This is a genomic window from Pedobacter sp. CAN_A7, from assembly GCF_015752175.1.
Taxonomy (GTDB): domain Bacteria; phylum Bacteroidota; class Bacteroidia; order Sphingobacteriales; family Sphingobacteriaceae; genus Pedobacter.
On the sequence record NZ_JADOUW010000002.1, the window covers coordinates 1,038,087 to 1,153,429 of the forward strand.

Sequence of the window (115,343 nt, forward strand, 5' to 3'; positions counted from 1 at the left end):
GCTTGCTTCAGGTTGTCCGGTAATTTTTAAAGCACATCCGGCTCATCCGAAAACCAGCGAACTTGTAGGTAAAGCAATTTTGAACGCAGCAGCAGCTTGCGGACTTCCAGCAGGTGTGTTTTCCATGATCCATGGCGACGGGCCTTCGATAGGTACTGCACTTGTTACCCATCCTGCAATCAAAGCGGTTGGTTTCACAGGCTCTTATAAAGCTGGGAAATCGATAATGGATGCTGCTTTCAGAAGGCCTCACCCCATACCAGTTTATGCTGAAATGGGGAGCTCAAACCCCGTATTTGTATTACCCCGGGCATTAAAACAACATCACAGTGCCATTGCTTCTGGTTACATTCAATCCCTTACAATGGGTGCGGGACAATTTTGCACCAATCCAGGACTTCTGATTTATCAGGACGATGGTGCGCAGGATAACGAGGTGTTTCTTGGCACATTAAAAGAAGGAATCAGTCAGGCAACCACGCACGCGCTGCTTACAGAATCAATAGAAACAGCTTATTCGAGAGGTGTTAGTGAACGGTCATCGAATCCGGCTTTAGCTATACTTGCCAGTAATCTGGCGTCGGAAAAACATCCAATACCCACGCTGTTTTCAGCAGATCATACCGTATTCAGTAAGGATCCCTCACTTGAAGAGGAATTATTCGGCCCGTCAGGAATTGTAGTGGCGATACCCTCCAAAAATGAGCTTCTTCAGTTTGCTCAAAAACTTTCCGGGCACCTTACTGCTACTGTTCATGCAACGGAGGAAGATTTAGTGGAGTATAAAGAACTTTTTGATGTTTTGGAACAGAAAGTCGGAAGGGTTTTAATTAACGGTTTTCCCACAGGAGTAGAGGTGAGCCATGCGATGGTTCACGGCGGTCCATATCCTGCGACAAGCGACTCCCGATCAACATCGGTTGGCACGGCGGCTATTTTTAGGTTTACACGGCCTGTTTGTTTTCAATCTTATGCAGCTTCCCTGCTTCCAGAAGAATTAAAGAATGAAAATCCACTTGGCATCTGGAGAATAGTGAACGGAATTCGTACTAACAAATAATTAACCTACAAATGATGAGTACTTACAGAAGCTCTGAATGGTTCGGCAAAAAAGGTAAAATGGGTTTTCTTTACCGAAGCTGGATGAAAAATCAGGGGATACCGGATGATATGTTTGACGGAAGGCCAGTGATTGGAATATGCAACACTTGGTCTGAGCTTACTCCTTGCAACGCTCACCTTCGCGATATTGCTGAGGCAGTAAAAAAGGGGGTGCTTGAAGCTGGAGGTTTTCCAGTGGAATTCCCTGTGATGTCCTTAGGTGAAACATTACTTAAGCCTACGGCCATGCTTTTTCGCAATCTGGCAAGTATGGATACAGAGGAATCTATTCGCGGTAATCCAATGGATGGGGTAGTGCTATTAACGGGTTGCGATAAAACGACGCCCTCCACCATGATGGGCGCGGCAAGTGTCGATTTGCCAACGATCGTGGTTCCTGGAGGGCCTATGCTAAATGGACATTACAAGGGTGAACAGATCGGATCAGGTACAGCTGTTTGGAAGTTAACTGATGATTTAAAACTGGGAAAAATTACGGAGGAAGACTATCTGGCTGCAGAGAGCTGCATGTCAAGGAGTGCCGGTCACTGCATGACAATGGGGACGGCATCAACGATGGCTTGTATGGTAGAGTCGCTTGGTATGTGCCTGCCCGGTGGAGCGGCCATTCCTGCCGTAGATTCGCGAAGAAAAGTTTTGGCCCGTATGTCGGGCAGGCGGATTGTTGAAATGGTGAAAGAAGATTTGCGGATGTCGAAGATTCTAACACGTGAAGCCTTCGAAAATGCCATCAAAGTAAATGCGGCAATTGGTGGTTCATCGAATTTTATTATTCACCTGACTGCCATTGCCGGCCGAATTGGTGTAGCGCTTCCACTGGAAGACTTCGATAGTCTTGGAAGTAATATCCCATTACTTCTTAACCTGATGCCTTCGGGAAAATACCTGATGGAAGATTTTTACTATGCAGGCGGTATCCCCGTGATCATGAATGAGTTGGGCGATAAGATGGCGCTGGATACGATCACGGTAAACGGAAAGTCGCATAGAGAAAACATCGTTGGAAATTGCCTTTGCCACAATCGTGAAGTCATCAGTACCTATGAGATACCGCTAATCGCTCAAGCTGGCATTGTGGTGTTAAAGGGGAACCTGGCACTGAACGGTGCTGTGATGAAACCATCAGCTGCAACCCCTTCACTTATGCAGCATACAGGCAGGGCAGTGGTTTTTGAAAATATTGAAGATTATCATTTGCGTGTGGATGACCCGGATTTAGATGTTGATGAAACTTGTGTCATGGTCCTCAAGCATGTAGGACCTGTGGGTTATCCAGGAATGCCCGAGGTTGGAAATATGGTTCTTCCAAAAAAACTCCTTGAAAAGGGAATAACCGATATGGTGAGAATTTCGGATGGCAGAATGAGCGGGACAGCTTATGGGACTGTAATACTGCACGTATCTCCGGAATCGGCCATTGGTGGGAACCTGGCTTTAGTGCAAAACGGAGACATGATTACACTCGATACCAAAAACCGCGGAATCAATGTCAATGTTTCCGACGAAGAATTAGCCATAAGGCGAAAGAACTGGCTTAGGCCGCCTTATGTGACGGATCGGGGATATGTGGGGATGTATGTAAGACATGTTCAGCAAGCTGACAAAGGAGCAGATCTGGACTTTCTTATCGGAAAATCGGGAGATGAGGTGCTGCGTGATTCACATTAACCTATATCTCGGCACATGAACATGACTATTCTTATTTCCTGTATTGTACTCCTCGTACTGCTCATTGCAAAATGGAAGTGGAATCCATTTCTGGCTTTCTTACTAATATCCATCCTTTGCGGATTCCTTTTAGGAATGTCGGCAACAGCGCTTGTCGCTTCTATAAATAAAGGCGTCGGCGATACTTTTGGCTCAATCCTGGTTATTATTGTGCTTGGCGCTATGTTAGGGCGTTTGATTGGTGATAGTGGTGCCGCAAATCGTATCGCTAGTACTATTCGTACACTATTTGGTGAAAAGTACATTACTTGGGCAATGGCATTTACTGGTTTTGTTGTGGGTATTCCCTTATATTACAATGTAGGCTTTGTATTGCTGGTACCCATTATTTTTTCTGTTGCGCATCACTATAAATTATCAAAGGTATATATCGGTCTTCCCATGCTTACCGCGCTCTCCGTGATGCATGGTTTTTTACCGCCTCATCCTGCTGCAATGGTTCTTGCCATACAATTTCAAGCAGACCTTGTAAAAACTTTTGTGTACGGTATTATTATTGCCATTCCTGCCATAGTTATCGCAGGGCCGCTATTTGCCACTGCCTTTAAAAACAGGCAGGATAATGAGGCTTCAGTAATTATCGTTTCTTCTTCAGCGGAAGAACCCATGCCAAGTGCGTTCAATAGCATTTTATGCTCCCTATCTCCGGTTCTAATTATTGCTTTTGCATCGCTATTAAGTTTAGTAAGTAAAGGAAATACTGCGCTGCAGTACACGGCTGACTTTCTATGTCAGCCATCAATTGCTATGCTTTTGTCACTGATAGTGTGTAGTGTGAGCCTGGGGTTATCTACAGGAAAAAGTATAAGGAGCTTAATGAATAGCTATGCTGAATCTGTAAAGGATATTTCCATGATCCTGCTCGTTATCGGCAGTGCCGGAATGTTGAAGCAGATTGTGGTTGATAGCAGCCTGAGTTCAGAAATAAGCAACTGGATGTTGAATTGCGCTGTACCTCCGTTGGTTCTTGCATGGTTGATTACGGCCGGTTTGAGGCTAAGTCTAGGCTCTGCTACCATTGCAGGATTAACAGCTGCGGGTGTGATTTTTCCGCTGGTAGAAAAAACAGGCATTCCGCCAGAACTCTTTGTGTTAACCGTTGGTGCAGGTAGCTTATTCGGTTCCCATATAAATGATACTGCATTCTGGATGTTTAAAGAATATTTCAACCTGACACTGCGGGAAACCTTTTTATCATGGACGGTAATGGAAAGTATGGTATCTGTTATTGGTTTGATAGGGGTAGTAGTTCTTCAAAATCTTATCATGGGGGGCTGACGTCAGCATATAAGCTAGCTTAATAAATACAATCAAAAACTAAACACTATGAATAAAATGAAATTTACCGTTTTTCTGGTACTAGCTGCGCTAGTGACCATGCCATTCAGGAGTTATTCGCAACAAATCTCAAAGGAGGAAATGCTTTTCCTTACGCCGCTTTGGAAAGGTGAGCGTTTTGCAGACGGACGTCCTAAGATAGGGGATAACCTATTAAAACGATTAAAACTTGTTACCCATGAAGAGGCCTGGGCTGTGATGAAGAATAAAGGTTACGCTTATCAATATGCGGAAGGTTGGGAAACCATTAATAGAGATAGTGTACTTGTAGGCAGAGCAGTTACCGCCACCTTTATGCCTGGTCGTCCGGATATCTGGAAAGCAATTGATGACCGCGGAAAGAAGGAAGGCAAGCGCGGTCAGAATAGCTGGCCGGTTGACCTGCTTGTTAAAGGTGATGTTTATGTGGCAGACCAATTCGGAGCACATGTTGACGGCCCTACCATTGGAGATAATGTCGCCAATGCAATTTATGCGAAGACGGGGAATGGAATTGTATACGATGGAGCAGTGCGTGATATCTCAGGGCTGAAAGAATTGGGAGGCTTTACCTCTTTCTTCACAAGCTATCACCCCTCTTACCATAATCCCGATCCTAAAGCACTAAATACCATGTTGATCGGGATTAACCGCCCAACAAGGATCCGTAACGCAACGGTTATGGCAGGAGATGCCGTTTTGGGCCGTGAAGGTACGGTAGCCTTCATACCGGCGCATTTAGTTGAAGAAGTTATTAAAACATCGGAAGTAGTGCGCTTGCGTGACCTCTTTGGGCATGAGCGGCTCAGGGAAGGGAAATATAGTGCCGGGCAAATTGATGCGCGTTGGTCAGAAGATATTGAGCGTGATTTTTCCCAATGGCTCAATACACATATAGATAAACTCCCGGTTCCAAAAGAACAGATCCAGGAACTACTTAAATCCAGGACTTGGTAATTGTATAACACTACATTTTTATAATTTAAACCTATCACATATGTCATTAAAACAGAACCGGCGTTCCTTCTTATCTAAAACTGCTTTGGCCGGGGCGGGATTATTGAGTGCTCCGGCGCTAAGCTGGGGCCAGGGATTGATCGACGCAAACGAGCGGACATCTAAGGCTTCCGCACCATCGGATCTTAAAATTACAGAGGTAACATGTGCCTATTCCGGCGGTAGTCTTTTCGTGAAAATAAGTTCAAACCAAGGGATAATTGGTTATGGTGAAGGAGTAGATGCTGTGGGCGGAACTTACCATCTTGTAAAACGGCTTGGTATGCAGATTGCTAACCAGAGTCCTCTTAACCCAAATCGTCTGATTGAGCAGTTAAGAAAAGGTGCTTTCTTCGGTGGGGCTCAATCCGGAATTTATATTGCCGTACTGTCGGCCATTGAAACAGCACTGTGGGATTTGACAGGAAAGGCACTTGGCTTACCTATTTACCAGCTTATGGGTGGCAAGTTTCGTGATAAATGTAGAGTTTATTGTGATACCGCTTTATACACCCGTAACCTGCCTACTCCAGAAGATTACGCTAAGGCGGCTGCGGGTTCGGTTGCAAAAGGATACACCGCAATTAAATTTGATATAGATGCTGGAAATGATCCAAATAAGTATGATCGCTTCAACTGGACCGCAAGTCCGGCTGAGCTTGAGCGAATGTATAATGCCATAGCTGCTGCAAGAAAAGCAGTCGGAAACAAAATTGACATTTGCGTGGATATGCACGGTCGATACGATGCAACTACAGGACACAGAATGGCCAAGTTGTTGGAACCTCTTAATTTAATGTGGCTCGAAGAACCTGTTCCGGCGGATAATGTAGATGCCTACAAATATATCACACATGAAACCAGCACACCAATTTGTGCGGGAGAGAACGTATACCTCGCTTATGGCTTCACACGACTTTTGTCAGATGGCGCTGTGGACATCATCATGCCTGATCTCCAAAAGGCAGGAGGTCTGAGTGAAGGTCAGCGAATAGCCAACCTTTCAAATCTTTACTATGTGCCTTTTTCTCCACATATGGTCGCATCACTACTTGGTGCTATGGCAACAGCCCATTGCTGTGTTTCCGTTCCTAATTTTCAGATTATGGAATGGCAGACCTATTTTGACGTCGACCCGAAATGGAAAGAAATTGTTATTTATGATAAACCCTGGATAGAAAAAGGATTTCTTACCGTATCTGACAAGCCAGGAATAGGGGTGGATATCAATGAAGAAGGCCTTAAAAAATATGCTACTCCCGGCATTCCTTATTTCGAATAGTTATTTACGTAACCCATGCAAAAGCCGGATTGTTTCCTCGGCTTTTGCTCTAAACCTAATCAATGAAAAATATATCACTATATAAATCAATGCTTGCCTTGGCTATAATTCTGCTGCTTATCGCAATTGGTTTTGTACTCTCAGGCGAGACGGCACGTTCAGGTTTATTTCTCATACCATCATTTGTCGCCTTGTCGGTCGGGTTCAGAGGGTACAACTCATTAAAAGGGTTCTCTTATACCATCTTGATTTTTGCGGCAGCAGTAACCGCGCTGTTTTATCCGCATCTTTTCGTTGAGTGGAATGGATTTAAATTTGCTTCGCTTATCATTCCGCTTATTCAACTTATTATGTTTGGCATGGGAACCTCCATGAGTTTCCACGATTTTGTAGGTGTTGTAAAAGCTCCAAAAGGAGTCTTTTTAGGGGTAATCAGCCATTTTATCATCATGCCACTACTTGGCTTCACTTTAGCCAGCGCAGGAATGCGTTTTTTTGACTTCAGCCCTGAAATAGCAGCAGGAATCATCCTGATTGGTTGCTCGCCAAACGGAATGGCATCAAACGTAATATCCTATCTGGCAAAAGCCAATTTAGCATTATCCATTACCATTACGGCTATTTCGACTATGCTTGCACCACTGGTAACACCTCTTTTGATGAAGCTTTTAGCAGGCCAGTTTGTAGAGATCAATGTACTGCATATGATGTTGGATATTTTAAAAATGGTCATCATACCCATCGGTGCAGGATTGCTATTTAATACACTTTTTAGTGGGAAAATGAAATGGTTTGATAACGCTATGCCATTTCTGTCCATGTTTGGAATTATTGGGATAATTGTAATTATCACTGCCGCCGGACGGGATAGTTTAATGAATGTAGGCTTACTGCTTGTTTTACTTGTGCTGGTACATAACCTTTGCGGTTACTTGTTAGGTTACTGGTCAGGCAGATTGTTTAACATGAGTGAGCGAGATTGCCGTACCATTGCAATTGAAGTTGGTATGCAAAATGGTGGATTAGCTTCGGGATTGGCAAAGGGCATGGGGAAAATTGCAACTGTAGGTTTGGCACCGGTGATCTTTTCATCATTTATGAACATTACAGGATCGTTGCTTGCTTCCTATTGGCACCGAAAGCCAGTAGACGATGGCGGCAAGGATTTATCTGGGCAAATTTAATGTGTTTAAATATGATAAGTGGCCGTGTCTATAGTTTTATAAACACGGCCACTCTATATATAGTAACCTTTATTGCGCTAAAGCAAAGCTGATTGGAATATTATATTTCACACGAACAGCATTTCCATTTTGAATGCCTGGTGTCCATCGCGGACTAGCCTTTAACACCCTGATCGCTTCTTCGTCGGTGCCGCCACCTAACTTACGGTCCACTTTAATGTCAGTCAATTCCCCGTTTTTCTCCACTACAAAAGACAAAAAGACCTTCCCTTGAATGTTGTTTTCGGCCGCCATAGGAGGATATTTTACTGATTTACGTAAGTAGGCATAAAATTTTTCCATACCACCTGGAAATGCTGGTTGGGTTTCTATGGATATCATCGTGTATACTTCATTGTCTTCTACAACCGCTGCTTGTTTCGGGCCATCGCCTGTTGGACCTGCTATGACAATGTCAGCGTTAGGATCACCGGCAATGGTTTTCTGACCTGGATCTGCAGCTTTCAAATCCGTAATTTGAGGCGGCTCCTCATCACGCACCATGTTATCCGGTTTTACAATGGGCGGTGGAAATTTTACCTGATCGGTTTTTGGTGGCGGAGGTTCCACTGGTGGAGGTGTAGGAAGATCCGGATTTACAGGTGGGGGCGAAACCACGGTCACTTCAATGGTCTGGTTGGTGATGGCCTCATCAGGTAATGCTCCACTGATGAGATTGATGATTTTTGGGGCGAGAAAAAGTGCAATAAACACCGTGCTCGCATAAACCAAGGATTTGGTGGTATCTGCTGCACTTTGTTTGCGAAGCGCATAAGCCCCATAACTTTTGTTTTTCCGATCAAAAATTACCTCTAACCACTCTTCTCTGAATAAATCAATTTTGGAACCGAACATAGCCTTAATGTTTAAGTGAATTATTTATTTTAAGTAAAGGATGTATGGTTTTTAGTTATTCCATAAGGCTAAGGAAAAAGAATAAATCATAAGTTAACCAAGTTTAAATAGTTCGCTAATTAAATGGGTGAAAAACCAGGTTTAATTATTCCTGGTCACCGCACCTCAAACGTCTTCGTTTCTGGTAGAGTAATGTTTAGGTAATAAATGGCGTAGCTAATTGTATGATGTTAAAATGTTAGGAGAAGTTAAAACCTTCTGGTAACAACAACACAACGCGGATTTAACAAATAGTTATCATTGCGGTTTTACTTTTAGGGAATGAAATCTACCTGTCTATTCCTCGTATTTCTGCTTATCACATCAATTACATTTGCACAACAAGTCAATCCAGATCCTAAATATCAAATGTTATATGCAGATAACTTTGTCTCGTCTAAAAACTACTACTTTTTAAATCTTATTAATCAGTTAAAGCCAGTAAAAGCGCTGGTAGAGAAGGATGATGTTTTAGTTAAAATAAATGCTGATAAACGCCTGAAGATAGAACAGGCCCTTAAAAATTGCGGCGAAGAATTAAGCTGCGTGGTAAAGGCCGTGCAATTTAATGATGAGGAAATTGAATTGATCGGAGCCAGGTTGGTCAGTTTATATCGCAACGACAATGAGTTGGGTAAATTGCTTAGCCAGCACCTCATTGCTTCAGGGCATTATGGTTTATTTGCCAACCTGGCGCCTAAAGAAATGTTGAGAAATAAAGAAATGTTGAGAAAAGCCTGGGAGCATGATGCAAAGGCTATAAATCATACCATCGCTGTTTATGCCGGTGGCAAAAAACCCAATTATCCAAATATCGATTCGCTAAGTTATACGGTGTCCAGTAAAAGTTATATCCAGCTGGTGCAGGCTAGTGCAAATCTATCACTGGCCCAGACAACAAGCAATTCATTGTTTTTCGCACCATCCTTGTTGTTTGCTTTGCAAAGTTTAGAACTTGATGAACGTAACCAGGTAGCTGATTTTGAACCGATGGAAAAAACCGTGAATAAGGCGGCTTATGAACATAGTAAAAAAGTAAAGTGGGATAATTATAAATATTCTGTAATTCTTGTGCCAGGTGCCGGACCGGATAAACCGGGTGTAGCGTTGAGCGGTGGGGGCATGTTAAGGTGCAGGCTGGCTGCATTGCAATACCATAAAGGGCTTGCGCCATTTATCATGGTGTCAGGAGGGGCAGTGCATCCCTATAAAACCAAGTTTAATGAAGCACAGGAAATGAAAAATTACTTGATGGAAACGTTAAATATACCTGAGCATGCTATTTTAATGGAGCCACATGCCCGTCATACCACCACCAATATGCGTAATGCTTCGAGGCTTATTTTTAGATATGGTTTTCCCATGGAAAAACCGGCCATTACCTCGACGTTGAAATCGCAGAGTTATTACATTACCGATACAGTGCCACAGCGTAGTGAGAAAGAATTGGGATACCGACCGTATAAAAATGGCCAGCGTTTAAGTGATACGGAGGCTGAGTTTTATCCGCTAGCCATATCACTTCAATTGGACTTCGACGAACCTATGGATCCATAAAGGAGCCATTTATTTCTTACTGCGGTGATTGTAACTTGTACTTTTTCTGTAGAAACTTAATCATACCCTTGCTATCCAAAGGTTCGGCACGTACCATGTTTTTCCACAAGCTATCCACAACCATTAAAAGCAGGTTAGTTTCGTGCACCGGTTCAGTATAACCCAGTTCTGCAAAGGCCGATACCAAAATCTTATGGATGGGCTGCATAAAGTTCTTCTGTGCTTCCTGTGCGGCTACATTGTTTGACATTCGGGCCTGCATTCTCCAGAATTCTGGTTGCCGGTTTACCAGCTGGATGGGAAGTTCCAGTACTTTTTGGATTAGGGCAGATGGATTACGTTCATCTAACATGCCCTTGTTTCCTAATATAACGGTGGTAAAGCCTGATTTAAGGACGGCTTTTAATAAGCCTTCTTTACTTTGAAAGTGTTTGAAAATTAAAGCTTCTGATACCTTGGCATCTCCGGCAATCATAGCCGTTGTGGTTTTAGGGTAACCATGGGTGCCAAATAACTTTGTGGCGGACTGAATAAGTATCTCTTTTCTGGTTGTTGTTTCAGCCATTATTTATTGTTCCTGCATTGCGCTAATTTTTGCTTTACCAAGCTTTGTAAATATCCTGTTTTTCTAAGACTTATAAAAGATTGTATTAACTTTAATCTACTAATAAGTTATCCCACTATGGAAAGACGCCTTGCGATTAAACAAATACTCATTATGGCTGGTGGTATGGCCTTGCTTCCTTCGTGTTTAAGGGATTCGGGGAAGTCGTCCATCCTGTTAGAAAACATTGATGTCGACCTGGATCAAGAGATGCTGCTTGCTGAAGTAGTGGAAACGATGATTCCAAAAACCACTACACCAGGTGGTAAAGAATTGAAACTGCACCTCTTTGTTTTAAAGATGCTCGATGATTGTTATGAAAAAGCAGAGCAAGATGCCTTTTTTAAGGGTTTATCTGATTTTCAGGAGCACACAGAAAAACAATTCGGCAATCCTTTCTCGAAATTAGCTACAGCTGAACGGGAAAAAGCCTTGCTTGAACTTGAAAATAAAAAAATGACTGCTGAAGATGGGCAGACTTTCTATAAGATCCTCAAACGCCGCACTATTGATGGATACCTTAATTCACAATATGTGATGACCAATCTAAGTAAATGGGAACTGGTTCCCGGTAGGTATAATGGTTATTTTCCTGTAAAAACTGCTTAATTTAAACTCATGTCAAATTTTAATATAGATGCCCAAAAGGCACAAACTTTTGATGCCATTGTCATCGGATCAGGAATTAGTGGAGGCTGGGCCGCTAAAGAGTTCACTGAAAAAGGACTTAAAACGCTTGTTCTGGAAAGAGGACGTGATGTGCAGCACCTTAAAGATTATCCCACCACCAATAAATACCCCTATGAGTTCGAACATCTAGGTGAACCCAAGCTTGCCATCCAAAAAGAAAATCCTATTGCCAGCAGGTGTTACATCTTTAAGGAAGATGCCATGCATTTTGTAGTGAAGGATAAGGAGCATCCTTATGTGCAGGAAAAGCCATTTGACTGGATCCGTGGTTACCAGGTGGGTGGAAAATCCTTGCTTTGGGCGCGACAAACACAACGCTGGAGCGACCTGGATTTTGAAGGTCCGGCCAGGGATGATTTCGCTGTGGACTGGCCCATCAGATACAAAGATATTGCGCCATGGTACAGTTATGTAGAAAAGTTTGCCGGTATATCAGGTAATAAAGATGGTTTAGCAGCACTGCCTGATGGCGAGTTTTTGCCAGGGTTTCCATTAAATGCGGTAGAGGATTATTTTAAAAAGTTTGTTGCCGGCAAGTATGAGAACAGGCATGTGATTAGTGCCCGTTGTGCCCATTTATCTAAGCCTAACCAAATACACCTGGATCAGGGTCGTGCACAGTGCCAAAACCGTACGCTTTGTCAGCGAGGATGCCCTTTTGGTGGCTATTTTAGCAGCAATGCTTCTACATTACCCTGGGCTGCAAAAACAGGAAACCTAACCCTAAGACCCAATTCAGTGGTACAGGCGGTGATTTATGATGATAAAAAGGAGAAAGTTACCGGCGTACGGGTCATGGACGCGAACACCAAAGAAGTTATTGATTACTATGCCAAAGTGGTGTTTGTCAATGCTGCGGCTTTAAACACGAACTTAATTTTATTAAACTCCGTATCTCAGCGCTTTCCTCAAGGATTGGGTAATGACCATGGACAGTTGGGTAAATATGTGGCTTTCCATAATTATAGTGCCCGTATTAGCGCCGAGTACGATGGACTTAAACAATTTACCACCGATGGAAGAAACCCTGCCGGGGGTGGTTACCTGCCGAGGTTCAGGAATTTATATAAACAAGAAACTAACTTTAAAAGGGGATATGCCGCTGGTTTTAGTGCCTACAGGTCTTCAGATAGGGATTCTTCAGGGGTAGGTGCCGGATTGAAAGAAAACCTTCTTCATCCGACAATAGGTCCCTGGAAAGTGGGTTCGCACATGATGGGCGAAACTATTCCCAAAGAAAGTAATTACGTAAGTCTGCATCCTGATCAGAAAGATGCCTGGGATATGCCTTTGTTAAATATTTCTGTGGATTATGATGAAAATGATGTGCAGATGAAAAAAGATTACCTGGAGCAACTTACAGAAATGTTTACTGAAGCAGGCTTTAAAAATATTAAAGCCAATGATGCTTCACAAGCCCCTGGGTTGGATATTCATGAAATGGGTGGCGCCAGAATGGGGCATGACCCTAAAACATCAATCCTGAACAAATGGAACCAGGTTCACGCCTGTCCGAATGTTTTTGTTACCGATGGTGCATGCATGACCTCAACTTCTACACAAAATCCTTCACTCACTTACATGGCTTTAACAGCAAGAGCTGTAGATTATGCAGTAGCAGCCATGAAAAGAAAGGAGCTTTAGTGTAAATTGCCCGCACCTATGATTAAAGCTACCTACGCCGATAAGAGTTTAGTATCCGAAATATTAACCAACGCCTTCAATAAAAACAAAAGTGTCAATTACCTGATTCGTCAAAATCATAACCGGTTACTGCGTATCCGGGAGCTCATGGACTATTCTTTTGAACAATGTATGTTGTTTGGTGAAGTTTATTTAACCGACGATAGGAAGGCCTGTGCATTGATTTTATATCCCCATCAAAAAAAGCAATCTTTTAAGTCAGCAATGCTCGACCTGAAACTGGCTCTAAATACAATCAGCCTGACGTCCATTAAAAAAGCCCTGAAAAGGGAAAAGATGATCAAAGCCATACAGCCAGCCGGCGATAAAATGTATTTGTGGTTTATTGGAGTGGACCAAAATGCACAGCATTTAGGTTTGGGTAGTCAGTTGTTAAAAGAATTGCTCAACCTGGGAAAGGAGCGAGGTTTACCTGTATTTCTGGAAACATCGACGGTACAAAATCTTCCCTGGTATAAAAAACATGGTTTTATCGTTTATGATCAGTTAGATTTGAGTTACAAGCTCCATTTTTTAAAAACATCATGATATGGGTAGGATCAGTGCTAAGGAATCAGGAAAAAAGTGGGCTGTTATGCTGTTAATGACTTTAATTTCGTCTACTATGTATGCACAATTTCAGCCGTCCTGGTCTTCACTCGATCAGCGTGAAACACCATCCTGGTGGAAAGAGGCTAAGTTTGGCGTTTTCATCCACTGGGGTTTGTATTCCGTTCCAGCTTATGCGCCCGTGCACGAAGTAGAAGGTGTTTATGAAAAGTATGCTGAACACTACGAAAACCGGCTGATTACAAAGAACAAGCTCTTTATGGACCACCATGCAAAATATTATGGTGCCGACTTTAAGTATGCAGATTTTGCGCCCCTGTTTAAAGCAGAATACTTTAACCCTGATCAATGGGCCGCGCTCATACAAGCCTCGGGCGCCAAATATGTAGTGCTTACCGCTAAACATCACGATGGATTTACCCTATGGCCGAGTAAGCATAGTCCGCGTTGGAACAGCGTAGAGATGGGGCCTCACCGCGACCTGTTGAAAGATTTGTCTGCCTCAGTGAGAAAGAAAGGCATGCACATGGGATTCTACTACTCGCTGCTGGAATGGAACCACCCCTTATACAAACCAGAAACAATTAACGAGTGGGTGGATACACACATGATACCCCAGCTGAAAGACCTGGTGAACAATTACCAGCCGGAAATCATCTTTGCCGATGGTGAATGGGATTATAACAGCAAGGATTTAAAAAGTGAAGCCTTTCTGGCCTGGCTATACAATGAATCGCCGGTAAAAGATACCGTGGTGGTTAACGACCGTTGGGGTAAGGAAACCCGGAGTTTACATGGTGATTATTATACAACGGAATACGACCTGGTACACAATGAAGAAGGAATCGGGGATAAAAATACACATCCTTGGGAAGAGAGCAGGGGCATGGGCACTTCTTATGGATATAATCAGTTTGAAACGGCTGCAGATTACTTCACTTCCAAACAATTGATCCGTTTGTTAATTGAAAAGGTGGGTAATGGTGGTAATCTGCTGCTTAATATCGGGCCAACAGCAGACGGGCAAATTCCTGTAGTGATGCAGGAGCGTCTTCTGGATATGGGAAACTGGCTCAAGGTAAACGGTGAGGCTATATATGGGAGCACAACATGGGCCGGCCGCCCACAAACCAAAGAAAATAATGAAGTCTTTTACACCTTAAAACAAGACTCCCTGTATGTGCTTTGTACCTCCTGGCCTGTTCAACCGATCACCATCCCAGGGGTAAAACAAGTCGGAAAGGTAAGTTTGCTGGGCACGCAGTTTCCCATTAAAAGCAACTGGAGAAATGGACAACTTACCATACAAGTGCCGGCAATCACGCCCGTACAATTTTCCGGCGAACATGCCTGGGTATTCAAAATTACAGGTTTTAAATCACAATAATCATCTTAACTCCTTCCTCACTTCCTAGAAATATTGTTCAGGTTTTCCCCTTAAACCTCTCCATTCCGAGAACGATTGCACAAATTTTTTCTCCTAAAACTGTTTAAGATCGTTCGGAAGTTCGTAAGCTTGTTTAACCAAATTTAAACATTATGAATTTCATGTCCCCAACTGGCAATCGATTGCCGTTCACACACTCAACTTTTCAGGTAATTTTATAGGTATCCACTTTATTTCCATATGGTTAATGCTATGGAACGATTGTGCAATACTTCTTCATTTATTATTAAACTAACCAAATATTATGATAAAACTATACCTATCCATTGTTGTACTTTGTTTTTTTAGCATGGTAGCAACGGCACAAAATCGCAGCATCACAGGGCTAGTCTCCGATGCAAAGAGCGGTGAAACTTTAATTGGCGTAAGTGTGCTGGTAAAAGGCACCACTACAGGAACGAGTACAGATAGCAACGGTAAGTTCACGATAACTGTTCCTTCCAACCAGGCAATACTGCAAGTTAACTATGTGGGCTATGCTAAACAGGAAGTTAACGTGGGTAGCCAGTCGCAAATTAACATCAAATTAGCGTCAGACGACCAGGAATTAAATGAGGTTGTGGTCATTGGTTACGGAACGGTAAAAAAGAGAGACTTAACCGGATCGGTCGTTTCGGTAAAAGGAGAGGACATTGCTAAAGTACCTTCTTCAAATCCATTAGAATCTATTCAGGGTAAAGTTCCGGGGGTTGATATTACCAGAAGCAGCGGTGCTGCATCATCTGGTGTAAATATTAACATCAGGGGAACACGTTCTATTTCTGCCGGGAATGGTCCCTTAATCATTGTTGACGGGGTTCAATATTCTAGTCTTCAAGATTTAAGTCCGAATGACATTGCCTCCATGGACATCTTAAAAGATGCTTCTTCAACAGCGATTTACGGATCCAGAGGTGCTAATGGGGTCATTTTAATTACCACCAAAAAAGGTATCACAGGTCAGGCTACTGTTTCCTTAAACTCTTATTATGGTATTTCGCAAGTAGCACGTTACCCAAGTGTAATGGATGGAGACCAATTTATAAATTTGCGCCGTGAAGCTTTCCGTGCCACAGGTAACTGGGCAAGCCCAGCTGATGATGTGAATATCTTCAATTCCGCTGAATATGCAGCTGTTCAAAACAGAGAGTTTGTCAATTACCAGGACTTGTTAATTCATGATGGAAGTCTGCAGAATCACCAGTTAGGCATCAGGGCTGGAACAGAAAAAACAAAGGTTTATTTCTCTCTAGATTACCTTGATGAAAAAGGTATTGTAAAACTGGACAGGTCTAACCGTTATACAGCCAGGTTAAACGTAGATCAAACCATTGGTAAATTCTTTACTACTGGTTTACAAGGACAGTTTACCCATTATGAGCAAAGCAGTCGTCGCGATCCCTTAAACCAGGGTAACAAAACTTCTCCATTAGGCAGGGTTTATGACGATGAGGGTAATTTTATTGTTTATCCACTTAACGGTACGTTTGTTAGTCCGCTTGCTGATGAGCAACCTGATGTGTACACCAATGAAGGTGTAATCAACCGTACTTTATTATCCGCATACATAGAATTAAAGCCTTTTGCAGGTTTGGTAGCCAGGTCAAACGTAGGTGCTAACCTAAATACTGACCGTATTGGTACTTATGCCGACAGGTATTCTATTGATCGTAATGGTTCTGTTCCAAAAGCAACTTATGCTGCTTCAAACAGTCACCTGATTAATATTGAAAACTTTGTGACCTATAACAAGGAGATCAAGGATCATGCATTTACCTTAACCGGTATTAACAGTTTGTTATTCAACCGCAATGATAATATCTCTGCATCAGGAGAGAATCAGCTATTAAAGTCTCAGTTATTCTATGGTTTGGGTAATACTCAAAATCAAGCAGTAGTAACCAGTTATGGTATGAATAATTTGGTTTCCTTCGCTGGAAGAATTAATTATGCTTATAAAGGGAAATACTTATTAACAGCTACTGGTCGTACAGATGGTTCCTCTAAATTAGCAGAAGCCAACAAATGGGCATTTTTCCCATCTGCTGCGGTAGCCTGGAGAATTAGTGATGAGGCATTTTTAAAAGACAATAAAGTCATTAGTGATTTAAAGCTGAAGTTTAGTTATGGCGTTGCCGGTAGCGATAACATCAATGCCTATTCTACCCAAAGTAGCTTAACCAGAATTGCCTTTGCTTATGATGATGCAGCAGTGCCTGCTTACGGATATTCGCCAAGGATCGGTAATGTAAACCTGACCTGGGAAAAAACTAAAACAAGTGACATTGGATTAGAATTGGGTCTATTTAAAAATAGAATTACGGCTACTGTTGATTATTACGACTCACAAACTTACGACCTGCTGTTAAATAGAAGTTTACCCCCATCTAATGGGGTAACCAGTGTTATACAGAACGTTGCAAAGACGCGTAATAAAGGTTTAGAAGTATATATCTCTTCCAAAAATATCGAAAGTGCTAACTTTCAATGGACCACTAATTTATCATTCAGCAGGAACAAAGAAGAAATTGTTGAACTTGCTGGCGGCGCACAGACAGATGTGTTAAATTCATGGTTTGTTGGATCACCGGTACAATCTTTTTATGATTATGAGAAAGTTGGCATCTGGCAAACGGCTGATGCGGAACTTGCCGCTACTTACGGACAAAAACCTGGTGACATTCGTGTTACAGACTTAAACAACGATGGTAAAATAGATGCAACGAACGATCGTAAAATCATTGGAACCAACCGCCCCGATTGGACAGGAGGTTTAGAAAATACCTTTACCTATAAAGCATGGGACTTAAACGTTTATGTATTCGCTAGAATGGGCCAAATGATTAATGCTGATTTCTTAAGAAGGTATAATCCTCAAGGTGCTGAAAACAGTGGGACAATCATTAACTACTGGACACCAGAAAATGCAAGTAATGATTATCCACGACCAAATAAAAATGTTTCTCTTGCCTCTACCTTATATAATTCAACTTTAGGTTATGCCAATGGATCATTCATCAGGTTAAGAAATATTACACTTGGTTATACTATTCCTAAGTTAATGCTGGAAAAAAGCTTTATCAAAAGTGTGCGTGTGTATGCAACGGCGAGAAATCCGTTTACCTATACCAAATCAGGCAGGTTAGATCAGTATGATCCGGAAAGAGGTGGTTCTGAAAGTTCGCCGATGACCAAGCTTTACACCTTTGGATTGAATGCAACATTTTAATTTTCAAATTGAATCAATATGAGACACTATATATATAAAGGATTAATAGTTTTAGCAGGATTAACAATGACGTTTTCCTGTAAAAAATCATTAGAAGAGAAGAACCCATCGGGGATTACCGCAGAGAGTGTATTTACTACGCCAGCTGGTTTTGAAACATTGGTAAATGCGGCTTATTCATACCAACGCTGGTGGTATGGTAAAGAGGAGGGGTACAACCTTGCAGAAATGGGAACAGATTTGTGGATGAGTGGTGCTGGTGACGTACACACTGATTTAACACAATATGTAAATTTGCAAGGAACAAATTCTGCCCTCACTACAGAATGGCAACAACTATATGCTGCTATTAATTTATGTAATGCTGGGATTAACCGAATTGGAGAAGCTGGATTAGCTACTACAGTGCGCCCAGTTAGAGAAGCAGAATTGAAATTCTTACGTGCATTCTATTACTGGCATGTAGTAGAAACTTGGGGCGGTGTACATTTTACCCTGGATGAAACCCAGGGTGTAGTGACTACCGCTAACAAAACGCCTATAGAGACTTTTAACAAACAAATTATTGATGACTTGTTGTTCTCAGTGGCAAATTTACCAGCTACAACGAGTCAGTATGGAAGAGTAACTAAACCAGCGGCACAGGCATTTTTGGCGCGTATGTACCTTACACAAAAAAAGTATGCTGAAGCAAGAGATATGTCACTTGCCGTAATTAATGGTGGCTATGGTTTTACTTTATTACCTAATTATGCTGATTTGTGGAAAATGGCTAACCTTAAAAATAAGGAAGTCATTTACGCCGTGAATTATTCTGTTAACCTATCTGTTAACGATTTACTTGACCCGATTTTAAATCCTTTAGGCCATAGTCGTGGAAGTAATAGCTCGCATTTGTTGTTCTCTATGAAATATGATGATCAACCAGGTATGGTTCGTGACATTAAAAATGGCCGCCCATTTAACCGTTATATGCCTACTCGTTTTCTATTGGATCTGTATAGCGATCAGGATGCAAGATACGATGGATCTTTCCAGACAGTTTGGTATGCAAATTCAACTACCCGTCCTGCGGGCATGAAAATCGGTGATACCGCAATTATTGCAAGTAAAAATGTGATTATGCCAAGTGGAAAACTTTATAAAACCTACGATCGTAATGCTGTTTATAGCGCAAATGGGGCAGTTAAAGACCAGTTGCATTATGTTTCCCTTAATAAGTTTGTTGATGAAACCAGAGCCAGCGCCAATGAGGCACAAAGTGCAAGAGACGTATTTGTGATTCGTTTTGCAGAAGTATACCTGATTGCTGCAGAGGCAGAGTTTAATCTGGGAAATACCACACAAGCAGCAACCCATTTAAATGTAATCCGTACACGGGCAGCCAAACCAGGAACGGTGGCAGCCATGCAGGTTACACCAGCGCAAGTGACTCTTGACTTTATTTTAGACGAACGTGCACGTGAATTTGCAGGCGAGCAAATCCGTTGGTTCGACTTAAAAAGATCAGGAAGATTGCTGGAACGTGTTAAAGCCAATAATCCAAATGCGGCTACCATTCAAGACTTTCATTTAGTAAGACCTATTCCGAGAACGCAAGTTGACGCTGTAACTAATAAAGATGAGTTTACACAAAACCCTGGCTACCAGTAGAAATTTAAGAAGGTTAAGTTGGTATTTCTGTTTAATGTGCATAACCCTAGCCGGTTATGCACAACAGAAATTCAAACCTATGATCACCGTTGCCCAGGATGGCAGTGGTGATTATTTAACGATACACGACGCTGTAAACTCGGTTCGGGATTTAGGGCAACAAGAAGTAAAGATTTTTATTAAAAGTGGGGTTTACCGCGAGAAACTGGTGATCCCTTCCTGGAAACAGAAAATTTCCCTGATAGGTGAAAACCGGGAGAATACCATCATTACCAATGCCGATTATTCCGGTGCTATTTACGGCGATAAAAAACACAGTACATTCACCTCCTACACCGTATTGGTGGAGGGTGATGATTTCAAAGCACAAAACCTGACCATTCAAAATACTGCCGGCAGGGTTGGTCAGGCTGTAGCATTGCATGTAGAAGGCGATCGGGCCATCATTCAAAACTGTAAAATACTGGGCAATCAGGATACCTTATACACGGCCACCACAACCAGCAGACAATATTACATTAACTGTTATATCGAAGGCACCACCGACTTCATTTTTGGCGATGCTACTGTAGTTTTTCAAAACTGCACCATCAAAAGCCTTTCTGATTCTTATATCACCGCTGCGGCAACATCGCCCGGACAAAAGCATGGATATGTATTTTTTGATTGTACCCTTGTGTCCTCGCCCGAAGCTAAAAAAGTATACCTGGGCAGACCTTGGCGGCCATATGCTAAAACAGTCTTTATTCGCACCAACATGGGGGCCCATATTGTACCAGAAGGCTGGCACCATTGGCCTGGTGATATCATGTTTCCTGATAAGGAAAAAACCACTTATTACGCTGAATATAAAAGCAATGGTGCCGGTGGTTCCGCGCAAAAGCGGATTCCCTGGTCAAAACAACTTCAGGAAAAAGATTTAACATCCTATACCCTTCAGCAGATTTTTAATGGCGGCAGCTCCTGGCTACCTGCAATAAAATAAGCTGATTTAACCACAAACACAATGAGACTAAAAAACCTTTTATGGCTGGTCGCTGCAATGGCTTATGGCCAACATGCTTACTGCCAGACAAATCAAAAAGTCAAGTACTCCTGGGATAATCTTCCTCAGGTAGCTTCCCCAAAATTTAAAAAGGATACCCTAAATATTATTAAGTTCGGTGCAGTAAATGACGGCATTACCCTAAATACTAAAAGTATCAATGAGGCCATTGTTCAATCGAGTAAAAAGGGTGGAGGTGTGGTTTTAGTCCCTGCAGGATTGTGGTTAACTGGCCCCATTGTGATGCAAAGTAACGTGAACCTATCGGTGAGTAAAAATGCAACTTTATTGTTCACCACAGACTTTGATCAATACCCTTTGGTAAAAGGTAATTTTGAAGGCGTGCCGAGCATGCGTAACCAGTCGCCAATATCAGGAAATAACCTGGTTAATGTGGCCATTACAGGTGGCGGTATAATTGATGGCGATGGCGATGCCTGGCGCCGCGTTCATAAAGACCAGCTGAGTGAGCCAGAATGGAATAAAAAAGTGAAAAGTGGTGGTTTGGTTGCCGATGGTGGACGAACCTGGTACCCTTCTGTAAAAACGCTTAAAGGGCAGCAGACTCCAAATCCCGGAGCTATTGTACCTGGAAAAACGGCAAAAGATTACGATGACGTAAAAGATTTTCTACGTCCAAACCTGGTGGTGTTTACCCAATGTAAAAACGTATTGCTGGAAGGAGTTACTTTCCAGAACTCTGCCGCCTGGGCGCTACACCCGCTCATGTGTGAGAACCTGACCATAAGGGATGTAAACGTTAAAAATCCTGATTACGCACATAACGGCGACGGACTGGATATTGAATCTTGTAAAAATGTACTGGTAGAAGGAAGTGTATTTGATGTAGGCGATGATGGCATCTGTATTAAATCGGGAAAAGATAAAGCCGGACGTGAGCGAGGTATGCCGACAGAAAATGTGATTATCCGCAATAACGTTGTGTATAAAGGTCACGGTGGTGTGGTTATCGGAAGTGAAATGAGTGGCGGTGCAAAGAACATTTTTGTGTCTGACTGTACTTTCCTGGGTACTGACAAAGGTATTCGTTTTAAAACCACCCGCGGCAGAGGTGGTGTGGTGGAAAATGTTCACATCAGGAATATCGCCATGCGGAACATTGTTCATGAAGCCATTTTCTTCGATAAGTACTATTTCGTGAAGTCGCCGGCACCAGGCGAAAAAGTTATTGTACCAGCAGTAACCGAAGAAACCCCAGAATTTAAAGATGTTTATTTTGACAATATCGTTTGTAATGGTGCCGAAAAAGGCATCTTTATACGTGGCTTACCTGAAATGAAGGTGAAAAATATTCATATGAGTAACATGATCTTAAAATCGCGATTAGGATCGGAAATTATTGATGCTGATAACATCCACCTTAAAAATGTGAAATTGATAGTTGATAAACCGAATATTCAGAACATCATGGTGAAAGATAGCCAGGATGTTTATGTAGATGCCGTTAAACTTTAGTCATGATGAGATTCACATATAAATTAACAACACTGTCACTTATACTCGCCTCCGGCTTAACCGTGCAGGCGCAAAAAGCAGCCAATCATAATCATGCTGTTTCAAAGGTTTGGGTGGCCGACCTTGGAAATGGCCAATATAAAAACCCAGTATTAGATGCCGATTATTCTGATCCGGATGCCGTTAGGGTAGGCGATGATTTTTACATGGTGGCCTCTAGTTTTGACGCCGTACCTGGCCTGCCCATCTTGCACTCGAAAGATTTAGTGAACTGGACGCTGATCAACCATGCTTTACTTCGCCAGCCTCCTTTTGAGCACTTTTCAAAAACACAGCATGGTAACGGTGTGTGGGCACCAGCCATCCGTTACCATAATAAAGAATTTTATATCTATTACCCTGATCCCGATTTTGGTATTTATTTAACCAAAGCCACAGATCCTGCAGGTAAGTGGTCTGAACCGGTATTGGTAGAAGCTGGTCAGGGTTTAATTGATCCTTGTCCCTTATGGGATGAAGACGGTAAGGTGTACCTTGCCTACGCCTATGCAGGCAGTCGTGCGGGTATCAAAAGCGTCCTTGCTGTAAAAGAAATGAATGCAGCTGGTGACCAGACCATCGGTACGGGTACCATCGTGTATGATGGACATCAAACCGATGCCACCATTGAAGGGCCTAAGTTTTACAAAAGAAACGGCTATTATTATATTTTTGCTCCCGCAGGTGGCGTATCCACGGGATGGCAGCTGGTGTTAAGGTCTAAAAATGTATATGGTCCTTATGAACGTAAAGTGGTTTTAGAACAAGGAAGCACCACCGTTAATGGACCACATCAGGGTGCCTGGGTAAATACGCAGACTGGCGAAGATTGGTTTCTGCACTTCCAGGATAAAGATGTTTATGGAAGAGTAGTACACCTGCAACCCATGAAATGGGTAAAAGACTGGCCGGTTATGGGGGTTGATAAAGACGGTGATGGCGCCGGAGAGCCAGTGATGACGTATAAAAAACCTAATGTGGGTAAAACCTGGCCGGTAAGTACGCCCCCAGAGCGTGATGAATTTAATAACCGTGTGATGGGCTTGCAATGGCAGTGGCAGGCAAACCCTAAAGCCACTTGGTCTTTCTTAAATGCAGACAAAGGAACCTTAAGGTTATATACCCAGGCAGTTCCTGAAACTGCCAAAAGCTATTGGGATGTGCCGAATATCCTGTTACAAAAGTTCCCCACGGAAGTATTCATGGCCACAACCAAAGTTACCTTTACTCCGAATACCAAGCTGGAGAATGAAAAAACCGGATTGATTGTGATGGGCAAAAGCTATGCAAGCCTTGGTTTGAAGAGTGATAAAGATGGACTTTCGATTGTTCATGCCGAATGTTATGATGCTGAAAAAGGGAAAACCCCAACAGAAAAAACAATAGCACGATTAAAAGGTAACGATGTTTACTTTAGGGTTTCGGTTAATAAAGGCGGATTATGCCAATTTAGCTATAGCCTGGATGGTACGCGTTTTATTAACGCTGGCGCCGAATTTAAGGCAGAATCTGGAAAATGGATAGGCGCTAAATTGGGTTTATATGCCACAAGAACCACCACTACAAACGATTCTGGTTATGCAGATTTCGATTGGTTTAACATAGAGAATAATCATTAATTATAGAGAACAATACTATACACCTAAAATAATAACATGAAAAGATCCTTTTTATTTAGCTTCAGCTTGTTGTATATAGTCATCGGAAATTCTTTTACGCTACAGGCGCAGGATAAACCTTTGTCTGAACAAATGGCTGCCACAGTAATGGATATCTGGGCAGATTCGCTGGAAATGGAACCAGGCAAGGCTGTAAAGTGGTCATATGACCAGGGTGTTATTCTGGAAGGAATAGATGCCATCTGGAAACGCACGGGTAACGGTAAATATTTCGATTACATGAAAAAGTCTATGGATTTTTTCGTTACCGATCAGGGCGAAGTTCAGCGGTACAAACAAAAGGAATATAATATCGATCATATTAAAAACGCAAGGACCATATTAACCTTATACAAGGTTACTGGTCAGCAAAAGTATTTTAAAGCAGCCACCTTATTTTGGGAGCAACTGCAAACGCATCCCCGGACAAAAGAAGGTGGCTTTTGGCATAAAAAGATCTATCCGTATCAAATGTGGTTAGATGGTTTGTACATGGGACAACCATTTTATGCTGAATATGCAGCATTAACTAAAAATGATGCTGCTTTTGATGACATCGCCAACCAGTTTATCTTCATGGAAAATCATGCCCGCGATGCGAAAACAGGTTTACTATACCATGGATGGGATGAGTCTAAAGAACAAAAATGGGCAAACCCAAAAACAGGTACTTCTCCTCATTTCTGGGGTAGAGCCATGGGTTGGTATGGTATGGGTTTAGTTGATGTATTGGATAACTTTCCAAAAGATCATCCTAAGCATAAAGCGCTCCTGGACATTCTAAAAAGATTTACGGCTGCGGTTGGCAAATACCAGGATGCTAAAAGCGGATTATGGTATGATGTGATGGACCTTCCAAAAGGAAAAGGTAACTATTTTGAATCATCTGCTGCCAATATGTTTGTTTATGCCATTGCCAAAGGGGTAAGAAAAGGTTACCTGCCAGCAAGCGACTTAAAGATTGCGCAAAAAGGTTATGCCGGGATCAAAAAAGAATTTATCGAAACAGGCGCAAAACCTGGTCAGGTTAACCTGAAAGGTACCGTAACGGTATCTGGTTTAGGTGGTAAACCTTACCGTGATGGCAGTTACGAATACTATATTAGTGAAAAGGTTATTACCAATGACCCAAAAGGGGTAGGTGCTTTCCTATTAGCGGCAAGTGAAATGGAACTGGCTGAATTGCCAAAGCCTGCCAAAGGAAAAACGGTGCTGTTGGACAGTTACTTTAACAATGAAATGCAGAAAGATCAAAGTGGTCACCAGGTATCATGGCATTATAAATGGCCGGATTTAGATAATAATGGTTTTTCTAAATGGGGTGGGTTACTCGAGTCAAAAGGATTTAAATTGTCGACCACTTATGCTGCTCCATCGGTTAGCGATTTAAATAGCGCTGCGGTTTATATCATCGTAGATCCTGATACCAAGAAGGAAACACCAGATCCTAAATTTATGAACGCTGAACATGTTAAGACCATTACAAACTGGGTAAAGGCTGGTGGAGTATTGGTGCTAATGGGCAATGACGCTGCCAATGCAGAATTGGATCATTTTAATGAGCTGACCAGTAAATTCGGCATCACTTTTAATAAAGATTCAAAGGGTCGTGTAACTGGTAACCAATTCGAAATGGGTGCAGTTGCCGTGCCCTCAGGGAATTCCATCTTCAAGAAATCAAAGAAATTATACATTAAGGAATACAGCAGTTTAACAACTTCCTCGCCAGCGGCATCTATCTTAAAGGATAAAGAGGGCAGTGTGGTAATGGCAGTGGCGCCTTATATGAAAGGTAAAGTGTTTGTCATTGGCGATCCATGGTTATATAATGAGTATATCGACGGTCGTAAATTACCAGTGTCCTTCGATAACTTTCAAGCTGCAAATGAGCTGAGTGAATGGTTGGCTACACAAGTGCAATAAGCACACAAGTAAATAATATAGCTCAAGAACATATTAAACCAAGGTGTTAAACTTTGATTTAATATGTTCTTTTGCTTCTTTCTGGAAGCCTTCGGGGGTTTGCCCCGTTTGTTTCTTAAAAAAACGGCTAAAATAAGGCCGGTCTGAAAAACCTAAATCATAGGCAATCTCTTTAATGGTTAAATCGCTATGAATAATATGGCGCTTCGCTTCTAAGATCATGCGATCATGGATCAACTGCATGCCGGTTTTATCCAGCTTCTCTTTCAGTATCTGATTTAACCGTTTAGAACTGATGCCTAACTTTCCCGCATAAAAATCAGTATTTCTAATTTGCCGGTAATTACTTTCCAACAGCATCAGGAACTCATACACCCTTTTCTGGTGAATGTCATGCACCGTAAATTGTTGTTCTTTTACCTGGATAAGTTTCAATAAGAACACTTTCAATAAAGCTTTTACGATGATAATACCATTATCCTGCTGCTGATATTCTTTCTCCAATAATTTATAGATGCCAGATAGCCCCGAGGCCTCTTCTTCGTTTAAACGTAAACAAGAAAATTCTCCCTGTACATTAAATATTTTGAACAGGTCTAATAGGAATTCTTTGTCCCCATCTTCCAGTATTGCTCTTCTAAAGGATATCAACTCCCCATTTTTCCCTGCCTTATTTAACTGGTGCACCCGATAAGGTGGAATCAGGTAAATCCAGTCGCCTTTGCTTTCAAAGTCTGTGTCCTTTAAGGCATGCAAAGGATTTTCGTTTTTTAGCCATACTACTTCAAAGAAATCCTTTCTTCCCGGATCGTTCAAATAACTCGGTGGGCAATTTCCAAGGTTACGTATATAGATTAATGACTTTTCCAGTAAGGGTTCTGTGGGGGCATTTAACATAGGTGCAAAGTTAAATACTATAAATTGAACACATTGGACAATTAGCTGTTAATGGTGGACTATTCGGAAATAGGCTCCTCTAAATTGCATTATTATGATTTTAGCGTGATTTAATTGGCAGATTGTTCCATAGAATAGGCTGATTGTCTAACCGGATCTGCGCCGCCAGGTGATAGGTTTGCAATGGTTTAAATTAATACCATCATGCACATGACAATAGACGAAAAGAAGGCTACAACTGTTAAAGGAAACCTGGAGATGATTTTAGTGGAAAACACCTGGTTGTTAAAGCAGCTGAAGCAGGAGCAGGTGGATACCTTTATTCAGGAAATCATACAGGCCAATGCCATTTTTATAATTGCCGCAGGTCGCTCAGGTTTTTCCATGCGATCGGCCGCCATGCGTTTAATGCATATTGGTTATACCGTTTATTTTGTTGGAGAAACTACCACACCGGCCATTCGCCCAGGCGACTTATTAATTGCAGCATCCGGCTCCGGTACCACTACTACTATTGTGAAGGCTGCTGAAAAAGCCATTGCTGCAGGTGCAACCGTGCTGGCTATATCTACCACTGAAAATTCTCCACTGGCGGCTGTCGCTAGTCACCTGGTTCATGTAGCCGCGGCAGAAAAACAAGACCATAACAGTACCCGTTCGGCACAATTTGCTGGAAGCTTATTTGAACAGTTTCTTCTGTTATTTAACGATGCGGTTTTTCAAACCTTATGGCAGTCCAAGCAGGAATCTGCTGAAGACATGTGGGAACGCCACGCGAACCTTGAATAAACTATAATAATCCTCGAATAATTATCACAATCATATACATAAACAACATGGCAAAATTACAAGTAGCAATAGATTTATTAACTACAGAAGAAGCATTAGCATTAGCAGCAAAAGTTGCCCCTTACGTAGATATCATTGAATTAGGTACCCCACTAATTAAAAACATGGGTTCAACCGTAATCACGGCCATGAAAGCAGCTCACCCAGATAAATTGGTGTTTGCAGATTTAAAAACGGCCGATGCCGGAGAGCTAGAAGCTGATATTGCTTTTAAAGCAGGGGCTGACTTAGTTACGGTAATGGGTGCAGCGGGTAATGCAACCATTATTGGTGCAGTGAAAGCAGCAAAAGCACATGGTAAAGGCATTGTAGTAGATACCATTGGATACCCTGACCGTGTAAAACGCGCACAGGAAGTAACGGAGTTGGGTGTGGCTTTCGTAGAATTACACGCTGGCTTAGATGAGCAATGGACCCCGGGATACTCAATTCAGGTATTAATTGACGAAGCTGCAAGAGTTGGTGTGCCAGTTTCTGTAGCAGGCGGTGTAAACATCGATAACGTTGCGGCAGTAGTGAAAGCAGGTGCACAGGTAGTAGTTGCTGGTGCAGCCATTTACGGTGCAGAAGATCCTGCATTAGCTGCAAAAGCACTACGCGAAGCCATTGACGCAGTAGCATAGTTCTTTTCACATGATATAGAATGCGTCTCTTGAAAAAGGACGCATTTTTTATTTACAGTCTGCTCAGTATTTTATAAAGGGTGTGTACACTGGAAACGATAACCAATACCCCAACACCGATCAACATGGTCTTTGTTTTTAATTTTCCCGCTAACCGGGCTGCTATAGGTGCTGCAATGACGCCACCAATAATTAATCCTGCAATGGTTTGAATATGACTGGTGCCCAGGATAATAAAAAAAGTAAGTGCACTGCCAAAAGTCACAAAGAACTCCGTTAAACTTACTGTACCAATAATATACCTCGGTGTTTTACCTTTTGCAATTAACGTGCTGGTTACTAATGGGCCCCAGCCACCACCGCCAAAAGAATCAAGAAAACCACCAGCACCTGCAAGCCAGCCCGCATTTTTAACCTTCCTGCTTTCGTTCCTTTTTTTGAAGGCATTAAACAAAATCCTTGCGCCTAAAAGCAGGGTATAAACAGATAAAATCGGGCGTACGTATTCGCCATAAGTTTCACCCAGGTAGGCCAGCAAAATGGCGCCAAATACTGCTCCGGCTACGCCGGGTAATAACAAGGTTTTAAATAATTTTTTATTGATGTTGCCAAAGCGATAATGGCTAAAGCCAGATGCACCGCTGGAAAACATTTCCGCCGTATGGATACTTCCACTAATGGCAGCAGGATTCAGGCCAGTAGATAGCAACACGGTGGTTGAAATTACACCATAACCCATTCCTAAAGCACCATCAACCATTTGTGCCACAAAACCGGCTAGTACCATCCAGCCAAAAGCTGCATCCAGATCCAGGTCATTCGTAAACGTACGTATGGCTAATGAAAAATCATTTAAGGGATACAGCGAGGTAATGGCATGGCCAATAATGATAAAGGCTAATGCAAACAGACAGCGGGCAGCAAATTTTTTCCAATACTTTTCGTCGCGCAGGGTCTTCGCCGCTACATGTTGTACTGGGGCATGACCTACTAAAGACACTAATACACCTGCTTGATGCGCAAGGTCCTTAATCTGTTGCTGGGCAGCCGTATTGGCTTGTTTCAATAAGATCAGGTCATATTCAGCAATATCATCCTTGCTAAAATCAACAATGCCGGTTTCTACAGCCAAAGTGTCTGTTTCCACTTCCTTGTTTTTTTGTCGCAATACTTGCAAGGCCTGTTTGATTTCCTGGCTGTCGCCAACAACCAAAATCTTGAAGGATACTTTTTCTAATACATGATTTATCGGAGTGTACTGCTGATCCTTCATTTAGCTGCTTCAACTGGTGTGATTACAATGGATTTTATACAAATATATTAAAATCTACTATATCGGTAGAATTTATTACAAATGATTCTTATCAATTGTGTAAGTTGTGCAAACAATACCCTACAATGGTTTCATACCCAATGATGGACGTACTGCTTTTTTAAAAGTGAGCAGGTTAGTGCCCTCGCCTAAAAAAAGGGTATCACCAGCTATCCGGTATTTCATGCTTTTACCGCTAAGATGGCTTAGCAATTTCATTTCGATATCCATATTTTCGCAAGCCATTTTTGTACTCATTAAAGGACCGAAAACAACCTCTTCTCCGTCTACGCCAAAACTACCAGAGAACCGGTTACACCCCGCATTTCCAGCAACACGCTTATCATTCAGCCTGATTTCCATAGCTGGTCCACCCTGGAGGTATTTTGCCGGATCTATTTTTGTTCCCCCTATACTTTGTAACGTCCAGATGGTATTTAATTGGTAAATTCCGTGGTAATTACCACAACCTTTATATACTTCTGTAGCCGTTGCGCCTGCTTTTTTTAGCGCTACCTGTACACTGAAATCATTCATCTTACCAGACATGGTATCTTCACAGGGTTGATTAAACACCTGCACCGTTAAAGCGCCCTGGCTGGTTTCCGAATGATAACGGGTAATATTGGCATCTGCAGCTTTTTCTCCGGTAACAGCCGGAACGCGCAATTTGTAGCCATCAGCGGTATTAAAGTACATGGTACTATCGAAGTTGATGGTAATGGACCAAAAAGGTTCGTTGCCTGTAGCGGCAAAATGTTTCACTGTCTGCTGAGCTATAGGACTTTGGACTTTTGGTGTTTGTTTAGTTGCGCTGCAGGAAAACAGGATCACCGGGAGTAGTATAAGAGGGATTAATTTGTTCATGTTCTTGGAGTAATGTAAATATGCAGTTCGTTTGTCAACTCGTATGTCCTTTAAAACAGTTATTTATTGGTTAACGCTACACAATTCGATGATTTATTTCACATTACGTTAATCTTTTCAATCATTTCTCTTATCTTAATCACCAAATTGCACAGTTGATTATATAAACTGATTGACTACTGATTTAACCAAATACTAACCTAAAAATAGATGAAACAATACCTGACAAATACCCGTACCTATCTTCTCGTAGCTTTATTATGCTGTTACCTTTCTGGTATGGCCCAGGAAAAGAAACGACTGCTGGTATTCAGTAAAACGGCTGGATTCTATCACAAGTCTATTCCGGTAGGTAAGGCTGCTATACAGAAACTAGGCCTGGAGCATGGATTTGAGGTAGACACGACTACAAACGCCGCTCATTTTACTAAAGAAAACCTGCAGCAATATGCCGCAGTAGTATTTTTGAATACCACAGGCGATGTGTTAAACAACGAACAGCAACAGATATTTGAGCAGTTTATTAATAATGGGAAGGGCTTTGTTGGGGTGCATGCGGCCACAGATACTGAATACGAATGGCCTTGGTACGGTAATTTAGTAGGTGCGTATTTTAGCGATCATCCTGAACAACAGGAAGCAACTTTAAAGGTGTTAAACCAAAACACCATAGCCACAAAACATTTACCTGCCGAATGGAAAAGGAAAGATGAATGGTATAATTTTAAATGGATGACCAAAGAAAATGTGAATGTGTTAATCACAATCGACGAAACTTCATACAATGCCGGGAAAGGAAAAATGGGTAAAACTCACCCCATGGCCTGGTACCATGATTTCAATGGCGGACGATCTTTTTATACAGAATTGGGTCATACTGACGAATCTTATGCTGATCCCATGTATTTACAACACCTGCTTGGAGGAATACAATATGCAATGGGGCTTAAAAAGATACAAGCCCCATAGCCATTTAAGACATCGACATGGTTAACAAAAACACAGATTCTTCATGCGCAAACACACTGTGCATAATTTCTGGGTGTAAAACAATCATTTGCCCTGTGCTAAGTTCAGCAGTGTCCATGGCTGTACGGAAACTAATTTGACCCTCCAGAACCTGTACGTTTAGGGTGCCCTTGGTTTTATGTTGTTTCATTTCTGTTCCGGCGTGCAATGCTACCAGTACTACACGCACACAGTCGTTTTTAAAGATTGTGATCGCATTGCGGTCGCCCGTTTTCCATGATTCCTCTTCTTTAATTTGGGTTTTAAAGGCATTTAAATCCATTTGTACCATCGGTGCATCTAACAGGCGGTCACCCTCAGGTCGCAATGGTGTTGCCTCATTAAATTTTACCTGTCCAGTCAGGTTTTCAACAGAAACATGTTTGGCTCTTTCTTCTAATGTTTTTATCATCGCATCAGTCTCCGGATCGCTATAGATGCCATAGCCATTAACCAAAACACCTTTAATCTGGTGGTTAGGCGAAGAAATGGCATAAATCACGGCTTCATCACCCGGGTCAGACATGCCTTCAAAACGGTAATGTTTATCCACTACAAACTCTTCCGGATGCACCCTTAATCTATTCTCACTACAAACCAGGCAATTGTTATCCAGGTTAAAATCTACGGTATACCCTTGTTCTTTTAAATGGTTTAAAACCTCCGAAACGGTCGTCATACTATCCATAATAATTTATTTTACTTGTTCATAATTGTAATTCCGCTTAATATGCTCATTTAAATATTTCCCTTTAGACCTGGCAGACTTCATTTGCAGGTATACCGATTCTGGTACTTTCTTATAATCGTATATATTGCCTGAAACGAAAACCACCCTTAATACCAAAGTCTCCGGGTAGTAATTTATGGCTGCTATGACTGAGGAGGGCATAAGCTTGTTTTCCTAATATAGCTGAAAAACTGTGCCAAAGGAGCGTGATTAAAAATATTCAATTATATTTATTTGTTATCATTCTAAATAGTACTTTTGGGAATAACTTTTTTACCACAGCCTTAATTATATAGCATGAACAATAACCTTTCCGCCTGGGAAAAGACCAGGAAGTTTTTTAATGATGTCCACTTGTGGTTAGGCTTAGGTAGTGGTATTATCGTCTTCCTGGTATGTTTAAGTGGTACAATATATACGTTTAACACCGAAATCAGAGAAGCGGCAACGCCCGAATTATATAAAGTGCAATACCAGGCAGGGCTAAGAGCAAAACCTGCAGATGAATTAATCTCTGCCGTAGCGGCGGCCAGTGGTTTCCCTGTGGTTAGTGTTAAAGTACCTGCAGACCTTAACCGTACCTGGCAGTTAGGTGTGCGCATGAAAGAAGGCGCAAGGCCAACCACATTTTTTGTCAATCCATATACTGCGGCTGTCGTTGGAAACTCTGCTGACATTAACTCCGGCACAATTACTTTTATGACCTATATGTTCAGTTTACACCGCTGGTTGCTGCTTGATAAAGTGGAAGAGCCAATTTTTGGTGAATTAGAAAATAGAAAATTAGGAAGTTATATCAGCGGTGGAGCCACCATTCTTTTTACCATAGGAGTCATTACCGGTATGGTGATCTGGTTTCCCAGAAAATTACGCGCATGGAAACAAGGTTTTAAAATTAAATGGAAAGGCAGCTGGAAAAGAACCAATCACGACCTGCACAATTCCCTGGGTTTATATGCCTGTATATTTTTATTGTTAATGGGACTTACCGGTCCTCAATGGTCTTTTGAATGGTACCGTACTGGATTAAGAAAGACTTTAGGTACTTATAAACCTGAAGATGCCAAGGGTGGTAAAGGTGGCCCAGGTAAAGGTGAACGTGGTAAGGGAGAAGGTGGTAAAGGAGAAGGTGGACGTGGTGGAAGATCAGATGGCAGAGATAAACCTACAGAAGAAGGTTTGGCAGAAGCCAGCGCCCCGGCATTACCATTTGCAGAATATGAACGTGTTGCAAACGAAGTGTTTAAATACAAAGGCGATTATGTAGTATCACTACCATCAAAAGCCGATGCCCCTGTTAATATCAGTAAGTTCAAAGCAGGGTTCTTTGCACCTGCTGCGGCCGACCGTCTAACGCTCGATCCAAAAGGTAAGGAAAAAATTAAGGTTGAGCGTTTTGCAGATATGCCACTAAATGAAAGAATCTCCGCATCGATTAAAGCCTTGCATGTGGGTGATGTTTACGGTATGTTCACCAAAATCATTTATTTCCTGGCCTGTTTAATTGCCACAAGTCTGCCAGTTACCGGCACCTTGATCTGGTTAAATAAAATGAAGAAAAAACCAGCCAGGAAAGCTGTAACGGGAAACAAAAACAAACTGGAGCCGCAGACGATCTAAAAAGATCGTTGCGGTTACTCTACTAAATTGTAACAGTAGCGGCAGCGAGGCTCGTAACTTTCCTTCTCGCCAAGTAATATGGTTGCATCACTGGCAACTTTGCGGTAGGAATACATGGCCGGACTGCCACAACATACGCATACAGCATTAACTTTAGTCACTAGTTCTGCAATGGCCATTAAGGCAGGCATCGGACCAAATGGTTTCCCAATGAAGTCCATGTCTAAGCCAGCAACAATAACTCGAATTCCTTTCGCAGCAAGAATATTACAAATATCCGGCAAGTTTTCATCGAAAAATTGCGCTTCGTCTATGCCTACCACCTGGGTGTCAGCTGCTAAAAATAAGATTTCTGCAGAGTTATTAACAGGGGTAGATTGAACAACATTTTGATCGTGGGAAACTACATTCGTTTCATTATACCTGATGTCTGTAGTGGGTTTAAAGATCTCTACTTTTAGTTTAGCAATCTCGGCCCTTTTGAGTCTTCTAATCAATTCTTCCGTTTTTCCGGAGAACATAGAGCCGCAAATGACTTCAATACTTCCGTGATATAAACCCCTTTTGTAATTTTGTTCGCTGTATAACATCCTGTTTGTTGAAACTTTAGAGCCGGCAAATATCGAAATTTAGTCGTACTTTTGGGTGTCAAGTTACCAACATAAAACTGCAAATTTACCGTTATTACCTATGATGAACCAGGAAGACCTATTTAAAAAAATCGGGCACATACTCTCAGAACTTCAGGAACAATACCAGTATATTGCTGAGCATCCGCAAAACCTGAATGGATTAGAAGTAGAGCTCATGTTGTCTAATGCTAATTTTTTAACCGACCATATACAGATTGTTCGCAAAACACTCAACCATCAGGAAACGAAGGCTTTACCTCAACATACAGAATCCTCTCCTGAACAAATACAAAGGGTATCCAGCAATGAAATTGTGCCTAAAGATTTGCCGCTCCAGAATAAATTTGAATTCGAAGAAAAACAAGTTGACCAGCTTTTTAACCGTGCTTTAACACCGGAAGAACAAGCTATTATCGCTAAAAAACAACAGTTGAATAAACCGGTAGAAATTGTTCCGGAAGCTGTGTTTATCCTTCCTGAGCCTGAAGTGGAGAAGGAACCGGAGCCAGTAACCCCTATTATTGAGGAGCGCCCGGATGTAATTGAAATTACACCAGTTGAAGAGACCCCTCCTTTAGTTATTCCTACTGCGCCAGTAGTAGAGACCTCCATTGCTGAAAAGCCAGTAAAACCCACTTTAAATGAGTTATTGGCCAATAACATGCAGACCACTGAAAAAGCAGATCATCCTGCATCAGAAATCAAAGATTTAAAGCAGGCCATTAGCCTGAATGATAAACTGGTGTTTGTGAAAGATTTATTTCATGGTTATAACCTGGCCTATGCTGAGGTGATTGACCTGTTAAACAAAATGCCTGATTACAAATCAGCCGATACTTTTTTACAACATAATTATGCGGTTAAAAACGACTGGAAGAATAAACAAGCGACGGTTGAGCGTTTTTATCAGTTGTTAAAAAGACGTTTCCCGGCTAAATAAAGCCCATCCTGTTCGAATCCAGCTTAAGAAAGATAAACAACAGTACGGTAAAACTCCATAACGATGATCCACCGTAACTGATAAAGGGTAGGGGGATTCCAATCACGGGTACGATGCCGATGGTCATTCCGATGTTGATAAACACGTGGAAGAAAATAATACTTGCTACACAATAACCATAGACCCTGGAAAACTGTGAACGTTGCCGTTCAGCCAGGTTAATAATGCGCAGCAACAGGAAGGCATAGAGCCCAATGAGCACTGTGCAGCCTACAAAACCCCATTCTTCGCCAATCGTCGAGAAGATAAAATCGGTGCTTTGTTCGGGTACATAACCATATTTGGTTTGTGTACCTAATAAAAATCCACGTCCCAATACTTGTCCTGAACCAATGGCAATCTGCGATTGGATCACATTATAACCCGCCCCTTTAGGATCCGTTTTCAACCCCAGCATAATTTCAATCCTGCTGCGCTGGTGTGGCTCCAATACCTTGGTATAAGTAAGCTTCACCAGAAATAAATAGGCAATGGCGATGATCGTAGCCAGGGCAATGGAAAACATCATCTTTTGCTTCCTTTTGTTCAGGTAAATAAAATAGGCGCCCACCGCAATAATGACTGGGATATTGACATACAAAGGCAAGAGAAAACAAGCAATAAATAGCACAATCATCCCTAGAAAAATCAGCAGGAAATAACCTGACAATCCTTCCCGGTATAATGGAAACATGAATGATAGAAAGACCAATGCAGAACCCGCATCGGGCTGCATCATGATGAAAAATAAAGGGACTGCAACAATAAGGCCTGCAAACAGAATGGACTTGAAGTCTTTAAATTTAGGCGTAAAGGTGCTGATGTATCTTGCCAGCAACAATGCCGTACCAAATTTAGCGAACTCTGAGGGTTGCAGCCTGAAACTACCAATGGGAATCCAGGCCTGGTTACCAGCTACTTTACGGCCAACCACCAGCACTATGATAAGCAGGATGATGGTAACGCCATAGATGATTGGGGAGAAGACACTGAAGAATTTTGCATCAAGCAATAAGATAGAAAATCCTACAATCAAGCCAGTTACAATAAAGATCAGTTGTTTACCGTAATTACTGCTGAAATCGAAAAAGTCGGCATGGTCCGGGTTAAAGATCGAAGCATATATATTTACAAAACCAATGGAACATAGGGCCAGGTAAAGCAAGATGGTAATCCAGTCTACATTAAAAAAGAACCTGTTGCCTTGTTGATTGATCATTTATTTTCCTGTTATTTCGTTGTTAATGGTTACTGTAGTGGGTGCAGTCGGTACCACATTTTTAATAACGGGCGCCTCCACTTCTTTTTTCAGGGTATCTGCCTTTTTAGGAAGCCACTTTCCTTTTGGTTTCGGAATTTCAGGTAGCACGTTCTGTGCTTTTATCCATTCCATTTGTTTCAGCTTAGCAGGTGCTACAGAACGGTTCAAGTACATCTCGGTCATATAGCTGGCAATTGGCGCGGCATAAGTACTTCCGTATCCGGCATTTTCTACAATTACCGCAATGGCAATTTTAGGATTATCACGTGGGGCGAAACCTATAAAAACACTATGGTTTTTTCCATGTGGGTTTTGTACCGTACCGGTTTTACCAGCCATGACAATATTAGGAATGCGCGAGGCCGAAGCTGTACCCCATGGGCTATTCACAGCATCCTCCATCCCGTCAATAACGGGGTCAAAGTGTCGCTCATCAATACCAACATAGTTTTTCTCTACATACTCCTTATCGATCGTTCGTTTATCGCCAATGGCTTTAATTAGATGTGGTTTTACGTAATACCCCTTATTGGCAATTACGGCCATGATATTGGCCATCTGTAATGGGGTAGTACTTAACTCGCCCTGACCCAAACCCAGGGAAATAACCGTAGTATATCTCCAATATTTTCCAAAACGGTTGTTGTATTCTTCGGCTGTAAAGATGGTGCCTTTACGCTCAAATGGCATGTCGATATCCAACTTTTGGCCAATGCCCCATTTACGCACTTTTTTTGCCCATTCATCGTAGGCTACCTTCTGGTTTTTATATTTCTTTTGTGTAATCAGTTTTTCGAAAACATAACATGCATAGGTATTGCAGGAACGGGCTAGCCCTTTTCGTAAAGCAATGTTGCCATCTACGTGTTCACATTTTACCCAATGGTTTCCTGCACGGTAACCACCGGGACAATTGAAAGTTGTATTAGGGTCAATTACGCCCTCCTGAAGTCCAATCAAGGCGTCTAATGGTTTAAAAGCGGAACCGGGTGAATAATAACCCGAAATGGGGCGCACAAGGAAAGGACGGTTCGGCTGTCCGAAAATATCCATGTAGTTATTTCCCTGCTGGCGACCAACCATACGGTTAGGATCATAACCCGGACTGCTCACAAAGGCCAGTACTTCGCCCGTTTTAGGTTCGATGGCAACAATACTTCCTACCTTATTTTGCATGAGTTCTTCACCTAAACGCTGGATCTCCATGTCTATGGAAGAAATGACTTTCTCGCCCGAACGGGCCAGCGTGTCAAATTTACCTTCCAGGTAACTGCCTTGCGGCACATTACGGGCGTCATACATCATGTTAATTACACCGCGTTCCCCACGTAAGGCGTCATTATACGAGCGTTCTATACCCGATTTACCAATATAATCGCCGGGGCGGTAATAGCCTTCACTCTCTTCAATATCTTTAGGTGATACTTCTTTCACATAACCAAAAAACTGGCCGGCTACACTGTCGGGATAATGCCTAACGGTTCTACCCTGTACCAGAAAACCGGGAAAGCGGGAAAGTTTTTCCTGCAAGGCGGCATAGGTTTGCACCGATAACTGTTTTTCAAAAGCAGAAGGCTGATACCTGGATTGGGCAACAGCCTTGTCAAAACGTTTTTTGAAACCTGGCATGTCGATACCAATAGTATTGCAAAAGTCTAGCGTGTCAAAAGCTTTTACCTGATTAGGGATCACCATAAGGTCGTATACCGGTTCATTTTGAACCAATACTTTGCCATTCCGGTCGTAAATCACCCCTCTGGCCGGGAAGGTGTAAATTTTACGCAGTACATTGCTGTTAGACAGCAGGAAGTACTTGTCGTTTAGCACCTGCATGTAGAAAAGCTTGCCAATCAAAACCAGGCAAATCACAAGGATTAGTCCTTGAATGGTATATTTTCTACTAAACAAATTGTCCATTAACGTAATTTCCGATTATAGAAGATGAATTCAATTAATAAAATCACAAACCAGGTTAAAATTCCACTCAACAGACAGCGCATCAGCGTATAACCGATCTCACTGAACTTAAAAGCTTCTAAAAGGAATAAAACCAGGTGATGGGAAAATATACACAAAAGTGAGTAAAAAGAAAACCATCTGAATCCCATATTTCCTAAAGTAGGCTCCGTCTCATCAAAATTATCACGATTCACACTAATGGCAATAAATTGTATCCTTACAAAAACCAGGGTTACACAGGCAGAGGCATGCACACCAAGGGTATCATAAAAAGCATCTAAAGTTAATCCGGTTCCAAAAGCTATCAGGTATAACAGCAGGTTGGGCATTCCAAATGGAAGCAGTAACAAAAATAGAACATAAGGGAAAGGAGTCGCCAGTTCATAAAAGCTCAAATTTCTTAGCAGTATGATTTGAATAAACAGGAGGATAAACCACCTTACAATATTGATCAGTATAAGTTTGCTAGTCATTTGGTAATTTAGATTCTAGAGTTTTTTGTTCCTCCGCAAATTTATCTTTTATTACATAAACATACGTTAACGTGCTGAAATCGTTAAATAAGTCAATCCCGATCGTCAGGAAATTATCGCCGGTAGCCACACCCGTATTACTTATTCTCCCTACAGGAATGCCGGGAGGGAAGGAGCCGAAACCTGAGGTGACCACGGTATCCTTTAAATTAATTTTAAAGTGATTAGGGATATCTTTTATATAAGCTTTATGGTGATTGAAATTCCGTTCGCCCCATACCAAAGAGCCTAAAACATTATTCTTTTTAATGTTCACACTTATCTTAGTGTCTTTATGTAAAAGCGATTGTATGGTAGCGAGGTGTTCTGATGCATCGCGTACAAAACCAACTACCCCTTTTATAGGAGAGATAACAGCCATACCAGTTTTAATGCCATCTGCACTGCCTTTATTAATGGTAATGATGTTGTTCCGTAAAGTGATGGAATTTTTAATTACCCTGGCGGCCAGGTAGGTGTATTGCTGTTTAGTCAGCGTATCTGAAACGGTTACGTCTTTTGCACTGTCTATGTTTCTCATCTTGAGTAACTGAGAATAAAGTTGTGCATTTTCAAGCGCCAGGCTATCATTAACCTGCCCCAATGACAAATACCTTTTAAACACGTTGAGGTTCTCATAAGCATTTCCAACCAGGTGGTTGGTGGAGTTAATGGTAACACTCCGTTGGTAAGCATTATTCCTAACCGTAAGGACGATTCCTGTAACCAGGAAAATGATAAGAAAGAAAAATGCGTTGTATCTGTTAATAAAAATCCAAAGGTTACGCATAGTTTCAGAATTGGAGTAAGGTTACAAGTTGTTCGTATGGGATACAAACAACTTGTAATCCGACTTCTTTATTGCATTAAGAATTTATAACCACCAATATTTTTAAGTGCGATCCCTGTTCCGCGAACAACCGCCCTTAGCGGATCTTCGGCAACGTGTACAGGTAACTTGGTTTTTGCAGCCACACGTTTATCAAGGCCACGTAATAAGGCTCCACCGCCAGTTAAATAGATCCCGGTCTGGTAAATATCTGCCGATAATTCCGGTGGTGTAATTTCAAGTGCTTTAAGAATTGCTTCTTCAATTTTTGAAATAGACTTATCAAGGCAATGTGCAATTTCTGTATACGAAACCGTAATTTGTTTTGGTACACCTGTCATTAGGTCTCTTCCCTGTACGGCAAAGTCGCCAGGAGGATCCTGTAATTCAGGTAAAGCAGCACCAACTTCAATTTTGATTTTTTCTGCGGTTCGGTCACCAATCATTATGTTGTGCTGGCGGCGAATATAGTTAACAATATCAGAGTCAAAGTTGTCTCCGGCAACACGGATCGACTGGTCGCATACAATACCAGATAAAGCGATAACCGCAATTTCTGTTGTACCACCACCGATATCGATAATCATGTTTCCCATAGGCTCTTCCACGTCAATACCAATACCTACTGCAGCAGCCATTGGCTCATGGATCAGGTATACTTCCTTGGCACCGGCAATTTCTGCCGAGTCACGTACAGCACGTTTCTCCACCTCTGTAATTCCCGAAGGAATACAGATCACCATACGCAGCGATGGAAACATCCATCCCTTGCCACCATTCAGCATGCGAATCATGCCTTTAATCATGGCTTCAGCAGCGTTGAAATCAGCAATCACGCCGTCTTTCAAAGGTCTGACCGTACGAATATTATCGTGGGTTTTACCTTCCATTTGCATGGCTTGTCTGCCTATCGCGATAATTTTGTTCGTTTGTCTGTCAAAAGCCACGATAGAGGGCTCATCTACTACTACTTTATCGTTATGTATAATCAGGGTATTAGCGGTGCCTAAATCGATAGCAACCTCTTGCGTAAACCAGTTAAATAAACCCATTTATAGGTGAAGATTATGTATTTAAAAATAATATGTACAATACTAATGTAAAACTACACCTTTTTATTGTATTTCATGACAATTATAATTAGTGTTTGAAATGTCTGATTCCGGTTGTTACCATGGCAATTCCTTTCTCGTTTGCCTTGTTCACAGAATCGGCATCTTTAATGGAACCACCTGGTTGCAACACAGCTGTAATTCCTGCTTCAGCAGCAATTTCAACGCAATCCGGGAAGGGGAAAAATGCATCAGAAGCCATCACTGCACCCTTTAAACTAAAGTTAAAAGCATCTGCTTTTACTATCGCTTGTTTCAAAGCATCCACCCTTGATGTTTGCCCTACACCACTTGCTAATAAGGTGTTGTTTTTAACAAAAACGATGGTGTTGGATTTGGTATGTTTCACAATTTTATTAGCGAAAAACAGATCGTTTAACTCTTCAGCTGTGGCTTGTTTTTCCGTAACGCTCGTCATCTGTTCTGGACCTTCGATAATTAAATCTTTATCCTGCTCAATTACCCCGTTTAATAAGGTCTTGAATTGTTTTTTGCTTAACTCAACGTCCTTACGTTCTAATATCACCCTGTTCTTTTTAGCTTTAAACAGTTCCACTGCTGCTGGCTCGTAGGAAGGAGCAATTAACACTTCGAAAAACAATTTGTTGATTTCTGTAGCGGTAGCCAAATCAATTTCACGGTTGGCAATTAATACCCCACCGAAAGCTGAAACCGGGTCACATGCCAAAGCATCGATCCAGGCATTTAAAATGGTTTCCCTCGACGCAATTCCACAAGCATTGGTATGTTTTAAGATCGCTACCGTTGGTGTTTCGAACTCGTCAATTAATGCTACTGCTGCATCTACGTCAACTAAGTTATTATACGAAAGTGCTTTACCGTTTAATTTGGTAAACATGTCGTCAAGGTTACCATAAAAAGTACCTTGCTGGTGTGGGTTTTCGCCATAACGCAAAGATTCTGCATCATTGATGCTTTGTTTGAATACCGTTAATGGTTCTTCCTGATTAAAATAGTTGAATATTGCGGTGTCGTAGTGTGAAGAGGTCTGGAAAGCTTTTTTAGCATAAGCTTTACGTTGTGCCAGGGTAGTTTCGCCGTTTTGTGCAGCTAACTGTTCTTCTAATGAACTGTAATCTGCTTTTGAGGCAATGATCACCACATCGTTAAAGTTTTTGGCTGCTGCCCTGATCAGGGAGATACCACCAATGTCAATTTTTTCAATGATTTCTGCTTCTGCGCCACCCGCTTTTACAGTTTCTTCAAAAGGATATAGGTCAACAATCACTAAGTCAATTTCAGGAATTTCGTATTCCGCGATCTGTGCCTTATCTTCATTTAAGTTCCTGCGGTTTAAGATACCACCGAAAACTTTGGGGTGTAAAGTTTTTACACGGCCGCCTAATATAGAGGGGTAACCTGTTAAGTCTTCCACTGCAGTAACCGGTAAATTCAAGTCTTTGATAAACTGTTCTGTACCGCCTGTAGAGAATAATTGTACACCTTGTTGCGCTAAAAGGCGAACAAGAGGTTCCAGGCCATCTTTGTAATAAACTGAGATTAAAGCGTTTTTGATCTTTATTGATTGACTCATTAGAGGTGATTTTTGAGCCGCAAAAATAAGGATTTTAAGCGATAAATTTTTGTTGAAAACGAATAAAATTCCTTACTTTTTTATCTTCTTTAAAATACTGTCCACCACACGTGGGAAATGCAGGTGTTCCAGCTGCTGACCTTTGAATTTAATCAGCTCCAGGTTATCGTTGGTATCGATCTTATAACGTGCCTGGTAAATGTATTCGCCCTCGTCGTATTTTTCATCCACATAGTGGATGGTAATGCCACCTTCAGCTTCACCGGCTTGTAATACGGCATTGTGCACATGATCGCCATACATGCCCTTACCGCCATACTTAGGTAATAACGCGGGGTGTATGTTGATGATGCGTCCCGGATAGGCGGCCAACAGGTTTTTAGGGATGAGCCATAAAAATCCAGCTAAAACAATCAGGTCGATATCCAGGTTTTTCAACATATTGATGATCGAATCGCTGTGGTAAAACTCATCACGGGTAAAAATATGTGATGGAATCTCGAAGTTATCGGCGCGTTGTAATACAAAGGCGTCAGGATTATTGGTCAGTACCAGCGCAATTTCCACATCGCTACGGTCCATAAAATGTTCCATTAATTTCTGGGCATTGGAGCCGGAGCCGGAGGCGAATATGGCAATACGTTTTTTCATAGCGATGGTCTGTCCTCCAAAAATAGCATTTAAATGGAGAATGACGAGTTTGGATGCTTAAATACTGTATTCAGGCAGATAAAACACCGGCACTACTTGTGATGCGCTTTAGGTAAATGCGCTTTTTTTTAATTAACTTAACCTTTGGTAAACCAACGATTTAAGGAGGATCGAGTATCGCCTGCAGCACAGTAAAATAGATTAGGTAAGGTATGGCTATTGATTCATTAAATGAAATTAAATTGCCTTTAACTTATTTAAAAATCTTTTTTATATCGAGCTATTCAACAGATATACACTCTGCAAAGCATGCGAAAAGTAGAAAGACTTTCGACAGGGCCTACACCTGCGTCCATATTGAGTCCAAGTTAAGTCCAAGTTGTAACCAAGTTTTCTTTAAGAAAAACATGGACTTACTATACATTATAATTGTAGAGAATTTTGATTTAGGGATAGACATAGTTTAGCTTATAATTTCTTTAAACTATATGGGTGTTGCACTTCCGACTTGTGGCTCCTATTGCCAATCGGCCACCACAAATAGGGCTGGGTAGTTTTATTTTCAAACACAGTCGTGTATATCTTAAGATTCTGCGTATCTTTGTAGGGATAAGGATGCCAATCGTTAGTTCGATATGTTGTGTTAAGTTGCTAGATTGAAATTATTTATAATATCATTTTGCATTTTAAAAACATAAGCTATATATTTGCAGTCCGAAAAAATATAGAAAAATCAAAGGCTAAAGAACAATGGCAAATCATAAATCCTCTTTAAAAAGAATTAGAGCAAACGCAACTAAGCGTCTACGTAATAGATACCAAGCTAAAACCACACGTACTTTTATCAAAAGACTTCGTGGTGCTGAAGATCAAAAAACTGGACAAGAGTTATTACCAAAAGTGATTTCCATGTTAGATCGTTTAGCTAAGAAAAATGTTATTCACAAGAATAAAGCAGCTAACAACAAATCGAAACTAACTAAGTTTGTTAATAGCTTAAAATAAATATAGCTTTACAATATTGTAAAACGGGATAGGCTTTGGCTTATCCCGTTTTTTTGTTTCTATGGATACATATGAACAAAAAATAGGGATCAAGCTTTGGGCAGAAGCTGACCGTCCGCGGGAGAAACTGTTGCTTCACGGGCGACGTTATTTAAGTGATGCTGAACTGATCGCCATCCTCATTGGTTCCGGTAACCGACAGGAAACTGCTGTCGATCTCAGTAAACGCATCCTCGCGGCTTCTGACAATAATCTCGATTTATTAGGGAAAGTCTCCATCACCGATCTGGCTAAATTTAAAGGTATCGGTTCTGTAAAAGCCATTTCCATTGTTGCCGCCCTGGAGCTGGGCAGGCGCAGAAAAGAAAGTTCATCCTCCCCAGTATTAAAAATAACAGGCTCCCGCGATGCCTATGAATTACTATCGCCGATGATGGCCGACCTGAACCATGAAGAATTCTGGGTACTGATTTTAAATCGCGCCAATTTTGTGAAAGCCAAAATCATGATCAGCAGGGGAGGGCAATCCGGTACGGTGGTTGATCCTAAAATCATTTTTAAATGTGCGCTTGACAATAATGCAGCGGCCATGATCATTGCGCATAACCACCCCTCGGGAAATTTAAAACCCAGCGCAGAAGACTTAAAGGTGACCAAACGTTTGGTCGATGCCGGGAAAATGATGGATCTGCCGGTGCTGGACCACTTAATTATTGCTGATAAGCTATTCTTTAGTTTTGCAGATGAGGGATTACTTTGATATTTTATATCTTTGCCTCTTATACTGATAACATAACATGAAGATCTCCTATAACTGGCTCAAACAATATATACAAACCGATAAAACCCCACAAGAAATTTCCTTAATACTAACTGATATTGGCCTGGAAGTAGAAAGCCTTGAAAAAGTGCAACCTATAGCCGGCGGATTAGAAGGACTTGTAATTGGTAAAGTAGTTACCTGCATCCAACATCCAAATGCAGATCGCCTGCGGGTAACCACGGTAGATGTTGGTCGACCAGAATTGTTAACTATTGTTTGTGGTGCGTCCAATGTTGCTGCCGATCAGAAAGTAGTGGTGGCTACTGTTGGTACCACGGTATATCCAAACGAAGGAGAACCTTTTAAAATAAATAAATCTAAAATACGCGGTGAAGCTTCTGAAGGTATGATCTGTGCAGAAGATGAAGTTGGCCTGGGTGTTTCTCATGATGGCATTATGGTGTTGCCCGAAACGACCGAAATAGGTATGGCGGCAAAGGAATATTTCAAGATGGAAGACGATTACCTGTACGAAATTGGTTTAACACCAAACCGTGCAGATGCAGCGTCGCACCTTGGTGTGGCCAGAGATTTGGCTGCCTATTTCCGTACGGAATTGACCATGCCTGATGTAGCTGGTTTTGAACCTCAAAATCAGGATTTAGTTATTGATGTACAGGTAGAAGATACAACCGCTTGTCCGCGTTACAGCAGTGTAAGCATCAGTGGGGTTACCGTTAAAACATCGCCCGACTGGCTGCAAGATAAGTTAAAAGTGATTGGCATTCGACCTATCAATAATATAGTAGACATTACCAATTATGTATTGCATGATTTGGGTCAACCTTTACATGCTTTTGATGCCGATCAGATCAAAGGTAAACAGGTGATTGTTAAAAAATGTGCAGAAGGAACACCGTTTGTTACTCTTGATGGGCAGGAACGTAAGTTAAGTGCAGAAGATTTAATGATCTGTGATGCCGAAAAAGCAATGACGATTGCGGGTGTGTATGGAGGTAAAAACTCAGGGGTTACAGAAGCCACCACCAATGTGTTTTTAGAAAGTGCTTATTTTAATTCGGTTGCTATCCGTAAAACGGCGAAAAGACACAGCTTAAAAACTGATGCTTCTTTCCGTTATGAAAGAGGTACCGATCCGGAGATGACGGTTTATGCTTTAAAAAGAGCGGCCTTGCTGATCCAGGAATTGGCTGGTGGAGTAATTAGTTCTGAGGTTTCAGACTTGTATTCTAGTCCGGTTAATCCATTTGACGTGGAAGTAAGTTATGCCAACATCACGAAGCTAATTGGCGTAGCCATTCCAGCAGCAGAAATTAAGGCAATTATCGAAGCCTTAGGCATTACGGTAGTTTCTGAAAACGAAGAACAATTGTTTTTAGCTGTGCCTGCTTATAAAGTAGATGTTACCCGTGAATGTGATATTACCGAAGAAGTTTTACGCATCTATGGTTACAACAATGTAGAGATTCCGAGTAAAGTAAATGCTTCTTTGTCATTTACCACTAAACCTAATAAAGAGCAAACACAGCATGTGATTGCTGATTTGTTAACCGCTAATGGATTTTTAGAAATCTGGTGTAACTCCTTAACTAAAGAAGCTTATTCACTGCAGCCTGAAGAGGCGGTTAAAATTTTGAACCCTTTAAGTTCAGATTTAAATGTGATGCGTCAGAATTTGTTGATGCCGGCTTTAGAAAGTGTAGCCTACAACCTAAACAGACGTCAGCCCGACATTAAGTTTTACGAATTCGGTAAAACGTATCACCTGGTGAATGAAAAGTACAAGGAACGTGAGCGTTTGCTGATCATATTATCTGGCATGAACCAATCGGAACAATGGAACCAGAAAAGTACTCCTGTTAGTTTCTATCATATTAAAGCAGCAGTTGATGCAGTGATTGGTCGTTTAGGACTAAGCACTTACCAGACGGAGGAAATTAGCAATGACGATTTCACCTATGGCATTAGGTATTATAGGGGAGATAAAACATTGGTGAGTTATGGTACGGCCACAGCAGCTGCTAAAAAGAAAGCCGATGTAGATAAAGATGTTTTCTATGCTGATTTTGATTGGGCTTTATTGCTTGATATGGTTAGGAAAAATAAGATTGTGAACAAAGAAGTTCCTAAATACCCGGCCGTGCGAAGAGATTTATCATTATTGGTCGATATGTCCGTTACTTTCGAAAGTTTAAAGACCATTGTTTTTAAAACGGAGAAGAAACTGATCAAAAATATACAGGTTTTCGATGTGTATTTGGGTGATAAACTGCCGGAAGGCAAAAAATCTTATGCATTAAGCTTTACGCTACAGGATGAAGAGCAAACCTTAACCGATAAGCAAATTGATGCGGTTATGCAAAAGATTATATATAACTTAGCGCAAACAGCGAAAGCAGAAATCAGATAATAATTTGTTTATCCTGGATTTAGATAAAATTAACGTTTAATAACATGACTTCGGTTGCAGATCAATTAGATACAGTATTACAGAAAACAGCTCGGTTAATCGAGTTATGCAATGCTTTGCAGGAAGAAAATGATTTGTTAAATGCTGAAAATCAATCCATCAGGAAAAACCTCGATGCAGAGAAGGTCAAGAATAGCACACTCGAAGAAAAAATGAGGGTGTTAAAGCTGGCTAAAAGCCTGGAGGGTACAAGTGAGAAGTCGCTTGATATAAAGCAAAAAATTAACGAATTTGTGCGTGAGATTGATAAATGTGTCGTGTTGCTTAAAAAGTAAGGAATACTAGAAAAGTGAAACAAAGCTAAAAATGGGAGAAATCTCGATAAAAATAACTATTTCTGACCGTATCTACCCCTTAAAGGTGAGTACGGAAGAGGAAGAAATTGTAAGGCGTGCAGCCAAGATTATTAACGAACGCATAAAAGACTACCAGGAGAATTATGCGGTAAGAGATAAACAAGATTTACTCTCTATGGCCGTGCTGCATTATGCAACAGCGGTATTAAGAGTAGAGAACCAGGTGCAAAACCAGGATGCTGCAGTTGCCGATAAGGTGGAAGAATTAGATAGTTTATTAAACGATTTCTTTGCCAAATAGGAACGTTCTTTATAGCTCAACAGGTTTAACGGATGTTAAATCATATGTTTCACCGGTTTCCTTTTAAGTAATGCTATCCACATAACTTAGAATTAATTACGGTTTTTTATAAAATACAAATGGAAATAATTGGAATAATAGGATACATACTAGCCGGCCTGGCCATCGGTTTAGTTTCAGGGAGATACCTGCTTCGCAGTTTATGGAAAAAGCAAGAAGTAGCGGCCCAAACGAAAGTTAAAAAAATCTTAAAAGATGCGGAGCAAAGCGCCGACATCATGAAAAAAGATAGGTTACTCGAAGCAAAAGAGAAGTTTCTGCATTTAAAATCAGAACACGAGCAGGAAGTAAATTCAAAAAACAACCAGATCAACCAACGCGAGAATGGTGTTAAGCAGAAAGAGCAGAGTCTTAACCAGCGTATGGAAAACCTAAACCGCAAAGAGCAGGAATTAGATAACCAAAAGAAACACCTAGAAAAACAAACGGAGCTAGCCATTAAAAAACAAGAAGATGTAGACTTGTTGAAAACGCAGCATGTGAAACAATTGGAAGCTATTGCAGGCCTTAGTGCCGAAGAAGCGAAAAACCAATTGGTAGAGAACATGAAAGAAGAAGCGCGTTCTCAGGCCATGATTCAGGTGAAAGATATTGTTGATGAAGCTAAGTTAACGGCAACGAAAGAAGCCAAAAAAGTAGTCATTCAGACCATTCAACGTACGGCTGTAGAAGCGGCAATTGAAAATACCGTGTCTATTTTCCACATTGAAAGTGACGAGATTAAAGGTCGTGTTATTGGTAGAGAGGGTAGGAACATCCGTGCCCTGGAAGCCGCTACAGGTATTGAAATCATTGTTGATGATACCCCGGAGGCGATTATCCTATCTGGTTTCGACCCCGTAAGACGTGAAATTGCCCGTTTGGCTTTACACCGTTTAGTTACTGACGGTCGTATCCACCCGGCACGTATTGAAGAGGTGGTTGCTAAAACCAAGAAACAAATTGAAGAAGAGATTGTAGAAATCGGCGAACGTACCGTGATCGATTTAGGTATACATGGTTTACACCCGGAACTGATCAGAATGGTTGGGCGTATGCGTTACCGTTCTTCTTACGGACAAAACTTATTACATCACTCCCGCGAGGTAGCCAATTTCTGTGCTACCATGGCAGCAGAATTAGGCTTAAATGCAAAAATGGCTAAACGCGCAGGATTACTTCATGATATAGGTAAAGTGCCTGATGATAACCCAGAATTGCCACACGCAATTTTAGGAATGCAACTGGCAGAGAAATACAAGGAACATCCTGAAATCTGTAACGCTATTGGTGCTCACCATGACGAGATCGAGATGACTTCTATGATTTCACCTATCATTCAGGCTTGTGATGCTATTTCAGGTGCTCGTCCGGGTGCCAGACGTGAAGTGGTAGAAAGTTACATTAAACGTTTAAAAGAACTGGAAGAGCTTGCATTATCTTACCCAGGCGTAGAAAAGACCTTTGCCATACAGGCAGGTAGAGAATTGCGTGTTGTGGTAGAAAGTGAAAGGGTAACCGATCAGCAGGCTGAACTGTTAGCCGCTGATATTTCTAACCGTATCCAAACAGAGATGACCTACCCAGGTCAGATCAAAGTAACGGTAATTAGAGAAACACGCTCTGTTTCGTTCGCGAAATAGGCTGAGTTATATTACAATCATATTATTGGAAAAGCGATGGATTATCTATCGCTTTTTTTATTTTTACAGGAATCGAGTTTTAACAACAAATTCATGAAAACCAACACTAAAAGCCATATCGACGTACTTTTTGATAAATATGCGGACAACCACCAACATCCTTCCAATGAGTTGATTCATTGGGTATGTGTGCCCCTCATCGTATTTAGTCTTTTAGGATTGGTGTGGTGTATCCCTTTTCCATACCTTGAATTTATGGGGCGTTACAATGGTTACGTGAATTGGGCTTCCTTTTTAATTGCCTTCTCCATTTATTACTATTATAAACTGTCGCCAGTCATGTCATACTTTATGCTCCTGGCAGTTTTTGTGATGAGCATGCTCATTGTACAATTGGAGAAGGTGGAAGCCAATGGAGGTCCTGCAGTTTGGCTGGTTTGTGCCGTTATCTTTGTGTTGGCCTGGATAGGCCAATTTATCGGTCATAAGATAGAAGGGAAGAAACCCTCATTTTTAGAAGATGTTAAGTTCTTGTTAATCGGCCCTATTTGGTTATTGCACTTCATATGCAAGAAAATAGGCATTCGTTATTGATCCAAAGCTCATTTAACATTAAGGTAACACTAAGGTTAACGAATGGTAACCTTTAGCTAACTTCAAGGTAACCTGGCCGTAATACTTTTGTCCTAAACAAAATTAGGATAAATTGAAACCACAAATAAAACTTAGAGCGATAATTACCATCATTTGTGTGATTATCAGTGCAACAGTTTTTGCACAAGGAACCGGAAAGATCTCCGGAACGGTATCGGATAAAAAATCCGGGGAAACACTGATTGGTGTTACCGTTAAAATTAAAGGTACCAATACAGGTATTGCCACAGATGTAGAGGGAAGGTACTCGCTGACCGGCCTGGCTGCAGGTAACCATATCCTTACTTATCAATACGTAGGATATAACGGCAAAGAAATTAGTGATGTCGTTGTTACAACCGGACAAAACACCATCCTTAATGTGATCCTTGAAGAATCAAACCTGCAGAATCTTGCTGAGGTAGTGATTCAGGGTTCCTTCAAAAAGGAAAGTGTGAACGCGCTGTATGCAAAGCAGAAAAACAATGCCGCCATATCTGATGGTATTTCATCGGAGCTGATTAAAAGATCGCCGGATCGTAACACTTCTGATGTATTAAAAAGAGTAAGTGGCGCAACCATCCAAGACAATAAGTTTGTGGTAATCAGGGGGCTAAGCGATCGTTATAATACGGCTATGCTTGATGGGGCATCACTGCCAAGCACCGAGCCGAACAGGAAAGCCTTTTCTTTCGACATCGTTCCTTCCAACCTGGTTGACAACTTAATCATTAACAAGACTGCTACACCAGATCTGCCTGCAGATTTCACTGGTGGAGCCATTCAAATTCAAACTAAAGATATTCCTGAACAAAACTTCGTTACTTTTGGCGTAGGTGCCGGTTATAATACCGCTTCTACCGGTAAGGATTTTTTAAGTGGTCCGCGTACCGCCTCCAACTACTTTGGTTTTGATGATGGTAAAAAACAATTACCTACAAACTTCTTTACCACCGACCAGATTGTAAATGGCTTAACAGCAGAACAAAATGTAAAAGCTTTAAGAAGTTTACCACAAGACTGGAATATCTACAAACGTTCTGCTTTACCTACGCAAAACTACCAATTTACGGTAGGTAGGGTAAAAGACCTGAAAAATAATTCTAGGTTAGGTGCTATTGTATCCCTTACGTACCGGAATGCACAAACCATTAACCAGGATGTAGTACGTGATTATTATGATTATGACTACAGTGATGATGTGTACAAGTTTTCAACCAATATTGGTGCGCTTGCCAATTTCGCCTATACATTTGGAAAGAATAAAATTACCTTCAAAAATATCTACAATAGAATTTATGATGATCAGTTTTTATCCAGAACCGGATCAAACCAAGCTACCCAAAGTGATGTCAAGTTCTTTGCCTTTGATTTGCTGCAAAAATCATTATTCAAATCTACAGTAGAAGGTAATCACCAGTTAGGCGTTAAGAATGCTAAGATAGACTGGTCATTAAGTTACAGCAATGTACTGAACGATCAACCTGATCAACGTAAAGTAAGTTACACCAGGCTATTCTCTGATGCCAGCAATCCTGATGTTGGTTTCGGTGCAAACCTATCTACTTTAGGGAAAGAAAACACCAGGTTATTTTCTAAGCTTAATGAAGATAGTTATTCTGCTGGTGTTAATTTCACCATGCCGGTTAACCTGTTTAGCAAAAGCAGCACTTTCAAAGCTGGGTTAAACAGTCAGTACCGCGACCGTACCTTTGATGTTCGTTTCCTGGGGATGTTATTAAGAACAGATGATGCCGATATCAGAGAACGCAATTTAAATCAATTGTTCAGCAGTGATTTAATCAACAACAACATCTATAAATTAGATGAGATTCCAAATTTCCAGGATTCTTATTCAGGAAACTCCTTAACGAACGCTGCCTATGCGATGCTGGATAACCGCATCGGTGATAAAGCGAGAATTGTATGGGGTGCCCGTGTAGAGCAGTTTAACCTGGATTTGCAAGCTAAACAAGCTTCCTTATCGCCAGTGAAACAAAATTATATCGATGTATTACCATCGGCTAATTTTACTTACAGCCTGACGGATAAAATAAACTTAAGGGCATCATATTACCGTACGCTTGCCCGTCCTGAATTCAGGGAACTAGCCATATCCTCGTACTATGATTATGAGTTATTGGCATTCCAACAAGGTAACCCAAATTTGGAGCGTTCTACTATCAATAACATGGATGTGCGTTTTGAATTGTATCCTTCGGCAGGACAGATTATCTCGGTATCAGGTTTCTACAAAAAATTTGATAATGCCATTGAAACTTTAAATAGTGATGCAGGTTCGACCAGAATTGTGACCTATTTCAATTCAGATAAGGCAACCGTTTATGGAGTGGAGTTTGAGGTTCGTAAAACCCTTGATTTTATCTTAGCCAATGATTTTATGCGTAATACAACGGCTTATGCCAATCTGTCGCTGATCAAATCAACGGTTTCTAATCCGGAAGATAGTGGCTTGTTTTTACAAGATGGTGATCGTCCGATGGTGGGACAGGCACCATATGTAATCAATGCCGGTTTACAACATAGCTTTTTAGACAATAAGTTCAATTTTAATGCCCTGTATAATAAGGTAGGTCGTCGTTTAGCTATTGCTGCCGGTGTAGTTTATCCTGCTGTTTGGGAAGCACCCCGCGATGTAATTGATTTACAATTGGGCATGAAAGTGTTGAAAAACAAAGGTGAACTTAAATTTAACGCAGGCGATTTATTAAACCAGCGCAGCGTATTGTATTACGATCAGAACACCAACAAGAAATATGATGGAAGTCCGGTTGACGATACGTTGAGCAGCTATAAATCAGGCAGCAACTTTTCTGTCGCATTCTCTTACTCTTTCTAATGTTAATTCATTATCAACACAATACCAACTAACATAACAATTACTTAAAATACAGTTCATGTTGTGGTGATAACAAAATAACATCTTTGAATATCATAAATAAATAAAACTATGAAAAAACAATTTTTAGCTTCTGCCTTAATCGCTCTTGTATTTATGGCAAGCTGTTCAAAATCGACAATGGACGATTCACCAGTTAATCCAGTAGATCCAGGTAACAATACAGGTGTAGTAGAAGTTACAGGTGATGTTACTGCCGCCACTAAATGGACTGCAGATAAAATCTATTTATTAAAAGGTAATGTATTTGTAACGAATAACGTTGTTTTAACGATCGAACCAGGTACCATTATTAAAGGTGATAAATCAACTAAAGGTGCTTTAGTGATTACCCGCGGTTCGAAAATTGAAGCCGTAGGTACTGCTGAGAAACCAATTGTATTTACATCAAACATTGCTGCTGGTGCACGTGGTCCTGGCGACTGGGGTGGTTTAGTTATCCTAGGAAAAGCGAAAAACAACTTAGGTACTTCAGTACCAATTGAAGGTATTTCTGATGCAACCGAAAAAGGTAAACATGGTGGTACAGAAGACGCTGATAATTCAGGTACTTTAAAGTATGTACGTGTTGAATATGCAGGTATTCCATTAGGACCAGATAATGAAATTAACGGTATCACTTTTGGTAGTGTTGGTTCTGGAACCACTGTTGATTATGTTCAGGTTTACCGTTCTGGTGACGATGCTTTCGAATGGTTTGGTGGAACAGTTAATGCAAAACACTTAGTTGCTGTAGGAACATGGGATGATGACTTTGATACCGATAACGGTTTCTCAGGAAAAATTCAGTTTGCTGTTGCACAACGTTTAGCTTCTGTTGCTGATGTATCTGGATCAAATGGTTTTGAATCTGATAACATGAGTAGTGGTGAAAATAACCTTCCTCAAACTTCAGCTGTTTTTGCTAACGTTACGGTAGTAGGTCCGGTAGATAAAGCTGGTGCAGGTAGCATCAATGCAAACTATCAACATGCTGCACAGATTCGTCGTAATTCTGCCATCAGCATTTTTAACTCTGTATTTGCAGGCTATACTGAAGGTATTTTTTATGACGATGAAAGACCATCAGGTAAAACAGAAAATTCTAGTAATGCTTTATTAACAGGAAAGTCTGTTTTTGCAAACAACCTTGTATTGGGCAGCAATGGAAAATCAAACCAGATTAAAGCGACTAGCGCAGCTACTTTAGCCTTAATCAGTGCAGGTTTAAACGTGAACAATACTTTCACTCCGGGTGCATATGCAGCTGATGTAATGGTTGATGCTTACAAATACGCTCCAGATGTAGTTGTAGCCGCTAAACAAGGTACACCTAACTTTACGGTAGTAGCGGGATCTGCAGCTGCCTCTGGCGCAATGTTTACACATGCAAAAGTTGCTGACACTTTCTTCGAAAAAGTAGCTCATAAAGGTGCTTTCGGAGCTACAGACTGGACGTCAGGATGGGCTAATTATAACCCACAAGCATTAGCTTACACAACTCCAGGTGCAGTAAAATAATTTTCATATCATCTCTAGTGTGTTAGGCAGGCCCGGTTATCCGGGCCTGCTTTTTTTTGTTTAAAATTTATGCTCATTAAACTTAACTCATAAATCATGCACCCATGGTGCATATATCACAGAATCACTTTATTGTAACAATTTGCGTGTTTGTGCGGGTTATTACTGAACATTGTTGCGTTTATTTGCAATATTTAAGGAATTATTTTTAGTCGTAACTCCTTATATTTACCATTCATGTTAATTTAGTCCTATGCGCTTTTCTAAATACCTCACACTTTTTTTTATTCTATTTGCCTGCCTGGGTTTAAAAGCCTCCGCAACAACAGATAGCCTGGTACTGAAAAAGATCAACAGCCTGGCTACAGCAGTAGGTAAATCACTTGCCCCGGACAAAAGAACCGCTGTTTACAACATACAGTTGAAAGACACTCCGGTTCCGGAACTGACGATAGAAACCACCTTGCCACAAGCTGTGGATTCACTGCGTGCAGCATTTACAACAGCAGGTATTAAATTAAATATTACGCCTAAATTATTGCCAGATGCCGCGTTAGGCGATCGGCGTTTTGCGGTTGTCACCTTATCGGTAGCTAACAACCGGCACACACCTTCGCATGGCGCCGAAATGATGACACAAATGATGATGGGTACACCGGTAGAATTGTTGAAAAAGCAAGGGGGCTATTACCTGGTCCGTTCGCCTGATTTATACATTTCCTGGGTGGATGGTGATGCTTTGGCTATCTTGAATGCTAAGGCTTTTGAAGATTGGAAAAGTGCTGATAAATTAATCTATACAGCCGATTTTGGCTTTTCTTATACGGAACCTCACATTAGTTCATTAAGGGTATCAGACCTGGTAAAAGGCAACCTTTTTAAACTGCTTGGTAAAGAAAAGGGTTTTTATAAAATTGCCTATCCCGATCAGCGCATTGCCTATATCCCATTAAAAGATGCTGCAGATTACCAGCCATGGGTAAAAAGGCCAAACCCTACTGCCGAACAGCTGCTGGCCACGGCAAAAACATTTATGGGTGTGCCATACCTTTGGGGGGGAACTTCCATTAAGGGCGTAGATTGTAGTGGTTTTACCAAAACTGCCTTTTTTCTACATGGAATTATCATCCCGAGGGATGCTTCGCAACAAGTGTTGGTAGGAGATGCCGTTGATGTTTTTGAAGCCGATACGGTTAACTTCCAGAAGTCGTTGAAAAACCTTTTACCTGGCGATTTACTGTTTTTTGCTTTAGCTAAAGGTAAAGTGCCAAACCCAAGAATTACACATGTAGCCATCTATATGGGTGGTGGCCGGTTTATCCAGTCGGCAGGCCGGGTGAAAATTAACAGCCTCGATCCTTCGGCAGCAGATTATGCCCCTTCACAGGCGCTCACCATGGTAAGTGCCCGCAGGATTCTGCCTTGTATCGGTACACCAGAGCTTACCCGGGTAGATCAACACCCATTGTATACCAACCTACAACCATGAATAATTGCTAAGTAATGAATAAAAGAAGAGACTTTTTAAAAAATACCGCCTTATTGGCTGGCGCCTCCATGGTAATGGGTAGCGCTCCACTATTGGCAAATGCCAGGGAAATACATGCAGGTAAAGGTGTCATGAAACTGCGTTTCAAACCTTATACATTACAATTGAATCATGTATTTACTTTAGCCACCAGTTCAAGGTCTACAACCCCCGTGGTACTTACCGAACTGGAATACAATGGCATTATTGGATATGGGGAGGCTTCGATGCCCCCATATTTAGGTGAATCGCATGAAACCGTGATGAAGTTCCTGGCCAAAGTTGATCTTTCAAAGTTTGATGATCCCTTCGAAATGGAAAACATCCTGAATTATGTAGACCACCTGGAACCCGGAAACCGTGCCGCTAAAGCGGCAGTGGACATTGCACTGCACGACCTGGTGGGCAAAATCATGAAACAGCCCTGGTATAAAATATGGGGGTATGATGCCAGTAAAACACCAGATACTTCGTTCACCATCGGCATCGATACGCCGGAAATGATCCGCAAAAAAGTGGTTGAAGCTGAGCCTTACAAGATTTTAAAAGTAAAACTTGGTCGCGATACTGATAAGGCAATGATTGAAACCATTCGTGACGTTACCGATAAACCCATTTGTGTAGATGTAAACCAGGGCTGGACAGATAAAGCTTTCGCTTTAGACATGGCTCATTGGCTGCATGAAAAGGGAGTGGTTTTTATTGAGCAAGGTATGCCTAAAGAACGCATTGACGATAATGCATGGTTAACGCAAAACAGTCCGATTCCAACCATTGGCGACGAGTCTGTGCAGCGATTAGAAGATGTGTTAAAAGCTCATCAGGTTTATAGCGGCATCAACATCAAACTGATGAAATGTACGGGCATGCGAGAAGCACATAGGATGCTGGAATTAGGGAAAGCGCTGAACATGAAAATCATGATAGGGTGTATGACCGAAACCTCCTGTGCCATATCAGCGGCGGCGCAATTGGCACCTATGGTTGATTGGGCCGATTTAGATGGGGCATTGCTTATTGGGAATGATGTGTATAAAGGAATGGATGTGGTGAATGGTAAAATTACCCTGAACGACCAGCCAGGACTTGGACTAAAGAAAATAAAAAACTATTAGTGGTCAGGATGAAGTTACTCAAACATTACGCTGATTTCACATTTACTTTACATGCTAAGTTTACATTTGTGGCATAGATAGTTGGTTATTATTTATGAATGAGTTTAGGTTTAGTTGAAATTAAAAAGCCCCGATGGATGTCGGGGCTTTTTATATTTAAAGGTTTTTTCCAATCCGCTCCAGCATTTCTGCCGGAATGTTCTTCGTGTCGACGACTAAAAAGCCATCCAGGCAATCTGAAAACTTAGGGTCTATGTTGAAACAAATAATCTTCGCATTAAGGTTCATGTATTGCCTTAACAACACCGGAATCTTTAAGTGTGTGTTTTCAATGTCAGAGATCAGGCTGTCTAAATCTTTTAGGGTTTCACTGTTTTCAAGCAACAGGTCATTATCAGGAGTTAAATCTGCTTTAAACTTGTTTTTAGGTTTAACATAATGCGCCAGCTCATAATCAAAATGGTGGCGGGTAATGTAATCGACCATTAGGGATTTAGAAAACTTAGAGAAATTGTTACTAATGCTTACCGGGCCAAACAGGTAGCGGTATTTAGGATTATCGATCAGGTATTTTAAAATGCCTCTCCACAGCAGAAACAGGGGTAAAGGTTTACCCTGGTATTCTTTCCTGATCCAGGACCTGCCTAATTCTATGCCCGTACGCAAAATGGGATAAAAAGGTTCCTTAATTTTAAAGAGTTCCGACAGGTAAAAACCCCGACGACCCATGGTGTCTAAAATCTCATCGCCTTTGCCAATCCGGTAGGCACCAACAATATTTTGCTTGTCCTGATCCCAGATAAAAAGATGGTTATAGTAGATGTCATAATTGTCGAGGTCTATTTTTTTATTGGTGCCCTCACCGATTTCGCGGAAGGTGATTTCCCGTAAACGTCCAATCTCGCGCAGGATGTTTGGGATTTTTGGCGTCGGACAAATGTACACTTCATACTTTTTTTCTGTCCACACCTTAAAATCTTCAAGTGTAGCTATTTCTCCAATGAGCTTAGCCATTGGAGTTTCCTCTATGATTGCAGCTGGTTTTTTTTTAATCTTAAAGAGTGCAATGGGATTAAACAATTTCTTCTCCTGCTCCAGGCCAGTGGCCAGGGCGTAAGTACGGGCACGTAAGAAATCGAGCAGTTTATTCGAGTTGTTTTTATAAGAGATGTCGTCGATTTGAATGGGCCTGCCAATCCTCACCTTCATTTTTAAACCCTGTTTGTTTAAAAACTCTGAAGGTAGTTTTGCGGTTCTCAACGTAGGGTGTATAAAACCCAGTAAATTAAACAAGATGCCATTATTACCATGAAAATAAATGGGTACAACCGGCACCTTGGCTTTGGCTATCAGTTTTCCAACTACCGGATGCCACAGGCGGTCGGTAATTTCCTGTTTATTCCTATCAAAAGTAGACACCTCGCCTGCAGGGAAGATGCCAATGGGAATATCATTTCGGATTAAATCAAAGGTAGCTTTTAAGCCACTGATGCTCGAACTGTGCTGCACATTCTCGAAGGGGTTAACGGCAATAAAGAACTCTTCCAGGTTGGGGATTTTTTTTAGGATAAAGTTAACCATCACCTTCGCCTCCGGCCGCACCATACAAAGCAGTTTGACCAGCGCTAAACCCTCGACTCCCCCATAGGGGTGGTTGGCAATGGCAATAAAACTACCCGTTTTAGGAATGTTTTTCAGGTCTTCTTCATCAAAGTCAATTTCTACACCAATGGTTTCTAAAATTTTATCTACGAATTCCAGCCCATTAAACTCCTTGTTTTGAGAGAAGACTTTATTGATGTCATTGAGCTTCATGACGGCCATGAGCAGGCCTGCCAAACCAGGAACACCAAGTTTATCAATCTTGGTTGCCTTTGCAAATTCCGTAGTGGTAATGATGTCCATTATTTAAGTTTGTTTTTTAATAGTGATGATACTGCTGGGAGCTTACTGTATTTGAAGGAGGGTAATGAAGGTTTCATTCCTGAGGGGGTTACAAATAAGAACAAAAATAAGCTTTATATTCCTAATTATCGGTAGTACATTAAATGGCATGAGAAAATGGCTGCGTAACTATTTCGATTTGACCAAGGGGGAGTTTAACGGCTTGCTGGTATTGGTATTGCTTATTTTTGGGGTAAGCTGCCTTCCAACCCTATATAACTGGCTGTGGCCAGTTACTATAGACCCTGGGATGGAACAAATGGCCGAAGCACATTATAGGCAACTGATGAGGGACCAGCCACAAGCTTCAGCTTTTGGGGCAGCAAAAAGAACATTTTCTACTGCTAAATCCGTTAAACCCCCGCTTCGATTACACCGATTTGATCCGAATACTACTGACTTGCGTGGCTGGCAGGATTTAGGTTTTTCGGTAAAACAGGCACAATCTATTCTTAACTACAGACTAAAAGGAGGTCAGTTCCGAAAACCAGAAGACCTGCAGAAAATGTATGTGGTTTCGGCAGCCGCTTATCAGAAACTTCGGCCTTATATTGATATTGAGCCTCAGTCATCGGCTTTAAGCTCTTTTAAAGCCAATGACCATCAGGAGAAACCCCGCCAACAAGTATTTAATTACCCAAAAGACCTGCCTGTTAACATACGGGTTGAAATCAATCAGGCAGATACCGCAGCACTAGAGACCATCAGGGGCATAGGGCCTGCCTTTGCCAAAAGAATTATCCAGTACCGGGAACGCATTGGCGGTTTCCATAAAAAGGAACAGCTGATGGAAGTGTATGGTCTGGACCTTGTCAAATTTGAGGAAATCAAAGATCAGGTGGTGGTCGATGCTTCTCTGGTTAAACGCCTGAATGTGAATACGATCCGGGTAGAGGATTTTAAAAACAACCCTTATATCCGGTATAAACAGGCGAATGCCATCATCCAGTATAGAGAACAACACGGAAATTATAGTACTTTTGACGACTTAAAAAAGGTGATTATCCTTAGTCCGCAGGTGCTGGAACAGTTGTCGCCCTATATTTCTTTTGTACCATGATTGAAAATAAGATAAAACAAGCCGTTAGAGATATTGCTGATTTCCCAAAACCAGGTATTGTTTTTAAAGATATTACGCCAATTCTTAAAGATGCTGAGTTATGCAGTGAAATCACGGCAGCCCTTGTCAATCAACTTTCAGGTGTTCAAATTGATGTGGTCGCAGGTATCGAAAGTCGTGGGTTTTTGTTTGGAATGTTATTGGCACAAGCCTTAAAGGTGCCATTTGTGCCTATTCGTAAAGCTGGCAAACTTCCTGCAAAAACTATCCAGCAAGCTTGCAACCTCGAATATGGAAGTGCTATTTTAGAGTTACATGAAGATGCCTTGATTCCGGGTCAGAAAGTTTTGATTCACGATGATCTCCTGGCTACAGGCGGAACCGTAGTTGCAGCTGCTAAACTGGTAAGCCAGTTACAGGCAGAAGTAGTAGGCTGCTCTTTTATCATTGCCCTGGAATTTTTAGCCGGCAGAGAAAAACTGAAAGATTATACCCCGCAAACCTTTGCTTTAATATCTTATTAAGTTAAGCTTTATCTAAAGCCTCCGTTTTTTTAATGATTTCTGTAGTCACCTGATCAAGTTCAGCAGCTGAAAGCTGGATATGGGTAAACACTTCATGGTTAGCCGAACCTAGTTCTTCTGTATGGACTAATGCTAACAAACCAATCAGTCGGGCTAATGGTGCCCTAACAATATGGCTTTGTGTCCATGAGATCTCATTTAGCAAGATATTTTGGGCTTCAATAGCTTTAATGTAGTTGACCGTTTCTGTAATATTCTGTAAAGATCCTAACATGCGCAGTAAGGTTCCATCCTCATCATAGATTAAAGAACATTTTTGCAGCACCACTTTATAGGTGCCATCTGCACAGCGAAAGCGGTATTTAGTGTCTAACCTTTTCTCCTTATTTTGCTTGCATAGATCATGTTCAGCCAATACCCGCTCCTTTTCTTCCGGATGGATTTTAGTTGCCCAGTCGCTATACTGAAGCGATTCACCAGGGGTATGGCCAAAGTTTTCTCTGAATCCATCGCCCCAATAGAGTACATCAAGTTGTGCATCAAAGTCAAATATCGCGTCACTGGTTGCTTTAGAAACTAAGTTGAATCGATTAATGCTTTCCTTTAATTTAATCTCGTACTCAATTCTACGGGTAACATCACGGGAATTGGTGACCAATCCGCCAACCGCCGGATCATCTCTCATATCGGTAACCACTGCTTCCAGCCACCTGTATTCCTGATCACTTGTGCAAAAGCGAAAAGGGGATACTTTAATTCGCTTTTTGGTTGCAATAAGCTCCATCTGCTCTTTCACAGTTGGAATATCATCAGGGTGAATAAATTTAAACGGACTTTTCCCTAGATAAGATTCCGGATCTATTCCCAGAATAGAGTTGGTGCTGCTATTGATATAACTATAATGACCTTCCGCATCAATAATGGCAATTAATTCAGAGCCGCTTTGGATTAAGGCTTTAAAATACTGTTCACTGCGTTTTACGGCTTCTTCAGCTGCAATTGTTTTGGTCACATCAATTTTAGCTACTAAACGTGCTTTATGATCTCCAAATTCGATACAATTGCCCCTGGTTTCTACCATGATCAGTTCGCCATTTTTCTTTTGGTGGGTGGTAATTTTAGTGTGTATCTCACCCGGTATTACCTCGTTTTTTAGAATATATGCTAATTCGTCAAACCCGGTATTAGGCCTGATGTCATTTAAAGTCATGTTCATGAACTCCTCATGGCTATAACCATAGTGAACTATGGCGGCCTCGTTAACATCGAGGTAGCGTAAGGTGTCCATATCGTATACACACATGGGTAGTGGACTTAAGTTAAACAGGTTCTTGTAATTTTGTTTAGCCTCTTTCAGTTGTTTTTCTGCTTCCACCCGATGGCCAATATCTTTAAAGAACACTGAAATCCCGTTATTTGAAGGATAAACAGATACTTCCATCCATATGGCATAGATAGGGTAGTAGATTTCAAAATGGCGTGGTATTTTTTCCAACATGGCCATGTGATACTCCTTGTAATACGCTAAGTTTACCGCATCAGGGAAAAGTTCCCAGAGGTTTTTGCCAATGATGCCGTGCCTTGGCATCTGCATGACCTTTTCCGCTTCTTTGTTCCAATAGGTAACACACCAGTGCTGATCAACGGCAAAAAAGGCGTCAGTTATACTTTCCAGAATGTTGGCACTTTGATCGTCAAAAATTGCTGTTGTCTGTTTTTGTGGCACCAGGTGGTCTTGCTGAACGGAGGTTACAATAAAAGCAACTTGTCCTTTGTCATCAAGTATAGGGTAACAACTTTCATCGGCTGCTTTTTGATGTTGCAGGATATAGGTTAACTTATTTACAAAATCTGGATCTGCACTAGCTATCACACTTTTTCCAAGGATGTCTGGTAAGTGGGTGTTTAAAATATTTAAATAAGCTTCATTGGCATAAGCTATCGTAAAACGCGGTGCATCAGGGTAGATGATCAGGCACCCCACAGCCGATGTTTCAAAAACAGATTTTAGACTCTCTATCGATAGCATCCTTAAAATATTGTATTTGGTTAGTATTAAATTGTAATATATATCATTTTTTGTATTAAAAAGAAAAATAAGGTTACGAAACTTCAAAACCTTATATCAACTTACAACAAACTATGAATAACAACTTACGATAGCTTAACGGCTTTATAAATGTTTATACTAACGTAAAAAGGCTATCTCCATTCTATTCTAGCAAATATTTTGCCGGCATGAGTTGGAGATAGCCTTGTTCATCTTAAAATGATGTTTTACCTGACATCAAACCATAATTTAGTGGTTAAAAGGTCGGGGCCCTGGTTAGCCACAGCTGCCTGGTAATGTTCTGGATTTAAACTTTGCTCTGTACCTGGATAAATAAAGCGCAGGGGCATGTTTCCATTTAAAGCACCTGCAACCGCTGGGCGCAGTTGGGGATAATCGAGCCTTCTCCATTCGGCAAAGGCTTCTAATCCCTGTCCGAATAAAGCGATCCATTTCTGTTCACCGATAGACTTTTTGAAATTGCTGGCGTCATATTTTACTGCTGCATTGGCTTTGTAAGTGGCAATGGCGGTAGCGCCTATACCATATTGCACAAGCGAAGCACTGATGGCTTCACTATATAACTCAGCGGCATTTTCTACTGTTAAACCTCTGGCAGCCGCTTCTGCACGACCAAACAGTACTTCAGCATAACTAATGATCACTGCCGGGGCGCTTGGTGCCCTGAAATAAGCACCAGGTTCGGAAGTTCTGGTTAAGCCAAGGGCAGCGGCATCGCCGGTGGTTAATCCGTTGGGGACACCGGTATACAGGCCAGTGGTTTCTGCCGGACTCGCATATACCGGTAACCGTGGGTCATTCAAAGCACTTAACTTATCGATCATGGTTTTACTCACCCGATGGTCATCACGGGTGTCAAATATATTACTCACCGGATTTTGATTAGGCGAAGCTTTATAAGCAACCACTGCATTTTCGGCATTAGCATTAATATAGCTACCACCTTCGGCACTGATATCCGCTAAGGTTTGTTTAGCTAATTCAGGTTCCCGATCGGCAATACGTAAGGCAATGCGCAGGCGCAAAGCATTAGCAAATTTTTTCCAGTTTGGAATGGCATTATTATAAATAATATCGCCTTGTATGGCAGCTCCTGCGGGATCCAACAGGCCTTGTGCTGTTTTTAAATCGTTAAGCAGGCCCAGGTAAACATCGCGCTGAGGATCATATTTAGGCGATAGGAATTGATTGATATCACCGGCCTGGCTGTAGGGAATATCGCCATAGGCATCGGTTTCCAGACAGAAGATCCAGGAACGCAACACCAAAGCCACACCTTTATAGTTTACATTGCCTGAAGCCTCGGCCAGTTTAATCAGTTCATTCAGGTTCACAATGCCTTTAGTATAACCAGTTGTCCAAAGGTCTTGAAAACTGGTATTGGTTAAAATATAACGATCCGCATCGGTGTATTGTATGGCTGCCCAGTGTTGAACAAACAGCAGACTGGAATTCATGTTATTGGCAGTGCCCCAGTAGCTGTCTGAAGTAGTTTTTATGGCACCAGTTAGTAAAAATGCAGGCTCTGGTTTTTCCGAAGCATTCGGATTAATATTAGTTTCGTCCAATGCTTTTTTGCAGGAAGGCAAACTGAATAACAGCAGTCCTGAAAGTAAAATAGGTATATATGTCGTTTTCATGGGTATTAAAATTTGAAGTTTAAATTGAAACCAATGCTGCGTACTGTTGGTAAACCAAGATCTTCCAGACCCTGGCCATTACCAGTATTAAATGCAGTCTCCGGATCAATATTCGGAACGTCTTTATGGATGATTAATAAGTTTCTGCCCACCAGTGACACGGTGGTATTTTGTATACCTATGCCGCTGATCCATTGTTTAGGCAGGTTATAGCCTAATTTTACTTCCCTCAGTTTCACATAATTTGCACTGTATACAAATGCCTCATCGGCATTGGTCAGTGCTTTATAATATTGTTCGGCAGGTAACACTTTAGTATTTGGTGTGCCATCGGCGTTAACACCGGCAAAGATCATCCCGTCGTCGAAACTGCCATTACCAGTGGTATAGGGTAAACCACCGTTCTCTGCGCCGCGACCTGGCAGGGTAGTAGCTAACACACCAGTGTAAGTTCCTGTACTATTTGTACCAGAATATACCTGGCCACCAATGTGGGCATCAATTAACACACTTAAACTTAAGTTTTTATACCTGAAGTTGTTGGTAATGCCGCCAAGCCAATCGGGAGTGTATTTACCAAGAATCTTTTTGCTGGCGCTGATGACCGGTGTGCCATCGGCATCAACCAGAATCTGCCCATTGGCATTTCTTTCAAAGGCTGTTCCAAATAAGGTACCATAAGGTTGCCCTACGCTTGCTAAAACCTGTACTGTTCCATCAGTTCCCAGTACATAACTTTGTACATTTTGGTACAGTGATTCCACTTCACTCTTGTTTCTGGAATAATTCACATTAATGTCCCAGGTAAAATCGTCTGTTTTTACAGGTGTCAATCCTAATTGTACTTCTAAACCTTTGTTATTGATGGTGCCGCCGTTAACCAGTTTTCTGCTGAAACCTGTAGAAGGACTTACATCAAGACTTAAAATCTGGTTAATACTATTGGTGTTGTATACACCGAAATCAAGGCGCACCCGGTTATTCCATAAACCCAATTCCAGACCAACTTCCGTTGATTTAGTGGTCTCCGGTTTCAAATCAGCATTTAGGTCAGTGCCATTCAAGCTTTGTTGCGGATTGCCATCAAAAGGTGCCGTGAAATCATAGCTATTTAACAACTGGTATGGGGTAGCATCTTTACCTACTTTAGACCAGCCACCACGTAGTTTAGCAAAGTTTAACACCTCGCTTTGGATGTTAAAGGCTTCGGTCAGGATAAAACTGGCGTTCACCGATGGATAGAAATAGGAGCGGTTGGCGGCAGGTAGTGTAGAAGACCAATCGTTCCTGGCCGTTAAATTCAGGTAGGCATAATTTCTGAAACCCAACTGTGCAGAACTAAAGGCGCTGTATACTTTTTGTTTATTGTAAAAGTTAGAAGAAATCAGCGGGTCGCGAGAATTGCTTAGCGTGTATAATCCACTCACGGCAAGTTTCGGCGCTTTTTGGTTATTGTTCTCCAACGTTGTGGTACGGATGTTTCCACCTAGCAACACATCGAAGTTGAAATCTTCATTGATCTTCTTTGTATAGTCTAAACGGGCTTCCGTATTGTTTTCACTAAAGGTATAAGCATCTTCTTCGTAACTACCGAAAGGTGTACCGTTGGTGCCATAAGAAATTCTTATTTTCCTGCGGTCGGTATAATAATCATTACCTGTTCTGAAGTTTGCCGAAAGGCCATCAATAATTTTATAATTAAGTTCTACATTTCCAATGAGGCGGTTTCGCACCTGACCAACTGTATTTTCGTAAGCTACAAAGAAAGGGTTGCTGTAATAACTATTGTTCCAGTTCCTATCGTTACCATTGGCATCTTTGTAAGTCCTCAGGTCGTTTACATCCACCTGTCTCCCAAACCACGTAAATTGCAACATGGTGCTGCTTGCCCTACGGCCACCAGAGCCTGGCAGGTTATCGGCACTGCTATTCACATAGTTTGCCATAGCACCCAGGGTTAACTTAGGTGTAATTTTATAAGTTGTATTAAGGTTAAAGGAGTTTCTGGATTGCGATGAATTTGGTATTACACCCGTTTGATCCATGTTATTATAAGAGAAACGCATATCGTACTTTTCACCAGCACCTGCAATGGCGATACCGTTATTTAAAGTGCGGCCATTGTTAAAAAAGTCTTTTACATTATCAGGATGTGCAATAAATGGCACCGCTGCTCCATTAGAGTTAAACTGCGGTATTAACCGGCCATCTAATCGTGGACCCCAGCTTTCGTCAACTCCATCATTTAAACCACCCCCACGGCCATCTACATAGCTAAATTCACCATTGGCACCTTGTCCGAAACTGTTTTGATAATCAGGAAGAGTTAATAGGTTAGAAAATGTGGCGTTGGAGTTTACACTAATGCCCAGACCTTGAGCACCGCTTCCTTTTTTAGTGGTAATTAACACCACACCCGCCGCTGCTCTCGAGCCATAAAGGGCAGCCGCATTTGGTCCTTTTAACACACTCATCGACTCAATGTCTTCCGGGTTGATATCAGATATGGTATTGGCAAAATCTCTGGAACCAGCCACACCTAAATTCTGCGTGTTGTCTACGGGTACCCCATCAACAACAAATAAAGGCTGATTATTTCCGGAAATAGAGGTTTCGCCGCGAATGATGATACGGGAAGAACCCATATCGCCCTGGCTGTTGGTGATGTTTACACCTGCTATTTTTCCGGCTAAAGAATTGACCAGGTTGGCTTCTTTGGCTTCAGAAAAGTCTTTTGATTTCAGCTCCTGTACCGCATAACCCAAAGATTTTTTCTCTTTGCTGATGTTTAAGGCGGTGACCACCACTTCATTTAGTGAGTTTGATGCTTCGGCTAACTGAATGGTTAGGTTGCTGGTGCTGGCCGTAACCGGGATTTCCTTGTTGTCGAAACCCAGGTACGCTACTGTTAACACGTCACCAGAATTAGCACTGATCGTAAATTTTCCGTTGGGGTCGGTTTGTGTGCCGCTTGTTGTGCCCTTAACATAAATACTCACCCCAGGTAATGGACCGCCACCGGCTTGTTCTGTGACCACCCCTGTTATACGAACCGATTGCGCTGTAGCGGTCTGTACAACCAGTAAGGATAGAATGATCCCCACTGCATATTTGTAAAGTTTTTGCATGATTGCTGTTTTAATAAAATGGTTATAATGATTAAATAACCAGATATCAATGAATGGCTTTTCAGTTATCTTTCCACAGGTAGTGGATGGAGTTAGCACCTTTTGCCGGAGGGGCAGAGGTTGCTAAGACTTCATAGGGCCATACCCTCCGTCTTTCTAGATAAATAAAAATCAATGAACATCTAATTGCCTGCAAAGCTAGAAATAATCTATTATTTCTATAGGATTTATTTCAAATAAACGTTTTCTGAGATTAAACAGACAAAACAGGGAAAAGGAGATTGTAATTTATACTTTATTACGCTTAGCATACCAATAATAAGTTAGTGCAATTCAGAACAGTTGTAATAGGAGGGAAAGTACTGAACCCTCATTATACAACCACGGGTTTAAACTGCGGTGATGTTCTTTTGTTACTGGCTTGTTCATAGGCAAAAGCAACCAGGAGTAGGGCAGGTTCGGCATAGGCGGTGCCAATAAATGACAAACCCATTGGCAAGTCATGCCAGCTGCCCATAGGAACGGTGATGTGTGAATAACCGGCCATGGCTGCAGCGGAAGAAAAATAAAAGCCATTATCGTAATCGCCGTTAACCAAGTCTATACATACGGGAAAGCCATTACTAGGCGCAATGATGGCGTCCAGGTTATGGTCAGTTAATATCCGGTCGATTGCTTTTTTACTGTGTACATGTGATTTTTCCAAAGCCTCCAGGTATTCTTTTTCTGTTAAGTCCCCTTTTATTTGTGCTTTTTCCAATGTTTCCTGTTTAAAAAAGGGCATCATAGTGGCTTCATTTACTTTGTTATAGGCAATGACATCGGCAAGGCTTTTAATTTTAGAATTACAGCCACTCAGGTAGGCATTTAAACCAGCTTTAAATTCATAAAGCAATACGGTAAATTCAGCGTCTCCTGCATTTTTAAGGGTATCATTTAAGGATATTTCCGTGACTATAGCTCCCTGACTGCGTAAAACCCTGATGGCCTCATTCAATAATTCGTCTGTTGCTGCATGGCGTTTAAATGCTGATTTCTCTACACCAAGTCTTTTACCTTTCAATCCATCGGGCCTTAAAAAGGTGGTGTAATCTTTTTTAAACCTGCCTTCACTGTATTTGGTTACCGGATCCTGATCGTCAACGCCAGTCAGGGCCCCCAATAAAATGGCGGCATCGGTCACGCTGCGGGTCATAGGGCCTGCGGTGTCCTGGGTTTTAGAGATGGGGATGATGCCGGTTCTACTCCATAAACCTACTGTAGGTTTAATGCCTACCAGGTTGTTCACCGAGCTGGGCGATATGATAGAACCATCTGTTTCTGTACCGATGGCCAATGCACAAAGGTTGGCTGCAACGGCAGAGCCTGAACCAGAACTAGAGCCGCTAGGGTTTCTATCTAAAACATAAGGGTTTTTTGTTTGTCCGCCGCGACTACTCCAGGCACTGGTGGAGCGCGAGGAGCGGAAGTTTGCCCATTCACTTAAATTGGTTTTTCCGATGATGACTGCACCGGCCTCTCGTAATCTTTTGATAATAAAGGCGTCTTCGGTTTGGTAATTATCGCTCAAGGCAAGTGAGCCTGCTGAAGTTAACAGGCCATCGCCCGTATCAATATTGTCTTTAATCAACACTGGGATACCGTGCAGGGGTCCTCGCACTTTTCCTGCGGCACGTTCCTTGTCCATTTCTTCTGCCGTTTGTAAGGCGCTTGGGTGTAGCTCAATCACGGCATGTAATTGCGGACCGGCTTGATCGATTTTGGCTATGCGCTGAAGGTAAAGCGCTGTGATGGACTTGGAAGTGTAGGTCTTGTTTTCCATCTTTTTCTGCAATTCGAACACGCTGAGCTCGTTTAACTCAAAATTATCGGTTGTAGGTTGGTCATTGGCACCCCGGGTGCTGGAAGGTGCCAATACATGACATGAAGATACCGACAACGCACTTAAAGCTAATGCCGTTAAACCACCTGTTTTGATAAAGTTTCTTCTTTGCATAACCCTCTTAATTTTTTTACAAATAACAAAATATTATGCAATAAATTAACTAAATATTACGCACTCATAAAAGGGCTAGTTATACCGGTCTGTAGCGATATGGTAGGTAGGATCTTCGATAATATTGACGTCAATTACACTGCCGGCATTCTTGAGCAGTACGCGGCAGTCGGGACTGAGGTGTTTAAGCTGCAGATTTTTACCCGCTTTCTGGTAACGCTCCGTCAATTTATTTAAGGCATCAATGGCCGACATATCTGTTACCTTACTTTCTTTAAAATCAATCACCACTTGTTGCGGATCTTCGTTGATGTCGAACTTTTCATTAAAGGCAGCTACAGAAGCAAAAAATAAGGGACCGTAGATCTCGTAATGTTTTACGCCATGCTCGTCGATATACTTGCGGGCACGGATTCTTTTGGCGCTTTCCCATGCAAAAACAAGTGCAGAAATGATGACACCAATGAGTACTGCCAGGGCCAGGTTATGAAGGTAAATGGTGATTGCCGCCACCAGGATGCCCACAAAAATATCGTGTTTAGGCATTTTGTTTAAGATGCTGAAACTGACCCATTCGAAGGTGCCAATGGCCACCATAATCATTACGCCGGTTAATGCAGCCATGGGCACCAGGCCAATCAGGGGCGCTCCATATAAAATGATGATCAGGATGGTAACTGAGGCTACGATGCCGGATAGCCTGGCTCTGGCTCCAGCACTCAGGTTGACCAACGTTTGGGCAATCATTGGGCAGCCGCCCATGCCTGAGAAAAAGCCATTTAAAATATTGGCGCTTCCTTGTGCTAAACATTCCCGGTTACTGTTACCTTTTGTGGCCGTGATCTCATCAACCAGGTTTAAGGTTAACAATCCCTCAGTTAAACCAACACCTGCCATAATGAGGGCATATGGGAAAATTATTTGAAGCGTATCAAATGTAAATGGGATCTCAGGGATATGAAATGGAGGGAAACCACCACTAACGGCAGCAATATCGCTCACGGTTTTGGTGTTTATGCCAAAACCCAGAACCACAAAAAAGATGACCACGATGGCAACCAGCGAAGGCGGTACAGCTTTGGTAAACCTGGGTAGTATATAAATTATAGCGATAGTGAGTAACACCAGTGCAGCCATTATATATAAAGGTGTACCCACGAGCCAGGATGTTTGGCCATTAACTACAGTTTTAAATTGCTCAAGTTGCGACAGGAAAATGATGACGGCCAGGCCGTTTACAAAACCATACATCACAGGTTGTGGCACCAGCCTGATGAATTTACCTAGTTTAAACAAGCCCACTATAATTTGCATTACACCGGCCAGGGCCACCGCTGCCAGCACATATTCTAATCCGTTACTTTGCATTAAAGCAATCAAAACAATTACTGTAGCACCTGCACCACCAGATATTAAACCTGGTCGGCCGCCAAAAACTGCAGTCACTAATCCCATAATAAATGCCGCATATAGTCCCATCAATGGTGGAAATCCTGCTAATATGGCAAAGGACAATGATTCAGGCATCATGGTCATGGCCACGGTAAGCCCTGCCAAAATTTCTGTTTTAAAATTGATTTTCTGCGAAAAGTCGAAGAGTTGTATTCTGAATGACATGTCTGGTATTTGTGCTGCAATATTATCGCTTTATTTTTAATATTTCTTTTGCCGGGCGCATATCTCCACAGGTATATCGAATGCAAAGGACACCAAGCTGATTTTTTAAAGTGTGAAGTAGCCAGCTGACTTTCAAGCGCATTGATCTTCCTACCCTATTTTAGGGAGGTGGCATGGTGACCAAAAGAAATTTTATTTTTTTTCCTAAAACATAGGTGATGGTTTTAGTGCCTGAAATTCAATGGCTACGGTTATTGAACTAAATACCATTGTGTACTAGGAACAGGCGAATTTCCTTCTTCTAAAACTGTAAAAATATTTATTATCATTGTCAAAATTCTGGAACAACATGCACGAAACATTAGAAAATTCTGTAGGATATAGTTTTGCAATTTCTGAAAATCAGGCGATGATCAGAAACATGGTAAAAGATTTCGCCGAGAAGAACATCCGTCCGCATGTGATGGAATGGGATGAGGCACAATATTTTCCAGTAGAGGTATTTAAAAAATTGGGTAGCCTTGGGTTGATGGGTGTTTTAGTGCCTGAGGTTTACGGCGGTTCTGGCTTTGGCTACCAGGAATATGTGGATGTGATTGTGGAAGTGGCTAAAGTATGTGGCTCTGTGGGACTTTCCCTGGCGGCACACAATTCACTTTGTACCGGGCATATTCTTGCATTTGGTAGCGAGGAACAAAAACAAAAATGGTTACCTAAACTGGCAACGGCCGAATGGATTGGTGCCTGGGGTTTAACAGAAGCCAATACTGGATCTGATGCCTTGCGCATGATGACTACAGCGACCCTTGATGGTGATGAATATGTAATTAACGGGGCAAAAAACTGGATTACCCATGGTAAGTCTGGAGACATCGCTGTGGTGATGGTGAGAACCGGTGCTACGGGCGATTCAAAAGGCATATCAGCTATTGTAGTAGAAAGAGGGACGCCAGGTTTTACCGCCGGTAAAAAAGAGAACAAATTGGGTATGCGTGCGTCGGAAACCACGGAAATGATCTTTGACAATTGCAGGGTGCCCAAAGAAAATATGCTTGGAAATGTAGGCGAAGGCTTTAAACAAGCGATGAAAGTATTAGATGGGGGCCGTATTTCGATTGCTGCCTTAGCTTTAGGTATTGCAAAAGGTGCTTATGAAGCGGCTTTGGCTTATTCGAAGGAACGACACCAATTCGGGCAACCGATAGCAAGTTTCCAGGGTATAAGCTTTAAACTGGCTGATATGGCGACAGAGATCGAAGCTGCCGACCTGCTGATCAGACAGGCTGCTGATTTGAAGAACCGGGGAATGAAGATGACCAAGGAGTCGGCCATGGCAAAATATTACGCTTCGGAAGTATGTGTACGTGCCGCTACAGAAGCCGTACAGATTTTTGGTGGTTACGGTTATACCAAAGATTTCCCGGTAGAAAAGTTTTACCGCGATAGCAAGTTATGTACCATTGGGGAGGGAACTTCAGAAATTCAGAAAATAGTTATTGCGAGGGAAGTTTTAAATACATAACTTAGAATTTCAATAACCTATAAACGAGCATATTCTAACCAAATATAAATTGCCAAACCCGCCAACTTAACTGTTGTTGCGGGTTTTTATTTATGTCTATAATCGGACCTTACTTTATGACGGTCTATCATTTTTCATGAAGACACTAACTTAAAAATTTATTAGAATAATTATGAGCTGGTTGCAGACAAGGCAGGCTTTTGTTGTGCTTGCAGGCAACTACAGAGCTGCGACGGCTTTAGTACGGGGTTTGTACGGCATTCGTATGGGAAACCCCGTACGAATGCCGTATCAATGGTGTTGCAGTCGTGTTGCAGGGGTAGGTTTATGAAGAGATGCAGGGAAGACTGATGCAGCTAGTATCATTTATGTTTAGGGTGAGGAGTTTTACCTAAGTTGAGATCCGCAAACACGTTGCGTAAAAGCTGAGCTTAATAAGACAGGTTTCCGGTTCAGGAGCCTAAATTTAGGTAAAATTAAATTAGTTATTCAACACATGTTATCATTTTTTGAGTTGCCCAGTCTGAACATAAAACCAATTCCTTTTTAAAGGGTTATCTAATTCGCATTTAATAGATTGATATTTAAAAACTTTGTGCTACCTTTGCAGTCCTAAAAACAACGAGAGGAGGTATTTTAACGTTATGATTATAATTAATATTAAAGACGGCGAATCACTTGATAAAGCGCTTAAGCGTTTCAAGAAGAAATTCGAAAAAACAGGTGTTCTAAGAGAACTTCGTAGCCGCCAAGCATACGAGAAAAAATCTGTTACTCGTCGTACGTTAGTGAAACACGCTATCTACAAAGAGAACATGAAACTAGAAGGAGCAATTTAATTTCCGATAGTTCTATCATAAAAAGAGCGTTGTCGTATTGGCAACGCTTTTTTTTGTGTCATAATGTTTATTAAAAGTGATATCTATGTTAAGTTTTTGTATCTTGACAGCACACCGTTAACCAGCAGCAATACCATGGTTATAGAAAATTTTTTAGCCTACCTTACCAACGAGAAACGTTATTCTCCGCATACAATTAAATCTTACCAGGTAGATTTACTGCAATTCCGTGATTTTTTACATGCTACCTTCGAAATGGAGCTTCAGGATGCAAAATATCCGCAGGTAAGGGATTTTATGGTGTATTTATTGGAGCAGAATATTGGTCCAAATTCCGTAAGTCGCAAAATGTCGGCCTTGCGTAGTTTTTATAAATACAACCAAAGGTTAGGACTGGTGGCCAGCAACCCTGTATCGCTGATTAAAGTGCCTAAAGCACCAAAACTTTTGCCGGTGTTTATAGACGACCAGAAAATGGACGATCTGTTAGACTCGGCCGAGATTTTTGACAACAGTTTTCCTTCTGTACGTGATAAGCTGGTGCTGGAGGTGTTGTTTGGCTCGGGAATGCGCCTGGCTGAATTAATTGGGCTGCGGGACACCGATGTTGATTTTTTTGAAGGAACGGTTAAAGTGATGGGAAAAGGAGGGAAGGCCCGCATTATTCCATTGCCAAAAGCCTTGCTAGTGTTGCTTAAAGATTACCTGGAGTTAAAGTCATTAAAAAATTTCGACAACAAAAGTGCCATGCTCTTCGTTACTAATAAAGGCAGGGATGTATATCCGGCATTTATTTACCAAACAGTAAAGCGTTATTTGACGTACGTTTCCACACAGGACAAACGCAGTCCGCATGTTTTAAGGCATTCTTATGCAACTAGTTTATTAAACCGGGGTGCAGACCTCAATGCGATTAAAGAGTTGCTTGGGCACGCTAGTTTAGCGGCAACACAGGTTTACACGCATAATTCCATAGAAAAATTAAAATTAGTATATAAACAAGCCCATCCAAAGGCATAAAAAAGGAGGACAACATGAAAATCAGAGTTCAATCGATCCATTTCAATGCAGACAAAAAGTTATTAGAGTTTATACAACGAAAAGTAGACAAGCTGGATCAGTATTTTGACCAGATTATAAGTGGGGAAGTGTATTTGAAACTGGAGAATGTAGACGACGAGGCTAACAAGATTAGCGAGATAAAATTGAATGTTCCAGGCATGACGATGTTTGCAAAAGAACAATGTAAAACGTTTGAAGAGGCAACTGATTTATCAATTGAATCCTTGAAAAAGCAAATAACTAAGCACAAAGACAAGACACGCGCAAAATTATCTGAACATAAAGAGATTTTAAGCTCGAATGAAGTATCTGATTATTAGGTATATATTTCAGTAGATTATTAGAAAAGGATTGACGGCCTGAAAACCGTCAATTTTTTTTTCAAATAATTTTGGATAGAAGTTAAATTCGTGTAGATTTGCATTCCCAATCGGAAGAGGCGTTAACCACTAAAGAAAGGGAAAAGGTTCTGTGAAAGTTTAATCAAAAAATAAGCCTCCTTAGCTCAGCTGGTAGAGCAACTGACTTGTAATCAGTAGGTCATTGGTTCGATCCCGATAGGAGGCTCTTTTAACTCGCATAGCGATGTGTGGCAGTTAAAGATGGGGGGATACCAGAGTGGCCAAATGGGACAGACTGTAACTCTGTTGTCGCGAGACTTCGAAGGTTCGAATCCTTCTCCCCCCACCATAAAGAAGCGAAAGTAGCTCAGTTGGTAGAGCGATAGCCTTCCAAGCTATAGGTCGCGAGTTCGAACCTCGTCTTTCGCTCAGAAAAGTAAGTTGGGCAATCGGCTAATATAGATTGCAAGCTGAGATTAGCCGAAGTAGCTCAGCGGTAGAGCACTTCCTTGGTAAGGAAGAGGTCGTGGGTTCAAGTCCCATCTTTGGCTCATAAAAGTAAGAAACTTTGTCAGGTCTGTAAATAAGAGCAGCGTGAGCAAGGTTTTTTGTATTGAATAATATCAAAACAACAAATTAAAATAAAAGTTAACCTACTAATAAGTATAAAAACATGGCAAAAGAAAAGTTTGACCGCAGCAAGCCGCACTTAAACATCGGCACAATCGGTCACGTTGACCACGGTAAAACAACCTTAACAGCAGCTATCACTAAAGTGTTATCTGATGCAGGTTTATCTGAGGCGCGTTCATTTGATTCTATTGACTCAGCTCCTGAGGAAAAAGAAAGAGGTATCACGATTAACACATCACACGTTGAGTACTCAACTGCTGCTCGTCACTATGCTCACGTTGACTGTCCAGGTCACGCGGATTATGTGAAGAACATGGTTACAGGTGCTGCACAAATGGATGGTGCGATTATCGTTGTAGCTGCTACAGATGGTCCGATGCCACAAACTCGCGAGCACATTCTATTGGCTCGTCAGGTAGGTGTTCCTTCATTAGTAGTGTTCATGAACAAAGTGGATATGGTTGATGATCCTGAATTACTTGAGTTAGTAGAGATGGAAATTCGTGAACTATTATCTTTCTATGAATTCCCAGGTGATGACATTCCAGTTATTCAAGGTTCTGCTTTGGGTGGATTGAATGGTGATCCAAAATGGGTTGGAAAGATCATGGAATTAATGGATGCTGTAGATAGCTACATTCCAATTCCTCCACGTTTAACTGAACTTCCATTCTTAATGCCTGTTGAAGATGTATTCTCGATCACTGGTCGTGGTACTGTTGCAACTGGTCGTATTGAGCGTGGTGTAATCAACTCTGGAGATCCAGTTGAGATCTTGGGTATGGGTGCAGAAAATCTTAAATCAACTGTTACAGGTGTTGAGATGTTCCGTAAGATCCTTGATTATGGTGAAGCAGGTGATAACGTAGGTCTATTGTTACGTGGTATTGAGAAAACTGATATCCGTCGTGGTATGGTTATCTGTAAACCAGGTACTGTTACACCTCACACAGATTTCAAAGCTGAGATCTATGTATTATCAAAAGCTGAAGGTGGACGTCACACTCCATTCTTTAACAAATACCGTCCACAATTCTATTTCCGTACCACAGATGTTACTGGTGAGATTTCACTAGCTGAAGGAACTGAAATGGTTATGCCAGGTGATAACGTTACGATCACAGTTAAATTGATCAACGCAATCGCAATGGAAAAAGGTCTACGTTTCGCTATCCGTGAAGGTGGTAGAACAGTAGGTGCTGGTCAGGTAACTGAAATTTTAAAATAATTTTCGTACCTTTGTGCGAAATATAAAACTTAGTACTTAGATAGGGCTAAATAGTCGAACGTCTAAGTACTAAGTTCTTTTAATAAAATCAATACACGGGAATAGTTCAACGGTAGAATAGAGGTCTCCAAAACCTTTGATCAGGGTTCGAATCCTTGTTCCCGTGCAAATACTAGAATATGGCTAAGGTAGTTCAATTTGTTAAAGAATCATATGAAGAGATGACCCAGAAGGTTACCTGGCCATCATGGGGGAGTTTATTAAATTCTGCTGTGTTGGTGTTGGTGTCTTCGTTTATCGTTGCAATCGTAATTTTTGCAATGGATAAGGGCGCTACATTTATTTTAGATACTTTTTATAAATCACTGTAAATATATATATATAGCTAAATGAACGATCAGTTAAAATGGTATGTAGTTAGAGCTGTAAGCGGTAAAGAGAAAAAGGTAAAGCAATATATCGATTCTGAAATCAGTCGTTTAGGTTTTTCACATCTGGTTCCACAGGTATTGATTCCGATGGAAAAATACTACCAGATGAAAGACGGAAAAAAGATTGCAAAAGAACGCAACTTTTATCCGGGATATGTATTGATCGAAGCTGCTTTAGATGGTGAGATCGAACATATTATAAAAGGAATTAACAGTGTGATTGGATTTTTAGGCGACAAAGGGGGTAACCCGGTTCCTATGCGTCAGGCTGAAGTTAACCGCATTTTAGGTAAAGTTGATGAGATGAGCCAACAAGGCGAAACGATGAACATTGCTTATTATGTTGGAGAGAACGTTAAAGTAATGGATGGACCTTTTAATGGTTTCACCGGCGTGATTGAAGAAGTTAACGAAGAGAAAAAGAAATTGAAAGTTATGGTGAAGATCTTTGGTCGTAAGAGTCCATTGGAACTGAACTATATGCAAGTAGAAAAAGAATAATAAGACCTTAAGTGTTACATGCTTCCATATTTAACATTGAGTATTACAATTAACAAAACAGAAAATGGCAAAAGAAGTCAGTGCGCTTGTTAAATTACAAATCAAGGGTGGAGCCGCAAATCCATCACCACCAGTAGGACCTGCATTGGGTGCTAAAGGGGTGAACATTATGGAATTTTGCAAGCAATTCAATGCTCGTACCCAAGATAAGCCCGGTAAAGTATTACCAGTTGTAATTACTGTTTATGCTGACAAGTCTTTCGAATTTATCATCAAAACCCCTCCTGTAGCCATCCAGTTAAAAGATGCTACGAAATTAGCGAGTGGTTCTGCTGAGCCCAACCGTAAGAAAGTTGGTTCGGTGACTTGGGATCAGGTTAAGTCGATTGCTGAGGATAAGATGACAGACTTAAATGCCTTCACTATCGAGTCGGCAATGAGTATGGTTGCCGGTACAGCACGCAGTATGGGAATCACCGTTAGCGGTGACGCACCCTGGACAAATTAATTAACAAAAAACAGTTTACAACAGTGGCTAAATTAACAAAAAATCAAAAAAAGGCACATGCTAAACTAGAAGTCGGTAAAACGTATTCTTTATTGGATGCGGCTGCTTTGGTAAAAGAGATCACTACAACTAAATTTGATGCTTCGGTTGATATCGACATCGCTTTAGGCGTAGACCCACGTAAAGCCAATCAAATGGTTCGTGGTATCGCGACTTTACCTCACGGCACTGGTAAAACTGTACGCGTTTTAGTACTTTGTAATCCTGATAAGGAAGAAGAAGCTAAAGCAGCAGGTGCAGATTTCGTAGGTTTAGACGAGTATGTAGCCAAGATTGAAGGTGGATGGACAGATGTTGACATTATTATCACTACTCCTGCTTGTATGGCAAAAGTAGGTAAACTGGGCCGCGTTTTAGGTCCACGTAACCTTATGCCAAACCCTAAATCAGGTACTGTAACCAACGAAGTTGGTAAAGCAGTTACTGATGTAAAAGGTGGGAAAATAGATTTTAAAGTTGACAAAAGTGGTATCATTCACGCTTCGGTAGGAAAAGTATCATTCCCAGCAGAAAAAATATATGAAAATGCTTTAGAAGTAATTCAAGTAATTTCAAAATTAAAACCTTCTGCTGCAAAAGGAACTTATTTTAAGAGCATTCATGTTTCTTCAACAATGAGTCCTGGAATAGCTATCGAACCTAAATCAGTAGCGGGGGCATAATTATGAACAGAGAAGAAAAACACGAACTAGTTTTAGCTCTTCAAGAGAAAATGCAAGAGTTTGGCAATTTTTATATTGCTGATACTTCTAGCTTATCTGTTGAAAAAATCAATAATATCCGTCGCAAATGTTTCGAAAGCGGGATCGAAATGCAAGTAGCTAAAAATACTTTGATCAGAAAAGCGATCGAAGGATTAGAAGGCGATGCATCAGAGATCTTTACAGCGCTAAAAGGTCAGTCAGCATTATTATTTTCAACTACAGGTAACGGACCAGCTAAGCTGATCAAAGCCTTGAGAAAAACATCTGACAAGCCGTTATTAAAAGGTGCTTACATTGATACAGCAGTATATGTTGGCGATAACCAATTAGATGCATTAGTAAGCTTGAAATCAAGAGAAGAGCTTGTTGGCGATATCATTGGATTATTACAATCACCAGCTAAAAATGTTGTTTCAGCGCTTAAATCTAGCGGTGGTAAAATTGCAGGAATTGTTAAAACTCTTCAAGAAAGAGAAGGTTAAGGAACGCCTTATAAGTTCATAATAAAATAAATTATTTTTACGTAAATTTTTAAAATCTATAAAAATGGCAGATTTAAAAGCGTTTGCTGAGCAATTGGTAAACTTAACAGTTAAAGAAGTTAACGAATTAGCTCAAATCCTTAAAGACGAGTATGGTATTGAACCAGCTGCTGCTGCAGTAGCTGTTGCAGGTCCTGCTGGTGATGCAGCTCCTGCAGCCGAAGAAAAAACTACTTTTGATGTAATTTTGAAAGAAGCTGGTGGTGCTAAATTAGCAGTTGTTAAACTAGTAAAAGACTTAACAGGCCTAGGCTTGAAAGAAGCAAAAGAACTAGTTGACGGTGCACCAAAAGAATTGAAAGCTGGTGTTACTAAAGACGAAGCTGAAGGTTTGAAAAAACAATTAGAAGAAGCTGGAGCTGTAGTTGAAATTAAGTAATCACTTAATTTTAATATAACTTTATCATAGACTCCGACTATTACAGTCGGAGTCTATACCTGTTTATAAACATTTCATTTAGTTTGGCTGATGAAGTGATGTTAGCGGCAAACCAAACAAATAGTTTATTCTTAAAGTAAATTAACTTTAGTCCATTGGCAAATAAAGTCGACCAAAGAGTAAATTTTGCACGTAGTAAGCATATAATAGATTACCCAGATTTTCTAGATGTGCAGTTGCAATCATTCAGAGAATTTTTTCAGATCGAAACTACTTCAGATAACCGTCATACAGAAGGTTTGTTTAAAGTATTTGCTGAGAATTTTCCAATCACGGATTCCAGAAACATTTTCGTTTTGGAGTTTCTTGATTATTTTATTGATCCACCCCGTTATGATATACCTGAGTGTATTGACCGTGGATTAACTTATAGTGTTCCGTTAAAAGCGAAGCTTAAGCTTTCGTGTAATGACGCCGAGCACGAAGATTTTGAAACGATTATTCAAGATGTATATTTAGGTACCATACCTTATATGACCCCTAAAGGTACATTTGTGATTAACGGTGCAGAGCGTGTAATTGTTTCTCAATTACACAGGTCGCCAGGTGTGTTCTTCGGCCAAAGCCGTCACACGAATGGTACCAAGCTTTATTCTGCCCGTGTGATTCCTTTCAAAGGTTCTTGGATTGAGTTTGCTACAGACGTGAACAACGTGATGTATGCTTACATTGATCGTAAGAAAAAATTCCCAGTGACCACCTTATTGCGTGCTATTGGTTATGATTCTGATAAAGACATCCTTGAATTGTTTGATTTAGCTGATGAGGTTAAAGTAAGCAAGTCTGGCTTGAAAAAATATATCGGACGTAAACTGGCTGCAAGGGTATTAAGAAAATGGGTTGAAGATTTTGTAGATGAAGATACCGGTGAGGTAGTTTCTATAGATCGTAACGAAGTAATCTTAGACAGGGATACTGTTTTAGAAGATGAACATGTCGATATGATCATTGACGCGGGTGTAAAAACCATCATCTTATCAAAAGAAGATGGCGCGAGTCAAGCTGATTATACCATTATATATAATACTTTACAAAAGGATACTTCTAACTCTGAAAAAGAGGCTGTAGAAAACATCTATCGTGCTTTGCGTAACGCAGAACCACCTGATGAGGAAACAGCAAGGGGTATTATCGAACGTTTGTTCTTCTCGGATAAACGTTATGACTTAGGTGATGTTGGTCGTTACCGCATCAACCGTAAGTTGAAAATGGATACGCCAGACCATGTGAAGGTATTAACCAAAGCAGATATTATTGCAATTGTTAAGTACCTGATCAAATTAATCAACTCTAAAGAAGAAGTGGATGATATTGACCACTTATCGAATCGTCGTGTACGTACGGTAGGTGAGCAATTATACGCTCAATTTGGTGTTGGTTTGGCTCGTATGGCACGTACCATCCGTGAAAGGATGAACATTCGTGACAACGAAGTGTTTACACCGACAGATTTAATTAATGCCCGTACTTTATCATCGGTTATTAATTCCTTCTTTGGAACGAACCAGTTATCGCAGTTTATGGATCAAACGAATCCATTGGCAGAGATTACTCACAAACGCCGTCTATCGGCTTTAGGCCCAGGTGGTCTATCGCGTGAGCGTGCAGGTTTTGAGGTTCGTGATGTTCACTATACGCACTACGGTCGTTTGTGTACCATTGAAACACCAGAAGGACCAAACATTGGTTTGATTTCATCTCTTTGTGTTCACGCGAAGATTAATAATTTAGGATTTATTGAAACTCCATACAAGAAAGTAATTGACGGTGTGGTTGCTGTAGATGAGCCGGTTATTTACCTTTCTGCTGAAGATGAAGATGGAAAAACCATTGCACAGGCAAATGCATCTTACGATGATCAGGGTAACTTTACCACTACACGTGTTAAAGCACGTTACGAAGGTGACTTCCCGGTTATTGAGCCTGAGAAATTAGATTTAATGGACGTTGCGCCGAATCAGATTACTTCGATTGCAGCTTCATTGATTCCTTTCTTAGAGCATGATGATGCCAACCGTGCCTTGATGGGATCAAACATGCAGCGCCAGGCCGTGCCTTTATTGCGTCCGGAAGCGCCAATTGTTGGAACAGGATTGGAAGGACGTGTTGCACGTGACTCCAGAACGTTGATCAATGCAGAAGGAAACGGTGTTGTTGAATATGTAGATGCTAACGAAATCACTATTAAATACGAAAGAAATGACGGCGATCGTTTGGTTTCTTTCGAGGGTGACAGCAAAACATACAGATTAATAAAATTCAAAAAAACCAACCAGAATACTTGTATTAACTTAAAACCTATCGTTAAGAAAGGTCAGAAAGTAACAAAAGGACAAGTACTTTGTGAAGGTTATGCTACCGAAAATGGTGAACTGGCTTTAGGAAGAAACTTAAAAGTAGCTTTCATGCCTTGGCAAGGATATAACTTTGAGGATGCGATCGTAATAAATGAACGTATTGTTAGAGATGATATCTTTACTTCGTTACACATTGAAGAGTTTGAATTGGAAGTTCGTGATACTAAACGTGGTGAAGAAGAGTTAACCTCTGATATTCCTAACGTTTCTGAAGAAGCGACTAAAGATTTAGATGAAAACGGTATCATTCGTGTTGGTGCAGAAGTTAAAGAAGGTGATATCCTTATCGGTAAGATCACACCTAAGGGTGAGTCTGATCCTTCGCCGGAAGAGAAATTACTTCGTGCAATCTTTGGTGATAAAGCCGGAGATGTTAAAGATGCATCTTTAAAAACGCCACCATCTATAAAAGGTGTTGTTATTGATACTAAATTGTTCTCCAGAGCTAAGAAAACTACAAAAGCGGAAGAGAAATCTGCGATTGAGAAATTAGACAAGAGATATAGCTTAGCTGTTGAAAACCTTAAAAACGAATTGGTTGATAAGTTGTTCCAGATTGTAAATGGTAAAACATCACAAGGTGTTTACAATGTTTACAAAGAACTGCTTTTCCCTAAAGGTGCTAAATTCAGTCAGAAAAGTTTAGCTGACCTGGAATATGCACACATCAATCCATACAAATGGACTACTGATGAGGATAAAAACGACCAGATCAAATTGTTGTTGCACAACTATGGTATTCGTGTAAACGAAGAACTAGGTGCTTACAAACGTGATAAATTCGCTATTAGTGTAGGTGATGAATTGCCTTCAGGTATTGTTCAAATGGCTAAAGTTTATGTTGCTAAGAAACGTAAACTGAAAGTTGGTGATAAAATGGCTGGTCGTCACGGTAATAAAGGTATTGTTGCCCGTATTGTACGTGATGAAGATATGCCTTTCTTAGATGATGGAACTCCTGTTGATATCGTGTTGAACCCACTGGGTGTGCCTTCACGTATGAACCTTGGACAGATCTATGAAACGGTATTGGCTTGGGCTGGTCAAGAATTAGGTGTTAAGTTTGCTACACCGATTTTTGATGGTGCAAAACATGATGAAGTGGAAGAATGGATTGCCAAAGCTGGTGTTCCTGCATCTGGAAGAACCTATTTACATAATGGTTTAACAGGTGAGAAATTTGATCAGCCAACTACAGTTGGTATTATCTACATGTTGAAATTAGGCCACATGGTTGATGATAAGATGCACGCCCGTTCAATCGGACCGTACTCTTTAATTACTCAACAGCCATTAGGTGGTAAGGCTCAATTCGGTGGTCAGCGTTTTGGTGAGATGGAGGTTTGGGCTTTAGAGGCATTCGGTGCTGCTAATATCCTACAAGAGATCTTAACCGTTAAATCTGATGATGTTATCGGAAGAGCAAAAACTTACGAAGCGATTGTAAAAGGGGAGAACCTGCCTACACCAGGCGTACCAGAATCATTTAATGTATTGGTACATGAGCTACGCGGACTAGGTTTAGATATTACGTTAGACTAATTGTTTTAGGTTATAAATACGGCGTGGTGTTTAACATCACGCCGCATTTAAACTTAAGACTTACAAATAAAAAGATATGTCTTACAAAAAGGATAATAAATTAAAAAGCAACTTCACTTCTATTACCATCAGTTTGGCTTCACCTGAGGCTATTTTGGAGCGTTCTAGTGGGGAAGTGTTGAAACCTGAAACCATCAATTACCGTACCTACAAACCTGAGCGTGATGGTTTGTTCTGTGAGCGTATTTTTGGTCCGGTTAAGGATTACGAATGTCATTGCGGTAAATACAAACGTATCCGTTATAAAGGTATTGTTTGTGATCGTTGTGGTGTTGAAGTAACGGAAAAGAAAGTACGTAGAGAGCGTATGGGACACATCAATTTGGTGGTTCCTGTTGCGCATATCTGGTATTTCCGCTCCCTGCCAAACAAAATCGGTTACTTATTAGGTTTACCAACCAAAAGATTAGATTTGATTATTTACTACGAACGTTATGTAGTTATTCAAGCTGGTTTAATGGAGGAAGAAGGTATCCAGTATATGGATTTCCTAACCGAAGAGGAATACTTAGATATTCTTGATAAGTTGCCTAAAGAAAACCAATACCTTGATGATAAAGATCCTAATAAATTCATCGCCAAAATGGGTGCTGAAGCATTAGAGGATTTGTTAAAACGTATTGATTTAGATACTTTATCTTACAACCTACGCCACCAGGCGGCTAACGAAACTTCTCAACAACGTAAAAACGAAGCTTTAAAACGCTTACAAGTTGTAGAAGCTTTCCGTGGTTCAAGATCTCGTATCGAGAATAACCCAGAGTGGATGATCATCAAGATTGTTCCGGTTATTCCACCAGAATTGCGTCCGTTAGTTCCTTTAGAAGGTGGTCGTTTTGCGACTTCAGATTTAAATGATCTTTACCGTCGTGTAATTATCCGTAACAACCGTTTAAAACGTTTGATCGAAATCAAAGCGCCAGAAGTTATCTTGCGTAATGAGAAACGTATGTTACAGGAAGCTGTAGATTCACTTTTTGACAATTCACGTAAAGTGAATGCAGTGAAAACTGAAGGTAACCGTGCTTTGAAATCTCTTTCTGATATCTTGAAAGGTAAACAAGGTCGTTTCCGTCAAAACTTATTAGGTAAACGTGTGGATTATTCTGCTCGTTCTGTAATTGTTGTAGGTCCTAACCTTAAATTACATGAATGTGGTTTACCTAAGGATATGGCTGCAGAGCTATTTAAACCGTTCATCATTCGTAAGATGATTGAAAGGGGTATCGTTAAAACAGTAAAATCTGCTAAGAAAATTGTAGATAGAAAAGACCCTTTAGTTTGGGATATTTTGGAAAATGTACTGAAAGGTCACCCTGTATTACTGAATCGTGCACCTACGTTGCACAGGTTGGGTATACAAGCTTTCCAACCTAAATTAATTGAAGGAAAAGCGATACAATTACACCCATTAGTATGTACTGCATTTAATGCGGATTTTGATGGTGACCAGATGGCAGTCCACTTACCTTTAGGTAATGCTGCAATTTTGGAAGCCCAGGTTCTGATGTTAGCTGCACACAATATTTTAAATCCAGCGAATGGTACGCCTATTACGGTACCATCTCAGGATATGGTTTTGGGTCTTTATTATATTACTAAAGGCCGTAGAACTGATGCAGACAGGGTAGTTAAAGGACAAGATTCTATTTTCTATTCTCCTGAAGAAGTAATCATTGCTTACAATGAGAAGAGCATCGATCTTCACGCATTTATTAAAGTTAAGGTAAATGTTAAAGAAGAAGATGGAGCGATTGTTAGTAAATTAGTAGACACCACAGTTGGTCGTGTATTATTTAACCAGATGGTTCCTGCTGAAGTTGGTTTCATCAATGAGTTACTAACTAAAAAATCACTTAGAGACATCATTGGTCATGTGGTAAAAATTACCGGTATGGCACGTGCAGCACGTTTCCTTGATGATATCAAAGAATTAGGTTTCCAAACAGCCTTTAAAGGTGGTTTGTCGTTCAACTTGCAGGATGTTAATATTCCAGTAGAGAAAACTGCTTTATTAGAACAAGCTACTGCAGAAGTTGAAGAAGTAAGGAATAACTATAACATGGGATTCATTACCAACAACGAGCGTTATAACCAAATTATCGATATCTGGACTCGTATCAATAACCGCTTAACATCATACGTGATGACGCAGTTATCGAGCGATAACCAAGGTTTCAACTCTGTTTACATGATGTTGGATTCTGGAGCCCGTGGTTCGAAAGAGCAGATTCGTCAGCTATGCGGTATGCGTGGTTTGATGGCTAAGCCTCAAAAATCAGGTTCAGGTGGTGAGATTATTGAAAATCCAATTCTATCAAACTTTAAAGAAGGCTTATCCGTATTAGAATACTTTATTTCTACCCACGGTGCGCGTAAAGGTTTGGCGGATACGGCGTTAAAAACAGCTGATGCGGGTTACTTAACTCGTCGTTTGCATGATGTAGCGCAGGATATGATTGTTAATTCTCCTGATTGTGGTACGTTAAGAGGTATGTATACTACTGCCCTTAAAGATAACGAGGATATCGTTGAGCCGTTATACGACAGAATTTTAGGTCGTACTTCGCTTCATGATGTTTTCAATCCACTTGATGGTGCATTACTAGTTGGTGCAGGTGAAGATATTGACGAGGATGTTGCTAAAGCAATTGAGCAAAGTCCGATCGAAGGTGTTGAAATTCGTTCTGTATTAACTTGTGAAAATAAAAGAGGTGTATGTGCACTTTGTTATGGACGTAACCTGGCATCTGGTAAACGTGTTCAAAAAGGTGAAGCTGTTGGTGTTATCGCTGCACAGTCAATCGGTGAACCGGGTACACAGTTAACCTTACGTACTTTCCACGTGGGTGGTACCGCTTCCAACATTGCGGCAGAATCTCAGATTCTTGCGAAGTTTGACGGGGTAATCGAATTCGAAAATGTTCGTACAGTAGAAAACATTAACGATGACGTTGCTAACGAGATTGTATTAGGCCGTTCAGGTGAATTCAAAATTGTTGAGCCTAATTCAGGAAAAATCCTGATGACCAATAACATTCCATACGGATCATTCTTATATGTTACGGATGGTGCTACGGTAACTAAAGGCGATAGGCTTTGTTCATGGGATCCATACAATGCGGTAATTATCTCTGAGTTTGCTGGTAAGATTGAATTTGATGCAATTGTAGAAGGTGTTACCTTCCGTGAAGAATCAGATGATCAGACTGGTCACCGTGAGAAAGTAATTATCGATACACGTGATAAAACTAAAAATCCTTCTGTAAGGGTTGTAGATAAAAAAGGTGAATTGATCAGGGGATACAACATTCCAGTTGGCGCACACATTGCGGTTGACGAAGGTGATGCAGTAAGAACTGGTCAGATCTTAGTAAAGATTCCTCGTACCACAGGTAAAACCCGAGATATTACGGGTGGTTTGCCTCGTGTAACCGAGTTATTTGAAGCACGTAACCCTTCAAACCCTGCTGTAGTAACAGAGATTGATGGTGTGGTGACTTTAGGTGGTGTGAAACGTGGTAATCGCGAAATCACCATTGAATCAAAAGAAGGTGAAGTTAAAAAATACCTGGTTCCATTGTCTAAACACATCCTTGTTCAGGATAATGACTTTGTAAAAGCAGGTATGCCATTATCTGATGGTTCAATTTCTCCGGCTGATATCTTGAAAATCAAAGGCCCGGCTGCTGTACAGGAATACCTGGTTAACGGTGTGCAAGAGGTTTACCGTTTACAAGGTGTAAAAATTAATGATAAACACTTTGAAGTAATTGTGCATCAAATGATGCAGAAAGTTCATATCGTTGATCCAGGAGATACTATTTTCTTAGAAAATAACTCTGTTGATCGTTGGGACTTTATGATTGAAAACGATGAGATCTACGACAAAAAAGTTGTTGTTGAGGCAGGTGATTCAAACACAGTGAAACCAGGTCAAATTCTTTCTTTACGTAAATTAAGAGATGAAAATTCTCAGTTAAAACGTAAGGACATGAAACTGATTGAAGTTCGCGATGCAAGACCAGCTACAGCAAGTTCTATTTTGCAAGGTATCACCCGTGCTTCATTAGGAACTAAATCATTCATCTCTGCTGCTTCCTTCCAGGAAACTACAAAAGTGTTAAACGAGGCTGCAATTGCAGGTAAACGTGATAGCATGCTTGGATTGAAAGAAAACGTTATTGTTGGTCACTTGATTCCTTCAGGTACTGGTGTACGTGGCTATGAGAAAATCATTGTAGGTTCTCAAGAAGAGTATGATAAATTATTAGCCTCGAAACAAGAAGAAGAAGTAGAAGCTTAATAAATAACATTAATGGAAAGTCCCTCGACAGTAACGTTGAGGGACTTTTTTTATGACTCCGTTTTTCTTAAAATTTTGTTTGAATGATGATCCTAGCGATTAATAACTTAGTTTTGTGTTATGGAAGAACAAAATAACGATAACCAAATTCAGATTGAGCTATCTGAGGAAGTAGCTGATGGCATATTTTCTAATTTAGCCATTATCACCCATTCCAATACCGAGTTTGTTGTCGACTACATCCGGGTAATGCCAGGCGTAGCGAAGGCCAAAGTGAAGTCAAGGATTATCCTTACCCCTGAGCATGCAAAACGATTTGCGGCAGCCCTGGTAGAGAATATAGAAAAATATGAAGCTATAAATGGTAGAATTAAGATGCAGCCTGATGCGGCTAATATCCCGATGCAATTTGGCGGTCCGAAAGCACAAGCTTAAAGTCGCGATTCCACATAACTAAGGATTGCAGGATAGTCATTTGGTTGAAACCAGGTGGTTTCCGGATCCTTGCGGAACCAGGTAAGCTGCCTTTTAGCAAACCTACGGGTATTTTGTTTAATGGCATCTACGGCTTCATCCAGTGATGATTTACCATCCAGGTAATCAAATAATTCCGTGTAACCTACGGTGTTGAGTGCATTCAGGTGTCGGTAAGGTAACAATGTTTCCACCTCCTTTAGTAAACCCTCGTTCATCATCAGGTCCACGCGGTGATTGATACGTGCATATAATTGGGCACGATCTGTATTCAGGCCTATTTTAATCTGATTAAATGGCCTTTCTTTTTTGCTGTTGGTTTGGTATACACTGAGTTTTTCTCCGGTAGACAGGAAGAATTCCAGTCCACGAATCATTCTCTGCGGGTTAGCCTGGTCTACCCGTGCATAAAATTCAGGATCAACTTCTGCTAGTTGCTGTTTTATGGCTTCTATGCCTTCTGTAGCAAATCTTTCTTTTAGTGATGCCCGAATATTCAGGTCTGTATCAGGCAGTTCATCCAAGCCATTGCAAACCGCATTAATGTACAATCCAGAACCGCCAACCATGACTAGTTGTTCATGGTTGTGAAACAAGTCATCCATTTTTGCCAAGGCCTGGTTCTCAAAATCACCAGTACTAAAGAAGGTATTAATGCTGTGCGAATTGACGAAATGATGAGGTACGGCGGCTAATTCCTCCAGAGAAGGTTTAGCCGTACCGATATCCATTTCCTGGAAAAATTGCCGTGAGTCGGCAGAGATAATTTCTGTAGAAAAATATTGGGCAAGATCTATGGCCAGGGCAGTTTTGCCAATTGCCGTAGGCCCCACCACGACCAACAGATTTTTCTTTATAGCTGACATCAAGTGTTAGTAATCGTCGTCCTTACCACCGTAACCCTCGTCTTCATAATCATCGTCGTCGCCAAACTCATCTTCCTCTTTTTCCTCCTCTTCATCCTCAGGTTTTTCCTGTTCATTAATGCCGGTTCCACCCATGGCTTCCAGTTCTTCTGTATCTTCCGGTACAAAATCAAGCTCATTCAGGAAATCAAATTCATTAGGTGCTGAGGCAACGGCTGCTGCCATGGCTTCAGGGTTATTTTTATCGAAGATTTTAGGGGCTACACCAACGCTTTTAAATACGTAGGGGTATTCGATATTCGGATCGGTTTCCAGGATGATTTTAATCAGCTCCACATGGAAATCGTAAGGACGGTCAAAGTTGTAGATATAGTAGAATTTCTGATGAGGATCATCAATCAGGCTACTTAGTTTTACATTTTCCATTAAACGCACGCCACGATCTACCTTACGTTGGTTTGGAAGGTAAGCAATTTCGTCTCCTTTTATCCAATGATCGGTACTAACATAAAAAGAAGAAGACTTTTCCGGGTCATATCCAGTAGAGCGATGAATTGCACGGTGTAAATCGTCAAATTTCTGTGTAGACTTGATGTCAATCTCTCTAACCACTTCATCAAAATCCTCAAAACTTACTTTAAATCTATAAATTGCCATTGGAGCCCTTATTGCGTTATAAAATTAAATAATAATATATATCCTTTGTTATGTTTTATTCTTTTGGCCTCAGGCCATATTCCTCTGCTTTCTTTAGCATAAATTGTACCGCTTCATCATAGGAATTTTTTATTTCACCTTCCAGAATAGCTTCTCGGATGGCGTTTTTGATTAAGCCAACTTCCTTGCCTGCACCAAGGCCAAAATAGTTCATGATGTCGTTGCCAGAAATTGGCGGCTGCCAGTTTCTAATTTTATCACGCTCTTCTACATCCTTCAACTTCTGCTTAACCAATTCGAAGTTGTTTCGGTATTTTTTTACCTTATACTCGTTTTTTGTGGTTACATCCGCATTGCACAGGGTCATCAGGCTTTCAATATCTTCACCAGCATCAAAAAGTAAACGCCTTACCGCCGAATCCGTGACCACTTCTTGTGCCAAAACAATGGGCCGTAAATGAAGCTGCACTAATTTCTGCACATACTTCATCTTTTCATTCATTGGCAGTTTCAGCTGGGTAAAGATCTGTGGTACCATACGTGCGCCGCGATCTTCGTGACCATGGAATGTCCAGCCATGACCTTCTTCAAAACGTTTAGTTGCCGGTTTGGCAATATCGTGTAAAATAGCTGCCCAACGTAACCAAAGATCATTGGTATGTAAAGCAATATTGTCCAGCACCTGTAAAGTGTGGTAAAAGTTGTCTTTATGTCCTTTCCCATTAATCACTTCAACCCCATACAGGTTTGCCATTTGCGGGAATATGATTTCTAACAAACCCGTATCAAAAAGGTAGTTGAAACCAACAGAAGGAATAGGAGATAGGATAATCTTATTCAACTCATCGGTAATACGTTCTTTAGACAGGATAGCCACGCGGTCCTTTTGTTTGGAAATAGCTTTTAATGCCGCTTCATCTATATTAAAGTTAAGCTGGGAAGCGAAGCGGATGGCCCGCATCATGCGCAGCGGATCGTCGGAAAAAGTGATTTCCGGATCGAGTGGTGTTTTAATTAAACGTTCATCAAGATCGGCAACGCCTCCAAAAGGATCAACCAATGCGCCATAGTTGGCTTCGTTTAAAGAAATAGCGAGGGCATTGATCGTAAAGTCTCTGCGCAGCTGGTCGTCTTTAATGGTGCCATTTTCTACAATTGGCTTCCTCGAGTCGGCACGATATGATTCCTTGCGTGCACCTACAAACTCTATTTCCAGGTCTTTATATTTCAGCATCGCTGTGCCAAAATTCTTAAACACCGCAACTTTTGTTTTTAGCTGTTTACCAACCGCTTCGGCAAATTCAATACCATTGCCTAACACCACAATATCGATGTCTTTAGAAGGCCTGTGCAAGAAAAGATCACGTACATAACCACCGATTACATAAGCTTCGCTATTATTTTGTGCAGCAACAGCGGCAAGCATTTTGAAAACAGGATGGTTTAATTGTTCTTTCATAGGTATTGCCCGGGAGTGTAGTTTGGGCTAAACGATTAAATTTGTGCAAAAGTAGTAAAAGTTACCTTCTAATAAAGGAAAATTGACCACTGGGGCCTAATTTCATGATGGTTGAAGGTTTCTTGGGCGTTCTTGATTCCTGTTCCCAATCCACCACATAATCTACAGCGGCTAAAATGTCAGCATCGATTTCATCAAAGAAAGCCGGTGAAGGCTGGCCAGAAATATTTGCAGAAGTAGAAGTAATGGGTTTGCGGAAACGTTGTATCAGTGGGGTACAGAACTCATGGTTCACCACCCTGATGCCTACACTGCCATCGGCATTAATTACATTTTTAGCCAGGTTCTTTGCACCCGAAAAGATAATGGTAAGTGGGTTTTCTGCAAATTCAATTAAGTCGTAAGCTACATCAGGTACCTCAGTCACATAACTTTGCACTTTGCTATCAGTATCCAGGAGAATGATAAAGCTTTTATCTGCAGGGCGGCCTTTAATTTCGTTAATTCTGGCTACTGCTTTCTCATCTGTGGCATCGCAACCCAGACCCCAAACGGTATCTGTGGGATAAAGAATTATACCACCCGCTTTTAATACGGCCAGTGCTTTATCAATTTCTACTTTTAACATGGTGCAATTTACCTATTTATAGTTTTTAAATAACAAGCCATTAACTGTTTCGCCAGTATTTCATTATCAAAACGTCGTACATACTGTAGTCCTTTTTCAATCATTTGTGCTTGCAGCGCTTTATTTTCCAGTACGCGGTTAACTTGCAAGGTAAGTTCTTCCGCATCGTAAGGCGAAATATAAATACTGTCGGGCCCACCGGCTTCTTCCAGGCAGGATCCTGTGGCAGCAATAACGGGAGTGCCGGAATATAACGCTTCAATAATGGGGATGCCGAATCCCTCATAAAGTGAGGGGTATATAAAAACCCTGGCCAGCTGATAGAGGGAAGGGAGATCAGCAAAGGGCAGACCTTCCAGAAAGATGACCCGATCTGTTAAACCAAGCTTTTCCAGCTCTTGCTTAACTAATGACGCATAGGCCTGCGGTTTACCAACCACAACCAATTTGAAGTCTTTATCAATATTTGGTAATGCTTTAATTAGCAACAACAGGTTTTTGCGCGGTTCAATGGTTCCTACAATCAGCAAGAACTTATCGGGTAATTTATATTTCTCGGCTACCGCGATTCGGGCGGCTAATGGAGCTGATTGTTTGAAAGAATCGTCGCAGCTTTGATAAATGACTTCTATTTTTTTGGGATCAATGTGGTAATATTCAATAATATCCTGGCGTGTACGCTCACTAATGGCAATAATGCGGTCGCTGTGTACACAGGCATACTCACTTTTGCGGTTATAGATATAGCGGTCAATTGCTTTATAATATTGAGGATAGCGCAGGTAGATCAGGTCGTGTATGGTCACTACCGTTTTCACCTGTGATGAGGCAGATAAGCCTATGGGGATTTCCTGACTCAAACCATGAAACAGATCGATCTGGTCTTGGTAAAGTTGTTTTTTGATGCCGAAACTTCGCCATAACAGTTTAATGGCGCCGGGTAAGGGTAGCTTTAAACGGACCGCCTGTGCCGAGCAAAAAGTAGCAATTTGCGGTTTATCCTTTACTTTAGGGGTGTAAACAAAATAGTGGTTTTGAGGGAAAAAGGTAAACAGTTGCGCAATCAAAGCACGGCTATAGTTTCCTAAACCCGTCAGGTTATTCGCTGCTCTTTTTCCATCAAAACCAATATTCATTTATACAGCAACATTATTATCCCTTAATGCATCATTAAGCGAGGTTTTTTTGTCGGTAGATTCTTTACGCTGACCAATAATCAAGGCGCAAGGAACCTGGAAATCTCCTGCCGGGAAAGATTTAGTGTAACTTCCTGGAATCACAACGGAACGTGCCGGAACAATACCTTTATATTCAATTGGCGTGCTGCCAGAAACATCAATAATTTTAGTAGATGCGGTTAATACCACGTTTGCGCCTAATACAGCTTCACGTTCTACCCGAACACCTTCCACCACGATGGCTCTTGAGCCGATGAAACAGTTGTCTTCGATAATTACAGGCGAAGCTTGTAAAGGTTCTAATACACCACCAATGCCAACACCACCGCTTAAATGAACATGTTTACCAATTTGTGCACAAGAGCCAACAGTGGCCCAGGTGTCAATCATGGTACCCTCATCAACGTAAGCACCAATATTCACATATGATGGCATTAAGATCACACCTTTTGCTAAAAAAGCGCCGTACCTGGTTACCGCATTGGGTACTACACGCACACCAATTTCTTTATAATTGGTTTTAAGCTTCATTTTATCATGGTAAGTAAATGGACCTACCTTGATCTCCTCCATTTGTCTGATTGGGAAATAAAGAATAACGGCTTTTTTAATCCATTCGTTCGTTGCCCATGAGTTCATAACCGGTTCGGCTACACGTAACTCTCCACGGTCCAACTGCATAATTACCGTTTCAATCGCTTCACAATATTCTGTATATTCCAGTAAACTTCTGTCGTCCCAGGCGGCTTCGATTAACTTTTTTAGTTCTGTTATCATGATAATTTATAATTTCCCACAAAATAAATGAAATTAATGTATCCAGCGGTGTTTTCTTATGTAAATTTGAATATTTATGGCTGAACAGGAAAAATTAAGGATAGATAAATATTTATGGTCCATCAGACTTTTTAAAACACGCAGCATGGCAACCGAAGCCTGTAAAGCGGGTAAAGTGAAGTTGAATGGACAGAATATCAAGGCTTCGGCGATCGTAAAACCAGGCGACGTTTACCAGGTATCTAAGGGGATTGAAAAGAAAATTATTGAGGTTGTGGAGCTGCTCCACACCCGTGTAGAATCTAAAATTGCGGTCACCAAATACAAAGACCTGACGCCGGAAGAGGAAACACATGCCTTTAAATCGGCTTTTCATGGTTCTGTGCTCACCCGCGACCGTGGTACCGGGCGGCCAACTAAAAGAGACCGCCGGGAAATTGACGACTTAACCGAAAATCGATTTGAAGAAGATTAGTTAGTAATCGGTTTTCATGGCCGATTGTTCCCAAAGCTTGAATGCCTGCTGGGCTTCAGATCGTAATAATTGTGTAATCGGCAGGCTTCGTTGTTCCATAGGTTTCTCCAGCTCTTCGTAAATAAAATGATCATCAAAACCTATTTCGGCGGCATCTACCTTGGTATTTCCGTAATAAATGGTGCCAATGCGCGACCAGTAGATGGCACCCAGGCACATGGGGCAAGGTTCACAACTGGTATAGATTATACATCCTGTTAAGTCGAAAGTTTGAAGTGCTGCACAGGCCAGGCGAATGGCCGATACTTCTGCATGGGCAGTAGGGTCGTTGCTGCTGGTTACCAGGTTACCACTTTGGGCAACCACCTGGCCATCTTTAACCACCACGGCACCAAAAGGACCACCAATGCTTTCCAAAACATTTTGTTCTGCCAAAGAAATTGCAATACGCATAAATTCTTCGTGTGTAGACTGTTTATTCTCCATATTCATCTTAAATCTTGTCACAAAAAAAATGCCCCGAATCTCAGGGCATTTTAAATTTATCTGAAATTATTATTTCTTCTCTGGTTTATAAGCTGCATTTAAGCCTACAATCACTTCGCTGGTTACGTCTAAACTCTCATCAGCAAATAGAATAGCACTGTTACCTTTTGAATAAGTAAGCACCATTTTATAGCCTTTTTTCTTAGCGTATTCTTTTAGGTAATCAGCAACTTTATCATACAATTTTTCTTGCTCAGTTGCTTGCTCACGTTGTAAAGCAGCACCAGCATTTTGCTGATAGGTTTGTAATTCTTGTTGTTTACGCGCTAAACGCTCTTCAGTAGAAGCTCTTTGATCAGCAGCTAAAGTAGGCTGTTGTTGTTGGTATTGCGCTACTTCTCTTTGGAACGCCTGTGTTTTAGAACCCATATCTGCTTGTGCAGATTTTGTTTTTGCTTCTAATTTAGTCTGTAAGTCTTTGAAATACTGGTATTTCGTTAATAAAGAGTCAGAATTAACATACACAATGGCTTCTTTAACAGCTACGGTAGCTGAGTCAGATTTAGTTGTAGTTGCAGCTGCGTTTTCTTTATCCTGGCAAGAAGCCATAACAGAAACTATAGCAATGGCAGTCGCAAGACCGCTTAATTTTAGCGTGGTGGTTTTCATCTATATATTTATTAATCTATGCGTTTAGCAGTGTTTCTGCAAATCTTTACAAGGCTTTAAGGTCGGTAAATTTTAGCAAATATAAAATTTCAAATTAAGTATCCTAAAAAAGAGTGATTTTTACGGGGGTTTATGCGGTTTTTACGTCAAATAGTTATCCACATGTGCATTCATTTGTGCTTAAATCGTTATTTTTGTCTTTAAATATTCAATGACATATATGAACGAAGAACAAGATTCAAAGTCAAATTATTCGGCAGATAATATACAGGTTTTAGAAGGATTAGAAGCGGTGCGTAAGCGCCCTTCTATGTATATAGGCGACACGGGAACCAAAGGTTTACACCATTTGGTTTACGAGGTAGTAGATAATTCGATTGATGAAGCCTTAGCAGGTCATGCGGATACGATTCAGGTAAATATCCTGAAAGATAATTCCATCCGTGTGGAAGATAATGGCCGTGGTATTCCTACGGGCATCAATACTAAAGAACAAAAATCAGCCCTGGAGATTGTAATGACGGTATTACACGCTGGTGGTAAATTCGATAAGGATACTTATAAAGTATCTGGTGGTTTACACGGTGTTGGGGTAAGTTGTGTGAACGCCTTGTCTACACACCTGAAAGCAGAAGTACACCGTGAGGGTAAAATCTGGGTACAGGAGTATAATATTGGTAAACCGTTATACGAGGTTAAATCCATTGGTGAAACCGATAAAAGAGGTACCATTGTTACCTTTACACCTGATAAGACGATCTTTACACAAACTACAGAATATAAGTACGACACTTTAGCCGCGAGGTTAAGAGAATTGGCTTATTTGAATAAAGGAATTAAACTGACACTTACCGACGAACGGGAAGAAGATGAGAACGGCGACTATAGCACCGAACTTTTCCATTCTGAAGGTGGCTTGAAAGAGTTTGTGCAGTTCCTGGATGGCAATCGTCCTTCAATTATCGAACAACCTATCTATGTAGAGGGCATTAAAAACGGTATTCCTGTAGAACTGGCCTTGCAATACAACGACAGTTATGCAGAGAATGTGCATTCTTATGTAAATAACATTAACACCCATGAGGGTGGTACACATATCGCTGGTTTCAGAAGAGGCTTAACCCGTACGCTGAAAGCCTATGCCGAGAAATCTGGTCTGTTAAAAAACCTGAAAATTGAAATTACAGGTGATGACTTTCGTGAAGGGCTAACGGCTGTTATTTCTGTTAAAGTTCAGGAGCCTCAATTTGAAGGCCAAACAAAAACCAAGCTGGGTAACACGGAGGTGATGGGTGCCGTAGATATCGCAGTTGGTGAAGCATTAAACAATTACCTGGAAGAAAATCCAAGAGAAGCCAAGCTGATCATTAATAAGGTGATTATTGCCGCTACAGCTCGTTCTGCAGCGCGTAAAGCCCGTGAAATGGTACAGCGTAAGAGTGTTATGGGTGGATCGGGTTTACCGGGTAAACTTGCCGATTGCTCTGACAGTGATCCGGAAAAATGCGAAATCTACCTTGTCGAGGGAGATTCAGCGGGTGGAACGGCCAAACAAGGTCGTGACCGTAACTTCCAGGCTATCCTTCCCCTGAAAGGTAAAATCCTGAATGTGGAAAAAGCCATGGAGCATAAGATCTACGAAAATGATGAGATCAAAAATATGTTTACTGCTTTAGGGGTAAGTATTGGCACACCAGATGATGACAAAGCGTTAAATATCACTAAACTTCGTTACCACAAGATCGTGATCATGACGGATGCGGATATTGATGGTTCACACATTACCACATTGATTCTGACTTTCTTTTTCCGTTACATGAAAGCATTAATTGAAGCGGGATATGTTTACATCGCTGCGCCGCCTTTATACCTGGTTAAAAAAGGTAAAGAGCAGGAGTACTGCTGGAATGATCAGCAACGCGATATCGCTGTGCAACGTTTAAAAGGTGCTGGTAAAGAAGAAAGTGTACATATCCAACGTTACAAAGGTTTAGGGGAGATGAACGCAGAACAATTGTGGGATACTACATTGAATCCTGCCAACCGTACTTTATTGCAGGCAACCATTGAAAATGCAGTGGAATGCGATCGTACCTTCTCTATGTTAATGGGTGATGAGGTGGCACCACGCCGCGAATTTATTGAGCGTAATGCAAAATATGCGAAAATTGATGCTTAATTAATAGTTATTTTTTATCTTGGAAAGGCCGGTTCATTAATAAAGGATCGGCCTTTTTTGCGCACAGGAATTTGCTGGCGCAGGGAGTAAGTTTGCAGGATTTAGCAAGTTTAAGCCTTAGCATAGATATCAGTTACTATAATAGATGACTATGGATATTATAAAAGTCCGAAGCTTTGGGTTTTCCTTGTATTTAATTTATAAAATGTCTCATTCTTAGACGCACCTCTTCTGCACCTCCTTCGCACCTTGTTTCACAAATCTGAACCCAGGTGCAACTGAGAAGCGACTAACGTACGCGCAAAGAAAGGGGGGATGATAGCGTAAAGCCAAAGCCTGGTTTTAGGATAGGCGTATTAATAGTAAATTGTTAGGGGGCTTGGGTAAATGATAAAAGGAGTCTGTGTGAAACACAGCTCACTGAATTGCTATGATCTAGAACAAATCAAAGTCTAATTAACATTGTTGCATGTCAAAGACTTCAGGTAATTATGATGGTACTAGTAAAAGGTATCCAGAGACGGATATTAAGACAAGGAGTATAGCTACATTTAAAACAAAAGATTTTTTGCTGATTTCTCTATCTTTATACTTTTTCCAATTTTTGGACACCACAATAATAATTACTGTAACTAATATTGGAATTAAGGCGGCGTTTACCATTAAGTAAGTTAATTTATTATTTTCTTTGGTCTCTGGAACTAATATAATGATTTGACATACAAAGTAATCATTCTCCTAAGAGAATATCCCGCTGCTTACTAATTTCTTGTCAAAATCCCTCTTTTTTAATTATTTACTGTTAGGAAACGAATGTACAAAGAAATCCCGCTAATTGGAATTAAGGGATTGAATATGTGCGTATTAAAAACCACGGTCTTAATATATTTGTGTTCAAAACACAACTATTAAAATGCAAAGCCTAACATGATTGAAGCCACTATATTTCGGTTGCTGTAATTACCTTCTGATGGGTCTAAATTGCTTAGTCCGAAACCATAATTTACCCCTATATTAAGACCGTTTTTTAATTCATAACCTGCCAAGTGCTTTCTAATGATGATCTCATTTACCGGAGGATTTCTGTTTAAATGATGATCGAAAATTATAGGATTATCTTTAATTTTAAGAATGGAATCACAGGACATTGTTGGATTTAGAAAAGAAGAGCTTACTATTGATATGGCGAAGGCGCAGCTGTTGTCGTTAATTTACTTTTTTCCTTGCGCAATTGCATTAGGCCTGCCTTTTTATTTCATCTGGGCAGCAGATTATAATTTGCAAACGATCATTGATTTAGTACCAAAAGGCATAGGTGTTGGCGGCGCCATGTTTTTTATATGCGCAGTATTGATGGGCGGCATTGTTTTACATGAACTCCTTCATGGAGCCACTTTCGCCCTTTTTGCAAAACACGGTCTTAAGTCTATCAAATTCGGTGTGATGTGGGCATTTTTAACACCATATTGCCACTGTAAAGAACCTTTGCTGGTTAAATATTATATCCTCGGGGCCTTAATGCCAGGGCTGGTGATGGGAATAATGCCAATGGCATTAGCCTTAATGACCGGTAACCTTTTTGTATTTGCATTTGGACTGTTTTTCACCTTAGCCGCAGGCGGCGATTTCATGATGGTTAATTTATTAAGAAAAGTAGACTTCAATGTGTTAGTGCATGATCATCCTTCCAAGATTGGCTGTTACCTTTATACACCGGTTTAAAATACATGGATATCTTGCGCCTGTCTTGCAACCTATTGTTCTGTAACTTCGTCTGCGGTATAGACTCCAATGTGATATCATGAGATTTTTATATCCTTTAGCATTCTTTCTGGCGCTAACATCAGCCGTTTCGGCGCAGTACAAAACGAAATTGGCAGCACATGCTTTTGTCGGAATACACCCAAACCTCGAGACTTATTTTTTTGTGGAAAAGTTAGCCGTTGAGCATATCAATAACTATGTTTTCAATATAAAAGGAACGGATTATTCTCATCAGCCCATCGTGCACTTCGCTTTCCAACATTTTCAACCCTATCAAAACGATCCGATCGTGATCAGGGTTGCCGAGATCCTGCGGCAACTCCGTGACACTTATCATGACAACGGACCCATCATGGATTATTTAATCAATCAACAGGAATTCCCGGCAAAAGGACCCCGTTTTTCAGCGGCTAACAAAGAATTAGAAAAAGATTCTGCTAAACGGCGCATGACCGCGTTAATGCCCGAGCTAAGGGATAGCTTAAGAAGCTTTTACCGCAAAGCAGACGTTGGTGGCTTCCTCCAAAAGAACCACCATTTCTACCAGGGCGCCATTAGGGAAGTGGCTAAAAACATCCACCCATCTGCCTTTCCGGCCATCGAGAAGTGGTATGGAAAAACCTTTCCACAGTATGAGCTTTACATCTCGCCGGCCATGCCCATTACTCCTGGCGATGACAGTTACCGCGGATATGGCGCCCAGATTTCTTTTCCTGGTGGAAAAATTCCCTCCATGGTGGTCAGCTCCAGCAAAATGCTGACACCATTAGCTAACCTTAACCAGTATCAGGAATATGGTTTTGATAACCGTGATGTTACCCAATTTGTGGCCTATCACGAAATTATTCATTCTTTTGTAAACCCGGTTCTGGAGAAATATGCCGATGAACTGAAAGCGGATTCTGATTTATATATCCAGGAATGGAAAGAGAAAATGGCACCTTATGGTATTTCCGACTGGTACATCTGTGTTACTGAACACTTGGTGAGGCTTGGGGAAATTCGCATTGCCTTAGCTATGGGTAATGCTCAGGAAGCAGACCGTTTAAGAAAACTCCATGTGGAAGAACAGTACTTTGTGTTGCTGCCTTTGCTGGAAAAAGAAATTGTAGTGTATGAGGCCGACCGGGTAAAATATCTCAGTTTTGAAAATTACTTGCCACGATTGGTCAGTTATTTTCGTTCGTTAACACCCGAGCAGGTTAGCGCGCAATTTTTAAAATATAACACCCCGTAGACATCAATAATAAAATCATGAGTAAATACTTCATTTTTCTTTGCATTTGTTTTATTTCAATTTCCACTCAGGCACAACACGCACCAGCACCTATGGTAGATAGTGTTAAAACATTTTTGGATCGTAGCCTGCAACTTATTAAAGATAACGCGCTGAATAAGGACAAAGTAGATTGGGATAACCTTAAGGAGCAGGTTTACCTGAAGGTGGCCGGTGCAAAAACCTATGAGGACCTTACTCCAGCCTATCCTTTTATCTTTGAACAGATCGATGACCATCACGGTCGTTTTATTATCCATCAGCAATCTTATGGCTGGAAAGGTAATACACAACCTCCGGTGAACGATTACCTCCGAAACGCAATCAAGGAAAGGACAGAGGTACATGCAGAGAAAATAGGAAAAGACATCGTTTACCTTTCAATTCCAGGCAATAACGATTTTGGCAATAATCACCTTGACAGTATTGGCCGGAGTATTAAACAAGCCATTGCAAAAATACACGACAAACACATCAAGGGCTGGATACTGGATTTAAGGTTAAACTCTGGAGGGAATATGTACCCGATGTTTGCAGGTTTAACAGATTTTTTAGGGGAGGGAAAAATTGGCGGCTTTGTTACACCGACTTATCAACCCGATGGGAACTGGATCATCATAAAGGGTGCCTTTTATGTTGATTTGATAAAAGTGTCAGCTTTACCTTATAGTGGTTATCCCATTAAGACAGACTTGCCCATTGCGGTGTTGATAGATGAAAAAACGGCAAGTGCAGGAGAAATGGTGGCCATAGCTACCATTGGCAGACCTAAGTCGGTAAGGATTGGGGAGACAAGTGCTGGCTACACCACAGTGAACCAGGGTTTCAAGATAAATGACGTTGCTGGACTGAACCTTGCCGTTGCCTATGCAACGGATCGAAATGGCAAGGTTTATCCAAAAAACCTGGAGCCTGATATTGTGGTGAAAGGTGGCGACCACTTTGAAAAACTAAGCGACGATCACAAAGTAAAGGAAGCTATAACCTGGCTAAGGAAAAACTAAGATAACCTCACCACCAGTTTCTTGTAATCAATCACCGCCTTGAATTTTCTTAAAATATCACCACCAATAATGGCTGCAATCACAGGATGACCCAGGTGTTCATAGGTATCATTTACACTCTGCAGGTCTAAACCCACAGTTGTATATTTCTTTAATTTAAGTTTGCCTATTTTTAATACCGGCAGGGTAGCCAGTACCGTGTTAGAGGTGGTGAATAAGGTCGTAGCCTGGTGATCCTCACTATGCTCGTCTTCCGCTAACGTAATGTCTGTCAGGTGGTGGTTCAGCAAGGTTTTATCAAATACCGTTCTGGAGGCACCTGTATCCAAAACTGCCAGATGCTTTTCACCAAAAACAACAATTTCCACCAAAAGGTGGAAACCGTCGTCTTGTAAATTGATTAATTTTAAAGGGATTTTAATTTTCTTCATGCAATTAAACCAGTTTCATATCGCTCAATACATTATTCATTGCCCTCACAGCATCAGCACTTTTGTTAAAGGCAGCTTGTTCGGTGTCGGTCAGTTTATAATCGATGATCGTTTCCCAGCCATTGCGGCCAACAATAACCGGTACGCCTAAACATATGTCCGATTGTCCATATTCACCTTCCAGTGATACACAGCAGGTAAACAGTTTTTTCTCATCACGAACAATGCTTTCTACCAGGGCTGCACCAGCAGCACCGGGAGCATACCAGGCCGATGTGCCTAATAAACCTGTCAGGGTAGCTCCGCCTACCATGGTATCGGCCGCAACTTTGTCTAATATTGATTGTTCCAGCAACTCGCTTACCGGTAAGCTTTGGTATGTGGCGTAACGTGTTAAAGGGATCATAGTTGTATCGCCATGGCCACCAATTACAAAGCCTTGCAAATCATTTGAATTGCAATTTAAAGCTACACTTAAATAATATTTGAAACGGGCACTATCTAATGTGCCACCCATACCGATGATTCTGTTTTTCGGTAAACCCAGGCTTTTCAGTGCCAGGTAGGTCATGGTATCCATGGGGTTACTAATCACAATGATAATGGCATCCGGACTAAACTTTAAGATGTTTTCAGCCACTCCTTTTACAATGCCGGCGTTAATACCAATCAGCTCTTCGCGGGTCATTCCCGGCTTGCGGGGTAGACCCGAAGTGATCACGGCAACTGCCGATCCGGCTGTTTTACTGTAGTCGTTCGTAACGCCTGTAATTTTGGTGTCGAAACCTAATAATGCAGCAGTCTGCATCATGTCGATGGCTTTACCTTCGGCAAAACCTTCTTTGATATCTAATAAAACAAGTTCCTGGGCGAGTTCTTTTCTGGCGATATTATCGGCACAAGTAGCACCTACGGCGCCTGCACCTACAACAGTTATTTTCATACACTAAATTTAATTTGGATGAATGTCCATTTGTTGAACAAGTTATCAATTTCAGGCTTTATAAAAAATGGTTTTTAAAACTTTATGTTTCCTTAGGGGTTTTATGAGAAAGAATTTACATTTGCTTCATAGTAAATAAACAATGGCCTATTATGGATAACACACCCGTAGAAAAAGTAGATGTTCTTTCCTTTGCAGGGAAGTGGTTCGCACTGTATGTGATACCCACTTTCATGAACACCCACTGGCGTCAGACTACAGAAACCTTTGTCATCCATCCCGATGGTTATTATGCTGTATTTACTACTTATAAAGTTATTGGCGAAGATAAACAAAAGTATATGCGCAGTAAACTCTTTACCGTGCGTGGTACCGGCAATGCAGAGTATAAAGCGCAGCTGGTGTGGCCCTTTAAAGTAGATTACTGGATTATTGAAATGCCCGAAGATTACTCCTATGTGGTGGTTGGTCACCCCGAACATAAATTCCTTTCCATCATGGCTAGAAAGCCAACCATAGCCCCGGAATTGATTCAAGATATTATTAGCCGTTGTAAAGCAAAAGGTTACGATATGAGTAAGCTAATTGCTCAAGATCACAAGCCAAATACTAAAGACAAAGCCAGGGTACATTAAGAAATATGCGGTAGAAAATCCGTAAATTTACACCCGATATGTATTTGATTTTTGATACCGAAACCACCGGACTTCCTGGTAATTATAATGCGCCTGTTTCTGCAACCGACAACTGGCCACGCTGTATACAAATTGCGTGGCAGCTGCACGATGAGTATGGCAGGCTGATAGAAAATCAGGATTATTTAGTGCGTCCGGATGGTTTTAATATCCCTTATGATGCAGAGCGGATTCACGGTATCTCTACCGAATTGGCTTTAGAACAGGGTGTTCCTCTACATGATGTACTGGTTAAATTCAATGAGGCTTTAGAAAAAGCTGAGTTTTTAGTTGGACAGAATGTGGGCTTCGACCTCAACATCATGGGTTGTGAATTTTTCCGTCTGGGTATGGATAACCGCATGGCCGAAATGCCAGTTTTGGACACCTGTACAGAAATTACGGCCGAATTGCTGCAGCTACCCGGTGGCCGTGGGGGCAGGTTTAAACTGCCAAATTTAACAGAACTTCACCAGTACTTATTTGGCGAACCTTTTTCAGAGGCACACAATGCAACCGCCGATGTGGAAGCCACTACCCGTTGTTTTTTGCAATTGCTAAAAAGCGGTGGTTACAAACCAGAACAGTTACGCCGCGACAACGATTACCTGAAGGCTTTCAAAGAATATAATCCCGGCATCATCCAGCGTGCAGGTTTAACACATGTTAACCTGAAAGCCGCTTCCGAAGCTTTACGAGCACGGTTGCAAAAAGCCGAGGGTGGCGATATTTCTAAACAAACTTTAAAAGAAAACCGACTTGAATTACAGGATGTGCCTTTTGTGCACCTGCATAATCATACACAATTTTCTGTGTTGCAGTCGACCATTAATATACCTGCCTTAATTAAAGCTGCTGCGGCCGATGATATGCCTGCAGTAGCCATGACCGATCATGCCAACATGATGGGTGCCTTTCACTTCGTAAGTCAGGTGCTTAACCATAACAAAGGGGTAGAAGCCAAGCACAAGGAGGCCCTGGAAAAAGGGGAAGAACCTACCGGTCAAATTATCAAGCCGATAATCGGTGTTGAGTTTTTCGTCTGTGAAAATCACCTCGATAAAAGTCGTAAAGACAATGGTTTCCAGATTGTATTGCTGGCAAAGAATAAAAATGGCTATCACAACCTGGCCAAAATGTCGTCTATTGCTTATACCAAAGGGTTCTATTATGTACCCCGGATCGACCGTGCAGTCATTGAGCAATATAAAGACGATATTATTGTACTTTCGGGTAACTTGTATGGCGAGATTCCCAGCAAGGTATTAAACGTTGGTGAAAACCAGGCCGAAGAAGCACTGATCTGGTGGAAAGAAATGTTTGGTGCCGACTTTTATATCGAACTCCTGCGTCACCACCAGGAAGATGAAAACATTGTAAATAAGTCGCTAGTTCTTCTGGCTAAAAAGCATGACGTAAAGGTGGTGGCCACCAACAACACGTATTACATCAATAAGAAGGATGCCAATGCACATGATATTTTGCTATGTGTAAAAGATGGCGAAAAACAGGCCACACCTATAGGACGCGGACGTGGTTTCCGTTATGGCTTGCCTAATCAGGAATATTACTTTAAATCGGCCGAAGAAATGAAAGCGCTTTTCGCTGATTTACCTGAAGCCATTGTGAATATCCAGGAAATTGTAGATAAGGTAGAAATTTATAAACTGGCCCGTGAGGTATTATTACCTAAATTTGGTATTCCCGATGAGTTTCTGGTAGCGGAAGATGAAACCGATGCCGGTAAAAGGGGCGAGAATAAATACTTGCGACACCTCAGTTATGAAGGTGCCCGTAAACGTTATGGCGAAATTACGCCTGCTATACAGGAAAGGCTCGACTTTGAGCTACAAACCATCGAGAAAACCGGTTACCCGGGTTACTTCCTGATTGTACAGGATTTTATTGCTGAAGCAAGAAAGCTTGATGTATCAGTTGGCCCTGGCAGGGGTTCTGCTGCGGGTTCTGTAGTGGCCTACTGTTTGTGGATTACCAATATTGACCCCATTAAATACGATTTACTATTTGAGCGTTTCCTGAACCCCGACAGGGTTTCCATGCCCGATATCGACATCGATTTTGATGATGAAGGCAGGGGCCGTGTAATGGATTACGTGATCAATAAATATGGCGCTAACCAGGTGGCACAGATCATCACCTATGGTACCATGGCCGCTAAATCTTCTATAAAAGATACAGCCAGGGTATTAGACCTCCCACTTTTTGAAGCCAACAGAATAGCCAAGCTCATTCCTAATATGAAATTGGCTAAGATCTTTAACCTCGATGAGAAAAGTCTTAAAGATAGCTTGCGCCCTGATGAGTATGAAAGGGTAACAGAACTTAAATCCATTGCCAATGCCAGAGATTTAAGTGCCGAAACCATTACCCAGGCGCAGATATTGGAAGGCTCCTTGCGTAATACGGGTATCCATGCCTGCGGGGTTATTATCACCCCTTCAGACATTACCAATTTTGTCCCTGTAGCTACCGCTAAAGATTCTGACCTCTATGTAACCCAGTTTGATAACTCGGTGGTGGAAAGTGCCGGACTGTTGAAGATGGACTTTTTAGGACTAAAAACGCTTACCCTTATTAAGGATACCGTTAAGCTGGTGAAACTTAGAAGTGGTATTGAGCTGGATCCTGATACCTTCCCCATTGATGATGTAAAGACTTACGAGCTCTTTCAGCGTGGCGAAACCATAGGTATCTTCCAGTACGAGTCTAACGGGATGCAGAAGTACATGAAGGAGTTAAAACCGACGGTTTTCGACGATTTAATTGCCATGAATGCCTTGTACCGACCGGGACCAATGGAGTACATCCCTAGTTTCGTTCGCCGTAAAAATGGTGAAGAGGAGATTAAATATGATCTTGATGCCTGTGAAGAATACCTGAAAGAAACATACGGTATTACCGTTTACCAGGAACAGGTGATGCTTCTGTCGCAAAAGCTGGCTGGTTTTACCAAAGGTGAAGCCGACGTACTGCGTAAGGCGATGGGTAAAAAGCAAAAGGAAGTACTGGATAAAATGAAACCTAAGTTTGTGGCGCAAGCAGCAGAAAAAGGCCATTCTCCAGTAGTTTTAGAGAAAATATGGAAAGATTGGGAAGCTTTTGCCTCCTATGCCTTTAATAAAAGTCACTCCACCTGTTATGCCTGGATTGCCTACCAGACCGCCTACCTGAAGGCCCATTACCCTGCGGAATACATGGCGGCGGTATTGTCAAACAATATGAGTGACATCAAACAAGTGGCTTTCTTTATGGAAGAATGCCGACAAATGAATGTGCAGGTTCTAGGGCCAGATGTGAATGAATCGGATATCAAGTTCTCTGTAAACGACAGGGGAGAGGTTCGCTTCGGACTGTCGGGTGTAAAAGGTGTTGGTGAAAAAGCTGTAGAAAGTATTATTGAAGAAAGGAATGCCAGTGGATTTTTTACCAGCATATACGACTTTGCCAAACGCTCTAACACGAGGACGGTTAATAAAAAGGCCTACGAGAGTTTTGTACACAGTGGTGCCTTTGATAGTTTTGGTTTTCACCGCGCACAATATTTCTTTACCGGCATTAATGATAAGTTGAACGGCATAGAAAAGCTGATTAAATATGCAAACGACTTTCAGAATAATGAATCTTCATCACAATCGTCGTTATTTGGTGGCACTATTGCCGACTTGATTCTTGAACCTTCTTTACCGGTAGCTCCCGAATGGAGTATTATTGATAAACTGAAATACGAGAAAGACGCCATTGGTATCTTTTTAAGCGGTCACCCGCTAGATAATTATAAATTCGAACTAAAGGAATTTTGCCGCCAGAAAGTTAAACACCTTATTGTGGTAAATAAAGTGAGAATGGGTGATACCAATGAAGAGGTGTTGCAGGAATTTGAATCATTGAAAAATAAGGAGCTGGTGGTTGGCGGTTTAGTGGTGCTTGCAGAGCAGCGCATGACAAAAACAGGAAAGCCTTTCGGTACGCTGGTATTTGAAGATTATGATGACAGTTGTGAACTGGCTTTGTTTGGTGAGGATTTTATCAAGTTCAAACAATTCCTTACCGACGGGTACTTTTTACGAATTACAGGTATGGTGGGAGAGCGTTTCCGTAAAGAAGGCGACTGGGAATTTAAGGTAACTTCTATGGCCTTGTTATCTGACCTGAGGGATAAACTGGCGAAATGTATGACTATCCAAATCCCTATAGAACAGATTAATGAGGATTTCATTAAGGGGGTAAATGCCATTATTGAAGATAATAAGGTCAGCACTGAGCAGCAAAACTGTAAGTTAGATTTCGAGGTATACGACCGGGAACAGAATATCCTGCTGCGCATGCCTTCTAAGTCGATAAAAATTAATCCTAATAACCATTTTATGGAGCAGTTAGAGAATATGCAGGTCATGGATTATAAGTTGAACTAATGTCATTTTGGCATTGCTATTATGATGGCATTAGTATTGATTATATATTTGTGTCCGTTAAGAATTAAGGATTAAACCGAGAATAATTATATAAAAATAGAAATTATGGCAATAGAAATCACCGATGCAAACTTTGAAGAGCTTGTATTAAAATCAGATAAACCCGTATTAGTTGACTTTTGGGCAGAATGGTGTGGTCCATGTCGCATGGTAGGACCTGTTGTAGATGAGATCTCCAAAGACTATGAAGGAAAAGCAGTTGTTGGTAAAGTTAATGTTGACAACAATCCTCAAATCTCTACACAATTTGGTATCCGTAACATTCCTGCTTTATTGTTCTTTAAAAATGGTGAAGTGGTTGATAAACAAGTTGGTGCCGTTCCAAAATCTGTGTTAGCACAGAAACTAGATAAACAATTGTAAGTTAAATGACCTATAAAAAAGGCCTCTGCATAACGCAGAGGCCTTTTTTTATGTTTAATCTCTATTTCTGTTATTCCGGTATCGGTTAAGTAATTCCTTTTTAAAGGTTTCCTGTGCCCGATAATACTTTCCTACTGTTTTAATGGGTAGCTGCGATTTTAACTGGTTATAGTATTTCTTATCGATGCTTAGCGCTTTTTGCTTAATGTTAAGCTCATTGGTAATTAGCGATTGTACTTGCACATCAGACAAAGCTTCTATTTCTTCAATTTTTCTAAAGCTGATCATTTTTTGGCCACGTTCTTTCCTTAATGCGGCTTGTTCGGCCTGCCAATTTTTATAAATAGGCCAAAATATCTTTGCTTCTGCAGCAGAAAGCTCCAGTTTATCGGTTAGGTACTGCACTTTATAAGTTTCTATTTCATTACTCCTGTTTTCAGGACGCTGTGCAGAGGCATAAAGCGTAATACTGAAGAATAGAACAACTAATAAGCTTAATTTTTTCATAGGATTATATTAATAGGCAACGTTGTGCCATATAGGTCTTACAGGTTCGTTACAATATCGGACTGTGAGTAGTTGTTTAAAATATATTCTTCCAGTTCCTTTTCGTTCGCAGCAGCGGTGGTATTCGTCAGCTGGTCATCGTTTACTGCATCAATAACCTGGTCTTCATTAAGTTCGAACAAGATTTGTTCATAACTTAGTTCTGTAGCCACAGGTTGAGCAGGTATAGATTGTTGGTTGTTTATATATAACCCAGATGCAGCAACCAAGATAAAACAGGCTGCAGTAGCATATTTAAATAGATCTGTTTGCCATAAGCGAATTATTTTCGCTTGTTTAACAGCTGGTTGTTGTATTTTACTGTTAATTTTAGTGTGCAGCTGTTCGAAATAGAGTTCTGGAACAGTAAAACCATTGCTAATATGGAGTGCCTTTAACCGTTCAACTGCAATGCGCGTTTGAATCTCCTGGTTTAGCTGCTCAAAATAATTATCGGGCACCGCAAAATCAGCTCCTCCAAATCTTCCCTTTAAGTTATCTTCTATTTCATTATCCATAACATGTATATTGATACATTAAATTGCAAAAGGTTTAAAAGGTAATGTCTTCATTTAGCATAAAAGTTTCAATTTTCTTAACAGCAATATGGAAAGATGCCTTTAAAGCGCCTACGCTGGTCCCCAAAACGGCCGATATTTCTTCGTACTTCAGGTCGTCATAATACTTCATGTTAAAAACCAGCCGTTGTTTTTCGGGTAAGGTTAATATGGCTTGCTGTAGTTTTAAAGCGGCTTTATCGCCGTTAAAATAGGAGGGTTCCACCAAGCTTTCTGCAAGTTCTGCAGATACTTCATCTAATGGCGTATTGTTTTTTAACTTTTTCTTATTGAGAAAAGTAATGGATTCATTGGTGGCAATCCTGTAGATCCAGGTATATAACTGAGAGTCGTTGCGAAACTTTCCCAGGTTCTTCCATACTTTGATGAAAACCTCTTGTACCAGGTCGTCAGCATCATCATGGTCGATTACCAGACGGCGTACATGCCAGTAGATCTTCTGTTGATATTTGTTTAAAAGCAGGTTAAAGGCTTCATTCCTGGTGTTCTCCAGAGAGAATTTTTCAATGATTTCTGCATCTTCAACCTGCTTCATATTTATTTTTTGCGTTTAATCACTTTTTGTGCCGCTTCAACAATGTTAATGGTGTCTAAACCATATTTGGTCATTAATTGGTCTGGCGTACCGCTTTCGCCGAAGCTGTCATTAACAGCAACAAATTCTTGCGGTGATGGTAGTTCTGTAGACAAAAGTCGTGCTACACTTTCTCCAAGGCCCCCAAATTTATTGTGCTCCTCAGCGGTTACCACGCAACCTGTCTTTCTGATCGATTTTAAAATCGCTTCTTCATCCAATGGTTTAATGGTGTGTATGTTGATGATTTCTGCCTCTATACCCATCTCCGCTAATTGCTCACCTGCTTCAATTGCTTTCCAAACCATGTGGCCGGTAGCAATAATGGTTACGTCGGTTCCTTCGTCAACCATCCAGGCTTTACCAATTTCAAACTTCTGGTCTGCAGCTGTAAACACAGGCAATACCGGGCGGCCGAAACGCAGGTAAACTGGTCCTTCATATTCTGCGATAGCTATGGTTGCTGCTTTGGTCTGGTTGTAATCACATGTGTTGATTACGGTCATACCCGGAAGCATTTTCATTAAACCAATATCTTCCAGAATCTGGTGGGTAGCACCATCTTCACCTAAAGTTAAACCAGCGTGCGAAGCACAGATTTTAACATTTTTGTTAGAGTAAGCTACCGACTGACGGATCTGGTCGTAAACACGGCCAGTAGAGAAATTGGCGAAAGTTCCTGTAAAAGGTACTTTTCCACCAATGGTTAAACCTGCAGCAATACCAATCATATTGGCTTCGGCAATTCCGATCTGGAAAAAGCGTTCTGGGAATTCTTTAATAAAAGCATCCATTTTCAAAGAACCAACAAGATCTGCACAAAGTGCAACAACTTCAGGATTCTTTTTTCCAGCTTCCAAAAGTCCGGCGCCAAATCCAGAGCGAGTATCTTTTTTTTCTGTGTATGTATATTTTTTTCTCACGGGGTTCTGATTAATAGTCTTTTAAAGTGCTGGTTAATTGTACAAGAGAGGCTTCCAGTTGCTCATCATTTGGAGCAACACCATGCCATTTATGCGATCCCATCATGAAATCTACACCACTACCCATTTGTGTACTCATTAAGTTCAAAATAGGTTTACCTTTTCCGGTCAGTGATTTTGCATAATGCAAGGCCTTAACCAGGTCTTCCATATCATTACCATTAGAAGTTACTACTTGCCATCCAAAAGCTTCAAACTTTGCCTGCAGGTTAGCCATAGACAATACCTTTTCGGTTGGTCCATCAATCTGTTGACCGTTATAGTCCACAGTTGCGATCAGGTTGTCTACTTTATTGTGTGGAGCGAACATAATGGCTTCCCAGTTTTGTCCTTCCTGTAACTCACCATCACCCATTAAAGTGAATACCAGTGAGGTATCTTTGTTTACTTTTTTAGCTAAGGCCGCGCCGATGGCAACCGATAAACCCTGGCCTAAAGAGCCAGAGGCAATACGTACGCCCGGAAGGTGCTCGTGTGTGGTTGGGTGACCTTGTAAACGGGTATTCAATTTTCTGAATGTCGCTAATTCACTCGGGTCAAAATAACCAGCTCTCGCCAATACGCTATACCATACAGGAGATATATGACCATTAGACAGGAAGAAAAGATCTTCGCCTACGCCGTTCATGTTAAAATCTGTGTTGTGATTCATTACCTCAAAATATAATGCGGTCAAGAAATCTGCACAGCCTAGTGATCCTCCTGGATGTCCGGATTGGCATCCATGAACCATCCTTACAATATCTCTTCTTACTTGAGAAGCGATATCTTCTAATTCATTGATTGTCTGTTTCATTAACTTGGAATTGGTTTATACTAGCAAATGTAATTATTTACTTGTTGAATTGACATTTATTTTAAAAGCGCTAAAACCTGCGCTGTTGCATTTTTTGTATCTACTTTATCAATAATGTGGATAAGTATTCCTGCCTCATCGATGAGGAAGGTTTTACGTGCAATACCCATGTATTTCTTGCCATACATGTTCTTCTCCACCCATACGCCATAGTTTTCCACAATTTTTTTGTCCGTATCGGCTATCAGTGGAAAAGGCAGGTTATGTTTAGCAATGAATTTCCGGTGCGAAGCTTCGTCGTCGGCACTTACGCCCAATACTACAATGCCTTGTGCAACCAAACTTTGGTAATTGTCCCTAAAATCACAGGCTTCTGTAGTACAGCCAGGGGTGCTGTCTTTAGGGTAAAAATAAAGAACTACTTTTTGTCCTGCGAACTGACTTAAGCTTATTTCATTTCCGTCCTGATCGTTTGCTGTAAAATCAGGAGCTTTCTGGCCTTCGTTGATCATGTGTTACAATTTTAAAGGTTTACCTGTAAAAATCCAGGTTTAATGTTTTTACATTATTTTTCATATCGTCAACCACCAGTTTTAAACTGTGTTTGCCGGGTTTTGTGCGTTCATCAAAAGTATGCCACAGGGTAGCGGTTTTGCTATCAAATTCCATCAGGATCCATTTGCCATCCAGGTAACCGTTAAAGCTCTTGAGGCCTGACAGGTTATCACGGAGTTTAAAACTCATTTTGCTGATGCCGGCCATGTTTTTCCCAAAACTGATGTTTATTGGTGTAATGGTAGGGGCAAGGGTATCAATGGCAATAAAAAAGCTACCGAAATTTCGAGGTTTAGCTTTCACATAACCATCTTCAAAGTATCCACCTTGTGAGGCGCGGTTAATATTTACAATCACTGCTTTATCTTTAAAAGGAAACAGCGCTGTATCAGCTTTTATCCATAAATCGTATCCACTGTGTAAGGGCGTTAAGTTATTGTGTATAACGTGTATCTGCGAATAGGCATTTGTTGCTGGTTTCGGTTTTACAGCATACGTGAAGAATAAATCGCTATATAAACTTCCCTTAGGTACCACTACCTTCAGGTCTTTTTTATTGAACTCATTTTGATGTTGATAAGGGAAAATTATTCCAGGAGGTTTTGTGCGTACAGGTACCGTGGCCTGTGGGTTTCCTTTCACCTTAAAGGTCAGGCTGCTTTGGTTTCCACTGGCATCTGTTACGGTATACTTCACATCATGCAGGGCGTTATCCACAATGTTGATGCGACCATTATTGACCAGGTTATAATAAATGAGCAAAGGGTTACCGGGGTCAACAAAGCTTTTTTGAATGCTGACTCTCGATTTTACATAGGCTGGGTAGTCAATATGTGAGTTAATGGCTTTACTGTTTTCAAACCTGAATTGTTCCAATGCAGAAGTAAAAACCACTTGTCCGTCAACTTCCAATTGAATGGAATAAACACCATTATTACCAGAAGCGCCGTTATGTTTGTCGTTCACCGTAATGCCAAAGCCTACTTCGCCACTCAGGTTAATGGTATTTACATTTTTAAGTTTGTAAACACCAGCGCCGCCACTTAGCTGGAAATACTGTTTAGGTACAAATTCATCGAAAGGTTCGTGGTTTAAGCGGTAAACATACATGGAAGATATGACCGGGGGAATGTTATCTGCCACTTCCATGCCCAATAGCTGCGGGTTTAAGGTCGCTTCTGTCTTGGTATCCCTGATTTCGAAATGCAGGTGAGGGCCACCAGAGCTTCCGCGGTTACCCGAGTAGCCAATAATATCGCCTTTGCGTACCGGTAGTATGCTTGCGCCGGGGAAGGCATCAAGCTCAAAAGTCTGTTTTTCGTACTGTAAAGTCTCCACATAGGTGGAAATTTTAGGATTAAAACGTTGTAAGTGCCCGTATACGGATGTGAAACCATTAGGGTGATCAATGTACACCGCCAAGCCAAAGCCACTGTTCTGCACCCTTGCGCGAGACACAAAGCCATCTTCAATCGCATATACCGGGTAGCCTTCGCGCTGGTTGGTACGGTAATCCAGTCCGGAGTGGAAATGGTTCCCCCTGATTTCGCCAAAGGAACCAGAAAGTGCCGGTGGTTGTATGGCTAATGGAGATCTGAAATTAACCAGCGGGTATTTATAGGTGCTAAATATTTGTTGTGCGTTAACTAAGGTAGAAAGGCAGATAAATAGGAAGAGTAGGGTGTACGTTTTAAACATTAAATTTATTTTATTTG

The 115,343-nt window shown here is 41.2% G+C and carries 96 protein-coding genes, 5 tRNA genes and 1 riboswitch (2 of these 102 cut by a window edge); of the genes, 62 read left to right on the forward strand and 39 right to left on the reverse strand.

All coding sequences use genetic code 11. The features are described 5' to 3' along the window. The 6 genes from IWX76_RS10595 to IWX76_RS10620 form a co-directional block, all read left to right on the forward strand. On the forward strand, positions 1-1,060 hold the 3' portion of the coding sequence (locus tag IWX76_RS10595; RefSeq protein WP_196859856.1) for an aldehyde dehydrogenase (NADP(+)). Its footprint begins 530 nt before the window's first position; the window shows 1,060 of its 1,590 coding nt (coding positions 531-1,590); the start codon falls outside the window, past its left edge; it ends in the stop codon at positions 1,058-1,060. An 11-nt stretch (positions 1,061-1,071) separates the two neighbouring features. Beyond that, on the forward strand, positions 1,072-2,790 hold the full coding sequence (locus IWX76_RS10600; protein ID WP_334641695.1) for an IlvD/Edd family dehydratase: 1,719 nt from the start codon (positions 1,072-1,074) through the stop codon (positions 2,788-2,790). Positions 2,791-2,805: 15 nt separating this feature from the next. Next, positions 2,806-4,128, forward strand: a complete 1,323-nt coding sequence (locus IWX76_RS10605) for a gluconate:H+ symporter (RefSeq protein ID WP_196859857.1) — start codon at positions 2,806-2,808, stop codon at positions 4,126-4,128. Positions 4,129-4,269: 141 nt separating this feature from the next. Beyond that, on the forward strand, positions 4,270-5,124 hold the full coding sequence (locus IWX76_RS10610; protein WP_334641697.1) for an RraA family protein: 855 nt from the start codon (positions 4,270-4,272) through the stop codon (positions 5,122-5,124). 103 nt (positions 5,125-5,227) lie between these two features. Then, positions 5,228-6,445 carry a mandelate racemase/muconate lactonizing enzyme family protein gene (locus IWX76_RS10615; protein ID WP_334641698.1) on the forward strand — a complete coding sequence of 406 codons (1,218 nt, stop codon included), beginning with the start codon at positions 5,228-5,230 and terminating at the stop codon, positions 6,443-6,445. A gap of 62 nt (positions 6,446-6,507) precedes the next feature. Beyond that, positions 6,508-7,629 carry a bile acid:sodium symporter family protein gene (locus IWX76_RS10620; protein ID WP_196859859.1) on the forward strand — a complete coding sequence of 374 codons (1,122 nt, stop codon included), beginning with the start codon at positions 6,508-6,510 and terminating at the stop codon, positions 7,627-7,629. 69 nt (positions 7,630-7,698) lie between these two features. Here IWX76_RS10620 and IWX76_RS10625 read toward each other — a convergent pair whose 3' ends face one another. After that, positions 7,699-8,523 (reverse strand): energy transducer TonB, encoded by an 825-nt coding sequence (locus IWX76_RS10625; RefSeq protein WP_196859860.1) that lies wholly within the window; start codon positions 8,521-8,523, stop codon positions 7,699-7,701. Between the two features lie 321 nt (positions 8,524-8,844). Between IWX76_RS10625 and IWX76_RS10630 the strand changes: the two genes are divergently transcribed. Then, on the forward strand, positions 8,845-10,119 hold the full coding sequence (locus IWX76_RS10630) for a YdcF family protein (protein ID WP_196859861.1): 1,275 nt from the start codon (positions 8,845-8,847) through the stop codon (positions 10,117-10,119). 16 nt (positions 10,120-10,135) lie between these two features. Here the strand turns inward: IWX76_RS10630 and IWX76_RS10635 are convergent, their stop codons facing one another. Next, a complete protein-coding gene (locus tag IWX76_RS10635; protein WP_196859862.1) occupies positions 10,136-10,684 on the reverse strand; it encodes a TetR/AcrR family transcriptional regulator in 549 nt (182 codons plus the stop codon). A 117-nt stretch (positions 10,685-10,801) separates the two neighbouring features. Here IWX76_RS10635 and IWX76_RS10640 point away from each other — a divergent pair, with 117 nt between their 5' ends. From IWX76_RS10640 to IWX76_RS10685, 10 genes are all read left to right on the forward strand, one after another. Continuing rightward, the gene (locus IWX76_RS10640; RefSeq protein WP_196859863.1) at positions 10,802-11,332 is read left to right on the forward strand and encodes a gluconate 2-dehydrogenase subunit 3 family protein; all 531 of its coding nucleotides are present in this window, start codon (positions 10,802-10,804) and stop codon (positions 11,330-11,332) included. 9 nt (positions 11,333-11,341) lie between these two features. After that, a complete protein-coding gene (locus IWX76_RS10645) occupies positions 11,342-13,057 on the forward strand; it encodes a GMC oxidoreductase (protein ID WP_196859864.1) in 1,716 nt (571 codons plus the stop codon). Between the two features lie 18 nt (positions 13,058-13,075). Next, entirely contained in the window at positions 13,076-13,645 is a 570-nt protein-coding gene (locus tag IWX76_RS10650) for a GNAT family N-acetyltransferase (protein WP_196859865.1), read from the forward strand. Position 13,646: 1 nt separating this feature from the next. After that, positions 13,647-15,053 (forward strand): alpha-L-fucosidase, encoded by a 1,407-nt coding sequence (locus IWX76_RS10655; protein ID WP_196859866.1) that lies wholly within the window; start codon positions 13,647-13,649, stop codon positions 15,051-15,053. A 304-nt stretch (positions 15,054-15,357) separates the two neighbouring features. Then, on the forward strand, positions 15,358-18,321 hold the full coding sequence (locus IWX76_RS10660; RefSeq protein ID WP_196859867.1) for a SusC/RagA family TonB-linked outer membrane protein: 2,964 nt from the start codon (positions 15,358-15,360) through the stop codon (positions 18,319-18,321). An 18-nt stretch (positions 18,322-18,339) separates the two neighbouring features. Then, complete coding sequence (locus IWX76_RS10665; RefSeq protein WP_196859868.1) at positions 18,340-19,974, forward strand: RagB/SusD family nutrient uptake outer membrane protein; 1,635 nt, start codon at positions 18,340-18,342, stop codon at positions 19,972-19,974. Continuing rightward, a complete protein-coding gene (locus tag IWX76_RS10670) occupies positions 19,943-20,959 on the forward strand; it encodes a pectinesterase family protein (protein WP_334641701.1) in 1,017 nt (338 codons plus the stop codon). Before IWX76_RS10665 ends, IWX76_RS10670 begins: the two co-directional genes overlap by 32 nt. Positions 20,960-20,980: 21 nt before the next feature. Beyond that, positions 20,981-22,495: a glycoside hydrolase family 28 protein gene (locus tag IWX76_RS10675; protein WP_334641703.1), complete on the forward strand. Its 1,515-nt coding sequence runs from the start codon at positions 20,981-20,983 to the stop codon at positions 22,493-22,495. Positions 22,496-22,497: 2 nt separating this feature from the next. Further along, entirely contained in the window at positions 22,498-24,153 is a 1,656-nt protein-coding gene (locus IWX76_RS10680; protein ID WP_196859869.1) for a glycoside hydrolase family 43 protein, read from the forward strand. 36 nt (positions 24,154-24,189) lie between these two features. Continuing rightward, on the forward strand, positions 24,190-26,115 hold the full coding sequence (locus IWX76_RS10685) for a glycoside hydrolase family 88 protein (protein ID WP_196859870.1): 1,926 nt from the start codon (positions 24,190-24,192) through the stop codon (positions 26,113-26,115). Positions 26,116-26,148: 33 nt separating this feature from the next. Here the strand turns inward: IWX76_RS10685 and IWX76_RS10690 are convergent, their stop codons facing one another. Beyond that, entirely contained in the window at positions 26,149-27,012 is an 864-nt protein-coding gene (locus IWX76_RS10690; RefSeq protein ID WP_196859871.1) for a helix-turn-helix domain-containing protein, read from the reverse strand. Between the two features lie 204 nt (positions 27,013-27,216). On the opposite strand from IWX76_RS10690, the gene hxlB reads away from it, so the two are divergent. Then, positions 27,217-27,801: a 6-phospho-3-hexuloisomerase gene (hxlB, locus tag IWX76_RS10695; RefSeq protein ID WP_196859872.1), complete on the forward strand. Its 585-nt coding sequence runs from the start codon at positions 27,217-27,219 to the stop codon at positions 27,799-27,801. A gap of 47 nt (positions 27,802-27,848) precedes the next feature. Beyond that, positions 27,849-28,484, forward strand: a complete 636-nt coding sequence (gene hxlA / locus IWX76_RS10700; protein ID WP_196859873.1) for a 3-hexulose-6-phosphate synthase — start codon at positions 27,849-27,851, stop codon at positions 28,482-28,484. 52 nt (positions 28,485-28,536) lie between these two features. On the opposite strand, the gene IWX76_RS10705 is transcribed toward hxlA, so the two are convergent. After that, positions 28,537-29,757 (reverse strand): sulfite exporter TauE/SafE family protein, encoded by a 1,221-nt coding sequence (locus tag IWX76_RS10705; protein ID WP_196859874.1) that lies wholly within the window; start codon positions 29,755-29,757, stop codon positions 28,537-28,539. Between the two features lie 120 nt (positions 29,758-29,877). Further along, positions 29,878-30,663, reverse strand: a complete 786-nt coding sequence (locus IWX76_RS10710; RefSeq protein ID WP_196859875.1) for an META domain-containing protein — start codon at positions 30,661-30,663, stop codon at positions 29,878-29,880. Positions 30,664-30,873: 210 nt separating this feature from the next. Between IWX76_RS10710 and IWX76_RS10715 the strand changes: the two genes are divergently transcribed. Beyond that, a complete protein-coding gene (locus tag IWX76_RS10715) occupies positions 30,874-31,632 on the forward strand; it encodes a ThuA domain-containing protein (RefSeq protein ID WP_196859876.1) in 759 nt (252 codons plus the stop codon). Between the two features lie 4 nt (positions 31,633-31,636). Here the strand turns inward: IWX76_RS10715 and IWX76_RS10720 are convergent, their stop codons facing one another. Together IWX76_RS10720 and IWX76_RS10725 are read right to left on the reverse strand one after the other, a co-directional pair. Next, positions 31,637-32,359 (reverse strand): cupin domain-containing protein, encoded by a 723-nt coding sequence (locus tag IWX76_RS10720; RefSeq protein WP_196859877.1) that lies wholly within the window; start codon positions 32,357-32,359, stop codon positions 31,637-31,639. 6 nt (positions 32,360-32,365) lie between these two features. Then, positions 32,366-32,563, reverse strand: a complete 198-nt coding sequence (locus IWX76_RS10725; protein ID WP_196859878.1) for a KTSC domain-containing protein — start codon at positions 32,561-32,563, stop codon at positions 32,366-32,368. 135 nt (positions 32,564-32,698) lie between these two features. Here IWX76_RS10725 and IWX76_RS10730 point away from each other — a divergent pair, with 135 nt between their 5' ends. After that, the gene (locus IWX76_RS10730) at positions 32,699-34,021 is read left to right on the forward strand and encodes a PepSY-associated TM helix domain-containing protein (protein WP_196859879.1); all 1,323 of its coding nucleotides are present in this window, start codon (positions 32,699-32,701) and stop codon (positions 34,019-34,021) included. 14 nt (positions 34,022-34,035) lie between these two features. On the opposite strand, the gene IWX76_RS10735 is transcribed toward IWX76_RS10730, so the two are convergent. Then, complete coding sequence (locus IWX76_RS10735; protein WP_196859880.1) at positions 34,036-34,611, reverse strand: thymidine kinase; 576 nt, start codon at positions 34,609-34,611, stop codon at positions 34,036-34,038. Between the two features lie 100 nt (positions 34,612-34,711). On the opposite strand from IWX76_RS10735, the gene IWX76_RS10740 reads away from it, so the two are divergent. Next, positions 34,712-35,593 carry a hypothetical protein gene (locus tag IWX76_RS10740; protein WP_196859881.1) on the forward strand — a complete coding sequence of 294 codons (882 nt, stop codon included), beginning with the start codon at positions 34,712-34,714 and terminating at the stop codon, positions 35,591-35,593. Here the strand turns inward: IWX76_RS10740 and rodA are convergent. The 7 genes from rodA to purN all read right to left on the reverse strand — a co-directional run bounded on the left by rodA (position 35,586) and on the right by purN (position 43,511). Continuing rightward, the gene (gene rodA, locus IWX76_RS10745) at positions 35,586-36,851 is read right to left on the reverse strand and encodes a rod shape-determining protein RodA (RefSeq protein ID WP_196859882.1); all 1,266 of its coding nucleotides are present in this window, start codon (positions 36,849-36,851) and stop codon (positions 35,586-35,588) included. The two genes, IWX76_RS10740 and rodA, sit on opposite strands and share 8 nt — an antisense overlap. Next, positions 36,852-38,810, reverse strand: a complete 1,959-nt coding sequence (mrdA, locus tag IWX76_RS10750) for a penicillin-binding protein 2 (protein ID WP_196859883.1) — start codon at positions 38,808-38,810, stop codon at positions 36,852-36,854. It lies immediately after the preceding gene. Beyond that, complete coding sequence (locus IWX76_RS10755) at positions 38,810-39,325, reverse strand: rod shape-determining protein MreD (RefSeq protein WP_196859884.1); 516 nt, start codon at positions 39,323-39,325, stop codon at positions 38,810-38,812. Before IWX76_RS10755 ends, mrdA begins: the two co-directional genes overlap by 1 nt. Next, positions 39,318-40,154 carry a rod shape-determining protein MreC gene (mreC, locus tag IWX76_RS10760; protein ID WP_196859885.1) on the reverse strand — a complete coding sequence of 279 codons (837 nt, stop codon included), beginning with the start codon at positions 40,152-40,154 and terminating at the stop codon, positions 39,318-39,320. Before mreC ends, IWX76_RS10755 begins: the two co-directional genes overlap by 8 nt. A gap of 68 nt (positions 40,155-40,222) precedes the next feature. After that, positions 40,223-41,245, reverse strand: a complete 1,023-nt coding sequence (locus IWX76_RS10765; protein WP_196859886.1) for a rod shape-determining protein — start codon at positions 41,243-41,245, stop codon at positions 40,223-40,225. An 88-nt stretch (positions 41,246-41,333) separates the two neighbouring features. After that, on the reverse strand, positions 41,334-42,860 hold the full coding sequence (gene purH, locus IWX76_RS10770; RefSeq protein ID WP_196859887.1) for a bifunctional phosphoribosylaminoimidazolecarboxamide formyltransferase/IMP cyclohydrolase: 1,527 nt from the start codon (positions 42,858-42,860) through the stop codon (positions 41,334-41,336). 72 nt (positions 42,861-42,932) lie between these two features. Further along, entirely contained in the window at positions 42,933-43,511 is a 579-nt protein-coding gene (gene purN, locus IWX76_RS10775) for a phosphoribosylglycinamide formyltransferase (protein WP_196859888.1), read from the reverse strand. 750 nt (positions 43,512-44,261) lie between these two features. Here purN and rpsT point away from each other — a divergent pair. The 11 genes from rpsT (at position 44,262) to IWX76_RS10830 (ending at position 57,745) form a co-directional block, all read left to right on the forward strand. After that, positions 44,262-44,516, forward strand: a complete 255-nt coding sequence (rpsT, locus tag IWX76_RS10780; RefSeq protein WP_196859889.1) for a 30S ribosomal protein S20 — start codon at positions 44,262-44,264, stop codon at positions 44,514-44,516. Between the two features lie 61 nt (positions 44,517-44,577). Beyond that, a complete protein-coding gene (gene radC, locus IWX76_RS10785; RefSeq protein ID WP_196859890.1) occupies positions 44,578-45,276 on the forward strand; it encodes a RadC family protein in 699 nt (232 codons plus the stop codon). 37 nt (positions 45,277-45,313) lie between these two features. Further along, a complete protein-coding gene (gene pheT / locus IWX76_RS10790; RefSeq protein WP_196859891.1) occupies positions 45,314-47,710 on the forward strand; it encodes a phenylalanine--tRNA ligase subunit beta in 2,397 nt (798 codons plus the stop codon). A 44-nt stretch (positions 47,711-47,754) separates the two neighbouring features. Next, on the forward strand, positions 47,755-48,045 hold the full coding sequence (locus IWX76_RS10795) for a hypothetical protein (RefSeq protein WP_196859892.1): 291 nt from the start codon (positions 47,755-47,757) through the stop codon (positions 48,043-48,045). 31 nt (positions 48,046-48,076) lie between these two features. Then, on the forward strand, positions 48,077-48,367 hold the full coding sequence (locus IWX76_RS10800) for a cell division protein ZapA (protein WP_196859893.1): 291 nt from the start codon (positions 48,077-48,079) through the stop codon (positions 48,365-48,367). 119 nt (positions 48,368-48,486) lie between these two features. After that, the gene (gene rny, locus IWX76_RS10805; RefSeq protein WP_196859894.1) at positions 48,487-50,049 is read left to right on the forward strand and encodes a ribonuclease Y; all 1,563 of its coding nucleotides are present in this window, start codon (positions 48,487-48,489) and stop codon (positions 50,047-50,049) included. A gap of 93 nt (positions 50,050-50,142) precedes the next feature. Further along, positions 50,143-50,643, forward strand: coding sequence for an Mpo1 family 2-hydroxy fatty acid dioxygenase (locus IWX76_RS10810; protein WP_196859895.1), 501 nt, complete (start codon positions 50,143-50,145; stop codon positions 50,641-50,643). A gap of 112 nt (positions 50,644-50,755) precedes the next feature. Then, positions 50,756-53,542, forward strand: coding sequence for a TonB-dependent receptor (locus IWX76_RS10815; RefSeq protein WP_196859896.1), 2,787 nt, complete (start codon positions 50,756-50,758; stop codon positions 53,540-53,542). Between the two features lie 111 nt (positions 53,543-53,653). Further along, positions 53,654-55,102 (forward strand): hypothetical protein, encoded by a 1,449-nt coding sequence (locus tag IWX76_RS10820; RefSeq protein ID WP_196859897.1) that lies wholly within the window; start codon positions 53,654-53,656, stop codon positions 55,100-55,102. A 253-nt stretch (positions 55,103-55,355) separates the two neighbouring features. Beyond that, a complete protein-coding gene (locus tag IWX76_RS10825) occupies positions 55,356-56,591 on the forward strand; it encodes an NlpC/P60 family protein (protein ID WP_196859898.1) in 1,236 nt (411 codons plus the stop codon). Positions 56,592-56,605: 14 nt separating this feature from the next. Further along, on the forward strand, positions 56,606-57,745 hold the full coding sequence (locus tag IWX76_RS10830; protein ID WP_196859899.1) for a dipeptide epimerase: 1,140 nt from the start codon (positions 56,606-56,608) through the stop codon (positions 57,743-57,745). 156 nt (positions 57,746-57,901) lie between these two features. On the opposite strand, the gene IWX76_RS10835 is transcribed toward IWX76_RS10830, so the two are convergent. Further along, on the reverse strand, positions 57,902-59,650 hold the full coding sequence (locus IWX76_RS10835) for a lysophospholipid acyltransferase family protein (protein WP_196859900.1): 1,749 nt from the start codon (positions 59,648-59,650) through the stop codon (positions 57,902-57,904). A gap of 148 nt (positions 59,651-59,798) precedes the next feature. Between IWX76_RS10835 and IWX76_RS10840 the strand changes: the two genes are divergently transcribed. Together IWX76_RS10840 and IWX76_RS10845 are read left to right on the forward strand one after the other, a co-directional pair. Continuing rightward, complete coding sequence (locus IWX76_RS10840) at positions 59,799-60,749, forward strand: ComEA family DNA-binding protein (protein ID WP_196859901.1); 951 nt, start codon at positions 59,799-59,801, stop codon at positions 60,747-60,749. Continuing rightward, on the forward strand, positions 60,746-61,273 hold the full coding sequence (locus IWX76_RS10845) for an adenine phosphoribosyltransferase (RefSeq protein ID WP_196859902.1): 528 nt from the start codon (positions 60,746-60,748) through the stop codon (positions 61,271-61,273). Before IWX76_RS10840 ends, IWX76_RS10845 begins: the two co-directional genes overlap by 4 nt. A gap of 1 nt (position 61,274) precedes the next feature. Here IWX76_RS10845 and IWX76_RS10850 read toward each other — a convergent pair whose 3' ends face one another. The 5 genes from IWX76_RS10850 to IWX76_RS10870 all read right to left on the reverse strand — a co-directional run bounded on the left by IWX76_RS10850 (position 61,275) and on the right by IWX76_RS10870 (position 71,725). After that, entirely contained in the window at positions 61,275-63,302 is a 2,028-nt protein-coding gene (locus IWX76_RS10850) for a PAS domain S-box protein (protein ID WP_196859903.1), read from the reverse strand. Positions 63,303-63,550: 248 nt separating this feature from the next. Beyond that, on the reverse strand, positions 63,551-64,984 hold the full coding sequence (locus IWX76_RS10855) for a SusD/RagB family nutrient-binding outer membrane lipoprotein (protein ID WP_196859904.1): 1,434 nt from the start codon (positions 64,982-64,984) through the stop codon (positions 63,551-63,553). 5 nt (positions 64,985-64,989) lie between these two features. Next, entirely contained in the window at positions 64,990-68,112 is a 3,123-nt protein-coding gene (locus IWX76_RS10860; protein WP_196859905.1) for a SusC/RagA family TonB-linked outer membrane protein, read from the reverse strand. A 62-nt stretch (positions 68,113-68,174) separates the two neighbouring features. Then, positions 68,175-68,279: riboswitch (SAM riboswitch) on the reverse strand. A 206-nt stretch (positions 68,280-68,485) separates the two neighbouring features. After that, positions 68,486-70,108 carry an amidase gene (locus IWX76_RS10865; protein WP_196859906.1) on the reverse strand — a complete coding sequence of 541 codons (1,623 nt, stop codon included), beginning with the start codon at positions 70,106-70,108 and terminating at the stop codon, positions 68,486-68,488. Between the two features lie 75 nt (positions 70,109-70,183). After that, the gene (locus tag IWX76_RS10870) at positions 70,184-71,725 is read right to left on the reverse strand and encodes a SulP family inorganic anion transporter (RefSeq protein WP_196859907.1); all 1,542 of its coding nucleotides are present in this window, start codon (positions 71,723-71,725) and stop codon (positions 70,184-70,186) included. A 349-nt stretch (positions 71,726-72,074) separates the two neighbouring features. On the opposite strand from IWX76_RS10870, the gene IWX76_RS10875 reads away from it, so the two are divergent. The 19 genes from IWX76_RS10875 (at position 72,075) to IWX76_RS10965 (ending at position 89,235) form a co-directional block, all read left to right on the forward strand. Next, entirely contained in the window at positions 72,075-73,247 is a 1,173-nt protein-coding gene (locus tag IWX76_RS10875; protein ID WP_196859908.1) for an acyl-CoA dehydrogenase family protein, read from the forward strand. 644 nt (positions 73,248-73,891) lie between these two features. Continuing rightward, positions 73,892-74,086, forward strand: coding sequence for a 30S ribosomal protein S21 (rpsU, locus tag IWX76_RS10880; RefSeq protein WP_196859909.1), 195 nt, complete (start codon positions 73,892-73,894; stop codon positions 74,084-74,086). Positions 74,087-74,221: 135 nt separating this feature from the next. Next, positions 74,222-75,106, forward strand: coding sequence for a tyrosine-type recombinase/integrase (locus IWX76_RS10885; RefSeq protein WP_196859910.1), 885 nt, complete (start codon positions 74,222-74,224; stop codon positions 75,104-75,106). Positions 75,107-75,120: 14 nt separating this feature from the next. Further along, positions 75,121-75,468: a ribosome hibernation-promoting factor, HPF/YfiA family gene (gene hpf / locus IWX76_RS10890; RefSeq protein WP_196859911.1), complete on the forward strand. Its 348-nt coding sequence runs from the start codon at positions 75,121-75,123 to the stop codon at positions 75,466-75,468. A 174-nt stretch (positions 75,469-75,642) separates the two neighbouring features. After that, positions 75,643-75,715: transfer RNA gene (locus tag IWX76_RS10895), tRNA-Thr, on the forward strand. A gap of 37 nt (positions 75,716-75,752) precedes the next feature. Then, a tRNA-Tyr gene (locus tag IWX76_RS10900) sits at positions 75,753-75,838 on the forward strand. Between the two features lie 7 nt (positions 75,839-75,845). Then, positions 75,846-75,918: transfer RNA gene (locus IWX76_RS10905), tRNA-Gly, on the forward strand. A 50-nt stretch (positions 75,919-75,968) separates the two neighbouring features. After that, positions 75,969-76,040 (forward strand) — tRNA-Thr (locus IWX76_RS10910). Between the two features lie 122 nt (positions 76,041-76,162). Beyond that, positions 76,163-77,350: an elongation factor Tu gene (gene tuf / locus IWX76_RS10915; RefSeq protein ID WP_196859912.1), complete on the forward strand. Its 1,188-nt coding sequence runs from the start codon at positions 76,163-76,165 to the stop codon at positions 77,348-77,350. A gap of 95 nt (positions 77,351-77,445) precedes the next feature. Next, positions 77,446-77,516 (forward strand) — tRNA-Trp (locus IWX76_RS10920). A gap of 13 nt (positions 77,517-77,529) precedes the next feature. Further along, positions 77,530-77,721 carry a preprotein translocase subunit SecE gene (gene secE, locus IWX76_RS10925; RefSeq protein WP_196859913.1) on the forward strand — a complete coding sequence of 64 codons (192 nt, stop codon included), beginning with the start codon at positions 77,530-77,532 and terminating at the stop codon, positions 77,719-77,721. A gap of 18 nt (positions 77,722-77,739) precedes the next feature. After that, positions 77,740-78,282, forward strand: coding sequence for a transcription termination/antitermination protein NusG (gene nusG / locus IWX76_RS10930; protein WP_196859914.1), 543 nt, complete (start codon positions 77,740-77,742; stop codon positions 78,280-78,282). Positions 78,283-78,346: 64 nt separating this feature from the next. Beyond that, positions 78,347-78,790, forward strand: coding sequence for a 50S ribosomal protein L11 (gene rplK / locus IWX76_RS10935; protein WP_037443979.1), 444 nt, complete (start codon positions 78,347-78,349; stop codon positions 78,788-78,790). A 23-nt stretch (positions 78,791-78,813) separates the two neighbouring features. Next, positions 78,814-79,512, forward strand: a complete 699-nt coding sequence (gene rplA / locus IWX76_RS10940) for a 50S ribosomal protein L1 (RefSeq protein WP_196859915.1) — start codon at positions 78,814-78,816, stop codon at positions 79,510-79,512. A 2-nt stretch (positions 79,513-79,514) separates the two neighbouring features. Continuing rightward, positions 79,515-80,036, forward strand: a complete 522-nt coding sequence (gene rplJ / locus IWX76_RS10945) for a 50S ribosomal protein L10 (RefSeq protein ID WP_196859916.1) — start codon at positions 79,515-79,517, stop codon at positions 80,034-80,036. Positions 80,037-80,100: 64 nt separating this feature from the next. After that, positions 80,101-80,475 (forward strand): 50S ribosomal protein L7/L12, encoded by a 375-nt coding sequence (gene rplL / locus IWX76_RS10950; RefSeq protein WP_196859917.1) that lies wholly within the window; start codon positions 80,101-80,103, stop codon positions 80,473-80,475. 155 nt (positions 80,476-80,630) lie between these two features. Further along, complete coding sequence (gene rpoB, locus IWX76_RS10955; RefSeq protein WP_196859918.1) at positions 80,631-84,434, forward strand: DNA-directed RNA polymerase subunit beta; 3,804 nt, start codon at positions 80,631-80,633, stop codon at positions 84,432-84,434. A gap of 76 nt (positions 84,435-84,510) precedes the next feature. Continuing rightward, a complete protein-coding gene (gene rpoC / locus IWX76_RS10960) occupies positions 84,511-88,800 on the forward strand; it encodes a DNA-directed RNA polymerase subunit beta' (protein ID WP_196859919.1) in 4,290 nt (1,429 codons plus the stop codon). Positions 88,801-88,920: 120 nt separating this feature from the next. Further along, a complete protein-coding gene (locus tag IWX76_RS10965; RefSeq protein ID WP_196859920.1) occupies positions 88,921-89,235 on the forward strand; it encodes a DUF3467 domain-containing protein in 315 nt (104 codons plus the stop codon). Here the strand turns inward: IWX76_RS10965 and miaA are convergent. The 6 genes from miaA to IWX76_RS10995 form a co-directional block, all read right to left on the reverse strand. Next, positions 89,232-90,140 carry a tRNA (adenosine(37)-N6)-dimethylallyltransferase MiaA gene (gene miaA, locus IWX76_RS10970; RefSeq protein ID WP_196859921.1) on the reverse strand — a complete coding sequence of 303 codons (909 nt, stop codon included), beginning with the start codon at positions 90,138-90,140 and terminating at the stop codon, positions 89,232-89,234. The genes IWX76_RS10965 and miaA overlap by 4 nt on opposite strands. Positions 90,141-90,146: 6 nt before the next feature. Continuing rightward, positions 90,147-90,797, reverse strand: coding sequence for an IS1096 element passenger TnpR family protein (locus IWX76_RS10975; RefSeq protein ID WP_196859922.1), 651 nt, complete (start codon positions 90,795-90,797; stop codon positions 90,147-90,149). A gap of 55 nt (positions 90,798-90,852) precedes the next feature. Beyond that, a complete protein-coding gene (locus IWX76_RS10980; RefSeq protein ID WP_196859923.1) occupies positions 90,853-92,256 on the reverse strand; it encodes a CCA tRNA nucleotidyltransferase in 1,404 nt (467 codons plus the stop codon). A gap of 61 nt (positions 92,257-92,317) precedes the next feature. Then, positions 92,318-92,884, reverse strand: a complete 567-nt coding sequence (locus tag IWX76_RS10985; protein WP_196859924.1) for an L-threonylcarbamoyladenylate synthase — start codon at positions 92,882-92,884, stop codon at positions 92,318-92,320. An 8-nt stretch (positions 92,885-92,892) separates the two neighbouring features. Continuing rightward, positions 92,893-94,020, reverse strand: a complete 1,128-nt coding sequence (locus IWX76_RS10990; RefSeq protein WP_196859925.1) for a glycosyltransferase family 4 protein — start codon at positions 94,018-94,020, stop codon at positions 92,893-92,895. Further along, positions 94,021-94,839, reverse strand: a complete 819-nt coding sequence (locus tag IWX76_RS10995) for a 2,3,4,5-tetrahydropyridine-2,6-dicarboxylate N-succinyltransferase (protein WP_196859926.1) — start codon at positions 94,837-94,839, stop codon at positions 94,021-94,023. Positions 94,840-94,915: 76 nt separating this feature from the next. Between IWX76_RS10995 and IWX76_RS11000 the strand changes: the two genes are divergently transcribed. Beyond that, positions 94,916-95,314: an RNA-binding S4 domain-containing protein gene (locus IWX76_RS11000; RefSeq protein ID WP_196859927.1), complete on the forward strand. Its 399-nt coding sequence runs from the start codon at positions 94,916-94,918 to the stop codon at positions 95,312-95,314. On the opposite strand, the gene IWX76_RS11005 is transcribed toward IWX76_RS11000, so the two are convergent. Together IWX76_RS11005 and IWX76_RS11010 are read right to left on the reverse strand one after the other, a co-directional pair. Then, positions 95,315-95,800 (reverse strand): nucleoside deaminase, encoded by a 486-nt coding sequence (locus IWX76_RS11005; RefSeq protein ID WP_196859928.1) that lies wholly within the window; start codon positions 95,798-95,800, stop codon positions 95,315-95,317. It abuts the gene before it with no gap. Between the two features lie 69 nt (positions 95,801-95,869). Next, positions 95,870-96,469: an OmpH family outer membrane protein gene (locus IWX76_RS11010; protein ID WP_196859929.1), complete on the reverse strand. Its 600-nt coding sequence runs from the start codon at positions 96,467-96,469 to the stop codon at positions 95,870-95,872. 220 nt (positions 96,470-96,689) lie between these two features. Between IWX76_RS11010 and gyrB the strand changes: the two genes are divergently transcribed. The 4 genes from gyrB to IWX76_RS11030 all read left to right on the forward strand — a co-directional run bounded on the left by gyrB (position 96,690) and on the right by IWX76_RS11030 (position 102,692). Continuing rightward, positions 96,690-98,648: a DNA topoisomerase (ATP-hydrolyzing) subunit B gene (gene gyrB, locus IWX76_RS11015; RefSeq protein WP_196859930.1), complete on the forward strand. Its 1,959-nt coding sequence runs from the start codon at positions 96,690-96,692 to the stop codon at positions 98,646-98,648. Positions 98,649-99,779: 1,131 nt separating this feature from the next. After that, positions 99,780-100,370: a DUF3267 domain-containing protein gene (locus IWX76_RS11020; protein ID WP_196859931.1), complete on the forward strand. Its 591-nt coding sequence runs from the start codon at positions 99,780-99,782 to the stop codon at positions 100,368-100,370. A gap of 79 nt (positions 100,371-100,449) precedes the next feature. After that, entirely contained in the window at positions 100,450-101,649 is a 1,200-nt protein-coding gene (locus tag IWX76_RS11025; RefSeq protein ID WP_196859932.1) for a DUF4932 domain-containing protein, read from the forward strand. Between the two features lie 17 nt (positions 101,650-101,666). Beyond that, positions 101,667-102,692, forward strand: a complete 1,026-nt coding sequence (locus IWX76_RS11030; protein WP_196859933.1) for a S41 family peptidase — start codon at positions 101,667-101,669, stop codon at positions 102,690-102,692. Here the strand turns inward: IWX76_RS11030 and IWX76_RS11035 are convergent. Both IWX76_RS11035 and mdh read right to left on the reverse strand, forming a co-directional pair. Continuing rightward, positions 102,689-103,123, reverse strand: a complete 435-nt coding sequence (locus IWX76_RS11035; protein WP_196859934.1) for an aspartyl protease family protein — start codon at positions 103,121-103,123, stop codon at positions 102,689-102,691. The genes IWX76_RS11030 and IWX76_RS11035 overlap by 4 nt on opposite strands. 4 nt (positions 103,124-103,127) lie before the next feature. Next, complete coding sequence (gene mdh, locus IWX76_RS11040; RefSeq protein ID WP_196859935.1) at positions 103,128-104,066, reverse strand: malate dehydrogenase; 939 nt, start codon at positions 104,064-104,066, stop codon at positions 103,128-103,130. Between the two features lie 152 nt (positions 104,067-104,218). Here mdh and IWX76_RS11045 point away from each other — a divergent pair, with 152 nt between their 5' ends. The 3 genes from IWX76_RS11045 (at position 104,219) to trxA (ending at position 109,596) form a co-directional block, all read left to right on the forward strand. After that, positions 104,219-104,701 carry a lipocalin family protein gene (locus tag IWX76_RS11045; protein ID WP_196859936.1) on the forward strand — a complete coding sequence of 161 codons (483 nt, stop codon included), beginning with the start codon at positions 104,219-104,221 and terminating at the stop codon, positions 104,699-104,701. A gap of 38 nt (positions 104,702-104,739) precedes the next feature. Next, on the forward strand, positions 104,740-109,173 hold the full coding sequence (dnaE, locus tag IWX76_RS11050; RefSeq protein WP_196859937.1) for a DNA polymerase III subunit alpha: 4,434 nt from the start codon (positions 104,740-104,742) through the stop codon (positions 109,171-109,173). Between the two features lie 105 nt (positions 109,174-109,278). Next, positions 109,279-109,596, forward strand: coding sequence for a thioredoxin (gene trxA, locus IWX76_RS11055; protein ID WP_196859938.1), 318 nt, complete (start codon positions 109,279-109,281; stop codon positions 109,594-109,596). A 54-nt stretch (positions 109,597-109,650) separates the two neighbouring features. Here the strand turns inward: trxA and IWX76_RS11060 are convergent, their stop codons facing one another. The 8 genes in view from IWX76_RS11060 to IWX76_RS11095 are tightly spaced (at most 56 nt apart) and all read right to left on the reverse strand, a layout consistent with a single transcriptional unit that may run on beyond the window. Continuing rightward, the gene (locus IWX76_RS11060) at positions 109,651-110,103 is read right to left on the reverse strand and encodes a hypothetical protein (RefSeq protein WP_196859939.1); all 453 of its coding nucleotides are present in this window, start codon (positions 110,101-110,103) and stop codon (positions 109,651-109,653) included. A 38-nt stretch (positions 110,104-110,141) separates the two neighbouring features. After that, complete coding sequence (locus tag IWX76_RS11065) at positions 110,142-110,660, reverse strand: hypothetical protein (RefSeq protein ID WP_196859940.1); 519 nt, start codon at positions 110,658-110,660, stop codon at positions 110,142-110,144. 34 nt (positions 110,661-110,694) lie between these two features. Beyond that, on the reverse strand, positions 110,695-111,255 hold the full coding sequence (locus IWX76_RS11070) for an RNA polymerase sigma factor (RefSeq protein ID WP_196859941.1): 561 nt from the start codon (positions 111,253-111,255) through the stop codon (positions 110,695-110,697). A gap of 2 nt (positions 111,256-111,257) precedes the next feature. Beyond that, positions 111,258-112,217, reverse strand: a complete 960-nt coding sequence (locus IWX76_RS11075; RefSeq protein ID WP_196859942.1) for a transketolase family protein — start codon at positions 112,215-112,217, stop codon at positions 111,258-111,260. A gap of 10 nt (positions 112,218-112,227) precedes the next feature. Further along, a complete protein-coding gene (locus tag IWX76_RS11080) occupies positions 112,228-113,073 on the reverse strand; it encodes a transketolase (RefSeq protein ID WP_196859943.1) in 846 nt (281 codons plus the stop codon). A gap of 56 nt (positions 113,074-113,129) precedes the next feature. Further along, the gene (gene bcp, locus IWX76_RS11085) at positions 113,130-113,585 is read right to left on the reverse strand and encodes a thioredoxin-dependent thiol peroxidase (RefSeq protein ID WP_196859944.1); all 456 of its coding nucleotides are present in this window, start codon (positions 113,583-113,585) and stop codon (positions 113,130-113,132) included. A gap of 19 nt (positions 113,586-113,604) precedes the next feature. After that, a complete protein-coding gene (locus IWX76_RS11090; protein ID WP_196859945.1) occupies positions 113,605-115,326 on the reverse strand; it encodes a M23 family metallopeptidase in 1,722 nt (573 codons plus the stop codon). A gap of 5 nt (positions 115,327-115,331) precedes the next feature. Beyond that, positions 115,332-115,343: the 3' end of a fumarylacetoacetate hydrolase family protein gene (locus tag IWX76_RS11095; protein WP_196859946.1), read on the reverse strand. It continues 600 nt past the right edge of the window; only the last 12 of its 612 coding nucleotides appear in the window; the start codon falls outside the window, past its right edge; it ends in the stop codon at positions 115,332-115,334.

Coding starts and splice junctions, on each gene's coding strand:
- IWX76_RS10600 (WP_334641695.1), top strand. CDS start 1,072: ATGATGAGTACTTACAGAAGCTCTGAATGGTTCGGCAAAAAAGGTAAA.
- IWX76_RS10605 (WP_196859857.1), top strand. CDS start 2,806: ATGAACATGACTATTCTTATTTCCTGTATTGTACTCCTCGTACTGCTC.
- IWX76_RS10610 (WP_334641697.1), top strand. CDS start 4,270: ATGCTTTTCCTTACGCCGCTTTGGAAAGGTGAGCGTTTTGCAGACGGA.
- IWX76_RS10620 (WP_196859859.1), top strand. CDS start 6,508: ATGAAAAATATATCACTATATAAATCAATGCTTGCCTTGGCTATAATT.
- IWX76_RS10625 (WP_196859860.1), bottom strand. CDS start 8,523: ATGTTCGGTTCCAAAATTGATTTATTCAGAGAAGAGTGGTTAGAGGTA.
- IWX76_RS10630 (WP_196859861.1), top strand. CDS start 8,845: ATGAAATCTACCTGTCTATTCCTCGTATTTCTGCTTATCACATCAATT.
- IWX76_RS10635 (WP_196859862.1), bottom strand. CDS start 10,684: ATGGCTGAAACAACAACCAGAAAAGAGATACTTATTCAGTCCGCCACA.
- IWX76_RS10640 (WP_196859863.1), top strand. CDS start 10,802: ATGGAAAGACGCCTTGCGATTAAACAAATACTCATTATGGCTGGTGGT.
- IWX76_RS10645 (WP_196859864.1), top strand. CDS start 11,342: ATGTCAAATTTTAATATAGATGCCCAAAAGGCACAAACTTTTGATGCC.
- IWX76_RS10650 (WP_196859865.1), top strand. CDS start 13,076: ATGATTAAAGCTACCTACGCCGATAAGAGTTTAGTATCCGAAATATTA.
- IWX76_RS10655 (WP_196859866.1), top strand. CDS start 13,647: ATGGGTAGGATCAGTGCTAAGGAATCAGGAAAAAAGTGGGCTGTTATG.
- IWX76_RS10660 (WP_196859867.1), top strand. CDS start 15,358: ATGATAAAACTATACCTATCCATTGTTGTACTTTGTTTTTTTAGCATG.
- IWX76_RS10665 (WP_196859868.1), top strand. CDS start 18,340: ATGAGACACTATATATATAAAGGATTAATAGTTTTAGCAGGATTAACA.
- IWX76_RS10670 (WP_334641701.1), top strand. CDS start 19,943: ATGAGTTTACACAAAACCCTGGCTACCAGTAGAAATTTAAGAAGGTTA.
- IWX76_RS10675 (WP_334641703.1), top strand. CDS start 20,981: ATGAGACTAAAAAACCTTTTATGGCTGGTCGCTGCAATGGCTTATGGC.
- IWX76_RS10680 (WP_196859869.1), top strand. CDS start 22,498: ATGATGAGATTCACATATAAATTAACAACACTGTCACTTATACTCGCC.
- IWX76_RS10685 (WP_196859870.1), top strand. CDS start 24,190: ATGAAAAGATCCTTTTTATTTAGCTTCAGCTTGTTGTATATAGTCATC.
- IWX76_RS10690 (WP_196859871.1), bottom strand. CDS start 27,012: ATGTTAAATGCCCCCACAGAACCCTTACTGGAAAAGTCATTAATCTAT.
- hxlB (WP_196859872.1), top strand. CDS start 27,217: ATGCACATGACAATAGACGAAAAGAAGGCTACAACTGTTAAAGGAAAC.
- hxlA (WP_196859873.1), top strand. CDS start 27,849: ATGGCAAAATTACAAGTAGCAATAGATTTATTAACTACAGAAGAAGCA.
- IWX76_RS10705 (WP_196859874.1), bottom strand. CDS start 29,757: ATGAAGGATCAGCAGTACACTCCGATAAATCATGTATTAGAAAAAGTA.
- IWX76_RS10710 (WP_196859875.1), bottom strand. CDS start 30,663: ATGAACAAATTAATCCCTCTTATACTACTCCCGGTGATCCTGTTTTCC.
- IWX76_RS10715 (WP_196859876.1), top strand. CDS start 30,874: ATGAAACAATACCTGACAAATACCCGTACCTATCTTCTCGTAGCTTTA.
- IWX76_RS10720 (WP_196859877.1), bottom strand. CDS start 32,359: ATGGATAGTATGACGACCGTTTCGGAGGTTTTAAACCATTTAAAAGAA.
- IWX76_RS10725 (WP_196859878.1), bottom strand. CDS start 32,563: ATGCCCTCCTCAGTCATAGCAGCCATAAATTACTACCCGGAGACTTTG.
- IWX76_RS10730 (WP_196859879.1), top strand. CDS start 32,699: ATGAACAATAACCTTTCCGCCTGGGAAAAGACCAGGAAGTTTTTTAAT.
- IWX76_RS10735 (WP_196859880.1), bottom strand. CDS start 34,611: ATGTTATACAGCGAACAAAATTACAAAAGGGGTTTATATCACGGAAGT.
- IWX76_RS10740 (WP_196859881.1), top strand. CDS start 34,712: ATGATGAACCAGGAAGACCTATTTAAAAAAATCGGGCACATACTCTCA.
- rodA (WP_196859882.1), bottom strand. CDS start 36,851: ATGATCAATCAACAAGGCAACAGGTTCTTTTTTAATGTAGACTGGATT.
- mrdA (WP_196859883.1), bottom strand. CDS start 38,810: ATGGACAATTTGTTTAGTAGAAAATATACCATTCAAGGACTAATCCTT.
- IWX76_RS10755 (WP_196859884.1), bottom strand. CDS start 39,325: ATGACTAGCAAACTTATACTGATCAATATTGTAAGGTGGTTTATCCTC.
- mreC (WP_196859885.1), bottom strand. CDS start 40,154: ATGCGTAACCTTTGGATTTTTATTAACAGATACAACGCATTTTTCTTT.
- IWX76_RS10765 (WP_196859886.1), bottom strand. CDS start 41,245: ATGGGTTTATTTAACTGGTTTACGCAAGAGGTTGCTATCGATTTAGGC.
- purH (WP_196859887.1), bottom strand. CDS start 42,860: ATGAGTCAATCAATAAAGATCAAAAACGCTTTAATCTCAGTTTATTAC.
- purN (WP_196859888.1), bottom strand. CDS start 43,511: ATGAAAAAACGTATTGCCATATTCGCCTCCGGCTCCGGCTCCAATGCC.
- rpsT (WP_196859889.1), top strand. CDS start 44,262: ATGGCAAATCATAAATCCTCTTTAAAAAGAATTAGAGCAAACGCAACT.
- radC (WP_196859890.1), top strand. CDS start 44,578: ATGGATACATATGAACAAAAAATAGGGATCAAGCTTTGGGCAGAAGCT.
- pheT (WP_196859891.1), top strand. CDS start 45,314: ATGAAGATCTCCTATAACTGGCTCAAACAATATATACAAACCGATAAA.
- IWX76_RS10795 (WP_196859892.1), top strand. CDS start 47,755: ATGACTTCGGTTGCAGATCAATTAGATACAGTATTACAGAAAACAGCT.
- IWX76_RS10800 (WP_196859893.1), top strand. CDS start 48,077: ATGGGAGAAATCTCGATAAAAATAACTATTTCTGACCGTATCTACCCC.
- rny (WP_196859894.1), top strand. CDS start 48,487: ATGGAAATAATTGGAATAATAGGATACATACTAGCCGGCCTGGCCATC.
- IWX76_RS10810 (WP_196859895.1), top strand. CDS start 50,143: ATGAAAACCAACACTAAAAGCCATATCGACGTACTTTTTGATAAATAT.
- IWX76_RS10820 (WP_196859897.1), top strand. CDS start 53,654: ATGAAAAAACAATTTTTAGCTTCTGCCTTAATCGCTCTTGTATTTATG.
- IWX76_RS10825 (WP_196859898.1), top strand. CDS start 55,356: ATGCGCTTTTCTAAATACCTCACACTTTTTTTTATTCTATTTGCCTGC.
- IWX76_RS10830 (WP_196859899.1), top strand. CDS start 56,606: ATGAATAAAAGAAGAGACTTTTTAAAAAATACCGCCTTATTGGCTGGC.
- IWX76_RS10835 (WP_196859900.1), bottom strand. CDS start 59,650: ATGGACATCATTACCACTACGGAATTTGCAAAGGCAACCAAGATTGAT.
- IWX76_RS10840 (WP_196859901.1), top strand. CDS start 59,799: ATGAGAAAATGGCTGCGTAACTATTTCGATTTGACCAAGGGGGAGTTT.
- IWX76_RS10845 (WP_196859902.1), top strand. CDS start 60,746: ATGATTGAAAATAAGATAAAACAAGCCGTTAGAGATATTGCTGATTTC.
- IWX76_RS10850 (WP_196859903.1), bottom strand. CDS start 63,302: ATGCTATCGATAGAGAGTCTAAAATCTGTTTTTGAAACATCGGCTGTG.
- IWX76_RS10855 (WP_196859904.1), bottom strand. CDS start 64,984: ATGAAAACGACATATATACCTATTTTACTTTCAGGACTGCTGTTATTC.
- IWX76_RS10860 (WP_196859905.1), bottom strand. CDS start 68,112: ATGCAAAAACTTTACAAATATGCAGTGGGGATCATTCTATCCTTACTG.
- IWX76_RS10865 (WP_196859906.1), bottom strand. CDS start 70,108: ATGCAAAGAAGAAACTTTATCAAAACAGGTGGTTTAACGGCATTAGCT.
- IWX76_RS10870 (WP_196859907.1), bottom strand. CDS start 71,725: ATGTCATTCAGAATACAACTCTTCGACTTTTCGCAGAAAATCAATTTT.
- IWX76_RS10875 (WP_196859908.1), top strand. CDS start 72,075: ATGCACGAAACATTAGAAAATTCTGTAGGATATAGTTTTGCAATTTCT.
- rpsU (WP_196859909.1), top strand. CDS start 73,892: ATGATTATAATTAATATTAAAGACGGCGAATCACTTGATAAAGCGCTT.
- IWX76_RS10885 (WP_196859910.1), top strand. CDS start 74,222: ATGGTTATAGAAAATTTTTTAGCCTACCTTACCAACGAGAAACGTTAT.
- hpf (WP_196859911.1), top strand. CDS start 75,121: ATGAAAATCAGAGTTCAATCGATCCATTTCAATGCAGACAAAAAGTTA.
- tuf (WP_196859912.1), top strand. CDS start 76,163: ATGGCAAAAGAAAAGTTTGACCGCAGCAAGCCGCACTTAAACATCGGC.
- secE (WP_196859913.1), top strand. CDS start 77,530: ATGGCTAAGGTAGTTCAATTTGTTAAAGAATCATATGAAGAGATGACC.
- nusG (WP_196859914.1), top strand. CDS start 77,740: ATGAACGATCAGTTAAAATGGTATGTAGTTAGAGCTGTAAGCGGTAAA.
- rplK (WP_037443979.1), top strand. CDS start 78,347: ATGGCAAAAGAAGTCAGTGCGCTTGTTAAATTACAAATCAAGGGTGGA.
- rplJ (WP_196859916.1), top strand. CDS start 79,515: ATGAACAGAGAAGAAAAACACGAACTAGTTTTAGCTCTTCAAGAGAAA.
- rplL (WP_196859917.1), top strand. CDS start 80,101: ATGGCAGATTTAAAAGCGTTTGCTGAGCAATTGGTAAACTTAACAGTT.
- rpoC (WP_196859919.1), top strand. CDS start 84,511: ATGTCTTACAAAAAGGATAATAAATTAAAAAGCAACTTCACTTCTATT.
- IWX76_RS10965 (WP_196859920.1), top strand. CDS start 88,921: ATGGAAGAACAAAATAACGATAACCAAATTCAGATTGAGCTATCTGAG.
- miaA (WP_196859921.1), bottom strand. CDS start 90,140: ATGTCAGCTATAAAGAAAAATCTGTTGGTCGTGGTGGGGCCTACGGCA.
- IWX76_RS10975 (WP_196859922.1), bottom strand. CDS start 90,797: ATGGCAATTTATAGATTTAAAGTAAGTTTTGAGGATTTTGATGAAGTG.
- IWX76_RS10980 (WP_196859923.1), bottom strand. CDS start 92,256: ATGAAAGAACAATTAAACCATCCTGTTTTCAAAATGCTTGCCGCTGTT.
- IWX76_RS10985 (WP_196859924.1), bottom strand. CDS start 92,884: ATGTTAAAAGTAGAAATTGATAAAGCACTGGCCGTATTAAAAGCGGGT.
- IWX76_RS10990 (WP_196859925.1), bottom strand. CDS start 94,020: ATGAATATTGGTTTTGATGGAAAAAGAGCAGCGAATAACCTGACGGGT.
- IWX76_RS10995 (WP_196859926.1), bottom strand. CDS start 94,839: ATGATAACAGAACTAAAAAAGTTAATCGAAGCCGCCTGGGACGACAGA.
- IWX76_RS11000 (WP_196859927.1), top strand. CDS start 94,916: ATGGCTGAACAGGAAAAATTAAGGATAGATAAATATTTATGGTCCATC.
- IWX76_RS11005 (WP_196859928.1), bottom strand. CDS start 95,800: ATGGAGAATAAACAGTCTACACACGAAGAATTTATGCGTATTGCAATT.
- IWX76_RS11010 (WP_196859929.1), bottom strand. CDS start 96,469: ATGAAAACCACCACGCTAAAATTAAGCGGTCTTGCGACTGCCATTGCT.
- gyrB (WP_196859930.1), top strand. CDS start 96,690: ATGAACGAAGAACAAGATTCAAAGTCAAATTATTCGGCAGATAATATA.
- IWX76_RS11020 (WP_196859931.1), top strand. CDS start 99,780: ATGGAATCACAGGACATTGTTGGATTTAGAAAAGAAGAGCTTACTATT.
- IWX76_RS11025 (WP_196859932.1), top strand. CDS start 100,450: ATGAGATTTTTATATCCTTTAGCATTCTTTCTGGCGCTAACATCAGCC.
- IWX76_RS11030 (WP_196859933.1), top strand. CDS start 101,667: ATGAGTAAATACTTCATTTTTCTTTGCATTTGTTTTATTTCAATTTCC.
- IWX76_RS11035 (WP_196859934.1), bottom strand. CDS start 103,123: ATGAAGAAAATTAAAATCCCTTTAAAATTAATCAATTTACAAGACGAC.
- mdh (WP_196859935.1), bottom strand. CDS start 104,066: ATGAAAATAACTGTTGTAGGTGCAGGCGCCGTAGGTGCTACTTGTGCC.
- IWX76_RS11045 (WP_196859936.1), top strand. CDS start 104,219: ATGGATAACACACCCGTAGAAAAAGTAGATGTTCTTTCCTTTGCAGGG.
- dnaE (WP_196859937.1), top strand. CDS start 104,740: ATGTATTTGATTTTTGATACCGAAACCACCGGACTTCCTGGTAATTAT.
- trxA (WP_196859938.1), top strand. CDS start 109,279: ATGGCAATAGAAATCACCGATGCAAACTTTGAAGAGCTTGTATTAAAA.
- IWX76_RS11060 (WP_196859939.1), bottom strand. CDS start 110,103: ATGAAAAAATTAAGCTTATTAGTTGTTCTATTCTTCAGTATTACGCTT.
- IWX76_RS11065 (WP_196859940.1), bottom strand. CDS start 110,660: ATGGATAATGAAATAGAAGATAACTTAAAGGGAAGATTTGGAGGAGCT.
- IWX76_RS11070 (WP_196859941.1), bottom strand. CDS start 111,255: ATGAAGCAGGTTGAAGATGCAGAAATCATTGAAAAATTCTCTCTGGAG.
- IWX76_RS11080 (WP_196859943.1), bottom strand. CDS start 113,073: ATGAAACAGACAATCAATGAATTAGAAGATATCGCTTCTCAAGTAAGA.
- bcp (WP_196859944.1), bottom strand. CDS start 113,585: ATGATCAACGAAGGCCAGAAAGCTCCTGATTTTACAGCAAACGATCAG.
- IWX76_RS11090 (WP_196859945.1), bottom strand. CDS start 115,326: ATGTTTAAAACGTACACCCTACTCTTCCTATTTATCTGCCTTTCTACC.